The sequence below is a fragment of the Pseudomonas sp. DF11 genome, from assembly GCF_058148565.1.
Genome location: NZ_JBYVYN010000014.1, coordinates 1 through 113,308 on the forward strand (window position 1 = coordinate 1; position 113,308 = coordinate 113,308).

The following is a 113,308-nucleotide window of genomic DNA, read 5'->3' on the forward strand; positions in this document are numbered from 1 at the left end:
CGCAGGAAAGTCATTTTGTGTTTCTATGCAACTGTCTTGCGCATAGCTATCATGCGGGCCTCATTATCAGGACGCAGTCCGCATGCTCACGTTGCTAAAACTTCTGAAGGATGGCCGCTTTCATTCAGGGCAGGCGCTGGGTGTTGCGCTGGGTATCAGTCGTAGCGCTGTATGGAAGCAACTGCAGCACTTGGAAGCAGAATTAGGGCTGTCTGTTCATAAAGTTCGAGGTAAGGGGTATCAGTTGGCCAAGCCCCTGTTGCTTCTGGATGTTGCTGAGATCTGCGCAAAAGGCCTCCATGAGTGGCCTGTCCATATCTTTGACTCTATCGACTCCACCAACGCCGAGGCGCTGCGCTTCATCGAGCGAGGGGCGGCAGCGCCATTCATGATTTTGGCCGAGCGTCAGATAGCTGGTCGTGGTCGTCGTGGTCGTAAGTGGGTCAGTCCATTTGCCGAGAATCTCTACCACAGCCTGGTGCTGCGCATTGACGGCGGCATGCGACAAATAGAAGGGTTGAGTCTGGTCGTCGGGCTTGCTGTCATGCATACCCTGCGTGATATGGGGATCGCCGAGGCGGGGCTGAAGTGGCCCAATGATGTCCTGGTGGGAGAGAAAAAGATTGCCGGCATTTTGCTTGAGTTGGTAGGGGATCCTGCGGATGTTTGCCATGTTGTCCTGGGCGTGGGGATAAATGTGAATATGCAAGCGACTGATGAGGTCGACCAGCAATGGACATCCATGGGTCTTGAGGCGAGAAGGGATTTTGATCGAAATGAGTTGGTGGCACGATTGGGTGCAAAGCTCCAGCACTATCTAAGGCTTCATCATACGTCGGGATTTTCCGCAATACAGTCGGAATGGGAGCAATACCACCTTTGGCAGGGGAGGGCTGTGTCCCTGATTGCCGGTGTCAACAAAATTGACGGTGTTGTGCTGGGTATCGATCACCAGGGCGCGTTGCGTTTGAAGGTAGAGGGTGTGGAAAAAAACTTTAGCGGTGGTGAGCTCAGTCTGAGGTTGCGTAATGATTCTTGAGCTTGACTGCGGCAATAGCTTTATCAAATGGCGTGTTCTTCAGGTCGACGGAGTGACGCCGGTCGAAGGTGGTGTGGTCAGCTCTGACGGCGATCTGTTGGCAAGTTTGAGTAATGCCGACAAGTTCCAACTCAAGAAGTGCCGTCTCGTTAGTGTGAGGACCCAGGAGGAGACAGACTCCTTGGTCGCCTCTCTGGTGGATGTATTTGGGGTGTCGGTGACGCGTGCTGTGCCTGCCCGAGAAATGGCCGGGGTAAGAAATGGCTATGAGGATTACGAGCGGTTGGGGCTCGATCGGTGGCTGGCCCTGCTTGGTGGGTTCCGTCTCGCTTCGGGCGCGTGCCTGGTGCTTGATTTTGGTACTGCCATTACCGCTGATTTTGTGGCGGCGGACGGTGAGCATCTCGGTGGATTTATTTGCCCGGGCATGCCCCTGATGCGTAACCAGTTGCGTACCCATACGCGAAGAATTCGCTATGACGATATAGCAGCGGAGCGAGCCCATGAGAGTCTCGCTCCAGGTCGCACGACTGTCGAGGCGGTTGAGCGTGGTTGCATGCTGATGCTCCGAGGATTTGTCCTGACTCAACTTGAGTTGGCGCGGCAGTATTGGGGAAAGGATTTCGTGGTGTTTCTCACCGGAGGGGACGCCAATCTGGTCTCGGGGGTTGTTCCTGATGCCAGGGTAGTGCCCGACCTGGTTTTTGTCGGTTTGGCGATGGCCTGTCCTTTGTCTTGAGGTTTCTATGCGGTGGCTGTTCCTGTTGTTGCTGGTTTTGAATGTCTTCTATTACATCTGGCATCAGCAGGAGGCCCCGCTTCGTGCCAAGGATGTGACTCCGCTGAGTTTGTACCGTGGCTCGCAGCAGGATATTCATCTTTTGAGCGAAACAGCGGACGCGCTAGTCAGGCGTGATTTGGGAAAATCCGGTGAAGCGCAAAAGACCTGTATTTACTTGGGTGGTTTTGGTCGTCCGGAGCTGGCCAGGCAGCTGGAACAGCGATTGGCTGCCTCGGGCGTTACGGGGCGTCCTGCTGCATCGAGCTCACCGAATCTCCCTGGGGATGGAGGTTTCTGGGTTCAGGTTTCCCAAGAAAGCGCGGGAAAGGTGAATGAGGCGTTGCTTCAAAACCTTTCCAAAGAATTCAATGAGTTAAAACATAAAATAATGCCATGCGAAGGGGTTGCACCGGCAGGGTAGTTTGCATAGAATGGCGCCCGCTTCGCAGCGAAGACCTTTAACGGTTAGCGATACGAAGCGACGTCAACGCAGCTAACCTCAGGTTTTTTAATGAGAAAATGCTTGACAGAAGGCTGGCATGATATAGAATGCCGGCTCGCTTAGGAGGGGTTCCCGAGCGGCCAAAGGGATCAGACTGTAAATCTGACGTCTACGACTTCGAAGGTTCGAATCCTTCCCCCTCCACCATTTTTAGCGTGAGCTGCAAGCTCCGCGGGTATAGTTTAGTGGTAGAACCTCAGCCTTCCAAGCTGATGATGCGGGTTCGATTCCCGCTACCCGCTCCAAGTTTGCAGGTTGTGCAAAGTGTTTCGCTCTTGTAGCTCAGTTGGTAGAGCACACCCTTGGTAAGGGTGAGGTCAGCGGTTCAAATCCGCTCAAGAGCTCCATATAACAAGGCAGATATGAAAATATCTGCCTTTGTTTTAATGGCTTGTGTGACTCGCTAAATTCTTCTCCTAGGGGTGATTTCGATGGCTAAGGAAAAGTTCGAACGTAATAAGCCGCACGTCAACGTCGGTACCATCGGTCACGTTGACCACGGTAAAACCACGCTGACCGCTGCTCTGACCCGTGTCTGCTCCGAAGTTTTCGGTTCGGCCAAGGTTGACTTCGACAAGATCGATAGCGCCCCGGAAGAGAAAGCTCGTGGTATCACCATCAACACCGCTCACGTTGAATACGATTCGGCCGTGCGTCACTACGCACACGTTGACTGCCCAGGTCACGCCGACTACGTAAAAAACATGATCACCGGTGCTGCCCAGATGGACGGCGCGATCCTGGTTTGCTCGGCCGCTGATGGTCCGATGCCACAAACCCGTGAGCACATCCTGCTGTCCCGTCAGGTAGGCGTTCCGTACATCGTTGTCTTCCTGAACAAGGCTGACATGGTTGACGACGCTGAGCTGCTGGAACTGGTTGAGATGGAAGTGCGCGACCTGCTGAGCACTTACGACTTCCCAGGTGATGACACTCCAATCATCATCGGTTCGGCTCTGATGGCTCTGAACGGCCAAGACGACAACGAAATGGGCACCACTGCTGTCAAGAAGCTGGTGGAAACTCTGGACAGCTACATCCCAGAGCCAGAGCGTGCTATCGACAAGCCGTTCCTGATGCCAATCGAAGACGTATTCTCGATCTCCGGTCGCGGTACTGTTGTGACTGGTCGTGTTGAGCGTGGCATCGTCCGCATCCAGGAAGAAGTTGAGATCGTCGGTCTGCGCGACACTCAGAAAACTACCTGCACCGGCGTTGAAATGTTCCGCAAGCTGCTCGACGAAGGTCGTGCTGGCGAGAACTGCGGCGTGCTGCTGCGCGGCACCAAGCGTGACGACGTTGAGCGTGGCCAGGTTCTGGTCAAGCCAGGCACCGTCAAGCCGCACACCAAGTTCACCGCAGAAGTTTACGTTCTGAGCAAGGAAGAAGGCGGTCGTCACACTCCGTTCTTCAAAGGCTACCGTCCACAGTTCTACTTCCGTACTACTGACGTGACTGGTAACTGCGAGCTGCCAGAAGGCGTTGAAATGGTAATGCCAGGTGACAACATTCAGATGACTGTTACCCTGATCAAGACCATCGCGATGGAAGACGGTCTGCGTTTCGCTATCCGTGAAGGCGGTCGTACCGTCGGCGCCGGCGTCGTAGCCAAAGTCATCGAGTAAACAGTTGTAATGTCTTTTTCGGGCCGGCATAATGGTCGGCCTGATTTTGTTTTAGGTCAGTAGCTCAATTGGCAGAGCGACGGTCTCCAAAACCGTAGGTTGGGGGTTCGATTCCCTCCTGACCTGCCAGATTCACTCAGTGTGTCTGGCTTTCTTTTCACAGGATCTTCATAGATGACTCCTAAAGCTGAAGCTCAAGGCTCTCGCTTCGATCTGCTCAAGTGGCTAGTGGTAGTCGCTTTGGTGGTTATTGGCGTTGTTGGCAATCAGTATTATTCTGCTTCGCCGATCCTGTACCGTGTACTTGCATTGCTCGCCATTGCTGCTGTTGCTGCCTTTGTAGGTCTGCAGACAGCCAAGGGCAAGTCTTTCTTTGTACTCGCTAAGGAAGCTCGCACCGAGATTCGTAAAGTCGTATGGCCGACTCGCCAAGAAACCACGCAGACCACGTTGATCGTTGTGGCTGTTGTTCTGGTAATGGCGTTGCTGTTGTGGGGGCTTGATTCCCTGCTCGGCTGGCTTGTTTCCTTGATTGTTGGCTAAGGGTGTCCCGTGGCTAAGCGTTGGTACGTTGTGCATGCTTACTCGGGTTACGAGAAGCATGTCATGCGCTCGCTGATAGAGCGCGTAAAGCTGGCTGGCATGGAAGATGGCTTTGGCGAGATTCTGGTCCCCACTGAAGAAGTGGTTGAAATGCGTAATGGCCAGAAGCGCAAAAGTGAACGAAAGTTCTTTCCAGGCTACGTGCTGGTACAGATGGATATGAACGAAGGGACTTGGCACTTGGTCAAGGATACCCCTCGGGTGATGGGCTTCATTGGCGGTACCGCCGACAAGCCTGCGCCGATCACGGATAAAGAGGCGGAAGCGATTCTGCGTCGCGTCGCTGATGGTAGCGACAAGCCGAAGCCGAAGACACTGTTTGAGCCGGGTGAGGTTGTACGTGTCACCGACGGTCCATTCGCTGATTTCAATGGTACGGTTGAAGAAGTTAACTACGAAAAGAGCCGGATCCAAGTGGCAGTGCTCATTTTCGGTCGCTCTACTCCGGTAGAGCTAGAGTTCAGTCAGGTCGAAAAGGTCTGATTGAGCAGGCATCCCAACCCCGCAGCCCAAGGCTGTGGGGTTTTGTCGTCACTGGGATAAACGCGCAAGTAACCGGGGAGCCTTTCGAGGCGTTCGAACCCGTAATTGGAGTGCCTCATGGCCAAGAAAATTACCGCTTACATCAAGCTGCAAGTGAAGGCCGCTCAGGCTAACCCAAGCCCACCCGTTGGTCCTGCTCTGGGTCAGCACGGCGTGAACATCATGGAATTCTGCAAGGCCTTCAACGCCCGTACTCAGGGTCTTGAGCCAGGTCTGCCGACTCCAGTGATCATCACTGTCTACAGCGACCGTAGTTTCACCTTCGAAACAAAAAGCACCCCAGCTTCGGTTCTGCTGAAGAAAGCTGCAGGTTTGACCAGCGGTTCCGCTCGTCCAAACACCGTTAAGGTTGGCACCGTTACCCGTGCTCAGCTGGAAGAAATCGCGAAAACCAAAAACGCGGATCTGACTGCAGCTGATATGGATGCAGCCGTGCGTACTATCGCCGGTTCTGCTCGTAGCATGGGCCTTAACGTGGAGGGTGTGTAATGGCTAAGCTGACCAAGCGTCAAAAGGCTATCGCCGGCAAAATCGAAGCAGGCAAGGCCTACAACTTTGTAGACGCCGCCGCTCTGCTGGCTGAGCTGTCGACTGTCAAGTTCAGCGAGTCGTTCGACGTTGCTGTAAACCTGGGCGTTGACCCACGTAAATCCGACCAGGTCGTTCGTAGCGCTACCGTGCTGCCACACGGCACTGGCAAGACCGTTCGTGTAGCTGTGTTCACCCAGGGCCCAGCAGCTGAAGCTGCTCTGGCTGCTGGTGCTGATCGCGTTGGCATGGACGATCTGGCTGCTGAAATGAAGGGCGGCGACCTGAACTATGACGTAGTGATCGCATCCCCGGATGCCATGCGCGTTGTAGGCCAGTTGGGTCAGATCCTCGGTCCACGTGGTCTGATGCCTAACCCTAAAGTCGGCACCGTAACGCCAGACGTAGCCACCGCGGTTAAAAACGCCAAGGCTGGTCAGGTTCGTTATCGCACCGACAAAAACGGCATCATCCACACTTCCGTTGGCAAGATCGGCTTCGACGCCGTCAAGCTGAAGGAAAACGTTGAAGCCCTGATCGCTGATCTGAAGCGTATCAAGCCAGCTTCTTCGAAAGGTATCTACGTCAAGCGCGTTACCCTGAGCACCACTATGGGCCCAGGTCTGGTCATCGATCAGAGCTCGCTCGACGCGTAAGACTCGGGTTGGCGCAAGTAATTGCGTCAACCAAAAAAATTGGGGTCCCTGCCTGGCGGGGGCTGTCCAAGACCGTAGGCGACGCAAGTCTTAAACCACAAGCCTACGCAGATGGTGCTCCCGGTTCCTTACCGAATCAGACACCAAAACGACATTCGGTTTCGACCGAATGAAACGGTAACAAGCAGGAGTTAAACCCGTGGCAATTAAACTCGAAGACAAGAAGGCCATCGTCGCTGAAGTCAACGAGGCTGCCAAAGCTGCTCTGTCCGCTGTCGTGGCTGATGCCCGTGGCGTAACAGTAGGCGCTATGACCGGACTCCGTAAAGAGGCCCGTGAAGCTGGTGTTTTCGTACGTGTCGTACGTAACACCCTGCTCAAGCGCGCTGTTGCTGACACTGAATACAGTGTCCTCAACGACGTGTTCACCGGCCCGACCTTGATCGCGTTCTCCACCCAACATCCTGGCGCTGCTGCCCGTTTGTTCAAGGAATTCGCCAAAGGTCAGGACAAGTTCGAGATTAAGGCAGCTGCGTTCGAGGGCAAGTTCCTCGCAGCTAACCAGATCGACGTACTGGCAACTCTGCCGACCCGTGACGAAGCAATTTCTCAGCTGATGAGCGTGATGCAAGGCGCAACCAGCAAATTGGCTCGTACTCTGGCGGCACTGCGCGACCAGAAAGAAGCTGCCGCAGCCTAAGGCTGAGCACCTCTTTTCGCGCTTTTTGTTTATTTCGATGGTCGCGTAGGCCGTCCCCCAATTCAGGAATTTAGTTTCATGACTATCTCTCAAAACGACATCCTCGAAGCCGTAGCCAAAATGTCCGTAATGGAAGTTGTTGAGCTCATCAAAGCTTTCGAAGAAAAATTCGGCGTTACCGCTGCTGCAGCTTCCGCTGGTCCAGCTGTTGCTGTTGCTGCTGCTGAAGAGCAAACCGAATTCAACGTCATGCTGACCGAAGCTGGCGAGAAGAAAGTAAACGTGATCAAGGCAGTACGTGAACTGACCGGTCTGGGCCTGAAAGAAGCCAAGGCTGTAGTTGACGGCGCTCCTGCCATGGTTCTGGAAGCTGTTGCCAAAGACGCAGCTGACAAAGCCAAGGCCGCTCTGGAAGAAGCAGGCGCTAAAGTCGAGCTGAAGTAAGCATCGACTTTGCGTCTCCAGCCCGAGCGTTAAGCGACAGGCTGATGGCTGGTGGCTCTTGCCACCGGCCTTTTTCTGTTATTGGCAGCCGACTGGGTCGGTGCCGATAGCGAGCTGTAACCACCCGATGTGGTGGCGCAAACCATGGGGTTTGCACGATTTTCTGGCTGCTCCCGTCGGGAGGGGCCAAACAAGCAGGTGACCAAGCTGGGGAACGCTGATGGCTTACTCATATACTGAGAAAAAACGTATCCGCAAGGACTTTAGCAAGTTGCCGGACGTCATGGATGTGCCGTACCTCCTGGCCATCCAGCTGGATTCGTATCGTGAATTCTTGCAAGCGGGAGCGACTAAAGATCAGTTCCGCGACGTGGGCCTGCATGCGGCCTTCAAATCCGTTTTCCCGATCATCAGCTACTCCGGCAATGCTGCGCTGGAGTACGTCGGTTATCGCCTGGGCGAACCGGCATTTGATGTCAAAGAATGCGTATTGCGCGGTGTTACTTACGCCGTACCTTTGCGGGTAAAAGTGCGTCTGATCATTTTCGACAAAGAATCGTCGAACAAAGCGATCAAGGACATCAAAGAGCAAGAAGTCTACATGGGTGAAATCCCCCTGATGACTGAGAACGGTACCTTCGTAATCAACGGTACCGAGCGTGTAATCGTTTCCCAGCTGCACCGTTCGCCGGGCGTGTTCTTCGACCACGACCGTGGCAAGACGCACAGCTCCGGCAAACTGCTGTACTCCGCGCGCATCATTCCTTACCGCGGTTCGTGGTTGGACTTCGAGTTCGACCCGAAAGACTGCGTATTCGTGCGTATCGACCGTCGTCGCAAGCTGCCTGCATCGGTACTGCTGCGCGCGCTCGGCTATACCACCGAAGAAGTGCTTGACGCGTTCTACACCACCAACGTCTTCCACGTGCAAGGTGAAAACCTCAGCCTGGAACTGGTGCCTCAGCGCCTGCGCGGTGAAATCGCTGTCCTCGATATCCAGGATGACAAAGGCAAGGTTATTGTCGAGCAGGGTCGTCGTATCACCGCTCGCCACATCAACCAGCTGGAAAAAGCCGGGATCAAAGAGCTGCAGGTGCCGATCGACTACGTCCTGGGTCGCACCACGGCCAAGGTCATCGTGCATCCGGCCACCGGCGAGATCTTGGCAGAGTGCAATACCGAGCTGACCACCGAGATCCTGGCGAAAATCGCCAAGGCCCAGGTCGTTCGTATTGAAACGCTGTATACCAACGACATCGACTGCGGTCCGTTCATCTCCGACACGCTGAAGATCGACTCCACTGGCAACCAACTGGAAGCCCTGGTCGAAATCTATCGCATGATGCGTCCTGGCGAGCCGCCAACCAAGGATGCAGCCGAGACCCTGTTCAACAACCTGTTCTTCAGCCCTGAGCGCTATGACCTGTCTGCGGTCGGCCGGATGAAGTTCAACCGTCGTATCGGCCGTACCGAGATCGAAGGTTCGGGTGTTCTGAACAAGGACGACATCGTTGCGGTCCTCAAGACCCTGGTCGACATCCGTAACGGCAAAGGCATCGTCGATGACATCGACCACCTGGGTAACCGTCGTGTTCGCTGTGTAGGCGAAATGGCCGAGAACCAGTTCCGTGTTGGCCTGGTGCGCGTAGAGCGTGCGGTCAAGGAACGCCTGTCGATGGCTGAAAGCGAAGGCCTGATGCCGCAAGACCTGATCAACGCCAAGCCTGTGGCTGCGGCGGTGAAGGAGTTCTTCGGTTCGAGCCAGCTGTCCCAGTTCATGGACCAGAACAACCCGCTGTCCGAGATCACCCACAAGCGTCGTGTTTCCGCACTGGGCCCAGGTGGTCTGACCCGTGAGCGTGCAGGCTTCGAGGTTCGTGACGTACACCCGACTCACTACGGTCGTGTATGCCCGATCGAAACGCCGGAAGGTCCGAACATCGGTCTGATCAACTCCCTGGCTGCCTATGCGCGCACCAACCAGTACGGTTTCCTCGAGAGCCCGTACCGCGTAGTGAAAGACGCCCTGGTCACCGACGAGATCGTGTTCCTGTCCGCCATCGAAGAAGCCGATCACGTGATCGCCCAGGCTTCGGCCACGATGAACGACAAGAAAGTCCTGACCGATGAATTGGTAGCTGTTCGTCACCTGAACGAGTTCACCGTCAAGGCGCCGGAAGACGTCACCTTGATGGACGTATCGCCGAAGCAGGTAGTTTCGGTTGCAGCGTCGCTGATCCCGTTCCTCGAGCACGACGACGCCAACCGTGCGTTGATGGGTTCGAACATGCAGCGTCAAGCTGTACCGACCCTGCGTGCCGACAAGCCGCTGGTAGGTACCGGCATGGAGCGTAACGTTGCCCGTGACTCCGGCGTTTGCGTCGTGGCTCGTCGTGGTGGCGTGATCGACTCCGTCGACGCCAGCCGTATCGTGGTTCGTGTTGCCGATGACGAAGTTGAAACTGGCGAAGCCGGTGTCGACATCTACAACCTGACCAAATACACCCGCTCCAACCAGAACACCTGCATCAACCAGCGTCCGCTGGTGAGCAAGGGTGATCGGGTTCAGCGTAGCGACATCATGGCCGATGGTCCGTCCACCGATATGGGTGAACTGGCGTTGGGCCAGAACATGCGCATCGCGTTCATGGCATGGAACGGCTTCAACTTCGAAGACTCCATCTGCCTGTCCGAGCGTGTGGTCCAGGAAGACCGTTTCACCACGATCCACATCCAGGAACTGACCTGTGTGGCCCGTGACACCAAGCTTGGCCCAGAGGAAATCACTGCGGACATCCCGAACGTGGGTGAAGCTGCACTGAACAAACTGGACGAAGCCGGTATCGTTTACGTAGGTGCTGAAGTTGGCGCAGGCGACATCCTGGTGGGCAAGGTCACTCCGAAAGGCGAGACCCAGCTGACTCCGGAAGAAAAACTGCTGCGTGCCATCTTCGGTGAAAAAGCCAGCGACGTTAAAGACACCTCCCTGCGCGTGCCTACCGGCACCAAGGGTACCGTCATCGACGTACAGGTCTTCACCCGTGACGGCGTCGAGCGTGATGCTCGTGCACTGTCTATCGAGAAGACTCAACTCGACGAGATCCGCAAGGACCTGAACGAAGAGTTCCGTATCGTCGAAGGCGCAACTTTCGAACGTCTGCGCTCCGCTCTGGTCGGCCACAAGGCCGAAGGCGGCGCCGGCCTGAAGAAAGGTCAGGAAATCACCGACGAAGTACTCGACGGTCTTGAGCATGGCCAGTGGTTCAAACTGCGCATGGCTGAAGATGCTCTGAACGAGCAGCTCGAGAAGGCCCAGGCCTATATCGTTGATCGCCGCCGTCTGCTGGACGACAAGTTCGAAGACAAGAAGCGCAAGCTGCAGCAGGGCGATGACCTGGCTCCAGGCGTGCTGAAAATCGTCAAGGTTTACCTGGCAATCCGTCGCCGCATCCAGCCGGGCGACAAGATGGCCGGTCGTCACGGTAACAAGGGTGTGGTCTCCGTGATCATGCCGGTTGAAGACATGCCGCACGATGCCAATGGCACCCCGGTCGATGTGGTCCTCAACCCGTTGGGCGTACCTTCGCGTATGAACGTCGGCCAGATCCTTGAAACCCACCTGGGCCTCGCAGCCAAGGGCTTGGGCGAGAAGATCAACCGCATGATCGAAGAGCAACGCAAGGTCGCTGACCTGCGTAAGTTCCTGCACGAGATCTATAACGAGATCGGCGGCCGCAACGAAGAGCTGGACACCTTCTCCGACCAGGAAATCCTGGATCTGGCGAAGAACCTGCGCGGCGGCGTTCCAATGGCTACTCCGGTGTTCGACGGTGCCAAGGAAAGCGAAATCAAGGCCATGCTGAAACTGGCAGACCTGCCGGAAAGCGGCCAGATGCAGCTGTTCGACGGCCGTACCGGCAACAAGTTCGAGCGCCCGGTTACCGTTGGCTACATGTACATGCTGAAGCTGAACCACTTGGTGGACGACAAGATGCACGCTCGTTCTACCGGTTCTTACAGCCTGGTTACCCAGCAGCCGCTGGGTGGTAAGGCACAGTTCGGTGGTCAGCGTTTCGGGGAGATGGAGGTCTGGGCACTGGAAGCGTACGGTGCTGCATACACTCTGCAAGAAATGCTCACAGTGAAGTCGGACGATGTGAACGGCCGGACCAAGATGTACAAAAACATCGTGGACGGCGATCACCGTATGGAGCCGGGCATGCCCGAGTCTTTCAACGTGTTGATCAAGGAAATTCGTTCCCTCGGCATCGATATCGATCTGGAAACCGAATAACACGTGACGCGAATCGAGAGCGGGGCTGTTTGCCCGCTCTCTGCTCCGCCAGGAGGAAAGGCCTTGAAAGACCTACTGAATTTGCTGAAAAACCAGGGTCAAGTCGAAGAGTTCGACGCTATCCGTATTGGATTGGCCTCGCCTGAGATGATCCGTTCGTGGTCGTTCGGTGAAGTTAAAAAGCCGGAAACCATCAACTACCGTACGTTCAAACCTGAGCGTGACGGCCTGTTCTGCGCCAAGATCTTTGGCCCGGTAAAGGATTACGAGTGCCTGTGCGGTAAGTACAAGCGCTTGAAGCATCGTGGTGTGATCTGCGAGAAGTGCGGCGTCGAAGTTGCGCTGGCAAAAGTTCGTCGTGAGCGCATGGCGCACATCGAACTGGCCTCGCCAGTTGCCCACATCTGGTTCCTGAAATCGCTGCCGTCCCGTATCGGCCTGCTGATGGACATGACCCTGCGTGATATCGAGCGCGTTCTCTACTTCGAGAGCTATGTCGTTATCGATCCAGGCATGACCACCCTTGAAAAAGGTCAACTGCTCAACGACGAGCAGTACTTCGAAGCGCTGGAAGAGTTCGGCGACGATTTCGATGCCCGCATGGGTGCCGAAGCTGTCCGCGAACTGCTGCACGCTATCGACCTGGAACACGAGATTGGCCGCCTGCGCGAAGAGATTCCGCAAACCAACTCCGAAACCAAGATCAAGAAGCTGTCCAAGCGTCTGAAGTTGATGGAAGCCTTCCAGGGCTCCGGCAACCTGCCAGAGTGGATGGTGCTGACCGTTCTGCCGGTTCTGCCGCCAGACCTGCGTCCACTGGTTCCGCTCGATGGCGGTCGTTTCGCGACTTCCGACCTCAACGATCTGTATCGTCGAGTGATCAACCGTAACAACCGCTTGAAGCGCCTGCTCGATCTGTCCGCTCCGGACATCATCGTGCGCAACGAAAAGCGTATGTTGCAAGAAGCGGTCGACGCACTGCTCGACAACGGTCGTCGTGGCCGCGCTATCACCGGTTCCAACAAGCGTCCTCTGAAATCCCTGGCTGACATGATCAAGGGTAAGCAGGGTCGTTTCCGTCAGAACTTGCTCGGTAAGCGTGTTGACTACTCCGGTCGTTCGGTAATTACCGTCGGCCCGACCCTGCGTCTGCACCAGTGCGGTCTGCCTAAGAAAATGGCTCTGGAACTGTTCAAGCCGTTCATTTTCGGCAAGCTGGAAATGCGTGGTCTGGCGACCACCATCAAAGCGGCCAAGAAAATGGTCGAGCGCGAGCTGCCAGAGGTCTGGGACGTTCTCGCTGAAGTGATTCGCGAACACCCAGTACTGCTCAACCGTGCACCGACCCTTCACCGTCTGGGTATCCAGGCGTTTGAGCCGGTACTGATCGAAGGTAAGGCTATCCAGCTGCACCCGCTGGTCTGTGCTGCGTACAACGCCGACTTCGACGGCGACCAAATGGCCGTGCACGTACCGCTGACGCTGGAAGCCCAGCTCGAAGCGCGTGCGCTGATGATGTCGACCAACAACATCCTGTCGCCAGCCAACGGTGAGCCAATCATCGTTCCGTCGCAGGACGTTGTATTGGGTCTGTACTACATGACTCGTGAAGCGATCAACGCCAAGGGCGAAGGTCGTGTGTTCGCGGATCTGCAGGAAGTTGACCGTGTGTTCCGTGCCGGCGAAGCCGCACTGCATGCCAAGGTCAAAGTGCGGATCACCGAAACCGTGAACGATCGTGATGGCGGCAGTGTGACCAACACTCGTATCGTCGACACCACTGTCGGCCGTGCGCTGTTGTTCCAGGTTGTGCCAAAAGGTCTGTCGTACGACGTCGTCAACCTGCCGATGAAGAAGAAGGCGATCTCCAAGCTGATCAACCAGTGCTACCGTGTGGTTGGTCTGAAAGAGACCGTGATCTTCGCTGACCAGTTGATGTACACCGGTTTTGCCTATTCGACCATTTCCGGCGTTTCCATCGGTGTTAACGACTTCGTTATCCCGGATGAAAAAGCCCGCATCATCGGTGCTGCCACCGAAGAAGTGAAAGAGATCGAAAGTCAGTATGCCTCCGGCCTGGTGACCCAGGGCGAGAAGTACAACAAGGTGATCGACCTCTGGTCCAAGGCGAACGACGAAGTATCCAAGGCGATGATGGCCAACCTCTCGAAAGAGAAAGTCATCGACCGCCATGGCAATGAAGTCGATCAGGAATCCTTCAACTCGATGTACATGATGGCCGACTCGGGCGCACGGGGTTCTGCCGCGCAGATCCGTCAGCTCGCCGGTATGCGTGGCCTGATGGCCAAGCCGGACGGCTCCATCATCGAGACCCCGATTACCGCGAACTTCCGTGAAGGCTTGAGCGTACTCCAGTACTTCATCTCCACTCACGGTGCTCGTAAGGGTCTTGCGGATACCGCGTTGAAAACGGCGAACTCCGGTTACCTGACTCGTCGTCTGGTAGACGTTGCCCAGGATCTGGTCGTGACCGAGATCGATTGCGGCACCGAACATGGCCTGGTAATGACTCCGCACATTGAAGGCGGTGACGTTGTAGAGCCATTGGGTGAGCGCGTATTGGGTCGTGTCATCGCCCGTGACGTATTCAAGCCTGGCACCGAGGACGTGATCGTTCCTGCCGGCACCCTGGTTGACGAGAAGTGGGTCGAGTTCATCGAGCTCAACAGCATCGACGAAGTGATCGTACGTTCGCCGATCAGCTGCGAAACCCGCTACGGCATCTGCGCCAAGTGCTACGGTCGCGACCTGGCTCGTGGTCATCAGGTGAACATCGGTGAAGCGGTCGGCGTTATCGCTGCCCAGTCCATCGGTGAGCCGGGTACCCAGCTGACGATGCGTACGTTCCACATCGGTGGTGCTGCAAGCCGTACCTCTGCGGCCGACAGCGTCCAGGTGAAGAACGGCGGTACTGTCCGTCTGCACAACCTCAAGCACGTAGAGCGCGTGGACGGTCACCTGGTGGCGGTATCGCGTTCCGGTGAGCTGGCGATCGCTGACGATTTCGGTCGTGAGCGCGAGCGTTACAAGCTGCCGTACGGTGCTGTGATTTCGGTCAAGGAAGGTGACAAGGTCGACGCTGGCGCAATCGTGGCCAAGTGGGACCCGCACACCCACCCGATCGTGACCGAGATGAAAGGTACCGTGACCTACGTGGGCATGGAAGAAGGCATCACGATCAAGCGTCAGACCGACGAATTGACCGGTATGACCAACATTGAAGTACTCGATGCAAAAGATCGTCCAGCTGCCGGCAAGGACATCCGTCCTGCTGTGAAGATGGTCGACGACAACGGCAAGGATCTGTTGCTGCCAGGCACTGACGTAATCGCTCAGTACTTCCTGCCAGCCAACGCCTTGGTCGGTGTTGCGGACGGTGCGCGGATCGCGATCGGTGATGTTATCGCCCGTATCCCGCAGGAAACTTCGAAAACCCGCGACATCACCGGTGGTCTGCCGCGTGTTGCCGACTTGTTCGAAGCCCGTCGTCCGAAAGAAGCCTCGATTCTGGCTGAAGTCAGCGGCACCATCGCGTTCGGTAAAGAGACCAAGGGCAAGCGCCGCCTGGTCATTACCCCGAACGACGGTAGCGATCCGTACGAAGAGTTGATTCCGAAGTGGCGTCACCTGAACGTCTTCGAAGGCGAACAGGTAAACCGCGGCGAAGTTATCTCCGACGGCCCGAGCGATCCACACGACATCCTGCGTCTGCTGGGTGTGAGTGCGCTGGCCAAGTACATCGTGAACGAGATCCAGGACGTTTACCGTCTGCAAGGCGTGAAGATCAACGACAAGCACATCGAGACCATCCTGCGTCAGATGCTGCGTAAGGTCGAGATCGCTGAATCCGGCGACTCGAGTTTCATCAAGGGCGACCAGATGGAACTGACTCACGTGCTGGTGGAAAACGAGCGCCTGGCGACCGAAGACAAGTTTGTCTCCAAGTTCACTCGCGTGCTGCTGGGTATCACCAAGGCGTCGTTGTCCACCGAATCGTTCATCTCGGCGGCTTCCTTCCAGGAAACCACCCGCGTACTGACCGAAGCGGCGGTAACCGGCAAGCGCGATTACCTGCGCGGCCTGAAGGAAAACGTGGTCGTGGGTCGTCTGATCCCGGCCGGTACCGGTTTGGCCTATCACAGCGAGCGCAAGCGTCGCCGTGATGCTGACAAGCCGTTGCGCGTAAGCGCCAGTGAAGTGGAAGCTGCACTGACCGAAGCACTGAACTCGAGTGGTAACTGAGTTCTGCGGTAATTGAGTGCCTGGCCCTGGTCACTCCGTTCGGCGGATCGAGACAAATTGTCGAGATCCGGCGGGCGGGGAGGTCGGGGCCTTGCCTTGACTGGGGACAAGATCCTCTTTAGACTCTTGATCCCCTAAATTTGGCGGGAATTCGTTCCTGCCATTTTGCTTTTCTTGTAAGACAATAGCGTCGCAAGACAACAGTGGAGCTAGTAGATGGCAACTATCAACCAGCTGGTACGTCAGCCGCGTAAGCGTATCGTCGAGAAATCCGACGTACCTGCGCTGCAGAACTGCCCGCAACGTCGTGGCGTATGCACCCGCGTGTATACCACTACGCCGAAAAAACCTAACTCGGCACTGCGTAAAGTATGCCGTGTGCGTCTGACCAACGGTTTCGAGGTTTCCTCGTACATCGGTGGTGAAGGCCACAACCTGCAAGAGCACAGCGTGGTACTGATCCGCGGCGGTCGTGTAAAAGACTTGCCAGGTGTTCGTTACCACACCGTTCGCGGCTCTTTGGATACTTCCGGCGTTAAAGGTCGTAACCAAGGTCGTTCGAAGTACGGTACCAAGCGTCCGAAATAATCGGCCGTTTTGCAGTTTTTAATTTTATTGAGTCGATAAGAGTAAGGTCGGGCACGCATCTGCTGTCCCGGGCTAACCTGAAGACCGTTTGAGGGCTTATCAATGCCAAGACGTCGCGTAGCAGCCAAACGTGAGATTCTGGACGATCCGAAATACGGAAGCCAGATTCTCGCCAAGTTCATGAACCACGTAATGGAAAGCGGCAAGAAAGCCGTTGCCGAGCGTATTGTTTATGGCGCACTGGACAAAGTTAAGGAACGCAAGAACAGCGATCCCCTGGAAATCTTCGAGAAAGCTCTCGACGCCATCGCTCCGCTGGTCGAAGTGAAGTCGCGCCGTGTAGGCGGTGCTACTTACCAGGTTCCGGTCGAAGTTCGTCCGTCCCGTCGTAACGCCCTGGCAATGCGCTGGTTGGTAGACTTCGCCCGCAAGCGCGGCGAGAAGTCCATGGCTCTGCGTTTGGCTGGCGAACTGTTGGACGCTGCTGAAGGTAAAGGTGCTGCAGTTAAGAAGCGTGAAGACGTGCACCGTATGGCTGAAGCCAACAAGGCTTTCTCGCACTACCGCTTCTAATTTTAGCGTCACTCAATTTGCGAGGGCTTTATGGCTCGTACTACACCGATTAACCGCTACCGTAACATCGGTATCGTTGCTCACGTGGATGCTGGTAAAACCACCACCACCGAGCGCGTCCTTTTTTACACTGGCAAAAGTCACAAGATGGGCGAGGTGCATGATGGCGCCGCGACCACCGACTGGATGGTCCAGGAGCAGGAGCGTGGTATTACCATTACTTCTGCTGCTATCACCGCCTTCTGGAAGGGTTCCGAGAAGCAGTACGCGCACGAGCATCGCTTCAACGTTATCGATACCCCGGGCCACGTAGACTTCACCATTGAAGTTGAGCGTTCCCTGCGTGTACTCGACGGCGCTGTCGTCGTGTTCTGCGGTACTTCGGGCGTTGAGCCTCAGTCGGAAACCGTATGGCGTCAGGCCAACAAATACGGTGTCCCACGTCTTGTTTACGTAAACAAGATGGACCGTGCTGGTGCCAACTTCCTGCGCGTGATCGGTCAGATCAAGCAGCGTCTGGGTCACACTCCGGTGCCTATCCAGCTGGCTATCGGTTCCGAAGACAACTTCCAGGGTCAGATCGATCTGATCAACATGCAAGCGGTCTACTGGAACGACTCTGACAAGGGTATGGTCCCTGTTCGCAAGGACATTCCTGCTGAGTTGCTGGAAGAAGCCGAGAAGTGGCGCAGCAACATGGTTGAGGCTGCGGCCGAAGCCAACGAAGAGCTGATGAACAAGTACCTCGAGGGTGAAGAGCTCACCAACGAGGAAATCAAGGCTGCTCTGCGTCAGCGTACCATCGCTGGTGAGATCGTCCTGGCTGTTTGCGGTTCCTCCTTCAAGAACAAGGGTGTTCCCCTGGTTCTCGACGCCGTTATCGACTTCCTGCCTGCTCCAACCGACATTCCTGCTATCAAGGGTTCCAACCCGGATAACGAGGAAGAGGAAATGGAGCGTCACGCAAGTGACGACGAACCGTTCGCGGCTTTGGCGTTCAAGATCGCTACCGACCCATTCGTGGGTACCTTGACCTTTGTTCGGGTTTACTCGGGCGTGTTGGCATCCGGCGACGGCGTGATCAACTCGGTAAAAGGCAAGAAGGAGCGTGTGGGTCGTATGGTGCAGATGCACGCAAACGCCCGTGAAGAAATCAAGGAAGTACGCGCTGGCGACATCGCGGCCTTGATTGGCATGAAGGATGTCACCACTGGTGAAACCTTGTGCAACGCTGACAAGCCAATCATCCTGGTTCGCATGGACTTCCCGGAGCCGGTTATTTCGGTTGCCGTTGAGCCAAAAACCAAGGATGACCAGGAAAAAATGGGTATCGCTCTGGGCAAGCTTGCTCAGGAAGACCCGTCTTTCCGCGTCAAGACTGATGAAGAGACTGGTCAAACGATCATCTCCGGCATGGGCGAGTTGCACCTGGACATCCTGGTTGACCGGATGCGCCGTGAGTTCAACGTCGAAGCCAACATCGGTAAGCCTCAGGTTTCCTATCGTGAGCGCATCACGAAGAGCTGCGAAATCGAAGGCAAGTTCGTTCGCCAGTCCGGTGGTCGTGGCCAGTTCGGTCATTGCTGGATCCGTTTTGCACCGGCTGACGAAGGTCAGGAAGGTCTGCAGTTCTTGAACGAAGTCGTGGGCGGTGTGGTTCCTAAGGAATACATCCCGGCGATCCAGAAGGGTATCGAAGAGCAGATGAAGAACGGCGTTGTTGCCGGCTATCCGCTGATCGGCCTGAAGGCGACCGTGTTCGATGGTTCTTACCATGACGTCGACTCCAACGAGATGGCGTTTAAGGTGGCTGCTTCCATGGCGACCAAGCAACTGGCCCAGAAGGGCGGTGGTGAGTTGCTTGAACCGATCATGGCGGTAGAGGTCGTTACGCCTGAAGACTACATGGGTGATGTCATGGGCGACCTCAACCGTCGTCGTGGCATGATTCTGGGTATGGAAGATACGGTTTCCGGCAAGGTAATTCGTGCTGAGGTCCCGTTGGGTGAAATGTTCGGTTACGCAACCGACGTTCGTTCCATGTCTCAGGGTCGCGCGAGCTACTCTATGGAATTCAAAAAATACAATACAGCTCCGTCGCATATCGTCGAGACTGTTACCAAAAAGCAAGGCTGATTCAGCCCCTTTAAGCTAGGAGTTAATTGTCGTGGCTAAAGAAAAATTTGAACGGAACAAACCGCACGTCAACGTTGGCACCATCGGTCACGTTGACCACGGTAAAACCACGCTGACCGCTGCTCTGACCCGTGTCTGCTCCGAAGTTTTCGGTTCGGCCAAGGTTGACTTCGACAAGATCGACAGCGCCCCGGAAGAGAAAGCTCGTGGTATCACCATCAACACCGCTCACGTTGAATACGATTCGGCCGTGCGTCACTACGCACACGTTGACTGCCCAGGTCACGCCGACTACGTAAAAAACATGATCACCGGTGCTGCCCAGATGGACGGCGCGATCCTGGTTTGCTCGGCCGCTGATGGTCCGATGCCACAAACCCGTGAGCACATCCTGCTGTCCCGTCAGGTAGGCGTTCCGTACATCGTTGTCTTCCTGAACAAGGCTGACATGGTTGACGACGCTGAGCTGCTGGAACTGGTTGAGATGGAAGTGCGCGACCTGCTGAGCACTTACGACTTCCCAGGTGATGACACTCCAATCATCATCGGTTCGGCTCTGATGGCTCTGAACGGCCAAGACGACAACGAAATGGGCACCACTGCTGTCAAGAAGCTGGTGGAAACTCTGGACAGCTACATCCCAGAGCCAGAGCGTGCTATCGACAAGCCGTTCCTGATGCCAATCGAAGACGTATTCTCGATCTCCGGTCGCGGTACTGTTGTGACTGGTCGTGTTGAGCGTGGCATCGTCCGCATCCAGGAAGAAGTTGAGATCGTCGGTCTGCGCGACACTCAGAAAACTACCTGCACCGGCGTTGAAATGTTCCGCAAGCTGCTCGACGAAGGTCGTGCTGGCGAGAACTGCGGCGTGCTGCTGCGCGGCACCAAGCGTGACGACGTTGAGCGTGGCCAGGTTCTGGTCAAGCCAGGCACCGTCAAGCCGCACACCAAGTTCACCGCAGAAGTTTACGTTCTGAGCAAGGAAGAAGGCGGTCGTCACACTCCGTTCTTCAAAGGCTACCGTCCACAGTTCTACTTCCGTACTACTGACGTGACTGGTAACTGCGAGCTGCCAGAAGGCGTTGAAATGGTAATGCCAGGTGACAACATTCAGATGACTGTTACCCTGATCAAGACCATCGCGATGGAAGACGGTCTGCGTTTCGCTATCCGTGAAGGCGGTCGTACCGTCGGCGCCGGCGTCGTAGCCAAAGTCATCGAGTAAGTCTCTTGTATAGAGTCAGCTTGATGAGTTGAAAAAGCCCCCGCTTAGCGGGGGCTTTTTTATTGGGTTGACACCTATCAGGGGCGTCTATAGAATTGCGCCTCCTTTTAACGGGCGTATTGCGCCCGGTGGGAATAGCAGCCGGAGTCTGAAATCCAATGCAAAATCAGCAAATCCGTATCAGGTTGAAGGCTTTTGACCATCGCCTGATCGACCAATCCACCCAGGAAATCGTGGAAACCGCGAAACGTACTGGTGCTCAAGTGCGTGGTCCAATTCCACTGCCTACCCGTAAAGAGCGGTTCACCGTTCTGGTCTCCCCGCACGTCAACAAAGACGCGCGTGACCAGTACGAGATCCGTACTCATAAGCGCGTTCTGGACATCGTCCAGCCAACGGATAAAACCGTTGATGCACTTATGAAGCTCGATCTTGCGGCCGGTGTGGAAGTGCAGATCAGCCTCGGCTAAGACTCGGTCTTAGTCGTGTAACGCTCTGAAATGGGCGGCCATAGCGGGTGAAAGCCCCGTACACTCATGAGGTTTACAACATGACTATTGGTGTAGTCGGTCGTAAATGCGGTATGACCCGTATTTTCACCGAAGAAGGTGTCTCCATTCCGGTCACGGTCATTGAGATCGAGCCGAATCGCGTCACCCAGTTCAAAACTGAAGAGACCGATGGCTATCGTGCAGTGCAAGTCACTGTCGGCGAGCGTCGTGCTTCGCGTGTAACAGCAGCTCAGGCTGGCCACTTCGCCAAGGCGAACGTTGCCGCTGGTCGTACCGTAATGGAATTCCGCCTTGAAGAAGGCGAGTACCAGGCCGGCGATCTGATCAACGCTGAAATCTTCGCCGCTGGCCAACTGGTTGATGTAACCGGTCAGTCCAAGGGTAAAGGCTTCCAGGGTACGATCAAGCGTTGGAACTTCCGCGGGCAAGATAACACCCACGGTAACTCCGTATCCCACCGCGTTCCAGGCTCTATCGGCCAGTGCCAGACTCCTGGTCGTGTATTCAAGGGCAAAAAAATGTCCGGTCATATGGGCGCTGAGCGCGTGACCGTGCAGTCCCTCGAAGTAGTGCGCGTGGACGCTGAACGCAATCTGTTGTTGGTCAAGGGCGCTGTTCCTGGCGCTACTGGCGGCAACTTGGTTGTACGTCCAGCAGCCAAGGCTCGCGGTTAAGGGGAAGCTGACATGCAATTAAATGTAAATGACGCTCAAGCGATCGAAGTTTCCGAACTGACATTTGGCGGCGAATTCAACGAGACGCTGGTTCACCAAGCAGTCGTGGCCTACATGGCTGGCGGCCGTCAAGGTAGCAAGCAGCAAAAGACCCGTTCCGACGTTTCCGGTGGCGGCAAGCGCCCATGGCGTCAGAAAGGTACTGGCCGTGCTCGTGCCGGTACTATCCGTAGCCCAATCTGGCGTGGCGGCGGTACCACTTTCGCAGCTCGTCCTCAGGATCACTCCCAGAAGCTGAACAAGAAGATGTATCGCGCAGCAATGCGTTCCATCCTTGCTGAGCTGGTGCGTACTGATCGTCTGGTCGTGGTTCAGGACTTCGCTGTTGAAGCACCGAAAACCAAAGATCTGCTGAACAAGCTGAACGGCATGGGCCTGACTGACGTCCTGATCGTGTCTGACGCTGTTGATCAGAACCTGTACCTGGCTGCTCGCAACCTGCCACACGTCGACGTACGTGACGTGCAAGGTTCCGATCCGGTCAGTCTGATCGCATACGACAAGGTGTTGATCACCGTGTCGGCCGTGAAGAAATTCGAGGAGCTGCTGGGATGAACCAGGAACGCGTATTTAAAGTTCTGCTTGGCCCGCACGTTTCCGAGAAGGCTACGGTTCTGGCAGACAAGAAAGGCCAGTTCGTTTTCAAGGTTGCTACCGACGCAACCAAGCTGGAAATCAAGAAGGCCGTCGAAAGCCTGTTCAGCGTGAAAGTAGAGCGCGTGACTACCCTGAACGTTCTGGGTAAAAGCAAGCGCACTGCTCGCGGTCTGGGCAAGCGTAATGACTGGAAGAAGGCAGTTATCTCCCTTCAGCCAGGCCAAGATCTCGATTTCAGCAGCAGTGCTGAGTAAGGAAGGGGTGCATCATGGCAATCGTTAAATGCAAACCGACTTCCCCTGGCCGCCGTTTTGTGGTCAAGGTGGTCAACCAGGAGCTGCATAAAGGCGCTCCTCACGCACCGCTGCTCGAGAAAAAATCGAAGTCTGGTGGTCGTAACAACAATGGCCGTATTACCACTCGTCACATCGGTGGTGGTCATAAGCAGCATTATCGTCTGGTCGACTTCCGTCGCAACGACAAGGATGGCATCGCTGCCACCGTCGAGCGTATCGAATACGATCCGAACCGTACTGCTCACATCGCTCTGCTGCTGTATGCAGATGGCGAGCGCCGCTACATCATCGCCCCTAAAGGCGTGAGTGCTGGCGACCAGCTGATCGCAGGTGCCCTGGCACCGATCAAGCCGGGCAACGCTCTGCAACTGCGTAACATTCCAGTTGGTAGCACCGTACACGGCATCGAATTGAAGCCAGGTAAAGGCGCACAGATCGCTCGTTCCGCTGGTGCTTCGGCTCAGCTGATCGCTCGTGAAGGTGTCTACGTGACCCTGCGTCTGCGTTCTGGTGAGATGCGTAAAGTACTGGCTGAATGCCGTGCGACCCTGGGCGAAGTCTCGAACTCCGAGCACAGCCTGCGTTCGTTGGGTAAAGCTGGTGCCAAGCGCTGGCGTGGCGTTCGCCCAACCGTTCGTGGTGTTGCCATGAACCCGGTTGACCACCCACATGGTGGTGGTGAAGGTCGTACCTCTGGTGGTCGTCATCCGGTATCGCCATGGGGCTTCCCGACTAAGGGCGCGAAGACTCGTGGTAATAAGCGTACCGACAAAATGATCGTCCGTCGTCGCAAGTAAATAGAGGGATACGACAGTGCCACGTTCTCTGAAAAAAGGTCCTTTTATTGATCTTCACCTACTGAAGAAGATCGAAGTGGCGGCGGAAAAGAACGATCGCAAACCAGTTAAGACCTGGTCGCGTCGTTCGATGATCCTGCCACAAATGGTCGGTCTGACCATCGCAGTACACAACGGTCGCCAACACGTCCCAGTTCTCGTGAACGAAGACATGGTCGGCCACAAACTGGGCGAGTTCGCCGGTACCCGCACATACCGTGGGCACGTGGCTGACAAGAAAGCCAAGCGTTAAGGGGTAAGGAAATGGAAGTAGCCGCTAAGTTGTCGGGCGCTCGAATCTCCGCCCAGAAAGCCCGCTTGGTCGCCGACCAGATCCGCGGGAAGAAGGTGGGCGAAGCGCTCAACCTGTTGGCTTTCAGCAGTAAGAAAGCCGCCGAGATCATGAAGAAAGTGCTGGAGTCGGCCGTAGCCAACGCCGAGCATAACGAAGGCGCAGACGTTGATGACCTGAAGGTCAGCACCGTTTTCGTCAACGAAGGGCGTTCGCTGAAGCGCATCATGCCACGTGCCAAAGGCCGTGCTGATCGCATCGTCAAGCGGTCTTGCCATATCACTGTCAAGGTTGCTGACAAGTAACGGAGTCGAAGAGATGGGTCAGAAAGTACATCCCATTGGCATTCGCCTGGGAATCGTCAAGGAGCACACCTCCGTCTGGTACGCAGACGGTCGGACTTATGCGGACTACTTGTTCGCTGATCTGAAGGTGCGTGAGTATCTCCAAGACAAACTAAAAAGCGCGTCCGTAAGCCGTATCGATATCCATCGTCCGGCGCAGACTGCACGTATCACCATCCACACCGCTCGTCCAGGTATCGTTATCGGGAAGAAAGGTGAAGATGTTGAGAAGCTGCGTCAGGACCTGACCAAGCAAATGGGTGTGCCTGTGCACATCAATATCGAAGAGATCCGCAAGCCGGAGCTCGACGGTATGCTGGTTGCGCAGAGCGTAGCTCAGCAGCTGGAGCGTCGCGTAATGTTCCGTCGCGCTATGAAGCGCGCTGTACAGAACGCAATGCGCATTGGTGCCAAAGGCATCAAAATCCAAGTGAGCGGTCGTCTCGGCGGTGCTGAAATCGCACGTACTGAATGGTATCGCGAAGGTCGTGTGCCACTGCACACCCTGCGTGCCGACATCGACTATGCCAACTACGAAGCTCACACCACCTACGGTGTGATCGGTGTAAAGGTTTGGATCTTCAAAGGCGAAGTAATTGGTGGTCGCCAAGAAGAACTGAAGCCACAAGCACCAGCGCCTCGTAAAAAAGCTGCTAAGTAAGGGGTACGCCAAATGTTGCAACCAAAGCGTACGAAGTTCCGCAAGCAAATGACCGGTCACAACCGTGGCCTGGCATTGCGCGGTAGCAAAGTCAGCTTCGGCGAGTTCGCGCTGAAGTCTGTTGCTCGTGGTCGTCTCACCGCTCGTCAGATCGAGTCAGCGCGTCGTGCCCTGACCCGTCACGTAAAACGTGGCGGCAAGATCTGGATCCGTGTATTCCCGGACAAGCCTGTCACCAAGAAGCCACTCGAAGTTCGGATGGGTAAAGGTAAGGGTAACGTGGAGTACTGGGTTGCCCAGATTCAGCCAGGCAAAGTCCTGTATGAAATCGAGGGTGTTTCTGAAGAGCTGGCGCGTGAGGCTTTCGCCCTGGCTGCTGCAAAGCTGCCGCTCGCCACCTCCTTTGTTAAACGGACGGTGATGTGATGAAAGCGAATGAACTTCGTGAAAAATCAGCACAGCAGCTGAACGAGCAACTGCTCGGCCTGCTGCGCGACCAGTTCAATCTGCGTATGCAGAAAGCAACTGGCCAGTTGGGGCAGTCTCATCTGCTCTCGCAAGTTAAGCGTGACATCGCTCGCGTGAAAACTGTGCTCAACCAGCAGGCAGGTAAGTAATCATGGCTGAAGCCGAAAAAACTGTCCGTACGCTGACTGGCCGTGTTGTCAGCGACAAGATGGACAAAACCATCACCGTTCTGATCGAGCGTCGCGTTAAGCACCCGATCTACGGTAAATACGTTAAGCGTTCGACTAAGCTGCACGCGCACGACGAAACCAACCAGTGCCACATCGGCGACAAAGTCACTATTCGTGAAACTCGTCCGATGGCCAAGACCAAGTCTTGGGCGCTGGTTGATGTTCTCGAACGCGCTGTGGAAGTCTAAGGGCTAGGGGTCGGAGAAATTATATGATTCAGACTCAATCCATGCTCGATGTGGCCGATAACAGCGGCGCTCGCCGTGTTATGTGCATCAAGGTGCTGGGTGGCTCCCATCGTCGTTACGCTGGTATCGGTGACATCATCAAAGTTACCGTCAAGGAAGCAATTCCTCGCGGTAAGGTGAAAAAAGGCCAAGTGATGACTGCTGTCGTAGTCCGCACTCGCCATGGCGTCCGTCGTGCTGACGGCTCCATTATCCGCTTTGATGGCAACGCTGCTGTTCTGTTGAACAACAAGCAAGAGCCGATCGGCACCCGTATCTTTGGGCCAGTGACCCGTGAACTTCGTACTGAGAAGTTCATGAAGATCGTCTCGCTCGCCCCAGAAGTGCTGTAAGGAGATCCGACATGCAAAAGATTCGTCGTGACGACGAGATCATCGTGATCGCCGGCAAAGACAAAGGTAAGCGCGGTAAGGTGCTGAAGGTTCTTGCTGACAACCGTCTGGTTGTTGGTGGTCTGAACCTGGTCAAGCGTCATACCAAGCCTAACCCGATGTCGGGCGTACAGGGCGGTATCGTCGAGAAAGAAGCGCCACTGCACGCTTCCAACGTCGCCATCTTCAACGGCGAAACCAACAAGGCTGACCGCGTTGGTTTCAAAGTAGAAGACGGTAAGAAAATTCGTGTCTTCAAGTCGACCCAAAAAGCGGTTGATGCTTGAACACTGCTAGGTAGAAGACCATGGCACGACTAAAAGAGATTTACCGGAAGGAAATCGCACCGAAACTTAAGGAAGAACTTAAGCTTTCGAACGTGATGGAAGTTCCGCGCGTTACCAAAATCACCCTGAACATGGGTCTGGGCGAAGCGATCGGTGACAAAAAAGTCATCGAGCACGCTGTTGCTGACCTGGAAAAGATCACCGGTCAGAAAGTCGTCGTGACTTACGCTCGGAAATCCATCGCTGGCTTTAAAGTCCGTGAAGGTTGGCCGATCGGCGTCAAAGTGACCCTGCGCCGTGAGCGTATGTACGAGTTCCTGGATCGTCTGCTGTCGATCTCCCTGCCTCGGGTTCGCGACTTCCGCGGCCTGAATGCCAAGTCCTTCGATGGTCGTGGCAACTACAGCATGGGTGTTAAAGAGCAGATCATTTTCCCGGAAATCGATTACGACAAGATCGACGCTCTCCGCGGTCTGGACATTACCCTGACCACCACTGCTCGGACGGATGACGAAGGTCGCGCACTGCTGCGCGCTTTCAAATTCCCGTTCCGCAACTGATTGGAGTAGGAAAATGGCCAAGAAGAGCATGAAGAACCGTGAGCTGAAGCGTCAGCTCACCGTTGCCAAGTACGCCACCAAGCGTGCAGCGCTGAAAGCTATCATCGTTGATCTGAACGCAAGTCCAGAAGCGCGTTGGGAAGCTACCGTAGCCCTGCAGAAGCAGCCACGTGACGCAAGCGCCTCGCGCATGCGTAACCGCTGCCGCCTGACTGGTCGTCCGCACGGCGTGTACCGCAAGTTCGGCCTTGGCCGTAACATGCTGCGTCAAGCTGCAATGCGTGGTGACGTTCCAGGTCTGGTTAAAGCCAGCTGGTAAGCGCTGTCAAAGTCGCGGCGCTCGGGATCGCAAGATCCTGACCGTCGGTGACCTTGAACTTGAATCAAGCCCCTTTTGGGGCTTGATTCATTTGTGGGGTGTGTCTAGAATACCCGGCTCGCCTGAGCCCGTGTTTTTATTGCGCGGATGCGCTCGGCGACACGTACTAGCCGAAAGGCTAATTTTTTGTGTATTAGGAGCGTCTAGCCCATGAGTATGCAGGACCCGTTAGCGGACATGCTAACTCGTATCCGTAATGCCCAGATGGCTGAAAAGTCCGTCGTAAGCATGCCATCTTCTACTTTGAAGGTAGCTGTTGCCAAAGTCCTGAAGGACGAAGGTTACATTGCGGGTTATCAGATCAGCAGCGAAATCAAGCCACTGCTGTCCATCGAGCTGAAGTACTTCGAAGGCCGTCCGGTCATCGAGGAAGTGAAGCGCGTTAGCCGTCCTGGCCTGCGTCAGTACAAGTCCGTTGAGGATCTGCCGAAAGTTCGTGGCGGCCTGGGCGTGTCTATCGTCTCCACCAACAAAGGTGTGATGACGGATCGTGCTGCGCGCGCTGCCGGTGTCGGCGGCGAAGTTCTTTGCACTGTGTTCTAAGGGGGGATAAGCATGTCACGCGTCGCTAAGAACCCCGTTAAGCTGCCAGCCGGTGTCGAAGTCAAATTCGCAGGCCAACAGCTTTCGGTGAAGGGTGCCAAGGGCACTCTGCAACTGAACATCCATTCGTCCGTTGAGATCGTTGAAGAAGCTGGTGAGCTGCGTTTCGCTGCTCGCAATGGCGATCAACAGACTCGCGCAATGGCTGGTACCACTCGTGCGTTGGTAAACAACATGGTCCAAGGCGTAAGCCAAGGCTTCGAGCGCAAGCTCCAGCTGGTCGGTGTTGGTTACAAAGCGCAAGCAAAAGGCACAGTGCTGAACCTGGCTCTTGGCTTCTCGCACCCAGTGGATTATGAACTGCCGGAAGGCATCACCGCTGAGACTCCTAGCCAGACCGATATCCTGATCCGGGGCATCGACAAGCAGCTGGTAGGTCAAGTGGCCGCCGAGATCCGCGACTTCCGTCCACCAGAGCCGTACAAAGGCAAAGGTGTGCGCTACGCGGACGAAGTCGTCCGTCGTAAAGAAGCCAAGAAGAAGTAGGGCATAGCAAATGACCGACAAAAAAGTTACTCGACTGCGTCGCGCTCGCAAAGCACGCCTGAAAATGCACGAACTCGAAGTCGTGCGTCTCTGCGTGTTCCGCTCGTCGCAGCACATCTACGCCCAGGTCATTTCGGCCGACGGCAACAAAGTCCTGGCAAGTGCCTCGACTTTGGATAAAGAACTGCGTGATGGCGCCACTGGCAACATCGACGCGGCCACTAAGGTTGGCCAGCTGGTCGCTACGCGTGCTAAAGCCGCTGGCGTCTCGCAGGTGGCTTTCGACCGCTCTGGCTTCAAGTACCACGGCCGCGTCAAGGCGCTGGCTGATGCTGCTCGTGAAGCTGGGCTGGAGTTCTAAGTTATGTCAAATAACGACCAAAAGCGCGACGAAGGCTACATCGAGAAGCTGGTTCAAGTTAACCGCGTAGCCAAAACCGTTAAAGGCGGCCGTATCTTCACTTTCACCGCGTTGACCGTAGTGGGTGATGGTAAGGGCCGTGTTGGCTTCGGCCGTGGCAAGTCGCGTGAAGTGCCTGCTGCGATCCAGAAGGCAATGGAAGCTGCTCGCCGCAACATGATCCAGGTTGATCTGAACGGCACCACTTTGCAGTACGCAATGAAGTCCGCCCATGGCGCTTCGAAGGTGTACATGCAGCCTGCTTCTGAAGGTACCGGTATCATCGCTGGCGGCGCTATGCGTGCTGTCCTCGAAGTTGCTGGCGTTCAGAACGTTCTGGCCAAGTGCTACGGCTCGACTAACCCAGTAAACGTGGTTCACGCCACTTTCAAGGGTTTGAAAGCAATGCAGTCTCCTGAATCCATTGCCGCCAAGCGTGGCAAAAGCGTCAAGGAGATCTTCTGATCATGGCTACCGTAAAAGTTACGCTGATCAAAAGCATGACCGGCCGCATCCCTAACCACAAACTGTGCGTTAAGGGTCTGGGTCTGCGTCGCATCGGTCACACTGTAGAAGTCCTGGATACTCCCGAGAATCGCGGGATGATCAACAAGGCCTACTACATGCTGCGTGTCGAGGGTTAATCGATGAAACTCAATGATCTGAGTCCAGCGCCGGGTTCCCGTCGCGAAAAGCATCGTCCGGGCCGTGGTATCGGTAGTGGTTTGGGCAAGACCGGTGGCCGTGGCCACAAAGGTCAGACCTCCCGCTCCGGTGGCACTATTGCTCCAGGCTTTGAAGGCGGTCAACAGCCGCTGCATCGTCGCCTGCCGAAGTTCGGTTTCGTTTCCCTGAAAGCCATGGACCGCGCAGAAGTGCGTCTGTCCGAGCTGGCCAAAGTGGACGGCGACATCGTCACCGTGCAGTCCCTGAAGGATGCCAACGTGATCAACCAGAACGTTCAGCGTGTGAAAATCATGCTGTCGGGCGAAGTTGCTCGTGCTGTCACCATCGGAAAGGGAATCGGCGCCACCAAAGGTGCGCGTGCGGCTATCGAAGCAGCTGGCGGCAAGTTCGAGGAATAAATGGCTAAGCAAGGTGCTCTCTCTGCGCTCGGCAAAGGCGGTATGTCTGAACTCTGGGCTCGTCTGCGTTTTCTGTTCCTGGCGATTATCGTCTACCGAATAGGCGCACACATCCCGGTTCCAGGTATCAACCCGGACCGACTCGCGGACCTGTTTCGACAGAATGAGGGGACCATTCTTAGCTTGTTCAACATGTTTTCCGGCGGCGCGCTGGAGCGGATGAGCATCTTTGCGCTGGGGATCATGCCGTACATTTCGGCATCGATCATCATGCAACTGATGAGCGCCGTCAGCCCGCAGCTGGAGCAGTTGAAGAAGGAAGGTGAAGCTGGCCGTCGCAAGATCAGCCAGTACACCCGCTACGGCACTGTCGTCCTCGCTCTCGTTCAAGCCATTGGCATGTCCATCGGCTTGGCGGGGCAGGGCGTTTCGTTCACTGCTGACTTCAGCTTTCATTTCGTTGCGGTAACCACTTTTGTGGCGGGCGCGATGTTCATGATGTGGCTGGGTGAGCAGATCACTGAGCGTGGTGTAGGCAACGGTATCTCGATGTTGATCTTCGCAGGTATCGTCGCCGGTCTTCCGAGAGCGATCGGGCAGTCTTTCGAGTCTGCGCGTCAGGGTGATATCAATATCTTCGCCCTGGTTGCCATCGGTCTGCTGGCAGTAGCGATTATCGGTTTCGTGGTGTTCATCGAGCGTGGTCAGCGTCGTATTGCTGTTCACTACGCCAAGCGTCAGCAGGGCCGCAAGGTATTTGCTGCGCAGACCAGCCACTTGCCGTTGAAGGTGAACATGGCCGGCGTAATTCCGGCTATTTTCGCGAGCAGCATCTTGCTGTTCCCGGCTTCGTTGGGTGCCTGGTTCGGCCAGTCTGAAGGTATGGGCTGGTTGCAGGACATCTCGCAGTCGATCGCTCCTGGTCAGCCGTTGAATATTCTGCTGTTTAGTGCAGGGATTATTTTCTTCTGCTTCTTCTATACGGCGTTGATGTTCAATCCGAAAGACGTAGCGGAAAACCTGAAGAAGTCCGGTGCCTTTATTCCGGGCATCCGTCCAGGTGAGCAGTCTGCGCGCTACATTGATGGCGTTCTGACTCGCTTGACCATGTTCGGTGCTCTTTACATGACGGCCGTCTGTCTGTTGCCCCAGTTCCTGGTGGTTGCGGCAAACGTACCGTTCTACCTTGGCGGGACCTCGTTGCTGATCGTGGTCGTGGTTGTGATGGACTTCATGTCCCAAGTACAATCGCACCTCGTTTCGCACCAGTACGAATCCCTGATGAAGAAAGCCAACCTGAAGGGCTACGGCAGCGGCATGTTGCGCTGAGTAGCGTCCATAAGGTTCGAGGAGTTGGTGATGAAAGTTCGTGCATCGGTGAAAAAGCTGTGCCGTAACTGCAAGATTATTCGCCGCGAAGGTGTTGTTCGGGTAATTTGCAGCGCGGAACCGCGTCACAAACAGCGCCAAGGCTGAGTGTGATTGTGCTTTAAGCCCGGCAGCTAGTGCGCTGCCGGGTTGATTATTTGTTATTACAGCGATATTATCTCGCGCCCTATTTCTTGGCTTCCGGGGCGTAGGTAGCTGTCAATTGGAGTCCCACTGAATGGCCCGTATTGCAGGCGTCAACATTCCAGATAACAAGCATACTGTTATCTCGCTGACCTACATCTATGGTGTTGGTCGCACTACTGCACAGAAAATTTGTGCAGTGACTGGGGTCAACCCAGCGGCAAAGATCAAGGATCTGAGCGACGAGCAAATTGAACAGCTGCGTGGCGAAGTGGCGAAGTTCACCACTGAAGGTGACCTGCGTCGCGAAATCAACATGAAAATCAAGCGCTTGATGGACCTCGGTTGCTATCGCGGTCTGCGTCATCGTCGTGGTCTGCCAGTACGCGGTCAGCGTACCAAGACCAACGCGCGTACCCGTAAAGGTCCGCGTAAGCCGATCCGCAAGTAATCGCCCCAGCGAATCGACAGGAATTTAATCATGGCAAAACCTGCTGCTCGTCCTCGTAAAAAAGTTAAAAAGACAGTGGTTGATGGCATCGCCCACATCCATGCTTCTTTTAACAACACCATCGTGACCATTACCGACCGTCAAGGTAACGCTCTTTCCTGGGCTACCTCCGGTGGTTCGGGTTTCCGCGGTTCCCGCAAGTCCACCCCGTTCGCTGCTCAAGTAGCTGCCGAGCGTGCTGGTCAAGCTGCGCTGGAATACGGCCTGAAAAACCTCGACGTTAACGTCAAGGGTCCAGGTCCAGGTCGTGAATCCGCAGTCCGCGCTTTGAACGGCTGTGGCTACAAGATCGCCAGCATCACCGACGTGACGCCAATCCCGCACAACGGGTGCCGTCCGCCGAAGAAGCGCCGCGTGTAATCCAGGAGATTGTAAAGAATGGCTCGTTACATTGGTCCAAAATGCAAACTCGCTCGTCGCGAAGGCACCGATCTTTTTCTGAAGAGCGGCGTGCGCGCGATCGAATCGAAGTGCAACATCGAAGCAGCACCTGGTATCCACGGCCAACGCCGCGGTCGCCAGTCCGACTACGGCACCCAACTGCGTGAAAAGCAGAAGGTCCGTCGTATCTACGGCGTTCTCGAGCGTCAATTCAGCGGCTACTACAAAGAAGCAGCTGGCAAGAAAGGCGCAACCGGCGAAAACCTGTTGCAACTGCTCGAATGCCGTCTGGACAACGTTGTATACCGTATGGGTTTCGGTTCTACTCGTGCCGAATCCCGTCAGCTGGTATCGCACAAGTCGATCAGCGTTAACGGTCAGACCGTAAACGTTCCGTCCTACCAGGTTCGTGCTGGTGACGTGGTTGCTGTTCGCGAGAAAGCAAAGAACCAACTTCGCATTGTCCAAGCTCTCGATCTGTGTGCCCAACGTGGCCGCGTAGAATGGGTAGAAGTAGACACTGAGAAGAAGTCGGGCGTTTTCAAGAACGTTCCTGCTCGCAGTGATCTGTCCGCCGACATCAACGAAAGCCTGATTGTCGAGCTCTACTCCAAGTAAGGGCTAGAAAATAGGTGCATCCATGCAGATTTCGGTAAATGAGTTCCTGACACCCCGCCATATTGATGTGCAGGTTGTCAGTCCAACCCGCGCCAAGATCACACTCGAGCCTCTCGAGCGTGGTTTCGGCCACACCCTGGGCAACGCGCTGCGCCGCATCCTGTTGTCCTCAATGCCCGGCTGTGCAGTAGTCGAGGCCGAGATTGACGGTGTGCTCCACGAGTACAGCGCCATCGAAGGTGTACAGGAAGACGTAATTGAAATCCTGTTGAACCTTAAAGGTCTGGCTATCAAGCTGCACGGTCGTGACGAAGTTACGCTGACCTTGTCGAAGAAGGGTTCGGGGGTGGTTACCGCTGCCGATATTCAGCTGGATCATGATGTCGAGATCGTTAACCCCGATCACGTAATCGCTAACCTGGCGTCTAACGGCGCCCTGAACATGAAGCTCACCGTAGCTCGTGGTCGTGGTTATGAACCGGCCGACTCGCGTCAGAGCGATGAAGACGAAAGCCGCAGCATCGGTCGCTTGCAGCTTGACTCTTCGTTCAGCCCGGTTCGCCGTATCGCATACGTGGTGGAAAACGCCCGTGTCGAACAGCGTACCAACCTGGACAAGCTGGTTATTGATCTGGAAACCAACGGTACCCTGGATCCTGAAGAGGCTATCCGCCGTGCTGCAACCATCCTGCAACAGCAGTTGGCTGCGTTCGTCGACCTCAAGGGTGACAGTGAGCCAGTGGTTGTCGAGCAGGAAGACGAGATCGATCCGATCCTGCTTCGCCCGGTTGACGATCTGGAACTGACTGTACGTTCGGCTAACTGCCTTAAGGCGGAAAACATCTACTACATCGGCGACCTGATTCAGCGTACCGAAGTAGAGCTGTTGAAGACTCCGAACCTTGGCAAGAAATCCTTGACTGAAATCAAGGACGTTCTGGCCTCCCGCGGTCTGTCCCTCGGCATGCGCCTCGACAACTGGCCGCCTGCAAGTCTTAAGAAGGACGACAAGGCGACTGCCTGATCGTCGTAATCACCGAACGTTGTGTTTGGTAAGGAATGAACCATGCGTCATCGTAAAAGTGGTCGTCACCTGAGCCGCACCAGCTCGCACCGCAAGGCCATGTTCCAAAACATGGCGGTGTCGCTGTTCGAGCACGAGCTGATCAAAACTACTCTGCCAAAAGCCAAAGAACTGCGTCGCGTTGCTGAGCCGCTGATCACTCTGGCCAAGACAGATAGCCTGGCTAACCGCCGTCTGGCTTTCGACCGTACTCGTTCGAAAGCTATCGTAGGTAAGCTCTTCAACGACCTGGGCAAGCGTTATGCTACCCGTGAGGGTGGCTACCTGCGCATCCTCAAGTGCGGTTTCCGCGCTGGCGACAACGCGCCTATGGCGTACGTCGAGTTGGTTGATCGTGCTACTGCTGGCGAAGCTGTAAGCGCCGAGTAAGACGACAGTCTGTAACGAAGAACCGGGCCTAGTGCCCGGTTTTTTGTGGGCGTAAGAAAAGGTCTATCCATACAAGCTTTCACAGGGAAGGGACGGCACTATCGGTGGTGGATGTATTGGTAGTTATTTTCTATGGATGTTCGCAATTTAATGAATTTGTAGACGTCATGATTGTTGATCAATACTCCTTCCCAGCCGATTAGCCGGCAGTTCGAAGACCGACCTAGGAAGATTGAGCATGAGCCAGACCAAAACGCTTACGACCGCCAGTGGCGCTCCTGTCGCCGATAACCAGAATTCTCGTTCCGCCGGCCCACGTGGCCCGTTGCTGCTCGACGACTTTCACCTGATCGAGAAGCTTGCTCACTTCAACCGCGAGAACATCCCTGAGCGTCGAGTACACGCTAAAGGATCGGGCGCCTACGGCACGTTTACCGTCACCCGGGATATCACCCAGTACACCAGCGCCAAGTTGTTCGAATCGGTCGGCAAGCAGACGCCCACCTTCCTGCGGTTTTCCACCGTGGGTGGCGAGCGTGGTTCGGCCGACACTGAACGCGATCCGCGCGGTTTTGCCCTGAAGTTCTATACCGAGGAAGGCAACTGGGACATCGTCGGCAACAACACGCCAGTATTCTTCATCCGTGATCCGTTGAAGTTTCCGGACTTCATCCACACCCAGAAACGCCTGCCGCAAAGCAACCTGAAAAGCGCCCAGGCGATGTGGGATTTCTGGTCGCATTCGCCTGAGGCGCTGCACCAGGTCACCATTCTGTTTTCGGATCGCGGCATTCCGGATGGCTACCGGCACATGCACGGCTTCGGCAGTCACACCTACAGCCTGATCAATGCGCAGGGTGAGCGTCACTGGGTGAAGTGGCACTACAAGACCAAGCAAGGGATCAAGAACCTCGCGCCGGCCGAAGCAGCACGCCTGGCGGGTACCGACCCGGATTACGCCCAGCGTGACTTGTTCAATGCCATCGAGCGCGGTGATTTCCCGAAATGGAGCGTCTGCATCCAGGTTATGAGCGAGGCTCAGGCCGCAGCGCATTACGAGAATCCGTTCGATGTCACCAAGACCTGGTCACAGAAAGAGTTTCCGTTGATCGAAGTCGGTGAGCTCGAACTCAACCGTAACCCGCTGAACTACTTTGCTGAGGTCGAGCAGGCGGCGTTTGGCCCTAGCAACATGGTGCCAGGGGTTGGCCTCTCGCCGGATCGTATGTTGCAGGGCCGTGTCTTCGCCTACGCCGATGCGCACCGCTACCGTGTTGGCACCAACCATCAGCAATTGCCGGTGAATGCCCCCCGTAGCCCGGTAAACACCTACCAGCGCGACGGCGCCATGGCGTTTGGCAGCAACGGCGGTGCGGCACCGAACTACGAGCCGAACAGCTATGTCGAAGCGCCGAAGCAAGCTCCACGTTATGCTGAGCCAGCGCTAGCGCTCAGTGGTGCGGCGGATCGTTATGATCATCGTGAGGACACCGATTACTACAGCCACGCCGGTGCGTTGTTCCGCCTGATGAACGATGAGCAGAAAGCCCTGCTGATCAGCAATATTGCCGGTGCGATGGCCGGTGTGTCGGCGGATGTCGTTGACCGTCAGTTGCAGCATTTCTTCAAGGCGGATGTCGCCTATGGGGAAGGCGTCGCAAAAGCCTTGGGCGTAGCGCTGAACTAAGTCTAAACGAGAAGCAGAACCGCCCTCATTAGGGCGGTTTTTGCGTTATTTAGCCCGGTTTTCTCGGATTTTCTTTGCTTTTATTGCGTTGGGGCAGTGACCTTGCGGTCAGCTTGGTTCAAACTACAACCTTTAAAAGCTTGTGGAGATGTAGGGCGATGCAAGGTCACCCAGACGTAATCGATTACCTCAACACGTTGCTGACAGGCGAACTGGCAGCCCGTGATCAATATTTCATCCATTCGCGGATGTACGAGGATTGGGGGTTTACCGAGCTCTACGAACGTATCAACCATGAGATGGAAGAAGAGACCCAGCATGCCGATGCATTGATGCGCCGGATCCTGATGCTCGAAGGCACACCGCGCATGCGCCCGGATGATCTGGATATCGGCACCACGGTACCTGACATGCTCGCAGCCGACCTGCGCCTGGAATACAAAGTCCGCGCTGCGCTGTGCAAAGGCATCGAGCTCTGCGAGCAGCACAACGACTACGTGACCCGTGAGATCCTGCGGGTCCAGCTCAACGACACTGAAGAAGACCATACTTACTGGCTGGAGAAGCAGTTGGGTCTGATCAAGCTGATCGGGTTGGAAAACTACCTGCAATCGCAGTTCTGACGCACTCGTTGTGGGAGCAAGCTCGCTCCCACAGAAAAACAAAAAGCCCCTGCCATCGATGAGATGACAGGGGCTTTTTCATGTTCGGGTGAAATTAATCCCGATCACGTTCCAACAGCGGCTTGAGGTAGTGCCCGGTGTAGGACTGCTTCATCTCGGCCACTTGCTCAGGTGTACCTACCGCGATGATCTGGCCACCCTTGGAGCCGCCTTCCGGCCCCAGGTCCACCAGCCAGTCAGCGGTCTTGATCACGTCCAGGTTGTGCTCGATCACCACCACAGTGTTGCCATGGTCACGCAGGCGGTGCAGCACATCGAGTAATTGCTGGATATCGGCGAAGTGCAGGCCCGTGGTCGGCTCGTCGAGGATGTACAGGGTCTTGCCGGTGTCGCGCTTGGACAGCTCGCGGGACAACTTGACCCGCTGGGCTTCACCGCCAGACAGCGTCGTCGCCGACTGCCCCAGCTTGATGTACGACAAGCCCACATCCATCAGCGTCTGGAGCTTGCGCGCTAGGGCCGGCACCGCGTCGAAGAACACCCGGGCTTCCTCGATGGTCATTTCGAGGGTTTCGTGGATGTTCTTGCCCTTGTACTTGATCTCCAGGGTTTCACGGTTGTAGCGTTTGCTCTTGCACACATCGCACGGCACGTAGATGTCTGGCAGGAAGTGCATTTCCACCTTGATCAGGCCGTCGCCCTGGCAGGCTTCGCAGCGCCCGCCCTTGACGTTGAACGAGAAACGCCCTGGACCGTAACCACGGGAGCGTGACTCCGGCACACCGGCGAACAGTTCTCGGATCGGCGTGAACAACCCGGTGTAGGTCGCCGGGTTGGAGCGTGGCGTGCGGCCAATCGGGCTCTGGTCGATGTCGACTACCTTGTCCAGGTGCTCCAGGCCCTTGATGCTGTCGTGGGCGGCAGCTTCCAGGGTGGTGGCGCCGTTCAGGGCCGTGGCGCTGAGGGGGAACAGGGTGTTGTTGATCAGTGTCGATTTACCGGAACCGGACACGCCGGTAACGCAGGTCAGCAGGCCGATCGGGATTTCCAGGTCGACGTTGCGCAAGTTGTTGCCGCGAGCACCCTTGAGGGTCAGCGACAGCTTCTTGTTGCGCGGCGTGCGCTTGGCCGGCACCTTGATCTTGACCCGGCCGGACAGGTATTTGCCCGTCAGCGAGTCAGGATGCGCCATGACTTCGGCGGCGGTGCCCTGGGCAACGATATGCCCGCCATGCACGCCAGCGCCCGGGCCGATGTCCACCACGTAGTCGGCCAGGCGGATGGCGTCCTCATCGTGCTCGACCACGATCACCGTGTTGCCGATGTCCCGCAGGTGTTTCAGGGTGCCGAGCAAGCGGTCGTTATCCCGTTGGTGCAGACCGATGGACGGTTCGTCGAGGATATACATCACCCCCACCAGGCCGGCGCCGATCTGGCTGGCGAGGCGGATACGCTGGGCTTCGCCGCCGGACAAGGTGTCGGCGCTGCGATCGAGGGTCAGGTAATCCAGGCCGACGTTCACCAGGAACTGCAAGCGCTCGCGGATTTCCTTGAGGATCTTGTCAGCGATTTCGCCACGACGACCGGTCAGTTTCAGGCCGCCGAAATAATCGGTGGCGTCGCCAATCGGCAAGTTGGTCACCGCCGGCAGGGTCTTCTCACCGACCCACACATGTCGCGCCTCGCGGCGCAAACGGGTGCCACGGCAATCGGGGCAGGGCTGGGTGCTGAGGAACTTGGCCAGTTCTTCGCGCACGCTGGCCGATTCGGTCTCGCGGTAGCGCCGCTCCAGGTTCGGCACGATGCCTTCGAACGGGTGGGAGCGCTTGACGATATCGCCGCGGTCGTTGAGGTACTTGAAGTCGACATTCTGCGAGCCGCTGCCCTGCAGGATGAATTTCTGCTGGTCGGCGGGCAGCTCGTTGAACGGCTTGTCCAGGCTGAATTTGTAGTGGGCCGCCAGCGACCCGAGCATCTGGAAGTAATAGACGTTGCGCCTGTCCCAGCCGCGAATCGCCCCTTCGGCCAGGGTCAGCTCGCCGTTGACCAGCCGCTTGGTGTCGAAGAACTGCTTGACCCCCAGGCCATCGCAGGTCGGGCAGGCGCCGGCCGGGTTGTTGAAGGAGAACAGCTTGGGTTCCAGCTCGCTGATGGCATGGCCGCAGATCGGGCAGGCGAAGCGCGCGGAGAAGATGATTTCTTCGCCTGGCTCGTCATCCATAGGCGCGACGAGGGCGATGCCGTCGGCCAGCTTCAGCGCGGTCTCGAAGGACTCGGCCAGCCGCTGTTGCAGATCGGCCCGGACCTTGAAGCGGTCGACCACCACATCAATCGAATGCTTCTTCTGTTTATCCAGCTTCGGCAGTTCGTCCAACTCGCAGAGCTTGCCGTTGACCCGGGCCCGCACGAAGCCCTGGGCACGCAGTTCTTCGAAGACCATCAGGTGTTCGCCCTTGCGCTCGCGAACCACCGGGGCCAGCAGCATCAGCTTGCTGCCTTCCGGCTGGGCCAGCACCAGGTCGACCATCTGGCTGACGGTCTGGGCTTCCAGGGGAATGTCGTGATCGGGGCAACGGGGAATACCGACGCGCGCATACAGCAGGCGCAAGTAGTCGTAGATCTCGGTGATGGTACCGACCGTCGACCGGGGATTGTGGGAGGTCGACTTCTGTTCGATGGAAATCGCCGGCGACAGGCCTTCGATGGTATCGACGTCGGGTTTTTCCATCATCGACAGGAACTGCCGGGCGTAGGCCGACAGCGATTCGACATAGCGTCGCTGGCCTTCGGCGTACAAGGTGTCGAAGGCCAGGGATGATTTGCCGGATCCGGACAGGCCGGTGATGACGATCAGCTTGTCCCGTGGCAGGGTCAGGTCGATGTTCTTCAGGTTGTGGGTACGGGCCCCACGAATCAGGATCTTGTCCAAAGTGGCCTCGCTCGGCGGGCGTCGAAAACGTAGGAGTATACGGGCAAATACTGGATGGATGCACACTATTGAAAGTGAGTTTGCAGCCATACATGAAGACTGCGCGGCAAACGGTCGCCATATACCCTCTCAATCGATGGGACTGGTAGAATCGCCGCCGGTTCACATGAGGTTTTTCCATGCAAGATCCCCACAGCGAACGCATGAGTAGCGGCGAGACGCGCGCAGCAAGCGGTCTGGCCCTGGTGTTCGCCTTCCGTATGCTGGGCATGTTTATGGTGTTGCCGGTGCTGGCGACCTATGGCATGGACCTGGCGGGCGCGACCCCGGCCCTCATCGGGTTGGCGATTGGCGCTTATGGCCTGACCCAGGCGATCTTCCAGATCCCGTTCGGGATCATTTCCGACCGCATCGGCCGACGTCCGGTCATCTACCTGGGGTTGATCGTCTTCGCCCTCGGCAGTGTGCTGGCGGCCAATGCCGATTCGATCTGGGGCGTGATCGCCGGACGAATCCTGCAAGGCGCCGGGGCCATTTCCGCAGCCGTCATGGCGCTGCTGTCGGACTTGACCCGCGAGCAGCACCGGACCAAGGCCATGGCCATGATCGGCATGACCATCGGTCTGTCGTTCGCCGTGGCCATGGTGGTCGGCCCTTTGCTGACCCGTGCCTTTGGTTTGTCGGGCCTGTTCCTGGCCACCGGGGCCATGGCGCTGGTAGGGATCCTGATCGTCGCGTTCATGGTGCCCCGCGCCACCGGGCCGTTGCAGCACCGTGAATCCGGGGTGGCGCGCCAGGCATTGATCCCGACGCTCAAGCATCCGGACCTGTTGCGCCTGGACCTGGGCATTTTCGTGCTCCACGCCATGCTGATGTCCAGCTTCGTAGCCCTGCCGCTGGCCTTGGTCGAGAAGGCCGGCCTGCCCAAGGAACAGCATTGGTGGGTCTACCTGGCCGCGCTGCTGATTTCGTTCTTCGCCATGATTCCATTCATCATCTATGGCGAGAAGCGACGCAAAATGAAACGAGTTTTGCTCGGCGCCGTCATGACGCTGATGCTCACTGAGCTATTCTTCTGGCAGTTCGGCGATAGCTTGCGGGCCCTGGTGATCGGCACGGTGGTGTTCTTCACCGCGTTCAATCTGTTGGAGGCGTCGCTGCCGTCGCTGATCAGCAAGGTTTCCCCGGCGGGCGGCAAGGGTACGGCGATGGGGGTCTATTCCACGAGCCAGTTCCTGGGCTCGGCGTTGGGTGGGATCCTTGGCGGCTGGCTGTTCCAGCATGGCGGTTTGTCGGTTGTGTTCCTGGGATGTGCCGCGCTGGCTGCACTTTGGCTGGCCTTTGCTGTTACCATGCGCGAACCTCCCTATGTGACGAGCCTGCGCTTGCCCTTATCGCCCGAGGCGATTCGTGAGGCTGGCCTGACCGAGCGTCTGAAGGCCGTCGTTGGAGTAACCGATGCAGTGGTGGTCGCCGACGAGGCGGCCGTATATATCAAACTCGACACCGAATTATTGGATCGCGCGACGCTCGAGCGCCTGGTGAACAACCCGGCCCCGACCACGTGCGAAGCCTAGGAGAACGTTATGGCCCGTGGGGTTAACAAAGTCATATTGGTCGGTACTTGCGGCCAGGATCCTGAAGTTCGCTACCTGCCCAACGGCAATGCCGTGACCAACCTGAGTCTGGCGACCAGCGAACAGTGGACCGACAAGCAGACCGGCCAGAAGGTCGAGAAGACCGAATGGCACCGCGTGTCGATGTTCGGCAAGGTGGCCGAGATCGCCGGCGAATACCTGCGCAAGGGTTCGCAGGTGTACATCGAAGGCAAGCTGCAGACCCGCGAGTGGGAAAAAGACGGCATCAAGCGCTACACCACCGAAATCGTGGTCGACATGCAAGGCACCATGCAATTGCTGGGTGGCCGTCCACAGGGCGACCAGCAACAAGGTGGCAACAACTACCAGCAGTCGGCTCCGCGTCAGCAGGCACCTCGTCCGCAGTCCGCCCCACAGCCACAACGCGAACGCCCGGCTCCACAACAGGCCGCGCCGCAACCGGCTCCGGATTTCGACAGCTTTGATGACGATATTCCGTTCTGATTACTACCTGGGAATTGCCCAGGTAGTTTCCTGAAAAGCCCCAAGCGTTCTGCGCTTGGGGCTTTTTATTGGGCATTTGGCACAGGCAGGTATGTTCGTGGTTTGAGAAATGGGCAACTTCGGTCGCTCACAAATCCAAGACCACGACGTCATGCATTCTCTGGCCGACCGACAGCCTCAACCACGCGGCATGGAACGCCATGTCCTGCATCGGTACATGCACCCAAAACCGACGTTCGATCGGCTTGCCATTGTCCCCGGCGAAGCACACCTCAAAGTGACAGCCATTGGCGAAAGCGTTCGCCATGTAGGGCCTGATGGAGTGGATGGCGCTGTATGGCACACATACTTCGCTGGCTTCTCGGGCCGGGCGGCGTTGGGTGAAGGTGAGGTGTTGCTGGCCCTCGTCAAAACAGAAGCCGAGCACTTCAGGCCCGGAGGCGAGCCAGCGAATGACGCCAATGGCCAGCAATGCGCTGACGAACATGAGCGTCAAGACCAGAGGCTCTTCAAGCACTTTTGTATGAATGCTCGACAGGCCTTGTCCGTCGTAGAACAGGTTGATCGATAACACCGCCAACCCGTAGAGCGGCAGGGCAAGCAGCAACGCCACGGTGTACAGCATGGTGCCCAGGTATCCCGTGGTGGGGACTTCGCTTGGGTAATCCCAAGTGGGAGGATGCGGTGGCGTTGATGCGACGGTGTCGCTCGGGGCTGGGGAGCAGACCAGGCGCGGCGGGTGTTTGCGTTTCATGCGGCTGGCTCTTGGGGGGACGCTACTTGGCCATTCTTATCGTTATTGCTCGAATATGCCTAGTAAAAATCACCATGGCCCCAGGGCGCGTAAGCCCGAGGGCTGTTTTGTCCGCGCCCCATGCCCAAGCCTTTTCAAGGACGATAATTGGCTGGCAATTCATGCCGCGTCGGCGTCTTCTCTTCGTGATAATGCGGTTTACCCTGGGGAGAGTTCATCAAGGTCGAATTGGCCAGGATCGTCTCCGTCAGTAAACAGTCCTCACCGTCCCCGAACCAGCAGGCCAATGCCGAGTTTCGATTGCCATGCATGTCCACGACGGCTGGCCAGTTTTCGACGCCGTGGGCATCACTGGGGGCGATGTCAGGGTAATGCTTGGGCGGCAGGACCAGCGCATCGCCGGGCTTGACCCATAGGTCCGCCAGATGAATCTCCCTCGACGCCGGCCGCCAGCGGGCGACGCTGATCACCAGCGGCAAGCGTCCATAGCGGGAAAAAAACGCGTGGGGAAAGTTGTGGTATTCGAGGTCGGTCGGGTTGTATGTCAGCAGCTCGCGCTGACGTGTCGGGCCCAGGTAGGGCGACTGGTGACCCGCCCATTTACCGTAGGTGTATTGGCCCAGAATCAGTTGGTCGTACTCGAAGCGCAGGCATTCGCCGTTGCCAAGCAGGGTCATGCCGAAGGCTTGCGCCGTTTCCCGGGTTGCCCAGATCGGTTCGTAGTGCACTTCACTGGCGTGGAAATCGAACGTCTTGATCCAGTAGGAACCGGTGCTCGTGGGAACCTCACGCTCCCTCCAACTGATGCCGGAGTAGCGAGTGCCCAGGGACAGGGCCGGGTTCTCGGGGTTGAGCGGGATCAGGTTGCCACGCACCTGGGCACTCGGCTGTGCCAGCCCATGGTCGTTGAACAGATAGGGAAAACGACGGGGATCGAGCGCTGTTTCCACGCCGTCGCCGATAAAGGGGACACAGTTGAAGACTTGCATCGGATAGAGACCACGCACGCAAGAGGGCTAGAGGAAGGGCGTTCTGTCGCCCAATACCGGTCAATCAAATCATGAATCTGTGGGAGCGAGCTTGCTCGCGATGGCGGCGGTACATTCAACATTGAAGCACGCTGAACCACCGCTATCGCGAGCAAGCTCGCTCCTACAGGGGGTAACTATCGGCTATCAACTATACGGACGATGTGGCTCGCGCAACCAATCCATGCCGTGAGGCTGGCGCCAAGGCCGGACGGCGGCGCGCTTTTCCACCTGGGTCAGGCACAAGGCGTCCATCCAGTAGTAGACCATCAACAGGTGAAACACCTCATCGCCGCGCCGATCCCAAATGACGTCGTCCTGCTGGCGACCCGGCTCGATGGGCTTGAGCCGGCAGTCGCCCTGGTCGTGCATGCCCTGCAAGCAGGCTCCCGTCTCGTAATTGATCAACAGGACCGGGTGGTTGATTTCCGGATAAGGTTTTTCCAGCTCGGGCATGTACCAGAATTGCCCGGGGTTGTGCCTGTCCGGCGTTTGCATGGCAATACGGGTTTTGTTTTGCGAATCGACCGCCAGTGCCGGTTTATCGCCGGTATTGTTACGCACGATGTACAACGCGGTCCGAGGGTCTTCCTCGGTCTTGTCCGTTCTGACCAGCTTGACCTTGCCGAACGAGTCGTGGGCAAGGCGCGCCTTGATCTTCACCGTTGGGTTGAGATCCCTGCCTGCCTGGCCAAAACCGGCAATGAGTCCATCGACGCCGGGGGCCTCGAAGTCATTGCCCGCCAGCACATAGGTCAGGCCGGACAACGGGTTGGGTTGCATGTGCTTGGTCAGCGTTTCCCAGCGCTTGAGCGAAACGTCACTGGCGCCATTGGACAGCAGGGCTTCACGCATGGCGGACCCGGGGTAGTAGCGTGAGTCACGCGGCCAGCGCTCGGTGGCCAGGAGCAATTTATGCCCGCTTTTTTGTCTCAGCAGCAGGGCCAGTGCATCCCAGAACCGGTCAAATTCCGTGGCAGACGCAGTCGCTGCGGGTGGGTAGTGAAAGCTCTCGCTGGTTTCCTTGCTTTTGTTGTCGACGAACACCATTCGCAAGGCCGGGCCGGTTGTCGTGCCCTTGGGGGTGGTTTGCCGTCCGGAGCGCCCGAGGACAACCACCGACTCTTGCCAGGTCGCTTCAATTTCCGCTCTGTAGCTGGTGTACCACTGGTAGGCTTGCTCCAGGGCCGTACGGGTCTCGCCTTCCTTGACGAAGCGATAGACCGGCGCGATTTTCAACTCCACCACCGTCGGATCGTCGGCCAGCGATTCACGCCATTTGCCGAACTCCGCGTTGCAATTGCTGGGGTCCACTGCGTTGAAACCGATGGCGTGCGTGCCACCCAGGGTGGTCAGGTTGGCGTTGCGATGGGCGATGTTTTTCTTGACCGTTTCCGAGATCGACGTCGTCGCGCTACCGCTGACGAATGCGCCGTATTCGGCCTTGACCATTGCATCGAGGGTGTTGGTCTGGCTGAGGAAGCTCTTGAGGGCGGTCATCGCATAGTTCAGCGAGCCGCCGACGGTCACTTCGCTGACGATGTCGGCGCCAAAATCGACAAGGAAATTGAAGAACGGCGTCGGGTTGCCTGGATCGAAGGTCTTGGGCAGATCATCGACGCGCTTCTTGAACGCTTCAGTGGCATTGGCAGGGTTGACTTCGAAGGTCAGTTTCCATAACCGCACCGTGTGACTGTAGAGCGCGGCTTCATGTTCTTCGAGCGTCTTGATGTCGCTGCCGAAGGTGGCTTTGAAGCCGGCGGAAAAGGCGCCATATTTGCCGGCGGCTTCGACACTGGTCTGGGTATGTCTTTCGTATTCGTCGCGGGAGGAAAACGTCTCGGTCGAGAAATTGTCGTTGGCCACGATCGTGGACATGCTGACGTTTTTCCCCACGTTGTAGGCCGTTTTCCGGTACGGCACGGCGCGTTTGCCTGACTCGGTATCACCGACCTTCTGGCACTCCTTGCTGTCGTCGGCCCAGTCGAGCCGGTTCAGTCCGCGCCCCAGCAGTTGCGAACCGCCGACATCCCGTAAATCGTCGTCTGCGTTGCCCTTCAGTCCATCGTTCATCGCCTTTCTCTCATCGCTCAGGTTTGTGTCCAATTGATGGGAGTGAGTATCTGGAGGCCCGGGATAACCGGACAGTCCAGAGCGGTGTCAGTCCGGTATCAGTTTGGTATCAGGCCAAATGCCATCTTTTCGTGAACCCGGAGGAGACGCTGGAGTACACTCGATCGGCTGCCGTTGTCCCAGGGTAGAGGGCTATCGACATGGACACCCGACACAACACCTTTGCCGCCCTGCCCAAGCGTGATGCCTCGATATCCGACGGTCGTGTCCTGCTGGACGCCGTTTCGTTGAAAGGCCTGCGCAAACAGCATGGCCTGAGCCAGGAAACCCTGGCCGAGGCCTGCCTGAACCGGCATTTGTGCGTCTCGATCGCTTCCATCAAACGCGCCGAAACCGGCAAGCCGGTGCTTTACCGCACCGCTCGGCACCTGGCGACGGCCTTCGGGGTCGACGTCAGCGCACTGCTGGGCAATCCCGCCTCGACGGCTCTGGCGCACATTCGACAGACGATGAGCGAGTTGCACCAGGCCGCCTTTGCGCAACAGGCGCTGAAACAGGTCGATGACAGCGTTATCCGCTATGTGCTTGAACTGTCCTTTCGGATCGATGGGCTGCCCGCAACGGCGTTGATGGAGGAGATCGAGCGCCTGGTGCGTCAGTTCGGAGGCGTTCCACTGGGGATGACGCAGGAGGTGGTGATCGCCCAGTTCGGTTCTCCGCAGGCGTATCGCAGTGATAGCGAGCGGGGCCTGCTCTGCGCGCTGGCACTGAGCCGGGAACAATTCGTCACGCCCGGGCATGCCTTGGTGTTGCGGCTTGTGCGCCTGAGTGCCGACACCCCTGAGCCTGGGGCCGAATCTGCCTTGCTCGCGCAAAAGCCGCTGCTTGATCGTCATGGGCACGCGCCGGTGTATATTGCGCGGAACCTGCTGGAACAACTCGTTGCACGGTTTGAGTTTTCTTCCAGCGACGATGAATTTCAGGCCTATCGCAAATGCCTGCGCTCGCGCAGTCTCGACGAAAACGCACCGCGTCCCTTGGTGGGGCGGGCCATTGAATTATTGCAGTTCAAGGCTGTGATCGAGGCCACCCAGGAATGCCAGGATGGGCACATCGTCTATGTGCGTGGCATGGCGGGCATTGGCAAGACTCGCCTGGTCAGCGAGTTTTTCGAAATGGCCCGGCAGCGTGGTTTCGCCTGCCATCGCGGCGACGTGTTGGATTTCGGCATGGACAACAGCCTGTGGCCCTTGGGCCAACTGGTTGCCAGCCTGCTCAACCTGGGCAGCGCACCGCCCATCAGCGCGTCACTGTTGGACGCTGCCTTGTCCCGCCTGAAAGTGGCCGCCGAGCATCGAATGTTCTTGCAAGTGCTGACGGGCGTGTCGTCTGCCGAGCCTCCCGTCCAGTATGGCGCGATGAGCAACCAGGCCCGAACCCAGGGGCTGTTCCAGGCTTTGCTCGAAGTGTTGCTGCGCGTCGCGGTGCAACAGCCCTTGTTGATCTGCCTCGAAGACCTGCACTGGGGCGACACCACGCTGTTTACGCTGTTGGGCAAGCTGCTCGATGCCACTGACGAAGCGCCGGTCGTCTGGCTGCTGACGTCCCGTCCTGAAGGTGATCCGCTGGACGGGGAGATTCGTGCGCATTCCTCCAGCCCCATGAGCCTGCTCGACATCGCTCCGATCCGGTCGCGGGAGGCCACGCTCCTGGCGGAACAATTCACCGAGGTCGAGCCGCGCTACCGGGCCGAATGTGTCGCACGCGCCCAAGGCAATCCGCTGTACCTGACGCAACTGTTGTCCAGCCAGGAAGGTGTTTTTCCCGACAGTTTGCGGCATCTGGTCCAGACCCGCTTTGACAAACTGGCCCCCGAGCAACGTCGCGCCCTGCATTACGCCGCCGTGCTGGGCAATCGCTTCGAGTTGGCGCTTTGGCGCGAAGCGCTGGGGCAGCCTGGTTATCTGCCGACGCCGGACATGCGCCAGGGGCTGCTGCGGGAAGTCGAGCCAGGCAGCTATCTGTTCGTTCACGACCTGGTCATGCACTGTCTCTACGATGCGATGCCTACGCAGCTTCGCGAGCAATTGCACAGTGAAGTGGCGAGCCTCTACCGTGAGCGCGACCGGGTGCTTTATGCCCAGCATTTGCTGCGAGCCAACGATCTGGCGGCGTTCGACGCACTGCTGGTCGCCATGGCCGAAAAGCGCCTGGCCTGCCAGTACGACAGTGTTCTTGCGTTGGCGCGGCAATGCTCGGCGTTTGCCGAGCGCGCCCAGGGCAATTTTTCCTTTGCGTTGTTATGCGGCCAGGCGTGTTCGGGTCTGGGCCAGACCGTGGAAGCACGGGCGCATTTGCAGCGGGCATTGGCATTGGCCGAGCAACCACAGGATCAGATCGAAGCCGCGCTGGGCTTGGCGGCGGTCCTCAATACCCTCGATTGCCTGGACGAGGAAGAGCGCCTGATCGAGGCCATGCTGCCCATCGCCCAGGCCATGCAGGCCCATACGGCGTTGGCGCGGTTGAATCACTTGCGCGGGAATATCTATTTTCCACGGGGCGATTACGCCGAATGTCGCCGGCTCCATGAAGAGGCCTTGTCCTTTGCCCGCATCGGCCGGGACCTGCAAACCGAGGCCAAGGCCTTGAGTGGCATTGGTGACTCCTATTACGCACAAGGGCGCATGCAGACCGCCTACGAGGTTTTCGACCAATGCGTACGCCTGTGCGAACGCAATGGCTGGGCACACGTGGAGGCGGCAATCGCAGCGCCCGTGGCTCGGCGCAGCTCTACCTGGGCCAGCCGGAGCAAGCCTTGCGCGATGCCATGGAGGCCATCGAATGCAGTGCCCGGCTGGGCAATCACCGGGCACAGGTGTTCTCGCGACTCACGGCGGCCTGGGTGCTGGTGGCGGGCGGCCAGGATGCCTTGGCGGAACAAGAGCTGACCTGTGCCCTGACGTTGGCGCGCAACCTTGGCGCCAGCCGTTTCGAAGCGATCCTGCTGGAAGGGTTGGCGCGGGTGGCGTTGCGCCAGGGCGAACGCGGGCTGGCGCAGACCTTGATCATGGAGGCCGCGAGCCTGGTGGAACGCTTTGAGCTGCAGCGTTACATCGGGCCTTGGGTCTATGGCAGCCTGGCGATGATCAGCGAGGATGTGCAGCTCAGCCAACAGGCCTTGGCAACGGGCGAAGCCCAGCTCACCCTGGCCTGCCTGGCCCATAACGCCTTGCGCTTTCGCGTGGCAGCCGCTGAAACCTGCCTGTTGGCGGGCAATCCCGAACAAGCGATCTGGCATGGGCAACAAATGGCGGCGTTGCCCGAGTCGGCGTCGTGCGCCTGGATCAACCATCACGTACGGTTGATCGATGTGGCGGGGCAGTGGCTGCACAGCGCCGATCGAGCCAGCGGCGAGAAGCTGAAGGGGATGGCACGCGAAGCGCAACTAATGGGATTCGTGGCGACGATGCCGAGATTGTTGCAGGTCCTGGATATTTGATCGCTTCCAGGCACACCGTAGAAGCTTGAGACAAAACCGCACTTCGCTGAAGCGCGGTTTTTTTGCGATTTTTCAGAGGTGCCGGTGTTTAGCCGTTGGCCGCCAGGAATTGCTCGGTGCTCACCACGCTCGCATAGGCAAACCCCAGCGCGGCCATGAACGCCGCATGCACCTGGGCGGCCGGTACAACGACGCCATTGAATTCCAGGTCGAGGGTGGCACAGGCATCGTGAATGACTGTGACGCCGTAACCCAGGTCCGCCGCCGCCCGAACCACGCCATCGACGCACATGTGGCTCATGCTGCCGACCACCACCAGTTGCTCGATGCCATGGTGGTCGAGAAGGGCTTGCAATTCGGTCTCGCGAAATGAATTGACGAAGTGCTTGAGTACCACCGGTTCATCGGCGCGGTTGAGCACCTTGGGGTGCAACTGCGCGCCTTCGGAGCCAGGGGTGAAGAAGGGGGCTTCGTCGGAGGTGAATTCGTGGCGGATGAACACCACTTGATCCCCGGCCTGGCGAAAGGCTTCGATCAATTTTGCGGCATTGTCGGCGGCGGCGTTGGCACCGACCAGTGGCCATTTACCCTGGGGGAAGTAGTCGTTCTGGATATCGACTACGATGAGCGCTTGCTTGGACATGGGGGCTTCCTCGATAAGATTGGGTGTGAAGCCAGTATTGGCTTTTGTCGCCGCTTCGAGGATTGGCCGCAACGACAATAAGCGAGGGAAAACTGACAATGACGCAGCAAAGGGCAGTCGCCGAGCTCGGGGTGCTCATCTATCCCGGCGCACAACTGGCGGCGGTGCATGGCTTGACTGATCTGTTCGGCGTGGCCCAGCGGATCGCGGCCGAGCAGGCCAGCGCGCAGTTGCCGCGGCTGCGGGTCAGTCATTGGCGGGCAGAGGAGGGCGAGGCACCGCGGCGGGTGTTCGACAGCGAAACCGGTCCGGGGGGAAAGTTGGTTGCGTTGTTGATTCCGCCCTCCATCGCCGGTTTCGATGAAGACCTAGCATCGCCAACGCTGATGGATTGGCTGCGGGCGCAGCATGCGGGCGGCACCGTGCTGGGCGGGGTGTGCGTCGGCTCGATCCTGCTGGCCGAAAGCGGCCTGCTCGATGGGCGCAGCGCCACCACCCACTGGACCTCGGCCAAGTCCTTCGCCGCCCGTTACCCGAAAATCAAGCTCAACGCCGACAAACCGATCGTCGACGACGGCGACCTGATCACCACCGCCGGATTGATGGCCTGGTCGGAGCTGGGGTTGCGCCTGGTGGACCGCCTGCTCGGGCCCAGCATCGCCACGCGCACGGCGCAGTTCCTGGTGATCGAGCACAGCGACAGTGCGAGCCAATGCGGCAGCAACTTTGCGCCTATCCTCGGCCATGGCGACGGAGCGATTCTCAAGGTCCAGCATTGGCTGCAAAGCAGCGGCGCGGTGGAGGTTTCCCTGGGCGCGATGGCCGAACGGGCCGGTTTGGAAGAACGTACTTTCCTGCGCCGGTTTCGCGCCGCCACCGGGCTCAAGCCCACCGAATACTGCCAGCACCTGCGAGTCGGCAAGGCCCGGGAAATGCTGGAATTCACCAATGGCACCATCGATCACATTGCCTGGACCGTCGGTTACCAGGACCCGAGCGCCTTTCGCGCGACGTTCAAGAAAATCACCGGGTTGGCGCCGAGCGATTATCGGGCGAGGTTTGGGGTGAACCCGCTGGGTTCTCCCAAACAGCCGTGACTCCTTTGTGGCGAGGGGATTTATCCCCGCTATGTGGGAGCAAGGCTTGCCCGCGAACAGGCGCCTCAATTTCTGAAAGACCGCAGCGCCTGCATCGCGGGCAAGCCTTGCTCCCACATAAATCCCCTTGCCACAGGAGCTGGCGCCTGCTGCTTGGCGTCGTGCAATTTGCGGGATGCCGACCGTATGTCGTGCAGAATGAAACAGGCCAGGTGCTATCAACTGCGCACGATACGCCCGCTTGGCTGCCCGCCAATGCCCATGACACCGTTGGCCTGATCTCTGCACCCTCCCTTATCTACAGCCATCGAGCGCAGGAAAAAGGGCAACGCATGACATCAGTCAATCGCAACAAACGAGTAGTGGCCTATTCGGTCAATCCACAGGCTCCACGCCACGAAGTCGAGACCAATCGTGCCTTGGCCCAGTGGCTCGCACAAATTCTGGGATGGGAGTACGGCGACAGCCATGACACCCATGCCGGTCACGATCTGTATCTGTTGCCTACGCAAACCCTGATCGGCACTGAGGCCTTGATGCGCCTGGCGGTCAAGGGGCCGGAGGATGTGTGGGGTGGGTATGTCGAGCACGATTTTATCTGCACCAAGGCGATTACCCATGGTCTGTTGAATAAGGACGCCGTGGCGCCCAAAGGCTGGTCGCCGCTGTTTGCCAAGCTGACCCGAGGCGCGGTACTCGATGGCGTGACGGTCTTTTCGCTCAAGGATGCGCGTCCGGCCGCTGAGCACTTGCTGTACACCGGGCCCATCCGCATCAAGCCGATCCATGCCTGTGCGGGACGGGGCCAACGGCTGATCAAGAGCCTGGCGCAGTTCGATGAAATTGCCGCCGCGCCGGACGCCCAGGCGCTGTTTCGCGAAGGGGTGGTGCTGGAGCAGCACCTCAACGAGGTCAAGACCCAGAGCGTCGGCCAGAGCTTCATCAACGGCCAGGTCTTGAGCTACTGCGGCGTGCAACACCTGACTCACGACAGCCAAGGGGTGGAAGTGTACGGCGGGTCGGATCTGCTGGTGGTGCAGGGTGGCTATATCGAGTTGCTCAGGCTCGAACTGCCCGACGATGTGCGCGAGGCCGTGCGCCTGGCGCAAGTATTCGATGAGGCTGCCAACCAGGCCTACCCGAGCTTTTTTGCGTCACGGCGCAATTACGACATCGCCCAGGGCCTGGATGCCGCCGGCCAGCCACGTGGCGGTGTGTTGGAACAGTCGTGGCGCATGGGCGGGGCCAGCAGTGCCGAATTGGCGGCATTGCAGGTGTTCGTCGAAACGCCTGAAACCAGCGCGGTGCGAGTGTCTTCGGTGGAGACCTATCTCGACCAGCCGCTGCCAGCCGGTGCCAGGGAGGTGTATCGCGGCGCGGCGGAAAATGGTGATTTCCTACTCAAATACGTAACGGTTCAATCCTATGACGGCTAGAAGCGAAACGATCCAGATTGCGATTGATGATGAGCATATGAACGGGACGTTCCTGAGCCCCAAGTCGAAAGTCCCTGGCGTGTTATTCGTGCACGGTTGGGGCGGCAGCCAGGAGCGGGACCTGGAACGGGCCAAAGGCATCGCCGGTCTAGGTTGCGTGTGCCTGACCTTCGACCTGCGCGGACACACCGGCGGGGCAGGGATCCCATTGTCACGGGTCACCCGCGAAGACAACCTGCGGGATCTGCTGGCGGCATACGACCGCTTGCTCGCCCATCCCGCCTTGGATACTTCGGCGATTGCCGTGGTGGGCACCAGTTATGGCGGTTACCTGGCCTCGATCCTGACCTCGCTGCGCCCGGTACGCTGGCTGGCCCTGCGGGTACCGGCGCTGTACCGCGACGAGCAATGGCACACCCCCAAGCGCGACCTGGACAAGAGCGACCTGCTCGATTACCGCAGCACCCTGGTGCATGCCAGCACCAATCGCGCCTTGCAGGCGTGCTCGCAGTTCACCGGTGATGTGCTGCTGGTGGAGTCGGAGACCGACGACCATGTGCCCCATGCCACGATCATGAGCTACCGGGCGGCGTGCCAGCAGACCCATTCGCTGACCCACCGCATCATCGACGGCGCCGACCATGCCCTGAGCGATCCTGTGTCACAACAGGCCTACACCTCGATCCTGGTGGACTGGATCACGGAAATGGTGGTGGGAGAGCGGTTGAGCATTATCCAGGAACGGTAGATGTGTGGCGTTCAGGCGGGCGTCATCGCGAGCAGGCTCGCTCCCACCTTGGATCAGCGGTGAGCACAAAATTTATGATCACCACCTATCCCTTGTGGGAGCGAGCCTGCTCGCGATGGGGCCCGACTAGGCACCAATCATTTAAGCCCCGGCTTGACCCGCAACGCCTTGGCCTTCGCCTCGATCACCAGGTACATCACGACTGTGATCAACAACGGCAAGATGAAGTAGATCGCCCGATAGGCAATCAACCCCGCCAGCAGACTACCCCGCGACACCTCGTGCTGCAGCAGCGCGATGAACACTGCCTCCAGTACCCCCAAGCCCGCCGGAATGTGGGTGATGACCCCGGCAATGCTGCTGATCAGCAATACCCCGAGCACCATTGGATAATCCAGCTTGCTCGGCAGCAAAGTGAAGATCACCGCCGCCATCAACGACCAGTTCAGCGCGCCCAACGCCAGTTGCAGCACCGCCATGCGCAGTGACGGCAGGTTGATTTCCATGCCGCGAACGGTCCAGGCCCGCCGCTTGGAAAACCGACAGGCCGCCAGGTAACCGGCACTCGCCAGCAATAACAGCACGCCCACGCCTTGCAGCGCATCGCTGCTGAGTTTCCAGCCCGGCGGCATTGTCACCAGGCCGCTGCTGAAGACCGCCCCGGCCAGGGTCATGTAGCCGAACCAGTTGGTGGCCAGGCTCAGGCCAAGGATCTTGGCGATGTTGCCGGTGCTGACCCCCAGCCGCGAATACAGCCGGTAGCGCATGGCGATGCCGCCGACCCAGGCACTGAGGTTGAGATTGAAGGCGTAACTGATCACCCCCACCGGCAAGATTTGCCGCCATCCCAGTTTCTGGCGGATGTAAGTGCGACCGATCAGATCGAAGCAGGCATAGGTGATAAAGCTGGTGACGGTCAGTGCGGCGGCAATGATCAAGGTGCGTACCTTGAAGTCGGCCAGGGTGGCGAACACTTCGGACCAATCGATACGCCGGGCCAGGGTGGTGAACAGCACGATCAGCAGCAGGAAAAACGCCAGGGTCAGCGGTCTTTTCCAGCGGTTCCAGCGGGATTTGGGCTTGGCCTGTTCCGGCGCATGGGCATCTCTCGGCGCAGCGTGCGCTTCAGAGTGGTTCATGGGGTTCGCTCCGGACCGCCGTCGGCGGCGAGAAAGGTTTCAGACGGGGTTTATGGGCTGGCAACCAGCCGGCCCAGGCCGGGAAGTGGCGCAAAAAGTGGAACACCATGAAACCGATGGTCATGCGCCACAACAGGCCCCGGGGCGCGTGGTTTTCCGGCATGACGGTGCAATGGTTGCGGCTCAGGTAATCGAGGCGCTCGAACAGCTCGCGGTTGAACGCCCGGTCGCGGATCAGCACATTGGCTTCCAGGTTCAGGGACAGGCTCAGTGGGTCGAGATTGCTCGAGCCCACCGTGCTCCAGTCCTCATCCACCAGGGCGACCTTGCCGTGCAGCGGCCGCTCGCAATATTCGTAGATCACCACGCCGGCCTTGAGCAGGTAGCTGTAGAGCATGCGGGCGGCGAGCTTGGCGATCATCATGTCCGGCTGGCCCTGCAGGATCAGCCGCACCTGCACGCCACGCCGCGCCGCGTTGCGGATCTCGCGCAGCAACCGATAGCCGGGGAAGAAATAGGCGTTGGCGATCACCACCCGCCGCTGGGCACTGCGCAGCACTTGCAGGTAGACCTCTTCGATGTCGGTCTGATGTTCGTGGTTGTCCCGGTAGACCAGGCGCACCTGGCCGTCATGGTCGCTGAACGCCAGCTCATTGCGGCGGCTGCGTCGGCGTTGCCACCAGTATTTGGCCCGGGCGGGCCGACCGCTCTGCAACAGCGCGAAGTGATGGATATCCACCACTGCCGGGCCTTTGACCTCTACGGAATAGTCCTGCTTGGCCTCGGGGCCGAAATCGCCCAGGTGGTCGGCGGAAAAGTTGATGCCACCGATGAACGCGACCACCCCGTCTATCACCACGATCTTGCGGTGCAGACGGCGGAACCAGTTAGTGCGGATCCCCAGGCGCCGGGGAGCGGGATCGAACATTTGCAGGCGCACTCCGGCGTCGCTCAACGAGGCGAGGAATTCGGTGGTCAGCTCACCGCAGCCAAAACCGTCGAGGCTGACGCTGATACGTACGCCACGCTGGGCGGCCTCCACCAGCAGGTCCCGCAGTTCATTGCCCACCTTGTCCTCGAACAGAATGAAGGTCTCAAGGAGAATTTCGCTCTCGGCCCGGCGAATGGCCTCGAAAACCCGGGGGAAATATTCCTCGCCGTTTTCCAGCAACTTGACGCGATTGTTGCCGTGCCAGCCGTATTCGATATCGGTCAGTGCCGGGTTGCGCTCGGTGGGCGGAACTTCAATTTGCTCCACCGTCGCCTTGTTCACCGTCGCGCTCATAATTCGATCTCCACCGACAGCGGTGCATGGTCGGAAAGGTGCGACCAGGGACGTACGCTCAACACCTTGGGGTGATGAGCCTTGAGGTTGCGCACGTAGATGCGGTCCAGGCGCAGGATGGGCAGGCGCGCCGGAAAGCTGCGGGCCGGTTTGCCCAACCGCTCGGCGAACACTTCCCGCAGGCCACAGGGCTTGAGCAGCTCGCTGGCCTTGCCGCGCCAGTCGTTGAAGTCCCCGGCGACGATCACGGGAGCCTCGGGCGGCAGCTCGCTCAAGCGCTGGCAAAGCAGTTGCAATTGCTCGACCCGATGCCCTTCGCGCAGCCCCAGGTGGACGCAAATGGCGTGGACTTGCGGGCCGTCGGCGCCCGGCAGGCGCAGCACGCTATGGAGCATGCCGCGGCTTTCGTGGCCGCTGATGGACACGTCGATATTGTCGTGGCGGATGATCTGGAATTTCGACAACAGCGCATTGCCATGGTCGCCCGCCGGATAGACCGCGTTGCGCCCATAGGCAAACTGCGGCCAGAGGCTGTCGGCGAGGAATTCGTATTGCGGCATGCTCGGCCAGTTGCTGTAGCGCTGAGGGTGATGCTCGTGGGTGCCATGCACTTCCTGCAGAAACACCACGTCGGCGGATACGCTGCGCACCGCCTCGCGCAGCTCCGGCAGGATGAAGCGGCGGTTCAGGGCGGTGAAGCCCTTGTGGGTGTTGACCGTCAGGACGGTGAAGCGGCTGACCCGGTCAAGATCAAGGTCTTGGGCCGGGGGCTGGGTCGGGTCGCGGGTCGCTTCGGGGGATTCAGGAATGCTCATGGCAATACTCCCTCGGCCGGGCGCACGCCGGGTGCGGTAGCGAGGTCTTTGTCCAGGTCGAAGTGCTCCAGCAAGTGCCGTGCGTCATAGGGCGCGCGGACTTTGATGTCGTTGTCGAAATAGCAGAATACTTCCCGGTGCTTGCGTGCCCGGGGTTTCTTGTTTGGGTCGATCAAGTGGGCGTCGGCGGGTTGCCGGCCATGGCTCCAGGCCTCGATCCGCTCGCCCCAGCGTTTCAACGCCGCGTCGGTGTAGCCGCTGGCGTAGAGTTCCTCGGCACCGTGCAGGCGCAGGTAGACGAAATCGCTGGTGACGTCTTCGCGATAGGGCCATTTGCCGGCGGTGTCGGCGATCACCAGGGCCACGTCGTAGCGCTTGAGCAACGTGACGAAGTGCGGGTCGATGAAGCTTTCGTGGCGGATTTCCACGGCGTGGCGCAGCGGCCGTTTTTTATCGGTCTGGGTGCTGGCGTGGCCGTCCAGGCGCGGCTCGTGCTCCCGGGCCAGGGCGGCGGCGCTTTCGGTGTCGTGGGGCAGTTGCTTGAGGAAGTCTTCGAACAGCTCGGGGTCGAATTTGAAGCTGGGGGGAAACTGCCAGAGAATCGCGCCGAGTTTTTCCTTGAGCTCCAGCACACCGGAGGCGAAGAAGTTGGCCAATGGCTTGTGGATATCGCGCAGGCGCTTGATGTGGGTGATGAAGCGCGGGGCCTTGACGCTGAACACGAAGCCGGGCGGCGTTTCGGCGTACCACTGGGCATACCGTTCGGGACGTTGCAGGGCGTAGAACGAACCATTGATTTCGATGCTGTTGACCGCGCGCGAGGCGAATTGCAATTCCCGTTTCTGGGTCAGCCCCTTGGGGTAGAAGTCCCCCCGCCAAGGCGTGTAGCGCCAGCCGGAAATACCAATGTGGATCGCCGTCATGTATCCCTCCCGTGCCAATGACCTCGTGCAGCCTCTGTTTTGTGATGACTGCCTGGCGGCCTGGAAAGTTTCGATGGGCTTACCAGCGGTGGAAATCTGTGCGGTGACTGTGGCGAGGGGATTTATCCCCCGCTGGCTGCGCAGCAGCCCTAACAAACACATCAGGTGAGTCAGAGCCACCGAGGTGACGGTTTCTGGGACTGCTGCGCAGTCCAGCGGGGATAAATCCCCTCGCCACAGGTGTTGTATTGACCCTTCGAGCGAACTTGCCGGCCCGTAATTGATCAGTTCCTTACCGATCCTGTGTGAAGGAGCCCCGCGTTTTGTCTCGATTGAGCACTGTATTGTTGCTGTTCTTGCTGGCAATGACTGGCACCAGCGCCTACGGGACCGCCGCTGTTCCCGGCACCTCCAAGCCCGACGAACCGCCCGCCGAGCCGGCGCCGCTGGTACAGGGCGGTTTGCTGGGGGCGATCAGTTCGAGCATCGATGACGTCCAGGACAAGCTCGACCTCAACCAGAGCCTGGTGGACGCCTGGCGTTTGCGGGCGGATCGGGCGGCGGATGAGATGGATCGGCTGGTGGACCAGACGTCCCGTTCGTCCTGGCGCGTGGCGGGGGATTTCCTGTTGTTGTCGGGCGTCTGGATCGGCGCTTTTGCGTTGATCTGGTCGGGGGCGCGGCTGTTGTTGCGACACCTGGGGCGGCGCCGCTGGCTGCGTACCCGCCAGCGCCTGCGCGACTTGCTCGGTTATCTGCTGCCATACACCGCTGCGGCGGTGATCTGCCTGCCGCTGACCCTGTACGTCAGCCACTTCCTGCAGGTTTCGGTCGGCCGAGCCCTGGCGCTGTGCTTTGCCTACGCCACCAGCAGCGGTATTTTCTCCACTTCGGTGCTGCTGTGCGTAATCGTGATGTTCAATGCCGGCCACAAACGCCGGGCGGTGGCGATGATCCGGCGTTTCTGCCCCCGGCCGTTGTTCATGATCGGCTTTCTCGCTGCCCTCAGCGATGCCCTGACCAGCCGCAGATCGCCCGGCAACTGGGCGGCAACATCACCAGCAGCATCGCGGTGTTCACCGGCTTGTTCGCTTCGGTGATCTTCGGCTGGCTGGTGATTCGCATGCGCAGGCCCGTGGCGCACCTGATCCGCAACCGTCCATTGGCCCAGCGCTTGAAGCAACCGGCCTTGCAGGAGTCGCTGCGGATTTTCTCCGGGCTCTGGTATTGGCCGATCCTGTTGATGGTGCTGGTGTCGGCAGTGAGCCTGATCGGTGTCGGCGAAGACAATCAGAAAGCCCTGCGGTGTGCCTTGTTCACCACCATCCTGCTGATCGCGACGGTGTTTCTCAGCACGGTGTTCCAACACGTCTTCAAGTCGCCCAAAGCCGAAGCCATCCAGCGCAACAGCGCCTACAAGGGGCGTCTGCTGAGCCTGCTGCATGCCTTGTTGCGGATCGTCATGGCGGTGGCGTTCATCGAGATTCTCGGACGGATCTGGGGTATTTCCCTGTTCGAGTTCGCCTCACGCAATGCCATAGGCCGGGCGATCAGTGATTCCTTGAGCCGCATCGGTTTGATCTTCCTGATGACCTGGCTGACCTGGGTGGTGCTCGACACGGCGATCCAGGAAGCCTTGAAACCGCCGCTGAACAAGCGCGGGGCCCGCCAGCCCAGCACCCGGGTCAAGACCATCCTGCCGCTGTTGCGCAACGCGGCAAAAATCATCCTGGTAGTGATTTGCGCAATCACCACCATGGCCAACCTGGGCATCAACGTCGCGCCGTTACTGGCCGGTGCCGGGGTGGTGGGGCTGGCGATCGGTTTCGGTTCGCAGCAACTGGTGCAGGACGTGATCACCGGGCTGTTCATCATCATCGAAGACACGCTGTCCATCGGCGACTGGGTGGTGCTCAGCTCCGGTCACGCCGGCACGGTCGAAGGCCTGACCATCCGCACTTTACGCCTGCGCGACGGCAAGGGCTTCGTGCATTCGGTGCCGTTCGGCCAGATCAAGGCCGTGACCAACCAATCGCGGCAATTTGCCTTTGCGTTTTTCTCCGTGCAATTCACTTACGACACCGATGTCGACCAGGCCATCGAGCTGATCCGCGAAGCCGGGCGCGCGATCTCCGAAGACCCGTTCCTCAAGTTCAACCTGCAAGGGCCACTGGATGTGTTCGGCGTGGACAAGATGGACCTCAACGGCGTGGTGCTCACGGCGCAGTTCCGCACGGTGTCCGGTGGGCAATATGCGGTGAGCCGGGCGTTCAACCAACACCTGAAGAAGCTTGTGGATAACCACCCTGCGGTGCATTTCGCGCAGACTTATCCACAGCAGGTGGTGATGCCGAAGCGGTTGGTCGAAGAGTTGCAAGAAGAGCGAGATGAGGTGCCCAATCAACCTCAGTAGTTGGGAAGGTTTTGTGGCGGGCTGCTGGCCTCATCGCGAGCAGGCTCGCTCCCACAATGGATCTTTAGTGGATTCGGAATTTGCGTTCACCACAAATCAACTGTGGGAGCGAGCCTGCTCGCGATGAGGCCAGTGCAACCACCTCAACCTTTCTGAATAAGCTTGTTCCGGACCTCAGTTATCCCTTGAGCATCCAACTCCACCCAAAGATGCTGCTTGCCAGCAATCTGCGCCGCAACTGGCAAGCCATCGCGATACACCAGCCGATTACTCGCCAATGCCGGCACTTTCGCCCCCGGCAAGAGGGTACCGGCCAGGTTCAACGGGTCGACGCCACACACCACCACCAGGCTGCCGTCGGTGGGACGGCGGCGTACTTCCCGCAGCAGCGGGATGGCTTCGGGCAGGGCGAATTGTTCGCCTGCCAGGCCACTGACGAAACGCCCTCCGCGGATTTCGCCCCGTGCTTCCAAGCGATGAAAAGTACGCAGCAACTCGCGCCAGCTCGGCAGCCAATCGGCCTCCCGTTCCAGCAAGCGCCAGAACACCACGCCGTAACGGCGTAGCAGGGTCATGGCGATGTGTTCCAACGTCTCGGGTGCCGTGGGCGTGGGGCGATTGCCTTCTTGGGGGGCGGGTGTGCCGCGGCGCAACAGGGCCCAGCGCCCGGCGTCGTCCATGCCGCCGACAAACGCGCCGCGCCCGCGCCGACTGCTACGGGCCTGGCGTTTGCTGGCCGGGGTGATCAGCGCGCGCAAGCCGGCGAAGCTGTCGGCATTCACCAACCCGGCGCCCACCAGTTCCTGCAAGGCGATTTCCAGTTCGCTGCGCAGCAGGTGGGCTTCGTGGGCCAGTTCATCGAAAAACAGCGCGCCGTGTTCGCTGAGGGCCTGATGGACTTTTTGGGTCTTGGGCGAAAGCTCATCGAGGGCTGCCTGCCCGGCCAGGCTGCTCCACAACGCCACCTGATTGCGCGGCAGCAATACCACCGGCGTGCTGCGCAGGGCGCTGGCGGAAGGTTTCTGGCGCGCGCTCAGGCGCGTCCATACCCATTTGCCACTGCGGCACAGCTCATCGAGCCAACCGGGCGAATAGTCCTTGATTCGCGCCGGCAGCAGGTCGCTGTCCCAGGCTGACGCCGCGCCAGGGTAGCCTTCGAATTGATTCAGGACCGAGGGCAGCACGGCATTGCCACGGCCTTGGGTCGACGGCGACAAATGCTGCCAGTCGAACAGGAACCGCATGAAGTCCTGCAACATCACTGGTTCGATTTCCCGGCGCAGGCGCTTGACCGTATAGCGATGGATGCGCGCCAGCAAATGCCGCTCGCACCATTCCTCCTGCCCGGTGCCAGGCGTGAAGCGGCCGCGCAACACGTAGCCTTGCTGTTCCAGTTGTGCCAGGGCCTGGGTGACCTGTGGGGTGGACAACCCCAGTGGGTAGGCGATGGCCTTCAACGGCAGCGGACCAAAGGCACTGAGCCGGGCGCGAAGCATTTCCACCACGGCTGCGTCGCTGTCCCAGGCTTCATCGAAACCGGCCAGGGGCGTCAGTGCCGGTTGCCATTGAGCCTGTGGATAAACCGCTTGCAGACAGGTCAGCCGTTCCAGCGCCACCCACAGCCCGCGTTCGGCGCTGATCTGCACGTGGCTGGCGCGACCGCGCTCGGCCAGGGTCTGCAACCAGTCCAGCCACGACGGCTGGGCGCTGGCTTCGCTGTCGGCGATGCAGGCCAGGCTCATCAGCGCTTCGTGCATTTCATCGAGATTGGCCGGCGTCGGCCAGGCCTCGTCGCGGACCGACTGGATGGCCTCGGCGTCCAGCGCGCCAAGGTCGTCGGTGGACTGTGGATCGCTCCAGCGCCGGTTGATCACCGCCTGGGTCCGCCGTTCCTCCAGCGGCGCGTCGTCGAGGAAGGTGTAGGGTCGGGCACTGAGAATTTCCGCCGCCAGGGGCGAGGGCGCCGGCAGGTCGCGACTGATCAGGCGAACGTCGCCGGCTTCCATGCGCCGCAACAGCGTCAGCCAGCCTTCGCTGTCCATGGCTTCGTGCAGGCAGTCGTCGAGGGTCTGTTCCACCAGCGGGTGGTCGGGGATTTCGCGCTCGCCGGCGAGGTTTTCCAGGCAGGCGATCTGGTCCGGGAACACGCTGGCGATCAGGTCTTCGCTTTTCATCCGCTGGATCTGCGGGGCGACTTTGCGCCCGCCGCTGTAGCGCGGCAAGGCCAGGGCCACGCCGGCATTCCAGCGCCAGCGTACGCCGAACAGCGGCGCATCCAGCACTGCCTGGATCAGGATCTGCTCGGCGCTATTGCTGTTGAGGTAACGCCAGACTTCGTCCAACTCGAAGCTGTGGCTGGTGGACAGCGAGAGCACGATAGCGTCTTCGCTGGCGGCGGCCTGCAATTCGAAGTTGAAGGTACGGCAGAAACGCTTGCGCAAGGCCAGGCCCCAGGCGCGGTTGATACGGCTGCCAAAGGGCGTGTGGATGATCAGTTGCGTGCCGCCGGACTCGTCGAAAAACCGTTCCATCAGCAACGTGTCCTGGGACGGCAGGGCGCCGAAGGCCTGGCGCGCCGGGGCCAGGTAGTCCACCAGTTGCTCGGCGCTGGCAAGGTTCAGTTGCAAGGTGCCGGTGAGCCAGTCGAGGGCCGGTTGCAGATCGCCTGGCGTGGCGCCGAGCAGTTGATCGAGCTGGGCTTGCAGGCGGGCCACGGCCTGGGACAGTTCGGCGCTGCGCCCCGGGGCTTCGCCGAGCCAGAACGGGATGGTCGGCGGTTGGCCCTGGGCGTCCTCGACCCGCACGCGACCGGTCTCGACACGAATGATGCGATACGACGTATTGCCCAACTGGAACACATCGCCGGCGATGCTTTCCACGGCGAAATCTTCGTTGACGCTGCCTATGTTCAGCCCTTGGGGTTCGAGCAGTACGCTGTAGTCGGCGTTGTCCGGGATGGTGCCGCCGCTGGTAACGGCGGTGAGCTTGCTGCCCCGGCGCCCGCGCAAGGTGCGGCTGACGGCATCGCGATGCAGGTAGGCGCTGCGCACGCCCTGGCGCCCGTTGAGGCCTTCGGCAAGCATCTGCAGCAACGCCTGATAGTGATCGTCGTCCAGTTCGGCGTAGGGCGAGGCGCGGCGGAAAGTCTCCAGCAGCGCCTGTTCCGGCCATTCCTGGCAACTGACTTCGGCGACGATCTGCTGGGCCAGCACATCCAGCGGCGCCTTGGGGATGTGCAAAATGTCCAGCTCGCCACGGCGCACGCAATCGAGCAGGGCGGCGCATTCGATCAAGTCGTCGCGGCTGGTGGCGAACAACCGTCCCTTGGGCGTGCCGCCCACCTGGTGACCGGAGCGACCCACTCGTTGCAGGAACGCCGAGATCGAACGGGGCGAGGCGATCTGGCACACCAGGTCGACGTCGCCAATGTCGATGCCCAGTTCCAGGGAGGCGGTGGCGATCAACACCTGCAAGTCGCCACGCTTGAGGCGTTGTTCGGCGTCGAGGCGAAATTCTTTCGCCAGGCTGCCGTGGTGGGCGGCAACGGCGTCCTTGCCCAGGCGCTCGCTCAGGTGCCGGCTCAGGCGTTCGGCCAGGCGCCGGGTGTTGACGAACACCAGGGTGGTGCGATGTTCCCGGGCCAGCTCGGCGAGACGGTTGTAGACCAGCTCCCAGACGTCATTGGCCATCACCGCCGAGAGCGGCACGGGGGGCACCTCGATATCCAGGTCCCGGGGCCGAGCGTGGCCAATGTCGACGATTTCACACGTGCGTCCTTCGCCGACGAGAAAACGCGACACCGCTTCGATGGGCTTTTGCGTGGCGGACAGGCCGATGCGCACCAGCGGTTCGGCGCACAGGGCTTGCAGGCGCTCCAGGCTCAAGGCCAGGTGACTGCCGCGCTTGCTGGCGGCGATGGCGTGGATTTCGTCAACGATCACCGTGCGCGTGCTGGCGAGCATTTGCCGGCCGGAATCGGAACCGAGCAGCACGTAGAGCGACTCAGGCGTGGTCACCAGGATGTGCGGCGCAGTCTTGCGCATCGCCGAGCGGTCTTTTTGCGGTGTGTCGCCGGTGCGCACGGCGGTGCTGATGGGCAAGGGCGGCAAGCCCATTTTCTGCAGCTGCTCGGTGATGCCGGCCAATGGGGTTTGCAGGTTGATCTGGATATCGTTGCTCAGGGCCTTGAGTGGCGAGACGTAGACCACCAGGGTCTGGTCCGGCAGGCCGCCTTGTTCCAGGCCGCGATGCACCAGTTCGTCGAGCACCGCGAGAAACGCCGTCAGGGTCTTGCCCGAACCGGTGGGCGCCGCCACCAGGGTCGAACGCCGCTGGCCGATCAACGGCCACGCCTGGGCCTGGGCGGCCGTGACCGCCGGGAAAGTCTGGCTGAACCAGGCGCGCACGGCGGGGTGAAAGCCTGCCATGGCGTGGTCGGCTGGAAGAGGCAGATTCATGGGGCAGTTATGCGGGTGGGAGGGGGAAGATGCAAGTACCGTCCGGGACCTGTGCATAACTTTGAAGTTGATACTGTCCCTGTGGCGAGGGGATTTATCCCCGCTGGACTGTGCAGCAGTCCCTGTAATTGCCACCTGGGTGGGTCAGATTCACCTCATTTGCTTGGTTGGGGCTGCTGCGCAGCCCAGCGGGGATAAATCCCCTCGCCACAAGTCAGCGACCCGCCTTGAAAGACGGTCAAACCTGATGATCGACACTTTACGGATGACGGTTGCGCACTAAACCCGCAAAATGCAACGATTCCGGCAACGCCTGCGGGCGTTGTCGACCAAATTCTTGTGCCAACAGACTGGGCCTGCTGACTTTATGCGAATGCGCCTTATGTTACTGGGCGGCGGAAATGCCCTTGGGCAGGCGCTGATTCGCCTCGGTGCAGAAGAAGACATCGGTTTTCTTGCCCCCCGCCCGCCCGAAGACGGTTGGGATGCCGCGAGCCTGACGCAACTGCTCGACGACACCCGCCCGGACGCCTTGATCAACCTGGCGTACTACTTCGACTGGTTCCAGGCCGAGGCCGTCAGCGAGCAGCGCCTGGCCGGCCAGGAGCGCGCTGTCGAGCGCCTCGCCGGGCTGTGCCAGCATCACAACATCATCTTGTTGCAACCGTCGAGCTATCGGGTGTTCGACGGCTCCCGCGCCACCGCCTACAGCGAAAAGGACGAGCCCGTGCCTTTGGGCCTGCGCGGCCAGGCGTTGTGGCGGATCGAGCAAAGTGTGCGCGCCACCTGCCCGCAGCATGTGCTGTTGCGTTTCGGCTGGCTGCTGGACGACAGCGCCGACGGCATCCTCGGACGTTTCCTGGCCCGGGCCGAGCAGCCTGAAGAGCTGCTGCTGGCGGATGACCGGCGGGGCAATCCCACGCCCGTGGACGATGCCGCGCGGGTGATCATCTCGGTGCTCAAGCAACTCGATTGCGCCGCGCCGCTGTGGGGCACCTATCATTATGCCGGCCACGAGGCGACCACGCCGTTGGCGCTGGGCCAGGCGATCCTCACCGAAGCCCGCGCCCTGCATTCCCTGGCAATCGAGTCGCCCACCCCCCAGGCCCACGCCGCACGGCCGGACGCGGCGGAAGAACCGCAGCACGCGGTCCTGGCCTGCAAGAAAATTCTGCACACTTTCGGGATCAAGCCCCGCGCCTGGCGCGCGGCACTCCCGGGCTTACTGGATAGGTTTTATCGTCATGGCTGAAGGCCCTGTTTTAATCACTGGCGGCGCGGGTTTCATTGGTTCGCACCTGACCGACGCCTTGCTCGCCAAGGGACATTCGGTACGAATTCTCGATGACCTGTCCACCGGCAAACGCAGCAACCTGCCGCTGGACAACCCGGCGGTCGAACTGATCGAAGGCGACGTCGCCGATGCCGCCCTGGTGGCCCGGGCCATGGCCGGTTGCAGCGCCGTGGCGCACCTGGCGGCAGTGGCCTCGGTGCAGGCCTCGGTGGACGATCCGGTGCGCACCCACCAAAGCAACTTCATCGGCACCCTGAACGTCTGCGAGGCCATGCGCCAGGCCGGTGTGAAACGGGTGCTGTTCGCCTCCAGCGCAGCGGTCTATGGCAACAACGGCGAAGGCGAGTCCATCGACGAGGAAACGCCCAAGGCCCCACTCACGCCGTATGCCTCGGACAAGCTGGCCAGCGAGTTCTACCTGGACTTCTATCGCCGCCAGCACGCCCTGGAGCCGGTGGTGTTCCGCTTCTTCAATATCTACGGTCCGCGCCAGGATCCGTCCTCGCCGTATTCGGGGGTCATCAGCATCTTCTGCGAACGGGCACAGAAAGGCCTGCCGATCACCGTGTTCGGCGACGGCGAGCAGACCCGGGACTTTGTCTATGTCGAAGACTTGGTGGACTTGCTGGTGCAGGCCATCGAGAAGCCCGAGGTGGAAGTGGGCGCGGTGAACGTCGGCTGGAACCAGGCCACGACCCTCAAGCAAATGCTCCAGGCCCTGGCCGCCGTGGTGGGCGATCTGCCGCCGATCAGCTACGGCCCGGCGCGCTCCGGCGACATCCGCCATTCGCGGGCTGACAATCGCCGCCTCTTGGAGCGCTTCAGCTTTCCAGCGCAAACGCCGATGAGCGTGGGGCTGGCGCGGCTGCTGGGACGCTGAGTTCACAGCGATCACAAAAAAAGGCGCCTTCAGGGGCGCCTTTTTCATCACTGCCTACACCGTTGTGGCGAGGGGATTTATCCCCGTTGGACTGCGAAGCAGTCCCTGCAATAGTCGTCTTGGTGTGTCAGATTCACCTCATGTGCTTATTTGGGACTGCTGTGCAGTCCAGCGGGGATAAATCCCCTCGCCACAGGAGGCATCGTCAATTTGCGATGGTGCGCGGGCTTAGAACTTGTAGCCCAACCCCACCATGTAGATCCACGGATCCACATCGACATTCACCTTGGCCCGGGTCCCGCCGGCCACGGCGTTGTTGTCCACATATGCAGTGGTGTCGATGTCGATGTAGCGAACCTGGCCGTTGATCATGATGTTGTCGGTCAACATGTAGTCAGCACCCACTTGCCACGCCATGCCCCAGCTGTTGCTCGCGCGGAAGTTGCTGAAGCCGTTGGCGCTGGCTTCGCTGCCGACGTGTTCGTCGTAGATCCAGGTGTAGTTGATGCCGGCGCCGACATAAGGCTGGAACGCCGACTTGGCGTCGAGCGGATAGTAGACCAGGCTCAGGGTTGGCGGCAGGTGCTTGAGGGTGCCGAGCTTGTTGTTGGCCGCGCCCAGGGCGGTGCCTTTGATCTTCACGTCGTGCTCGAACGGCGAGGCCGCCAGCAGCTCGATCCCCAGGTTGTTGGTGATCATGTAGGCGAAGTTCAGGCCCAGTTGCGTGTCGCTGCTCATGGTCGCCTTGCCGCCCAGGTCGGCGCCGGCCAGCGGGCCGCGGTCGACCTTGACGCTGGAGCTGTCGGCTTCCGGGTTGACGGTAATGGCACCGGCGCGAACGATGATGTCGCCAGCGGTGTGGGCCTGGGCGAGTGGGGCAGCGAGCGCGAGGGCAACGAGGGAAGCGCTGAGCAAGGACTTGTTCATGAGGGCTCCAGAGGACATTTCAAAATTGATGTCCTATGGTACGAAGCCGTCTGGGCAGGTCTTTTGACTCAGCTCAATGAAAGTGTGATGAGCAACCTTGAGGGCCCCTTCGCGAGCAAGCCCGCTCCCACAGTCGACTGCATTCCTCCTGACGAAACTCGGTCAACTGTGGGAGCGGGCTTGCTCGCGAAAGCTATTTCAAAGGCGATACATAACCACCGGATTCACTCCGGCAGCTCATACACATAAATCTTCTCAGCCTCCATCTGATACCCGGCATCCGCCAGTTCGCTGGTGGACGGCTTGACCTGCATCGGCCCTTCGACCCAGTACGGCTGGTACAACTCGTCGAGCTTGACCCCGACTTCGCTTTTCACATGCACGATCTGGTTCGACGGCGGTGGCGGTACGTGGATGCAGGCGCCGAAATACGGCACCAGCAAGAAGTCCGTGGTACGGCCTTCCTCGCTGACTTCCAGCGGCACGATGTAGCCCGGCAGACGAATCTGTTGGCCGTCGAGGGCCTTGACCACCGGGGCGTTGGGCAAATCCTGCTTGGCCGCCGGGGCGGATTCGGCGGCCAGGGCATCGCTCATCTTGGACAAGTCGTGCAGCGGGGTCATGTTCGGCACTTCCGGCGGTGCGTCTGGCGGGATCATTTCCGACCAGGCCAGGTCCCTCGGCTCGGCCGCCCACAGCGGCAGGGCGACCATCATCAACAGCGCAAGCAGGGCGCGGGGCATTTTCACGGTCCTCATAAACGGATCGACAGGCCATCGGCCAACGATTGGCGATAGGCGCGCCAAGCCGGCACGCTGCCCATCAGCAGGGCAGCGAGCAGGATGCCAGCCATGAGCGTCCATTCATATTCGCTCGGCCAACCCAGCGGCAAGTACAAACCGTAGGCCGACTGCACGTAACCCTGGGCGGCGGCGATGCCAATGTACAGCAACGCCAGCCCGGCGGTGACTCCGGCCAGCGCCAGGGCAAAGGCTTCGAGCACCAGCAGCGTCGCGATGTGCCACGGCCGCGCGCCCACCGAACGCAGGATCGCCATTTCCCGGCGGCGTTCGTTGAGGCTGGTGAGGATCGCCGTCAGCATGCCGATCAACCCGGTCAACACCACGAACAGCGAAATCACGAACAAGGCTTTTTCCGCCGTGCCCATCAGGCTCCACAACTCTTGCAGCGCCACGCCGGGCAGGATCGCCAGCAACGGTTCGCCGCGGAACTCATTGATCTCACGCTGCAAGGCAAAGGTGGAAATCTTGCTGTTGAGGCCGAGCATGAACGCGGTGATCGCCTGGGGCGTGAGGTCCATGTTGCGCGCCTGGTCGGCGCTGATGCGGCCATTGCCCTGGGCCGGCACGCCGTTCTTCCAGTCGATGTGGATCGCCTCCATGCCGCCGAGACTGATGTGCAGTGTGCGGTCCACTGGCGTACCGGTGCGCTTAAGGATGCCGACCACGGTGAAGGGCTTGTCGTCATGCTTGACCAGGCTGATCGCCGCCACGCCGTGGGCCAGCACCAGTTTGTCGCCGAGCTTGTAATGCAGTGCCTCGGCCACTTCGGCGCCGAGCACCACTTCGAAAGGGTCCGTGGCGAAAGCCCGGCCATCGGCCAATTCCAGGTGTTGCTGGCGACCGTACTGGTAGTGTTCGAAGTAAGCCTCGGTGGTACCCATCACTCGGTAACCACGATGAGAATCGCCGAGGGACATGGGAATCGCCCACTTCACTTTCGGGTTGCTGGCGAAGTGTTCGAAGCTGTCCCAGCGGATGTTGTTGGTGGCGTTGCCGATGCGAAACACCGAATACAGCAGCAGGTTCACCGAACCGGAGCGTGCACCGACGATCAGGTCGGTGCCGCTGATGGTGCTGGCGAAACTGGCTCGGGCCTCGGTGCGCACCCGTTCCACCGCCAGCAGCAGGCACACCGACAGGGCGATGGCGAAAGCGGTGAGGATCGCGGTGAAGCGGCGGTTCGCCAGGCTGGCCATGGCTAGACGGAACAAATACATCTCAGACCTCGAGTGGCGTGGCGGCGCGATTGAGATCGGCCAGCGACAGGTTGCGGTCGAACAGCGGCGCCAGGCTCTGGTCGTGGCTGACGAACAACAGGCTCGACCCGGCCTCGCGGCATTCGGCGAACAACAACCGCAGGAAGTTTTCCCGGGCGTCGTAGTCCAGGGCCGAGGTCGGTTCGTCGGCGATCACCAGTTCCGGTTGGCCGATCAATGCCCGGGCGGCGGCGACCCGTTGTTGCTGGCCGATGGACAGCGAATCGGCGCGGCGCTCCAGCAGGCTCGGATCGGTCAACCCCAGGTGCGCCAGCAGCGTGGCGGCGGCTTGATCGACGCTGCCGTGGCGCTGGATGGCCCGTTGTGCACGGAGCTTGGAAAAGTGGCAGGGCAGCTCGACGTTTTCCCGTACCGAGAGAAACGGCAGCAGGTTGAATTGCTGGAAGATGTAGCCGGTATGGTCCACGCGAAAGCGGTCGCGGCTGCCGGCGCCCAGTGCGCTGAGCTCCTGGCCGAGCAGGCGGATGCTGCCGCGATCCGGCGTTTGCACTCCGCCCAGAAGGCCCAGCAGCGTGGTCTTGCCACTGCCGCTTGGGCCCTTGAGGAACAGGGTTTCACCCGCTTCCAGGCGAAACGCCGGGATATCCAGCAAGGGCGGATGCCCGGGCCAACTGAAGCCCAGGTCGGAGAGTTCGATGAGTGCTTGGGTCATGGTTGTGATTTCAAGGTAATGGAGCACCTATGGGAGCGAGCCTGCTCGCGAAGCGGTGTGTCAGGCGACATCTGGGCTGAATGTGCCGGCCTCATCGCGAGCAGGCTCGCTCCCACGCTGGATCTATGTTGCCCACATTGTGCTCGCAACCGGTCAACGGTGTGGGCTTCGGTGGAGTCAGAATTTCAGGGCTGGCGCCTTGGCCGTCACTTCACCGCCTTGCTGGCCGCTCGGGCCGATCAGTTGCACCAGGATTTTCTGGGTGGCGGGGAATTCCTTGAACAGTGGCGCCAGGTCCAGATGGGTCAGGGAGCCAGGCGCGACGCAACGGAATTGGTAGTGGGCGTGGATCTCGCTGTGTTCGTGGTGCTCGTCGCCATCATCATCGGCATGCTCTTCGTGGTCCGGTTCGTCGCCGAACAGCGGGCTTTCCAGCTCCTGCTGTTCCAGGGTGCATTTGGCATCGGCCAGATTGATCAGCGCCGCGGGCTTCTCCAACTTCGCCCGCACAGCGGCCACCTTGGCTTTGTCGGCGTCACTGGTGGCGGCGTGCTCGAAACCCACGAGGTTCATCGCCGGACTTTCCAGTTCCAACTCCAGGATCTCGCCGTCCAGCGAGGCGTTGAGGCGGGCGACCCCGTGTTCGTGGGCGCCGAGGCTGCCATGCTCGTGGTCATGATCGTGTTCGACCGCCGCATGAGCGACAGCCAATGGCAGCAGGGCGAACGGCAAAGCGAGAAGCAGACGACGCATGACGAGTCTCCAGGAAGTACAAATTGTGTTATGTAATCTTATAACGAAAGTGCGCAGAGTTTGACCGTCTGCTTGGCGTCGCGCAAGGCCCATGGGAGCATGCGTACATGAAATATTCAGGAGCACGGTGATGTTGCGGATACGCGGAACCGTCGGCGATTGGCCGGTGGACTTGTCGATCGAAATGGATGAGGGCGACTGGGCGCAACTCGGCGCGCAGTTGCAAGTGGTCAAGCCCGATAGCCCAGTGACGCCTGCGGCCAAACCGGCCAATCAGGACGATGCCCAGTGGCAGATCGCCAAGGAACTGCTGCGCAAGGCCGGGCAACTGAGCGGACCGGACCTGCTGGAGCAGCTTGAAGGCCTGACCGGCAGCGCGTCGGCGGGCAAGCGCCTGCTGGTGCGCCTGCGCCACTGTGCCGAGGTCAAGGTGCTGAGCGGCGCCGATACGCCGCTCTACAGTTGGATCGGGGCTTAGTACAACGCCGCGAACAGCTTGCGGCGATAGGTCGTCACCAGCGGATGATCGTTGCCCAGCAGTTCGAACACTTGCAGCAAGGTCTTGTGGGGCAGGCCTTCGCTGTAGCTGCGGTTACGCACGAACAGCTTGAGCAGTCCATCGAGGGCCGCTTCGTACTGCTGGCGCGCCAGTTGCTGGATCGCCAACTGGTACACCGCTTCATCGTCCTGCGGGTCTTTCGCCAGACGGGCCTTGAGGTCGGCGGCGTCCGGTAGATGCTTGGCCAGGCCGAGGAACTGGATCTGCGCCTTGGCACCAGCGAGGGCGGCCTTGTGCTCGTCGCTTTTCACCGAGTCGAGCACGGTCTGTGCTTCGCCCAGCTCGCCGCGCTCGGTCAGGCAGCGGGCATACAGGATCAGGGCCTTGGCGTTGGTGTTGTCTTCACCCAGCAGCACCGTGAGCAGGGCTTCGGCGTCGGCGAAACGACCGTCGTCGAACAGTGCCTGGGCTTGTTCGAACGGGTCGGCAGCGGCTGGCGGCGGCATCTGCACATGAGGCTCGAGCATCGTGCGCACGGCCGATTCCGGCTGGGCCCCGGCAAAGCCGTCAACCGGCTGGCCATCCTTGAACAACACCACGGTGGGCAGGCTGCGAATGCCGAAGCGGGCGACGATGTCCTGCTCGATGTCGCAGTTGACCTTGGCCAGCAGCAGCTCACCCTGATAGCTCTCGGCGATGGTTTGCAGCATCGGCATCAGTGCCTTGCACGGCGCACACCACTCGGCCCAGAAATCCACCAGTACCGGTTTGTGGAAAGAGTTCGCGATCACCGATTGGTCGAAGTCGGCCGTGGTGGCGTCGAAGATGTAGGGCGTTTCCTGAGTCATGGGCAATCTCGTAGAGCGCTTGAATGGCGCAACTATACGGCTTGGTGGGGGTGGCTGAAAGCCGGGCTTGTGGTGCCTGATAGGCCGCTATCGCGAGCAGGCTCGCTCCCACAGGGGATTTGCTCAGGTCACAGAATTTGCCGGCACCACAAAACAAATGTGGGAGCGAGCCTGCTCGCGATGCTTTTAAAGCTCGCGCCGCGCGTGGTACAGGCTCACATGCCGAAACTCTTCCGGCTCAGCCAGATCGGGCAACGTCATGGCTTCCAGCATTTCGATGCGCCGATACAGCGGGTGCTGGAAATCCCGCACCCGGGAATCGGCCACCAGGGCCTCGCGGCCACGACTGAGGAATTGATCGAGCAGCGGCAGGTTGGCCCGATCGTAGAGCACGTCGGCGACCAGGATCAGGTCGAAGCGATCGGCCTCGGCAAAGAAATCCGTCGAATAACCCAACTCCACGCCATTGAGGGCGGCATTGGCCTGGCATGCGGCAATCGCCAGCGGATCAAGGTCGCAGGCCACCACCTCCAACGCCCCGGCCTTGACTGCCGCGATGCCCGCCACGCCAGAGCCGGCGCCAAAATCCAGCACCCGTTTGCCCTCGACCCATTGGGGGTGCGCGGCCAGATAACGGGCCATCGCCAGGCCGCTGGCCCAGCAGAAGCTCCAGTAGGGCGGCTCGTGGAGGATGCGGCGAGTTTCTTCCGGGCTGAAGGCGCGGTCCATGTTGTCGCCGTCGATCAGCCACAGTTTCAAGTCAGTGCCGGGTAGCGGGCAAGCCACCAGGCGCGCGTCGCCCAGTAACTCGCCCAACGCCCGTTGCAGGTCTTGCGGTGCATTCATGGCGCTTTGACGAATTGCAGGGTGCCCAACGCCTGGGTGGTCGGTTGACTGATGCGTTGTTCCGGCAGGTGCAGGATCAATTGGCCGGACTGGCTGGCACGGCCGCGCAGTTCCACCCGGGCGCCGACCGGGAAGGCATCGGGGTTGAAACGCAAGCGGAAGGGCAGGGCCTGGTTGGTGCCGATCAGGCTGGAGCTGGCGAGCAATTGCTGCGGACGGTCCTTGTCATCGATCACCAGCAGCGCCAGTTCGACCTCGGCCCCGGCCGGTACGCCTTGCAGGGTGCCGCTCAATTCCCGCTGATAAGCCGGCAGCGGCCCCAGCTCGGCGGCCTGGCGGGCCTTCTCCTGAGCCTGTTTCGGTGCCGGGGCCGGTGCGGGCGCAGCGGGCTTGGGAGCGTCGCTGCTGCACGCCATCAGCAGGCTGAAAAAACTGAGCAGAACGAGCGATCGTAGCGGCATGTGTGGCTCCAGCAAGGTAAATTCCATGGATCTGACGGTAAGCCCGTCTGTATACCGTAAACCCTATGGCTTGTCTTGCCAGTGGGATGCGCTACCATGGCCCTCCCTTTTTTTGTTGCCTGCCACCATGCACTGTCCATTCTGCGGTGCCAACGACACCAAGGTCATCGACTCGCGACTGGTCGCCGAGGGCGAACAGGTCCGCCGCCGCCGCGAATGCCTGGCCTGCGGCGAACGCTTCACGACGTTCGAGACCGCTGAACTGGTGTTGCCGCGCCTGATCAAAACCGACGGCAGCCGCCAGCCGTTCGACGAAGAAAAACTGCGCGCCGGCATGCAGCGCGCCCTGGAAAAACGCCCGGTGAGCGTCGAGCGCCTGGAAGCGGCGCTGGTGCACATCAAGCACAAGCTGCGGGCCACCGGCGAGCGCGAGGTCAAGTCCCTGGTGGTCGGTGAGCTGGTGATGGCCGAGCTGCAGAAGCTCGATGAAGTCGCCTACATCCGTTTCGCCTCGGTGTACCGGCGCTTCCAGGACTTGAACGAGTTCCGCGAAGAAATCGACCGCTTGGCCCGCGAACCGGTGAAAGAATGAGCGTTCCGGCGCAGCAGGCCGTCCTCGACGCCCACTACATGGCCCGCGCCCTGGAGTTGGCGCGGCGCGGTCACTACACCACCCACCCCAATCCCCGGGTCGGTTGCGTGATCGTGCGTGACGGGCAGATTGTCGGCGAAGGCTGGCACATCCGCGCCGGCGAGCCCCATGCCGAAGTCCATGCCCTGCGCGCCGCCGCTGAACAGGCCCGGGGCGCCACGGCCTACGTGACCCTCGAACCGTGCAGCCATCATGGGCGTACCCCGCCGTGTGCCGACGCGCTGGTCAACGCCGGCGTGGCGCGGGTCGTGGCGGCGATGCAGGACCCGAACCCGGAAGTGGCCGGGCGTGGCCTGCAACGGTTGGCCCAGGCCGGTATCGTCACTGAAAGCGGTGTGCTGGAGAGTGAAGCGCGCAAGCTCAACGAAGGTTTCCTCAAGCGCATGGAGCACGGCCTGCCGTTCGTGCGGGTCAAGCTGGCCATGAGTCTCGATGGCCGCACAGCCATGGAAAGCGGCGAAAGCCAGTGGATCACCGGCCCGGCCGCACGTTCGGCGGTACAACGCCTGCGTGCCCAGGCCAGCGTGGTGCTGACCGGCGCCGATACGGTGCTGGCGGACAACGCCCGGCTGACCGTGCGCGCCGATGAACTCGGGCTGGACCCGGAGCAAACCGCGCTGGTCATGAGCCGTCCACCGCTGCGGGTACTGGTGGACGGGCGCCTGCGGGTGCCGCTCGATGCTGCGTTCTTCAAGGCCGGCCCGGCGCTGGTCGCGACCTGCATGGCGGTGGAAGAACAGTACGCCAACGGTCCCGAATGCATGATCGTGGCAGGTGATGACGGCCAGGTCGATCTGCGTCGGCTGCTGGTGGAGCTGGCGGGCCGTGGCGTCAACGAGGTGCTGGTGGAGGCTGGTCCGCGCCTGGCGGGGGCTTTCGCCCGGCAAGGCTTGGTGGACGAATTCCAGATTTTCATCGCCGGCAAGTTCCTCGGCTCTACGGCGCGTCCGCTGTTGGACTGGCCGCTGGCGCAGATGAAAGACGCCCCAGAGCTGAAAATCACTGAAATCCGCGCCGTGGGCGATGACTGGCGAGTCATCGCCATCCCCTTACCCAAGGCGAGCGTATAATTCCCGGCTTTCGCGCAAGCGGCGGCCCGTTCTCGAGGAGGACTCCATGTTTACCGGCATCATCGAATCCATCGGCAGCATCCGTGCATTGACCCCCAAGGGTGGCGATGTGCGGGTCTACGTCGAAACCGGCAAGCTCGACCTGAGCGACGTCAAGTTGGGCGACAGCATCGCGGTCAACGGCGTGTGCCTGACCGCCGTGGAACTGCCGGGCAATGGCTTCATGGCGGACGTCAGCCGCGAAACCCTCGACTGCACGGCCATGAACGATCTCAAGAGCGGTAGCCCGGTCAACCTGGAAAAAGCCCTGACGCCGACCACCCGCTTGGGCGGCCACCTGGTCAGCGGCCACGTCGATGGTGTCGGCGAAGTGATTTCGCGCAGCGATAATGCCCGGGCCGTGGAGTTTCGCATCCGCGCGCCGAAGGAACTGGCCAAGTACATCGCCCACAAAGGCTCGATCACCGTTGACGGCACCAGCCTGACGGTCAATGCGGTGGATGGCGCCGAGTTCCTGCTGACGATCATTCCCCATACGCTGAGCGAAACCATCATGGCTTCGTACCGGCCGGGGCGTCGGGTCAACCTGGAAGTCGACTTGCTGGCCCGTTACCTGGAGCGCCTGCTGTTGGGCGACAAGGCCGCAGAGCCCGCAACCGGTAACATCACTGAAAGCTTTCTGGCCGCCAACGGCTACCTCAAATCCTGACCCAAGGGGGTGCCGCGTGGCGCTCAATAGCATCGAAGAACTGGTTGAAGACATCCGCCAAGGCAAGATGGTCATCCTCATGGATGACGAAGACCGCGAGAACGAAGGCGACCTGATCATGGCCGCCGAGTGCTGCAAGGCCGAGCACATCAACTTCATGGCCAAGCATGCCCGCGGGCTGATCTGCATGCCGATGACCCGCGAGCGCTGCGAGCTGTTGAAGCTGCCGCTGATGGCGCCGCGCAATGGCTCGGGCTTCGGCACCAAGTTCACCGTGTCCATCGAGGCCGCCGAAGGCGTGACCACCGGTATCTCCGCCGCTGACCGCGCGCGCACCGTGCAGGCTGCCGCCGCGAAAGACGCCAAGGCCGAAGACATCGTCAGCCCCGGCCACATTTTCCCGCTGATGGCCCAGGCCGGCGGCACCCTGGCCCGCGCCGGCCACACCGAAGCGGCCTGCGACCTGGCGCGCATGGCCGGTTTCGAGCCCAGCGGCGTGATCTGCGAAGTGATGAACGACGACGGCACCATGTCCCGTCGCGCGGAGCTGGAGGCGTTCGCCGCCGAACACAACATCAAGATCGGTACCATCGCTGACCTGATCCATTACCGGATGATCCACGAACGTACCGTTCAGCGGATTGCCGAGCAGCCCCTGGACAGCGAACTGGGCCAGTTCAACCTGGTGACCTACCGCGACTCGGTGGAAGGCGACGTGCACATGGCGCTGACCCTGGGCACCGTGTGCGCCGAAGAACCGACCCTGGTGCGCGTGCACAACATGGACCCACTGCGCGACCTGCTGATGGTTAAGCAGCCCGGCCGCTGGAGCCTGCGTGCCGCCATGGCCGCAGTGGCCGAGGCCGGCAGCGGCGTGGTGCTGCTGCTCGGACACCCGCTCGATGGCGACGTGCTGCTGGCGCACATCCGTGAAACCGCCGATCAGACGGCGGTGAAAAAACCGACCACCTACAGCATCGTCGGTGCCGGTTCGCAGATCCTTCGCGACCTGGGCGTGCGTAAAATGCGTCTGATGAGCGCACCGATGAAATTTAATGCGATATCCGGTTTCGATCTGGAAGTTGTAGAATACGTGCCCTCCGAATAATAGCCTGCGGATTCCGGCATTATTGTTCAGGCTTGTCAGATCATCGTGGCGAGGGGATTTATCCCCGCTGGACTGCGCAGCAGTCCCAAAAAAGGGCTGCTTCGCAGCCCCACGGGGATAAATCCCCTCGCCACAAAAGATGTGCAAGTGAACGACATGACGGGATTCACGGTGCAGTATTCGTGGCTAATATCACTGAGGAGCGCGTATAGAGCGCGCTCTGGCTCTTTAAGAGATCTGACGAATGACCCTGAAGACCATCGAAGGTACCTTCATCGCCCCCAAAGGCCGCTACGCTCTGGTAGTGGGCCGTTTCAACAGTTTCGTGGTCGAGAGCCTGGTTAGCGGTGCGGTCGATGCCCTGGTTCGCCATGGCGTGAGCGAAAGCGACATCACCATCATCCGTGCCCCTGGCGCCTTCGAGATTCCACTGGTTGCGCAGAAAGTCGCTCAAAAGGGCGAATATGCGGCAATTATCGCCCTGGGCGCGGTCATTCGTGGCGGTACTCCGCACTTCGAATACGTGGCGGGCGAATGCACCAAGGGCCTGGCCCAGGTGTCCATGGAATTCGGCGTGCCGGTCGCCTTCGGCGTACTGACCGTTGATTCCATCGAGCAAGCCATCGAACGTTCCGGCACCAAGGCCGGCAACAAAGGTGCCGAAGCTGCCCTGTCCGCCCTGGAAATGGTCAGCCTGCTGGCGCAGTTGGAGGCCAAGTGATTAGCGACGAAAGCGATCGTTTCAACCCGCGCGATCCCAAGCCAGCCGATGCCGGCAAGCCGTCGAAAAGCGCCAAGCGTCGCGAAGCCCGTCAGCTCGCGACCCAGGCGCTGTATCAATGGCACATGGCCAAGCAATCGCTGAACGAGATCGAAGCGCAGTTTCGGGTCGATAACGATTTCAGTGATGTCGATGGTGCCTACTTCCGCGAGATCCTGCACGGGGTTCCGCAGTTCAAGACCGAAATCGACACCGCGCTCACGCCATGCCTGGACCTGACCATCGAAGAGCTGGATCCGGTCGAATTGGCGGTCCTGCGCCTGTCCACCTGGGAGCTGCTCAAGCGCGTCGACGTCCCGTACCGTGTGGTGATCAACGAAGGGATCGAGCTGGCGAAAGTCTTCGGTTCCACCGATGGCCACAAGTTCGTCAACGGCGTGCTCGACAAGCTCGCCCCGCGTCTGCGTGAAGCTGAAGTGAAGGCGTTCAAGCGCTGATTGCGCTTGAAATCCCATGGGTGAGTTTGAGCTGATCCGTAACTACTTCGCCGCCGCGCCCTGCGCGCAAGGCGGCGAGGGCGTTGCGCTGGGGATCGGCGACGACTGCGCCTTGCTGGCTGTTCCTCCTGGGGAACAGCTGGCGGTGTCCACCGACACGCTCGTGGCCGGTGTGCATTTCCCAGACCCGTGCGACCCGTTCCTGCTCGGCCAGCGCTCGCTGGCCGTGGCGGTCAGCGACCTGGCGGCCATGGGCGCCACGCCTGTGGCCTTTACCCTTGCCCTGACCCTGCCGACGGTGACCACCGATTGGCTGCAAGCCTACGCCCGCGGTTTGAACCAGATGGCCCAGGCCTGTGGCGTGGCGCTGGTGGGCGGGGATACCACGCGTGGGCCACTGAGCCTGACCATGACCGTGTTCGGTCGCGTGCCGTCCGGCCAGGCCTTGACCCGTAGCGGTGCGCAGCCTGGCGATTGGCTGTGTGTCGGCGGCGAGCTAGGCAACGCCGCCGGTGCATTGCCGCTGGTACTCGGCCAGCGCCGCGCCGAACCTGTGGTCGCCGAGCCACTGCTGGCCCATTACTGGTCACCACGTCCGCAGATCGACCTGGGCCTGGCGCTGCGTGGCAAGGCCAGCGCGGCGATGGATATTTCCGACGGCCTGCTGGCCGATTGCGGGCATATCGCCCTGGCGTCCGGGGTGGCTTTACAGGTTGAACATGACCGACTGCCGCTGTCCAACGCTCTAGTAGCCTTTCTGGGACGGGCGGATGCCGTCCGCGCGGCGCTGAGCGGCGGTGACGACTATGTGCTGCTGTTCACCGTGGCGCCGGCCCGATTGGCGGCATTACAGGCCGAAGGCTGGCCGATCCACGTGATCGGCCGCGTACTGGCCGGGCAAGGCGTCACGCTGGTCGACAACTCCGGGCAGGACATCACCCCGCAAATCCGCGGCTATCAACATTTTCGGGAGACACCGTGACAGATCATCCCAACCAGGTCCCGGCAGAATTCGTTCCGCCTTCTGTCTGGCGCAATCCCTGGCACTTCCTGGCATTTGGCTTCGGTTCGGGCACTCTACCTAAAGCTCCGGGCACTTGGGGCTCGCTGGTTGCGCTACCCTTCATACCGTTGTGGCAAATGTTGCCGGATTGGGGCTATTGGCTGATGCTGGGCATCACCATGCTGTTTGGCTTCTGGCTGTGTGGCAAAGTGGCGGACGATTTGCGGGTGCACGACCATGAAGGCATCGTCTGGGATGAAATGGTCGGCATGTGGATCACCTTGTGGCTGGTACCGGAAGGTTGGTACTGGTTGCTGGCGGGTTTTCTGGTGTTCCGTTTCTTCGATATCCTCAAGCCATGGCCAATCCGCTGGATCGACCGGCATGTGCACGGAGGTGTCGGTATCATGCTCGATGATGTGTTGGCCGGGGTTTTCGCCTGGCTGGCAATGCAGGGATTGGTGTGGTGTTTCACCTGAAGGAGTCGGGCATGGGCCTAAGCCGCGCACTACTGCTGTTGCTGTGTTTAGGAGCCTGTGTGGGGGCAGGGGTGGCCGAGTCGGCGCCGCTGCCTGGTAAAGTCCGTGCCGCCAGCGAGGAGTGGGCTGATTACACCCAGGCCGACGGCCAGGGCATGGGGTGGGACATCTTGCGCGCGGTGTTCGAGCCTGAAGGCGTCAAGCTGGAGATTCGCAGCGTGCCCTACACCCGCTCGACCGGATTGGTGCAGCGCGGCGAAGTCGATGTGCAGGTCGGTGCCTATCGTGATGAATCCGAAGGTGTGCTTTACCCGCAGTGGCACTACGACGTCGACCATATCTATGCCTTGGGGCTAGCCTCCAAGCCGACCCCGACGCTGGCGACGATCGGCAACTATCGGCTGGTATGGATGCGCGGGTACGACTACAACAATTACCTACCCAACATCCGGCGGTTCAATGAAATCCACCGCTCGGTGGGTATTTTGTCGATGCTGGTCCATGAGCGTGCCGATTTTTACATCGATGCGTTGATGGAAATCCAGGATGTGCTCTCCAAGGCCGATAATCCCCAGCAGTTCAAGCTCTCGCCGCTGATCAATTTGCCGCTGTACCTGGGCTTTGCCAACACCGAAAATGGACGGGCATTGCGCGAGCTGTTTGACCAGCGCATGGAGGTGCTGGTGAAAACCGGCCAGCTCAAGCCGATTTTCGAACGTTGGAAGCAACCCTATCCTTTCGACGAGAATGGCAAGCCACCGAAGCCGTAATCAAACTTTTCGATGGTTATGGCCGACAATTCAGCCTAAGCGTCGGTCGGGACGTGCTGTTACAATGCCCGCCTCTGCGAAACTCCAGTACTAGATCAGGAGCACACCGGTGCCTGTCGTTTTTGTTGCCGCTTCCAAGCTGCCAACGCCTTTTGCGCAATTCACCATGCATGGTTTTCTCGATGAAGCCACCGGCCGCGAGCACGTCGTGCTGAGCCTGGGTGATTTCGCCGACGGTAGCCCGGTACTGGGTCGCCTGCACTCCGAATGCCTGACGGGCGATGCCCTGTTCAGCCAGCGCTGCGATTGCGGTTCGCAACTTGAGGCCGCGCTGCAAGCCATCGCCCGCGAAGGCCGTGGCGTGCTGCTGTACCTGCGCCAGGAAGGGCGTGGGATTGGCCTGTTGAACAAGATCCGCGCCTATGAACTGCAAGATGGCGGCGCCGATACCGTCGAAGCCAACGAGCGCCTGGGTTTTGCCGCCGACCTGCGTGACTACAGCATCTGCCTGCCGATGCTCCAACACTTGGGCGTGAAGTCCTTGCGGCTGATGACCAATAACCCACGCAAGGTCAAGGCGCTGACCGACATGGGCATCGTGGTCGCCGAGCGTGTGCCGCTGCACACCGGCCATAATCCGCACAACAAACTCTATCTGGCGACCAAGGCCAGCAAGCTCGACCACATGATGGGCAACGAGCATCAGAACGAGGTCGACCGGGCGTGACGCGTGGCCAGGTTCGGCGGCGGCTGGCCGTCAGTTGGTGGAAATACCTGGCGCTGGCCCTGGTGCCGCTGTTCGTGATCAACCTGGTGTTTGGCCAGGGCGAAGCGATCCTGCCGGTGCTGGCGATGCCGCTGTTCATTGCTGGCGTGGCGTCGATGTTTGTCAGCCTGCGATTCTTCGGGCCTTATAAACACGCCTTGGTTGCGACTCAGAAAGCCCTCGATACACCGGAAGAACCCCAGGCCTGGATTGCCCTGGCGGCTCGCCGTCGTGCGGCTTTCCTCGTCGCGGGGCTACCGGCCTGGATCGGCGCTCTTGCCGTGTTCGTGGGCCTGGAAGCGGTGCCGCTGATGTTGCTGGCCTTGTCCTCCACGGTGCTGTTCTACCTGTATCGCATTCCGCGTCAGCTCGGCTGATGAGCCGCTGGCTGGCGATCCTGTTGCTGGCTGTCAGCGCCTCGACGGTGGCGGCCTCGCGCGTCGTCAGCCTGGCACCGTCACTTTCGGAAATCGTCGTTGAACTGGATTCCGCCGACCTGTTGGTGGGCGTGCTGGACGGTGGTGATCGTCCGCCGGTGCTGCAAGACCTGCCCTCGGTCGGTCGTTACGGGCAACTGGACATGGAGCGCCTGCTCAGCCTCAAGCCCGATCTGCTCCTGCTCTGGCCCGGCAGCGTTGGCCCGGCCCAGCGCGAGCAGCTCAAGGGCCTGGGCATCCCCCTGTATATCGCTGAACCCCACAGCCTCGACCAACTCATCACGCAAATAGAAGCCATCGCCATGCAACTCGGCCGCCCGGAGCGGGGCGTGCAACGAGCAGCGCAGTTGCGCGTGCGTCTTGAAGAGCTGCGCCAGCGTTACCGGCGCGCCACGCCATTGCCGGTGTTCTATCAGGTCTGGGACCGACCGCTGTACACCATCGGAGGTGGGCAGATCATCAGCGATGCGCTGGCGGTGTGCGGGGCGCGGAACGTCTTCGCCGACCTGAGCGTGCCGGCGCCGCAGGTGAGCGTGGAGTCGGTGCTGCAGCGCAATCCGCAGGTCATCCTCGCCACCGAGCAGGCGCAGCTTGATGCCTGGAAAACCTGGCCGGTGGCGCAGGGGCGGTTGTTGCTGGTCAATGACAAGGGGCTGGAGCGGCCCAGTGGGCAGATGATCGAAGCGACGGCCCGGTTGTGTGAGTTGATTGCGCCAGACAGATAGACCGCAGCGTCTGCAATCGCGAGCAGGCTCGCTCCCACCGTTGATCGACGGCGGATACAAAACCCGAATTCACCAAACATCCCCTGTGGGAGCGAGCCTGCTCGCGATGAGGCCAGCGCAAACTTCACAAGTCTCGGATCAGATATCCGGTGTCCAAGTCACTCCAAACAACCAGGCCCGCCCATCTTCCCGATACCCATACTGCTGACCATCATGGCTATACAGCGCCCGGCTGTAACCCTTGTCCAGCAGGTTATCCACCTTCATTTCCAGCTTCACCTCCCGAGTCAGCGCCCAACTGCCGCGCAATCCGAGCAGGGCATAACCGCCCAGGGCATTGCGGTTGTTCTCGTCGTCGTAGCTGCCGCTCACCGCTTGCCAGGTGGCGCCCAGGCCCAGGCGGTCGAATTGCCGGTCCAGGTCCAGGCTCAAGGTCCGGCGGGCGCGGCGGGCGAGGGTGTGGCCGCTGTCGCGGTCGCGTGGGTCGATGATGGCCAGGCCCAGGTTGCTCTGCCAGCCAAACAAGTCCTGCAGATAGGCCATCTCAAACCCGTTGATCCGCGCCGAGGCGACGTTCTGCGGGCGTGAGTTGCTGCCAAAGATGATCGCGTCTTCCAGGTCCGTGCGGTACAGCGAGGTCTCCAGGCGGGCGCTGTCGCTCAGTTGGCTGCGCCATTGCAACTCGTAGCTTTTGGCCGTTTCGGGTTTCAGGTCCGGATTGCTGTAGTCCGGGTAGTACAGATCGTTGAAGGTCGGTGCGCGGAAGCTTTCGCTATAAGTCAGCAACACGTCGTTGTCCGGGTTGATCGGCAGGGTGAGCGTGCCGCTCCAACTGTTCTGGCCGCCAAATTGCTGGTTCTGGTCGCGGCGCAGGCCCAGTTCGGTGGAGAAGGTTTCGGCCTGGAAGCGGTGCTGGATGAACGCGGCACGGTTCCAGCGGCTGTCTTCGTCGAACGATGTGCTGCTGTTGACCCGGTCTTCATACCAATCAGCGCCGACGATCAGGCTGTTGCGCTCGTCCAGCTTCACGTCGTTCTGCCAGGTCACGGAATCGCGGTAGGTGTTGAATACCTCGCGGACGTCGCTGAGCTTGTCGAAGGTTTTCTCGCGGTTTTCGCTGTGGCCCAGTTCCAGGCGCGATTTCCAGGCGTCGTTGATTCGCCCGTCCACATAGGTGCTGAAGCTGCTCACCGCAAACTCGCTGTAGGGTTGCTGGGGGACGGATTCGAAGGTGTTCGGGTCGAAGCGGCCGAACGGGTTGTCGTATTCGCTCTTGCCACGGTTATCCAGCAGGTTCAGGCCGACTTCCAGGTCATCGCTGGCGGCATGGCTCAGGCTCAGGCTGAAGGACTGGTTGCGGTTGGCGTCGTCGTCGCGATCGCTGGCGTAGGACTCATGGGTCCGATTGGTCCCGGCACTGTCGTCCAGGCTGGCTCCTAAATTGAAGCGCGTCTGCTCATCACCACCGGACAGACCCAGGCTGCGCTCCCAGGTCTGCTGGCTGCCAAAGCCCAGGTGCAGGCGCGGTTGCAGGCCTGGTTGGTTGCCGCGACGGGTGAAAATCTGGATCACCCCGCCCACCGCATCGGCACCGTAGATCACCGAGCGCGAACCGCGCAGCACTTCCACCCGTTCGATCTGGTTGATGTTTAGGCGTTGCAGGTTGCTGTCGCCGGAGGTGGCGTTGCCGATGCGCTGGCCGTCCACCAGCACCAGGCTCTGGGCCGATTTGGTGCCGCGAATGTAGATCCCCGGCAGGCTACCGCGCCCACCCAACGGCGCCACCTGCACTCCCGGCACGCGGCTGAGCAGGTCAGTGACGCTGGCTGGTTGCAAGCGCTCGATATCATCGCGAGTGAACACCGTGTTGGCGGCGCTGCTGTCGTTGCGGGCCTCGACCTGGCGGTTGGCGCTGATCACGATGTCGGGCAGCTTCAGGGCTTGGTCGCGTTCGAAGGTGTCGGCCAGCAGATCAGGGGTGGGGAGCAGGGAAAGAGTGAGGGCTAGGCGCAGTTTCATGGGTGTTCCGTGACTACTTGGTCCGCACAAAACCAATGTGGGAGCGAGCCTGCTCGCGATAGCAGTGTGTCAGGCAATACAGATGCCGACTGGTCTACTGCTATCGCGAGCAGGCTCGCTCCCACAGGGGGATATGTGTGGTCTGAAAATTACAGGCCCAGCAGTTGCAACCGCTGGCGCACCGACGTTTCGATCCCGGCCTCATCCAACCCGCACTCAGCCAGCATCTGTGCCGGCTTGGCATGTTCGACATAGCTGTCCGGCAAGCCCAGGTGCAGTACCGACTTGAGGATGTTCTCCCGGGCTAGGAACTCGCTGACCGCCGCACCGGCGCCGCCCATGATGGCGTTTTCCTCGATGGTCACCAGCAGCTCATGACTGGCCGCGATCTCGCGTACCAAGGCTTCGTCCAGAGGTTTGACGAAACGCATGTCCACCACGGTGGCGTCCAGGGTTTGTGCGACTTTCAGGGCTTCGGCCAGTTGTACGCCGAACACCAGCAGCGCGGTTTGCTTGCCTTGACGGCGGATTACACCCTTGCCGATCTCGATCGGCTCCAGGTCGGCTTCGATCGTTGCGTTCGGGCCGGTGCCACGAGGGTAGCGCACTGCCGCCGGGCCATTGAACAGGTGCCCGGTGGTGAGCATCTTGCGCAGCTCGTTTTCATCGCTCGGGGTCATCACCAGCATGCCGGGGATGCAGCGCAGGAACGACAGGTCGAAGCTGCCAGCATGGGTCGGGCCGTCTTCGCCCACCAGGCCGGCGCGGTCGATGGCGAACAGCACATCGAGGTTCTGCACCGCGACGTCATGGATCAACTGGTCATAGGCGCGTTGCAGGAACGTCGAATAGATCGCCACCACCGGTTTGGCGCCTTCGCAGGCCATGCCGGCGGCGAGGGTCACGGCGTGCTGCTCGGCAATCGCCACGTCGAAATAGCGCTGCGGATAGCGTTCGCTGAAGGCCACCAGGTCCGAGCCTTCCTTCATCGCCGGGGTGATGCCCACCAGGCGCGGGTCGGCGGCGGCCATGTCGCACAGCCATTGGCCGAACACGCCGGAATACTTCGGTCCGCCAGCCTTTTTCGGCGCGGCCGCCGGGGCGTCTAGGGGTTCGAGCTTGGTGATGGCGTGGTAGCCGATCGGGTCGACTTCCGCCGGGGCGAAGCCTTTGCCTTTCTTGGTGACCACGTGCAGGAACTGCGGGCCCTTGAGATCGCGCATGTTGCGCAGGGTGGCGATCAACGTGGGCAGGTCATGGCCGTCGATGGGGCCGATGTAGTTCCAGCCCAACTCTTCGAACAGCGTGCCGGGTACCAGCATGCCCTTGGCGTATTCTTCTGTGCGGCGGGCGATTTCCCAGGCGCCGGGCAGGCGCGACAGCACTTTCTTGCTGCCTTCGCGCATGCTGGCGTAAGTGCGGCTGGAGAGGATCTTCGCCAGGTAGTTGGAGAGGCCGCCGACGTTGCGCGAGATCGACATGTCGTTGTCGTTGAGGATCACCAGCATGTTGGCGTTGACTTCCGGCGCGTGGTTCAGCGCTTCGAAGGCCATGCCTGCCGTCAACGCGCCGTCGCCGATCACGGCAATGGCCTTGCGCTCGCTGTTTTGCAGACGGGCGGCAATCGCCATGCCCAGGGCGGCGCTGATGGACGTGCTGGAGTGGCCGACGCCAAAGGTGTCGTACTCGCTCTCGGAGCGGCGCGGGAAGGCGGCGATGCCGTCCTTCTGGCGCAGGGTGCCCATGCGCTGGCGACGCCCGGTGAGGATCTTGTGCGGGTAGGCCTGGTGCCCGACGTCCCACACCAGCCGGTCGTCCGGGGTGTCGAACACGTAATGCAATGCGATTGTCAGCTCGATGACGCCCAGGCCTGCGCCGAAGTGCCCACCGGTCTGGCCGACCGTGTAGAGCAGTTCCAGGCGCAACTCATCGGCCAGGGTTTCCAGCTCGGCTTCACCCAGGCGACGCAGGCCGTCCGGCGTGTTGGCGCGGTCCAGCAGGGGCGTGGTCGGGCGTTTGCGGGGAATCTCTTGAAACGTCGTGGGCATCAGGCGAATCGTTATAGGTATAGAAAGAGGCGGCAGTTTACCTTATGCATCGCAAGCTGCCCACGCGTTGGCCGGAACTTGGCCGATACGCACTTATGAATGGGTTGACCCCGTATCAACTGCGTCGTTCGACGATATATCGCGCCAGGTCGCGCAACGGTTCGGCCGCCGCGTCAAAGGGTCGCAGCGCGGCCAGGGCCTGGTCGCGCAACTCCAGGGCATAGGCCTTGGCAGCAGCGAGGCCGAGCAGGGCCGGGTAGGTCGGTTTATCCCGGGCGATGTCGGCACCTTGGCGTTTGCCCAGGGTCTGGGTATCGCTTTCGACGTCGAGGATGTCGTCCTGCACCTGGAACGCCAGGCCAATGGCCCGGGCGTAGGTCTGCAAGGCTTGTAGCTGTGCGGGTGCGGCCCGACCGCTGGCGAGGGCGCCGAGTTTGACGCTGGCCTCGATCAAGGCGCCGGTCTTGTGCCGGTGCATGTATTCCAGCGCGCTCTGGTCCAGCTTCAAGCCCACCGAGCCGAGGTCGATGGCCTGGCCGCCGACCATTCCGGCAGGGCCGGCCGCCAGCGCCAGGGCGCTGACCATGTCCAGGCGAATCTGCGCCGGGCAATCGCTCAGGGCCGGGTCCAGCAGGGCGCTGAAGGCCAGGCTCTGCAAGCCGTCGCCGGCCAGGATCGCGCAGGCTTCGTCGAATTGCTTATGGGTGGTTGGCTGGCCGCGACGCAGGTCATCGTCGTCCATGGCCGGCAAATCGTCGTGAACCAGCGAATACGCGTGGATCAGCTCCACCGCGCAGGCCGCGCCATTGGCCTGCTCGGCTTGGCCGCCCAGGGCTTCGCACGCGGCGTAGGCCAACAGCGGCCGCACACGCTTGCCGCCGTTCATCACGCTGTAGCGCATGGCTTCGTACAGGCGCGCCAGTTCCGGGCTCGGCGCGGTGAACAAGGTGTCCAATGCCGCATTGACCCGGGCCTGGCTGCTGGCCTGATAAGCGCCGATCATTCAGGCTGGTCCGCGTCGAAAGGCTCTTCGGTCAGCTCGCCATCGCGTTCGAGCAGCAATTGCACCTTCTGCTCGGCCTGGGCCAGCGCCGCCTGGCAGTCGCGAGTCAAGCCGATGCCTTGCTCGAAGGCGGTCAACGAGTCTTCCAGCGACAATTCGCCGTTCTCCAGGCGCTCGACCAGCGTTTGCAGGTCGGCCAGGGATTGTTCGAAATCCAGTGCAGCTTTTTTGCGGGCCATGGCGGCTATTCCGGTTGACTGTTAAACCGGCGCGACACTAGCAGACATGGGGTTTTGGGGCAAATCAGGGTGGGGCAAACCGAAGCGCGACGGTGGGCTTGGACCTGCCCGCTTTTGTAGCGAGGGAGCGGGGGCAATTGGGATCGTTTTTCATATTCGGCTCATTTTGTGAGCCGAATAAATCTTCTATTCGGCTCACGCAACCCTCAGTACGTGATTTCCCACACAGAATCGCGCGTTCCCCGATTGTGAATAATCTGCCGAATCGCTAATCTTCGCGGCATCTACAGCCCCCTAGCGACGGGGCTTTCAGGCAAAACCCGAATAATGACAAGCAGCGCTGAGGATTGGCGCCGGGTTGCGTCATGCATGGCAGGAGGCATACGTGCGTTTTCTTTCGTTGTTGATCGTGCTGATGGGCGCGCCGCTGGCGTGGGCACAGCCTTCGGCTGAAATGTCGGAGCCGGTGGGCGGCTGGCGCTACAGCGGCTTGCTCGATCGCACTGAAAACCCCCAGGTCGCCTATCCTACGCCGCCCATCGACCGGGGCGTGCAGCGCAATCGCACGATGATCGAGGGTCGGCTCAAGGCCATGGGCACGGCCCGTCAGCCCCACAGCCTGGCGGTCAATGGCAATCCACTGAATCTCTATACCGACGACGAGGGGCGTTTCGCCCGGCCGTATGCGTTCGGTGCCGGCTCCAACAGCGTCGAGGTGCGCAGCTCCGAAGGCCAGTCCCTCAAGCGCGTGCAATTCTATGAAGCCAACAACCTGCGCACCCCGGCGCAGATCCGCGTGGTGCTGGGCTGGGACGATCCGAAGGCCGAGCTCGATCTGCATATCGTCACACCCGACGGCCAACATGCGTTCTTCGGCCAGCCGGCGCTGAGCAACGGCGGCGGCCTCGACCCCGATGGCGTCGATGGCCCCGGCCCGGAAATGTTCACCATGACCGCGCCGATGCACGGCACCTACCTGGTCTACGTGAACTATTGGGGCAACTACGGCAGTGGTGGCTACAACTTTGATGAGGCCAGTAACGAGAACGAGGTGATCACCTCGCAGATCAACCTGGTGCTCAACGAAAACACCGTCAATGAAAAACGCGAAACCTTTGTCGTGCCACTGCGCGCCATTGGCGATCTGTTGCTGGTCAAGACTTTCAACTACTAAGTATCCGCTCCACGGATGAACAGGCCCTTGTGAATATGAGCGACAACACTGCTTCCCCGACCACGCCGACACCTGTCGCCAAACCTGGACGCCGCTGGCCGGCGCTGCTGATCGGGCTGTGCCTGGTGGCGGGTGTCGTCGCCGGGATGGGCTGGTTCATGACCAAGCCCAAGGCGCCGCCCATGGAGCTGGCGTTGGAAAAACTCGGCCTGAGCCGCCCCGACGGCTTGCTCGAGGCCCATTCCCTGAGCCAGTTGCCCAAGGACCTGTTGGCGGTGCCGTTCCTCAAGGCCACGCTCACCGAGGATTTCGTTTTCTATTACGAGGCCCACGCTGACCGCCTCGGGCTGATCGGCAGCCTGCGCCGGATCATCTATGAGCATGACCTCAAGCTGCAGGACAGCCTGATCGAAGAGCTGTTCGACCAACCGGCCGATGTGGCGCTGTGGCGCGGTGCCGATGGTCGCCTCAAGGATTTCCTGCTGGTGATGGATCGCGGTGGCCTGGCCAAGGTGCTGGAGCCGTTGGCGAAAGTCGCCCTGGATGACTCGCAACTGAGCAAGCTCAGCGACCTGAAAGTCGGTGGCGATGACGTCGCGCTCTACCAGCTCAGCTACAACGCCAGCAAATCCCTGCTTTTCGCCTCCCATGGCGACAAACTGGTGGTGCTGTCCAACCCGACCAAGTTGTATGACCCGGCCAGTGGTGCCGCGGTTGAACGGGGTAGCGTTTCGACCACCGCCCTGGCTGCCTTGCTCAATGGCGACAAACTGTTCCCCGAGGCCTTCGGCCTGCCGCCCAAGGCGCCAGAGGTCAAGCAGCGCATCTCGATCAACGCCAGCGTGCTCGCCATGGGCTACCAGCGGTTCATCCCGAACTTCGCCGGCTTGCGCTTCGACATGGATGACAAAGGCTGGCACAGCTTCCTGGCCATGGACGAACTGGAAAACCAACCGGACTTCGACTTCAAGCCGATCTGGCAAGCCATGCCCATGGGTGCCAGTGCCTGCGTGGCCTTGCCCCTGGCCGCCGAGCAACAGAAGCCGTTGCTGGTCAAACTCGGCGCCGAGGAAAAAGCCGCCCAGGCCATGGTCGACCATGTGGCCGGCGCGGCGGGCCTGTGCTGGTACGCCGATTCGCGCCTGTACACGCCGCTGTTGGTGGCGAGCCTGAATGAAGACGACGGCAAGCTCGACGCCGACCTGGGCAACCTGTTCGGTTCGATGGTGGGCGCCTATGAAAACAACGTCGCCGAACATGCCTTCCCGGTGGTCGAGAAGCAGCAAGGCTCGACGCACCAGTGGCTGCGTCAGGTCAGCTCCAATTTCGGCCCTTACCTGGCCAAGGAAGCCGAACAACCCGACGCGATCACTGGCAAGGCTTTCCTGCGGGTGAGCCTGGCGCGCCACGGTTCGACCTTGCTGTTCTCCCTCGACGACAAGTTGGTGGACAAGGCCCTCGGCACCCTCGACAAACGCTTCCCGCCCATGGCCGACGTGGTGCCCAAGGACCTGCTGATGCCGGTCTACTTCGGCCCTGATTCCATCGCGCAACTGATGCAGCGCGAAACCCTCGACAGCTTGCCCCAGGACATGGAGCCGGTGTTCTACAACGCCGCGCAAACCTACCTGATCCCGAAACTGCGCACCCTCGGCGGCTATGGCAAATACGCCCTGACCTTGCCGGAAGGCAGCGAGCCGGACGGTCACTGGCAGTGGCTGCCGCTGGAATGGAAAGCGCTGTGACAGCACTGATCCGCAACCCCGCGTTGACGCTGCTGCTGGCCTTGCTGCTCGGCGGGCCTGCGCGTGCCGGCGAGGCGCCGGCGCTGGATGTGCAGCAGTCCCAGGTCTTTCGCGCCTGGTTCGTGCGCATCGCCCAGGAACAGCTAAGCAGAGGCCCGAGTCCGCGCTGGTATCAGCAGGACTGCGCCGGGCTGGTGCGCTTTGCCGCCAACGAAGCGCTCAAGGTCCACGATGAAAAATGGCTGCGCAGCAATGGCCTGTCCAATCGCTACCTGCCACCGGAATTGCCCCTCAGCGATGCGCAACGGCGCCTCGCCCAGCAATGGCAGCAGGGCGGCGGCAAGGTCGGGCCCTACGTCAACGCCATCAAGCTGATCCAGTTCAACAGTCACCTGGTGGGCCGCGATGTGGCCCAGGCCCGTCCCGGCGACCTGATGTTCTTCGATCAGGGCGACGACCAGCACCTGATGATCTGGATGGGCCGCTACATCGCCTATCACACCGGCACCACAACCCCTACCGACAACGGCATGCGCTCCGCAAGCCTGCAACAACTCATGAACTGGAAGGACACCCGATGGATACCCGACGCAGCCAACCCCAACTTCATCGGCGTCTATCGACTCAACTTTCTCTCCCAATGACCGGTGCCCGCATGCTGCGCTTGTGTTCAAAACTGCCCCTGCTGTTTGCCCTGTTGCTGGCACCCGTGGTTAATGCCGAAGACACCGTGGAGCCCAGCGGCTACACGCCGGTGTCCGGTGAAAGCTTCTTCCTGCTAGCCGACAGCAGCTTTGCCAGCGACGAGCAGGCCATGGTCCGCCTCGAAGCGCCGGGCCGCGACTATCGCCGGTTCCGCATGGAGCCCTACGGCGGCGCCGATATCCGTGTCTATCGCATCGACAAGCCGTTGGATTTCCTCAAGCGCCAGAAAAACCTGCATCGGGTAGTCAGCGATGGGCAGTTCAAGGGCGAAGGCCTGTCGAACACCCTCGCGTACCTGTGGGACAACTGGTATCGCAAGTCCCGTCGGGTGATGCAGCGGGCGTTCTCCTACGAGTCCCGCCAGCAAGTGACCGAGGAAGTGCCGGAACTGAAGATCGGCGACGCCCTGGTCGCGCCGACGCCTTACGACGCGCCGGCACAATTCGCCTTGATCCCGGGGTTGCCGGTGGTCAGCCAGTTCCGTTACCCGCTGTGGCAGGCCAAGCCGATCCAGCCGCCAGCGGGCGTCAACCTGGCCGGCTCGTCCAGTGAGTTCGTCAGCGTCGCGCCGGGCAACGTCTACGTGCCGCTGGGCAAGTTGAAACCGGGCCTGTACCTGGTGGAAGCGCTGATCGGCAAATACCGCGCGACCACCATGGTCTTCGTCTCCAACACTGTGGCGGTCAGCAAGATTGCCGGTGACGAGCTGCTGGTCTGGGCCGCACGCAAGCACGAAGGGCGTTCGGTGCCCAAGGTCAACGTGCTGTGGACCGATGGCCTGGGCGTGATGAGCAGCGGTGCCACCGATGAAGATGGTCTGCTGCGCCTCAAGCACGTCAGCCCGGAGCGTTCGTTCGTCATCGGCGAGGACGAGGAGGGCGGGGTATTCGTCTCGGAAAACTTCTACTACGACAGCGAAATCTACGACACCAAGCTGTATGCCTTCACCGATCGACCGCTGTACCGGCCGGGGGATTGGGTCTCGCTGAAAATCGTTGGTCGCGAGTTCAAGAATGCCCGTGATTCGGTACAACCGAGCGCCGCCGACGTCAATGTCAGCGTGCTGGATGCCACCGGCACCGCCCTGCAAACCCTGGCCCTGAAACTCGACTCCAAGGCCGGTACCCAAGGCCGTTTCCAGCTGCCGGAAAACGCCGTGGCCGGCGGCTATGAGCTGCGCTTCAGCTACAAGGACCAGCTCTACAGCAGCGCCTTCCGCGTGGCCGAATACATCAAGCCGCACTTCGAGATAGCCCTGAACCTAGCCAAACAGGATTACCGCACCGGCGAGCCGGTCAAGGGCAACCTGGTGCTGCTGTACCCGGATGGCAAGCCGGTGGTCAACGCCACGGTGAGCCTGAGCCTGCGTGCTCAGCAACTGTCGATGGTGGATAACGAGCTGCAATACCTGGGGCAATTCCCGGTGGAGCTGACCAGCAGCGAAGTGACCACCGACGACAAGGGCAACGCGACCCTCGACCTGCCGGCCGCCGACAAGCCGAGCCGCTACACGCTGACGGTGTTTGCCAGCGATGGCGCGGCGTATCGGGTCAAGACCACCAAGGAAATCCTCATCGACCGTGGCGCGGCGAATTTCCGCCTGAGCGCGCCCCAGCGGTTCAGCGCCGTCGGCCAGAAGGTCTCGTTCAGCTATGCCAACGAAGGCGGCAACGAACAAGCCAAAGCCGTGACGCCGGGCAGTTATGGCTGGGTACGGCTGGAAGACCAGAGCACCGGCGAGGGCAAGCTGACGGCCAAGGACAAGGGCTTCAACCTGACCTTCGACCGTCCTGGCACCTACAACCTGACGCTCAAGGACGACCATGGCCGGGTCATTGGCGCCACCGCCCATGCGGTGACCGGTGAAGGTATCAAGGCCGTGCCGGGCACCGTCGAGATCGTCTTCGACAAGCCTGAATACAAGACCGGTGACGAAGCCCTGGCGCTGATCACCTTCCCGGAACCGGTCAGCGATGCGCTGCTGTCGCTGGAACGGGACAAGGTCGAGGCCACGGCGCTGCTGTCCAAGGGCGGTGACTGGCTGAAGATGGAAAAACTCAGCGACACCCAGTACCGCGCGCGCATTGCCGTGAAGGACAACTTCGCGCCCAACCTGACCTTCTCGGTGCTGTACACCAAGGGCGGTCAGTACAGCTTCCAGAACGCCGGCATCAAGGTGGTGACGCCGCAGATCGACGTTGCCGTCGTTACGGATAAAGCCACCTACCGCCCTGGCGACACGGTGACTGTGGACCTGAGCACCCAGTTCGCCGGCAAGGCGATCCCGGCGCACCTGACGGTCAGCGTGGTGGACGAAATGGTCTACGCCCTGCAACCGGAAGTGGCGCCGACCATTGACCAGTTCTTCTATCACCCACGTCGCAACAACGTGCGCACCAGTGCCAGCCTGTCGTTCATCAGCTACGACGTAGCACTGCCGGGCAGCCCCGGCGCGCCGGGCAAGGCCAACCGCAGCGAACGCGGGGTCAAGGTGCTGGAGCGGCCACGGCGTGAAGACGTCGACACCGCTGCATGGCAACCGGAGCTGGTCACCGACGCCAACGGCAAGGCGCGTTTCACCTTCAAGATGCCGGACTCCCTGACCCGCTGGCGCATCACTGCCAAAGCCATCGCCGACGATGGCCAGGTGGGCCAGAAGAAGCAGTTCATCGCTTCGGAAAAACCGCTGTACCTGAAGTGGAGCGGCCCGACGCGCTTCCGCACGGGCGACAAGCCGCAACTGGGCCTGTTCGTGTTCAGCCAGTCTGAAAAACCACTGAAGGCCGAGCTGCTGATCCGTTACGCCGGCGCTGAACAGCGCGTGGTCGCGGAGCTGAAAAACGGCATCAACTACGTGGCGTTGCCGGCCCTGGAGCTGAGCAGTGGCGACTTGAACGTGCAATTGCAATTGAATGGCGAAACCCAGGACGCCCTGGCGATGCGCTTGAACGCCAGTGGCAATGGCTGGCAAGTCACCCAGAACCAGCGCTTCGACGTGGCCAGCGGCGATACCCCGCTGACCCTGCCGGCCGACGCCAGCGATATTCGCCTGCGCCTGGATGACAGCCCGCAAGCGCTGTTCCGTTCGGCCCTGGATGACCTGTTGAGCTACCCCTACGGCGGCGTCGAACAGACCGCCAGCCGTCTGCTGCCGTTGAGCATCGCCTACCCAACCCTGGCGTCGAACCCGCAGATCCGCGACCGCCTACGGTTGATCATGCAAAACAGCCGCTTGCGCCTGGTGCAGATGGCCGGACCGTCGGCGAGCTTCACCTGGTGGGGCCAGGACGGTGAGCCGGATGCATTCCTCACCGCCTACGCCTATTACGCCGACTGGCACGCCAGCAAGGCCCTGGACCTGAGCCTGCCACCGGAACACTGGCAGCGGGTGCTGGAAGTCTACGCCAAGCAGGCCGGTGATACGCCGCTGCTGCAACGTGCGTTGATCCTGTCGTTCGCCAGGCAGATGCAACTGCCGGTGAACACCTTGCTCAGCGGTCTGATGGATGACCTGGCCAAGGCCAGCGAAGATACGACCGAGAGCGTGCTGGACAGCGGCGAAGACAGCCTGGTGATGAACGCGCCGGACTCAGCTCTTGGCTTGGCCAGCGCTCGTGTGCTGACCGCGTCCCTGGCGAAACAGGCGAAGGTGCCGCTGCCGGCGGCCTTCAGCCGTCAAGCGGACGCCGCGCAACAGCAACTCGAACTGAGCTCGCAGCCGTTCGTCGAGGCCCTGGTGTTGTCGTTGCAGGGCTTCGATCAAGCCCGCGCCACTGCATTGCTGGAACGCGTGCTGCCGCAGCAGTCCACCCTGGAACGGGCCCTGGCCTTGACCTGGTTGCAACGCAGCATCGAACAGGCCGCGCCGGCTGTGACGCTGGCGCCGGGCGAAGGTTGGAAAGCCAAGCAAGGCGCCACCGGTGAAACCTACTGGCAGTGGCAGGGCGCGCAGCTTCCGACCATGCTGACCCTGACCGGTGCCCAGGAGCGTCCGTTGCAAGCGGCCCTGAGCTTCCAGAGCCAGCAAGCGCCGGTGGCGCCGATGGCGGTGTCCATCACCCGTCGCCTGTCGCGTCTGGTGCCGGGCGACGAGGCCTTCACCTTCAAGCTCGAAGCCGTGGGCAACAAGCCGTTGTCCAGCGACAGCCTCTACCTGGATGAAGTGATCATCAACAGCAAGGCGCCGACGCCACTGCGCTACGGCATGCTCGAAGTGCCGCTGCCGCCGGGCGCCGACGTGGAGCGCACCACTTGGGGCATCCAGTTGATGGGCAAAGCCGACAGCGAACCGACTTCCCTGGAAAAAGCCCGCTTCGAGCCAGGCCAGATGGCCTATGCGGTGCCGGTGGATGCTCTCAGCGGCGAGCTGCGCCTGCGGCACTTGGTGCGCTTCTCCCAGAAGGGCCAGTTCACCTTGCCGCCCGTACGTTTCACCCAGGTCTACGCGCCGCAGAATCAGGCGCGGGAACAGAAACCGGCGCTCGGTCAGGTGACGGTCAACTGACATGCGCAGGCGGTGGTTTGGCTGGCTGTTGTGCTTGATCCCTGCGCTGGCAACAGCGCAGGACGAGCCGTTGCGCCTGGCCTTCGATGGTCAGTTGCTGCGAGTGAGCCAGACCCAGGTGCTGGATCGCCAGCCTCTGCCCGATACCTTGCAGGCGCCGCTGGGCAGCTTGTGGAAACTGTTCGTCTACGCCTGGCTGGTGGACACCAATGCCCGCGAGCCGGTTTACGAGTGTCGCGGTGAATCGAAGGAAGAGGTCTATTGCTGCAACGCCGGGCAGAGCATCGCTCGCGACCAGGCGCTGGTGAAATCCTGTGGCTTGTATTTCGAGCCGCAGCGGCTCGGGCTTTCGGCCTCGAACTGGCGCGATTACTGGCAGGCCCGTCAGGCGCCAGCGTGGCTGTTGGATTTGCCTGCGTTGCAACCGCAGACGCAGGTGCCGGTCGCGGAACTGCTCAAGGCCCTGGCTACGCTGCCGGCCCAGGATCAGGCGCGCCGGGTGCTGCTGGACGTGGTGCTCAACGCGGCGGACGGGCGACTGGCCGGCGAGTTGGGCAGTCGTCTACGGGTCAAGACCTGGAGTTGGCTGGGGGATCAAGGCCCCTCGTCGCGCCAGGGCGGTTTTGCCGGTTGGCTGGCCGACGGTACGCCGGTGTGGGCCGGTGGGCGCGGTACCAGCCAGCAGGTCTTGAAGGTGTATGGCGACGGCTTGGCTGCAGCATTACCATCGCGCTGGCCAGCGGAAACCGGGCGTTGCGTGGAAGTAGGGCTGTTTGCCCGTTATCCCTGGCAACGGGTGATGGCCGGTGACCACCCGGCCACGCCGGGCCAGCTGCGTGGCGATTATCGCGTCGAGTTCAGCAACGGTAACCAGCTGGATATCCACAGCGACGGCGAGCTGTTCCTGATGCCCGGCAAGCTGGTGGCGCGGTTGGACCGGGAAGAGTACGTCGCCCGGGTCCTGCAGCGCGAAGCCAAGGCCGAACCCGCCGAAGCGGCCAAGGCCTTGGCCGTGGCGATCCGCACCTACCTGCTGCAAAACGCCCAACGCAACGGCGACTGCCTGAGCATCGACGACAGCAGCCATCGTCAGCGCGTTGCCCCGCGCCCGGCGGCGCCTGAAACCCGTGCCATTGCCGCCTGGACCAGCGACCTGGTGCTGGCCGGCACCGATGTCACCTACCACTCCGATCAGCCCGGCCCGGACAAACTATCCTGGGCCCAAGCCGTGGAACAAGCCAACGCCGGTCAACGCTACGACGCCATTCTGCTGCACGCCTACCCGCGTGCCAGCCTCAGCCGCTGGGACAATCCGGTGGCGTCCTGCGAAGCACTGCCGGCCGCCCAGGACTGGTTGCTAAAACAGCGGCGCGGCTGGCGTGAGCGGCTGGAAAGTGAAGTGGGCTACAACGAAATCAGTTCTTTCGCCGTCTGCCGCGTCGCCTTTGGCCGACCTTATGTCGACCGCGAACGCCAGCGCATCTATGTGCGCGGCGTGCTATCGCTGCAAGACCGCCTCGACCTGACCCATGAATATCTGCACCTGGCCTTCGAAGCTCATCCCAATGGCCAGGACGAAAACTATATCGAAGGGCTCGCCCGTCACCTCTTGCTGGAATAGACCATGACACTCCGTTATCCACAGGTCTTGCTGTTGCTCTGCGCCCTGACCGCGTTGCCACCGGCCATGGCCGCCGACAACATCAAGCTCGACACCCCGGTCGGCGGCTGGCGCAGCGGTGCGCCGGGCGGTGAAGGAGAAAACTACAGCCAGACCGTCAACTACCCGGCCTCGTCGGTCAATACGCCCCCAGGCCAGGCCGACACCGCCCGCATCCGTGGCCAGATCAAAGGCACGCCCAAGGACGGCAACGCGCCGGGCCAACTCATCGTCAACGGTGTGAGCCTGCCGCTGAAACTCGATGAAGAAGGACGCTTCGACCGGCCATTCTCGTTCCCCAACGGCAGCAACAGCGTCGAAGTGCGCAGCGCCGACGGCCAGCAGCGCCACCGCACGCAATTTCTCAACACCAGCGGTGGCGCGACCCCGGCCAAACTGCGAGTCCTGCTGACCTGGGACAGCGACGGCACCGACCTGGACCTGCACCTCGTCACCCCGGACGGCGCCCACATCTGGTACGGCGACCGCGTCGCCCCCAACGGCGCCGCCCTCGACGTCGACGTCACCACCGGCTACGGCCCGGAAATTTTCTCCATGCCCGCGCCGATCAAAGGCCAGTACCTGGTGTACGTGAACTACTACGGCGGCGGTTATCGCAGTGAAGAAGACAGCGAGGAAGGCGAGGGCGGTGGTGAACAAGCGCAACAAGCCCTGACCACTGCGCAAGTCACCGTGATCACCGAAGAAGGCACGCCGAGCGAGAAAATGGAAACCTTCGTGGTGCCGATGCGGGCGGTGGGGGAGCTGACGTTGGTCAAAAGCTTCAGCTATCCGTAAGGCATCGTCGCAGCCACAACTGAATTTACAGCCTGTGGAGATCCCCTGTGGGAGCCGAGCTTGCTCGCGATGACGGTCTAGCATCCAACATCAATGCAAGCTGACCCACCGCCATCGCGAGCAAGCTCAGCTCCCACAGAGGATCTATGGTGGATGCCTGATCTGTGAACGCTCGAAAACCCTGTGGGAGCGGGCTTGCTCGCGAAGACGGCGGTAGATTCAACATCAATGCAAGCTGACCCACCGATTTCGCGAGCAAGCCCGCTCCCACATTGGATCTGTGGTGGACTGAGGATTTGTGGCCACCCCAAAAAACCTGTGGGAGCGAGCCTGCTCGCGATGGCGTCGGTAATTCCAACCTCTCTGCAAATTGATGTACCGCTATCGCGAGCAAGCCCGCTCCCACAGGGGTCGTCAACTGCCCCGAAAAAATCTCACGCGTGAGCTATTGTGAGGTTTAGAAAGTACCTGTAGTGTTTATCACGCGTGAGTTTTTCACAGTGGGGTCAGTACCATGCAAACCAGCTCTCCATCGGATCCGCCAGGCGGGCCTGATGACGATTCAATGAGCAGCAAGGGAGAGCGCTCCAAACCCGCCGCGAAAAAACCATCGAGCTTCTACATGAAGCAGATGCGCGCCGGCCTGAGTGCCGCCGGGTATGTGAAACACGAGACTTGGGTGCTTCCCGAAAACCGAAGCCTGCTCAAGCAAATGGAGAAACAGCTACGCCAACCGATTCTGGCTGGCTCATTCATGTCGGAGAATTACATGAGCGCAGGTAATAACTGGAACATCGATCGCCTCTACAGCGCCCTCCAGGCCCTGGATGAAGTGGTCGCGAACGACATCACTCTTTCCCTCGTCCAAGGCTCCGAGTCCAGCATCAAGCTGGAAATGAATGACTTCGGTGGCTTGCCGATCTACATCGCCGTGGTGGGTGATCAGATCATCGTCGATACCGTCCTGGTGGACGTCGAGTCGATCAGCGACGTCGCGGCATTCAACGACGCCGTGCTGCGCAGCCGGGAAATGTTCCCGCTGTCGTCCATCGGCATCGAGACCATGCCCAACGGGCAGGTGGTCTACAACATGTTCGGCGCGTTGAGTTCCGACTCCAGCCTGACCAACGTCGTGACCGAGGTCAAAACCCTCGTCGACAACGTCCAGCGCGCCAGCGAAGCCTTCGAACGCTTCTTCATTTAATTCGCCGAATAGGAACCATCCAATGACTCAGTCCATCTGGAGCAAGTTGTTCACCGCACTGCGTGGCGGTGCCAACGAAGTCGGCGAATCGATCGTCGACCAACAGGCCCTGCGCATCCTCGACCAGGAAATTCGCGACGCCGACAGCGCGCTGGCCAATGCCAAGCGTGAGCTGGTCACCATCATGGCCAAGCACAAGCTGGCGACTGATCGCGTGGGCGAATACAACGCCAAGATCAAGGACCTGGAAGCCAAGGCCCTGGCCGCGATCCAGGCCAACCGTGAAGACCTTGCCCTGGAAGTGGCCGAAGCCATTTCGACCCTGACCAACGAACTGGACGCCGAGCAAAAGCACGCGACCGAATTCGGCGGCTACGCGGACAACATGCGCAAAGACATCACCAAGGCCGAAAGCCGCATCAAGAGCCTGCGTCAGCAAGTGGACATGGCCAAGGCCCGTGAGAGCGTGCAGAAGGCCCAGGTCAGCGCTTCGATCGCCAGTGGCGGTGCCAATGGCAAGCTGGAAACCGCCGTCGGTACACTCAACCGCCTGCAAGCCAAACAACAGCAACGCGCCGCCGAGCTGCAAGCCCAGGACGAACTGGCCGAGGCTTCGACCGGCTCCGACCTGGAGCGCAAGCTGCGTGACGCCGGCATCACGCCGAACGAAGGCAGCGCCAATGCGATCCTGGAACGCTTGAAGAAAAAATCGGCTGAGTGATCGGCTGGGCATTGCCTTGGTGAAGAACTGCCAAGGCAAGCCAGACACAGGCCAGGCACAGACCTTGTGGCGAGGGGATTTATCCCCGCTGGGCTGCGAAGCAGCCCCAATGGCAGCAAACTCAACCCAGCTGACACACCGAGGTGTCAGGTTTCAGGGCTGCTTTGCAGCCCAGCGGGGATAAATCCCCTCGCCACAGGTTTTGTCTGCACAGGTTTTGTGTTCGGCTTCAAGTTTTGTGTCTTAGTCCTGTTTTCCCGAAAAATCCCGGATTTATTGTCACCCAAGCACTTCTATCCAAGCCCCGCAGCAGGTTTAATGCTGCCCGGTAACCGCACTCGATCACTCAGGCATCAGCGCGATTACCTCGCCAGGAACCAAGCCCCACGGAGTCAGGGACGAAATGTCGATTTTCCTTTTGTTGCGCTCGTACGCTTCGTCCTTCTTCCATCGGTTCGGCTGGGCGGGCCTGGCCATTGCGTTGGGCGTGCACCTGGCCACGGCCTGGATCGGCCTGGTGCTGATAGGCGAGCAACACCTCATCGCCGCCGCCACGTTTACCTACTTCTATCTCACCACCACGCTCACCGTCGGCTATGGCGATCTCGCGCCACAGACCGCGGCGGGACGGGTGTTCGTGGCTACCTGGGTCATGCTCGGGGGCATCGCGCTGCTGACGGCAGCCATCGGCAAAACCACCAGCAGCGTCATCGATGTATGGAGAAAAGGCATGAAGGGCAAAGGCGATTTCACCGGCAAGGTTGGCCACACGGTTCTCATCGGTTGGGAGGGCGCCTCCAGCGAGCGGGTCATCGAATTGCTGCTGCAGGACGAAACCTCCAATGACAACCTGATCGTCATCTGCGATTGCGATCTCGAAGAAAACCCCATGCCTGGCAAGACCTCATTCATCAAGGGCGACAGCCTGTCCTCCGTCGCACTGTTGCAGCGTGCCGGCGTGCCTGGCGCCGAACGCGTGCTGGTGCGAACCCATTCCGACGACCTGACCTTGGCCACCGTACTGGCGGTCAATCAATTGGGCCCGGTCGGGCATGTGGTCGCTCACTTCAATGACAGCGAAATCGCCGCCCTCGCCAGCGCCTACGCGCCGAGCCTGGAATGCACCTCCAGCATGGCCATCGAAATGTTGGTGCGTGCCTCCCAGGATCCGGGCTCGTCAGTGGTCATCAATGAATTGCTCTGCGTAGGTCAAGGCGCTACCCAGTACCTGATGAAGCTGCCCGAGGCGTTCGAGGCGACGTTCGGCGAGCTCTATAACCGGATGAAAGAGCAGCACAACGCTACGCTTATCGGCTACCGCGCCAAGGGCGCCCGACACCCGTCGATCAACCCGCCCGGCACCACGCGTGTCGTGGGCGGAGAACTCTTCTACATCGCCTCCACGCGTCTCAAGGAAATTTCCCATGGGGTGGTTTAAACAGTTGATGGGGCTCGAGGCCCCGAACGCGAACACGACAGCTAACCATGGCGCGCCGATCAGCGGGCCGCTGGGCCTGGCCTCCGGCAAGCAGGTGATGTTCGATTCCACGCTCAAGTTGTTGCTCGACGGCAACAGCGCCGTGGTCATCCCGGGCTCGCAGCAGATCTGGAGCCTGGGCATCGTCGACCTCGGGCAGTCGAACTGGTTGACGCGCTGTTACATGAACGACGAAGACTACTGGCTGCAAGTGCACACCAGCGGCGACATCGCCGGGCAGGTCGAGTCGGTGATCCTGTTCAACTACCTCAGCTACGTCACGATCAACAGTGAAGCGGAATTGCGCCGTTTGGCCGGCCCCGAAAGCCTGATCGGCCTGCCGACCTACACCCACAACGGCGTCGAGTACACCCGCGAATGGGGCACCGAGGCGGGCCAGACCGAACTGGTGGTGTTGAGCGAGCGCGTGAGCAATCCGGATGAGTCCTACAGCGTCGAGCACCGCTCGATGCTGTACGCCCGCGACACTGGCCTGACGGATCGCCGGGAGTTCCTGCTGTTCTCCGTCGAAGAAGACGCCGAAGGCACCGTCAGCCTGAGCACTTCGCTGGGTATTTCGTTGTACACCACTGACTTGAACACTCTTTGAATAAGGAAGAAGTCCATGCTTGAAGCGCTCTCCATTTCCCTGAACAAGGCCGCAGTGTTCGGCTTCGCCCTGTACATCCTCGGCGCCGCCGTGCTGTTCGCGCTGTTTCAGTTCATCTACATCCATGTCACGCCGCACAAAGAGTTCGAACTGATCCGTTCGGGCAATGTGGCGGCGGCCATCGCCCTGAGCGGTGCCCTCATTGGTTTCGCCATCCCGGCCAGCAACGTGATCGCCTACTCGATCAGCCTGCTGGATTTCATCGTCTGGACGGTGATCGCCGCTGTCGTCCAGTTGTTGGCGTTCCTGGTCACCAGCCTGGTGCTCAAGGGCGCTTCGGCGCGTATCAAGAACGGTGAAATCGCCGCCGGTATCTACATCGCCGCCGTGGCCATCAGCGTCGGCATGTTGAACGCCGCGTGCATGACGCCTTCCACGAACTGATCGCGCCACGGAGAACCCGATGAAACGAAGCAAGTACGTTCAGCTTTCGCTGGCCGCGTCGGTCGCCCTGGCGATATCCGGCTGTGGGCCAACGGAAAAAACCTACAAGTTGCAGAAGAAGTACAACTTCCAGTCCGTGCAGCAATGCGTCGATGAAAAGCTGCCGGTAGACATTTGCGCCGACGCCTACATGACCGCCATGAGCGAGCATCGTCGCATCGCGCCGACGTACGCCAGCCAGGCCGATTGCGATGCAGACTTTGTCCCCGATTGGTGCCAGCAGGACTCGGCCGGCCAGTTCATCCCCAAGCTGGGTGGCTTCGAGCTGAGCGCCGATGGCGAGGTTACGCAATCCCAGGTGGACGCCGCCCGGGCCCAATTGCCGGCTTCGGAAGCGAACAGCGGCGGTTCGGGCTTCAGCAACCTGCTGACCGGGCTGCTGATCGGCAACATGCTCAGCGGCAACCGCAACAGCTATTACTCCGAGCCGGTCTACCGTTACCGCGATGATCGCGGCAACTTCGGGTCCTCGACGCTGAGCCAGCGGGTTTCCAGTGGCTCGACCTTTACCCGGTCCAACCAGGCGCGGTACGGCAGCTACACCGACACCATCAAGAGCAGCAAGGCGATGTCCGTCGCTTCGTCCACGTCTCGCGGTGGCTTCGGCAGCAAGTCCAGCGCCCGCAGCGGTTGGGGCGGTTCGAGCAGCTCCGGCGGTTGAGGAACCAGCGCCATGAAGAAGATCCATTGCGCCGAACGTCATGACTGGAAACAGACCGCCGAGCAGCTCGGCTTTCTGTTCCACACCATCGACGACGAACCCTATTGGGACGAAAGCGCGTACTACCAGTTCACCCTCAGGCAGATCGAGGACGACCTGGAAGACCCGACCACCGAGATCCATGACATGTGCATGGACCTCGTGGCTCGCGTGGTACAGAGCGAAGAGCTGCTGGAGCGCCTGAGCATTCCCGCGCCGTTCTTCGACCTGGTGCGCACTTCATGGCTGGAAGGCCACCCGCACCTGTATGGGCGCATGGATTTCTCCTACAACGGCAGCGGCCCGGCCAAGTTGCTGGAGCTCAACTACGACACGCCGACCAGCCTCTATGAAGCCGCGGCGTTTCAGTGGGGCTGGCTGGAGCAATGCATCGAGCGCGGCTTGCTGCCCAAGCATGCCGACCAGTTCAACAGCATCGACACCAAGCTGCACCAGGCCTTTGCCCAGTTACAGCTCAAGGAGCCGTTTTACTTCGCCTCGATGAAAGGCTCGGTGGAGGACAAGGGCACCACGGACTACCTGCGCCTGATCGCGGAAAAAGTCGGTATCGAATCGCGGCACATCGATATCGAGGACATCGGCCTCAACAGTGACGGGCGTTTTGTCGACCTGGAAGAGCGCTGGATTCCGCACCTGTTCAAGCTGCATGCCTGGGAGTTCATCTTCCATGAGCCGTTTGGTGAAGCGATTGCCCAGTGCGATACGCAGTTTTTCGAGCCGGCCTGGAAGTCGATCATCTCCAACAAAGGCATCCTGCCGCTGCTGTGGGAATTCAACAAAGGCCACCCGAACCTGCTCGCGGCTCACCTGGATACCGACACGAGCAAAGCCGTGCCCAAGGGCTGGGTGCGCAAGCCGTTCTTTTCCCGGGAAGGCGCGAACATCGAGCTGCAAACCGCGGATGGCCTGATCGTCAAAGAAGACGGCCCCTACACCGACGCCCCATTCATTCTCCAGGAATTCGCGCCGCTGCCGAAGTTCGACGACAGCTACACGCTGATCGGTTCCTGGGTCATCGGTGACCAGGCGGCGGGCATTGGCGTGCGGGAAGACAACAGCTTGATCACCAAGGATTCAAGCCGGTTCTTGCCGCATCTGATCCTCGACTGATTGCCTGACACTAAGCACTGAACCCCTGTGGGAGCGAGCCTGCTCGCGATAGGGGCATGTCAGTCAACATCGATGTTGGCTGATCCACCGCTATCGCGAGCAGGCTCGCTCCCACAGGTTGGGTGTTCGCCGCAGAGGTTTTCAGGTCCACCAGTACCGAACCAGATGGAAGAAGATCGGCGCGGCGAAGCACACCGAGTCCAACCGGTCGAGCATGCCACCGTGGCCTTCGATCATGTGTCCCCAGTCCTTCACACCGCGGTCGCGCTTGATCGCCGACATGACGATGCCGCCGGCAAAACCCAGCAGGTTGATCAGCAAGGCGATGAGGAACGACTGCCACGGATTGAACGGCGTGATCCACCACAGCGCGCCACCGATCAGCGAGGCCAGGAAAATCCCGCCGACAAAACCCTCCACGGTTTTTGAGGGTGACAGGTTCGGCGCGATCTTGTTTTTGCCGAACAGCTTGCCGCAGACGTACTGCAACACATCCGACAGCTGCACCACGATCACCAGGTAAGCGATCAGCAACAGGTTGCGTCCTTCAAAACCGGCGATATCCAGCGTCAGCAAGGCCGGGACGAAGGAGATGCAGAACACCGCGATCATCAACCCCCACTGGACCTTGGAAGCGCGCTCCAGGAAGTGCGTGCTGTCGCCGCCCAGGGACGCCAGGATCGGCAGCAGCAGGAACACATACACCGGGATGAAGATCGAGAACAGCCCGTACCAGTCGTAATAGATCAGCAGGTATTGCAGCGGCAGCGCCAGGTAGAACGCCGCCACCAACGCCGGATAGTCGCTGCGCCGGGTCGGTGTCAGGGTCAGGAACTCCCGCAGGGCGTAGAACGACACCGCGTAGAACAACAGAATCACCGCCGCATTGCCGAGCCAGAACGCGATGCCGATCACCAGCACCATGATCCACCAGGCGTTGATCCGCGCGTTGAGGTTGTCGATGACCGAGTTCGGCGCGCCTTTGGTGCGCAGTTTGAGAATGAAACCAATCAGCGAAGCCAGCACCAGAATCGCGCCGATCCCGCCAAACAACATCAGGGTATATCGATCCATGTCAGACGTGCTCCGGGGCCAGTGCCAGCAGCGCGGCGCGGCTGCGTTCAAGAAATTGCTCTTTGCTTTCACCTTCTTCGATGCACAGCGGCGCGCCGAAACTGGTGGTGCACAACAGCGGCAGCGGCAAGACCCGACCTTTGGGCATGACACGGTTGAGGTTGGCGATCCACACCGGGATCACCTCGACCTCGGGATGAGCCTTCATCAAGTGATAGATCCCACTCTTGAACGGCAGCAAGCCTTCGTCGGGGTTGCGCGTGCCCTCGGGGAAAATGATCAGCGAGTCGCCGCTCTCCAAAGCTTCGAGCATCGGCTGCAATGGGTTGTACGAAGGATCCTTGCGCTCGCGGTCCACCAGCACACCGTTGAACACCCGGTTGATGATGTAGCGCCGCACCGGGCTGGTCTGCCAGTAGTCGGCACCGGCGACCGGCCGGGTCAGCTTACGCAGCGCCGGCGGCAGCGAGGCCCAGAGCAATACGAAGTCACCGTGGCTGCTGTGGTTGGCGAAGTAGATCCGCTGCACCTGCGTCGGCGCACAGCCGAGCCACAGGCTGCGCGCACCAGTGACCATGCGCGCGGCGGAGGTGATGAGGTTGGCGACCACGGGTTCGAACATGAGGATTCCTTGTCCTGAGAAACATAAGCATGACTGTGGCGAGGGGATTTATCCCCGCTGGGCTGCGAAGCAGCCCCCAACCAGGCAACTCGGTGTGCCAGGAAGATTGAGTTAACTGCTTTAGGGCTGCTGCGCAGCCCAGCGGGGATAAATCCCCTCGCCACAAAAAACTATCTAGATACTTGAAGCTAGCCAGGGACTGGCCAGGATGAAGCCCAGCACCAAGACCACTTGTACAGCCAATAATCGCGATTGCCGGCGCAGCAGCAACAACGCGCCATGCCGGCGTTCGGTCCAGAGACGGCCGGCGCGTTCGGCCGGTTGCAGGCCCAGGGAGGTGAGGGCTTGATCCAAGGTGTAGGTGCGCTCGGCCAGGGATTGGCTGCTGTCAGCCATGCGCTGAAACAGATCGGCATCGAACGCCACGCGCAACGCCCAGTATTTTTCCGCCAAGCCGAGCACGATCAGTACGGCGCTCAACAGCAGCAACCAGGGATCGATAACCCCCACCAACCACTGCCCCAACCCAAGCAGCACCGCCAGCAGCGTCAGCCCGGTGGACAGCTGATCCAGCGATTGACCGCGGCGCAACAGACTCGCCACGGTGTGCAGTTCCATATCAGTGATCATGGCTATTCTCCCGGCTTGTGGATAACGGCCCCAACGCTCGACGATGTGCCTCATGCAGGACAATGCGCGGGCGAACGCGCTGGATTTGCACGATAGCCGCATCAACGTTCGCTGCCCGACCACTGTGCAACAACCAGGCAACCACCGCCGTGGCACTACGGGAATAGCCCAGGGCGCAGCAGACCAGCACCGGCCCGCGCTGACGAAGGCTTTCGATAGCCTCCGCTGCTTTCAGGCATTGCTCGGTGGTCGGCGCCGTCAGGTCGAGCACTGGCAACGAGCGATAGGCGACGTTCGTACTGTCCATGGACAATTCGGCGCAAAGGTCGAGCACCCCGCTAAACGAACTGTCCTTCAGCTCCATCGGCGTGGGAATGCGCCCGAGCCAGACGTTATCCGCTACTTGATCCGGTTGCGGATGCTGGCGCGTCCACCAGCGGGAATTGATCCACGCCGCCGCCAGATAAGGCGCCAGCAACCAACGCGCCGCCGGGCTCAAGCGGCCATCGACACGCTTCTGGAAACCGTCGGCACCGAACGCCAGGTAATTCAGCGCCACCAATAGCACCGCCACCGCCGGCCAGATCAACCAGAGCCACGCGCCGCCCAAGGCAAACGCCGGGATGAACAGCGCCGCCGCGCCCAAGCCATAACGCAGCGCCAATCGCCATCGGGCAGGGTCCGTTGCCAGACGCGCACTCAGCAGCGGACTCGGCCGATCCAGCGGCCACAACCACACACACAACCAACCGGCCAACGCACCCGTGGGCAGGTCAATGAAGTGATGTTGATAAGTGGTCAGCACCGACACACCAATCAGCGCAAACCAACCGTGCATCAGCCAACGCCAGAACCCCTGCAGATGCCGCTGATAACAGACCCACAGCACCACCAGCAACGCGATGTGCAGCGACGGCGCCTGGTTGAACGGCTTGTCGAAACCCGCCAGCACCTCGAACAACCAACCGAACAGCCCATCCATTTCCGGGCGGGGGAAGGTGAAGCGCAGCGGCCAGAGCAGGAAGCAACTGACCGCAATCACCTGGGCCGTGAGCAGGCGCAAGGCATGGCGCTTGAGTTCGTCACGGCTGGTGGGCAACAGCAGGGACAGGCCGTACAACAGATCGATCGACCAGTAAGGCACGATGGTCCAGGCCATGAACGGCATGTGAGTTTCCCAGGCGAACACCAGCGTGCCGACGTCGTCACGCTGGGAGGTGACCCAGGTGGCGAAACCGTAGGTGCTGAAGAACAGCGGCGCCAACAACAGCAGCCACAGCACCGCCGGTTTCAACAGTGCGGGTTCGCGGGCCGGGGCGATGACGGCGCTCATTACTGCACTCGCTGCGCCAGCGAAACGCTGAAAATGCCCCATTCATCGACCCGCAGGGTGATCTTGCGAAAGCCTGCCGCCTCAACCAATTGGTCCATTTCCGCCTGAGTACGCCGACGCATCACCCAGGCCTGACCGGCACGGTGGCTGGTGAGGGCACGGGCGATCAGTTCCAGCTGCGGGTGCCACGGCTGGCCGGTGTAGACCAGGAAACCGCCAGGCTCCACCGCTTCGGCCAGACCGGCGAGGGAGTCGCCGACCATCTGGTTATCGGCAAACAGCTCATACAAACCGGACACCACCGCGAGGGTCGGTTTTGGCTGCAGCGCCGCCAGATCCTGGCGATCAAAGGCGTCGCCTTTGACGAACTGAGCGATATCGCCCAAGCCCTTTTCGAGGATCAAGGCACTGCCATCGCGCACGTTGATGTCGCTGTAGTCGCGCAGCAGGATCGACTCCGGCAACGGGCTGACGCCTTGCAGTGCTTCAAGGATGTAGCGGCCATGCCCGGCGGCGATGTCGACGATGCGCACCTCACGGTCCTGCTCGCGCAACTTGCCCATGGCCAGGCGCAGCAGTTCTTCGACGTGCACTTTGCGCTGGCGAATACCGCGCCAGCCGATGGAGTTCAGGTAATTCTGGTCAATCATCTTGCCCAGCGCCGAGGTGCCGGTGGGACGATTGCGGTAGACGTAATCCAGGGTACTGCCGGAGTCGAACCCGGTGTCGAAGCCCAACTTCACACCCGCGGACAACTTGCTGCCAAAGCGCATGCTGGCGCGGGTCATGCGCCAGTAAAGGTCGCGCAGCGAATTGTGCGGCAGTGGCGTGGCCAGGGTTTCGGCTTCGGCGCAGGTCACGCCCAGGCGATCGGCGTCCAGCAGGGAAGGGCGCTCCAGCGGGCGGGCGAAGTTTTGCAGGATGAAGCGGCGGGCGCTGGCGATGGCCGGCGCGCGGTTCTTCTCGCCGAGGGTGTCGTGGAAGAACCCCGGCAGGATGTGCTTCTCCTTGTGCAAACTGCCCAGGCGATCGAAGAACTGTTCCTGGGGTTTGCGGTGCACGACAAAGTCCGAGCCGGAGATCAACAACTGCGTCGGCACCTGGATCGCCTGGGCATCAGCGACCACGCGGTCGGCGGCTTCGTACAGGCCCAGCAGCACGTTCACCGAAATCGCCTTGGTGATCAGCGGATCGCTGTCGTAGGACGCCACCCGCTCCGGGTCATGGCTGAGGAACTTCGCCTTGACGTAACTGTTGACGAAAAAATTGCCGCGAAACTTGCGCATCAGCGCCAGGCCCGGCCGAGCGAACGGCACGTAGAGCTTGACCTTGAACGCCGGCGACGCCAGCACCAGCGAACGGATGCGCGGCGCGTAATCGTGGACCCAGGTCGATGCGATCACCGCCCCGACGCTTTGCGCGACCACGGCGATGTTCGCTTCGTCGATCTGATGCGTCGCGCCGATGTGGTCGCAGAAGGTCTGCACATCCCGCGCACTGGTGGCAAAGCTCGGGCTGTCGCCGCGCGCGCCCGGCGACTGGCCATGGCCCCGTGCGTCCCAGGCAAAGAAGTCGAAGCCGGGCAAATCCAGCTCATCCACCAGGTGCGCAATGCGCCCGGAGTGTTCATGCCCGCGGTGAAACAACAACACGGCCTGGCGGGGTTCACCCGCAGAGGCATTGACAGCCGGCCAGTGCCGGTAGAACAACTCCACGCCATCGTGGGTGGTGAACGTCAGTTCCTGGGCTTCGCGCATTGCAAGTTCCTTTATGCTGAGGGAGCGTTTTCCTTCACTTGGCTCAGGCCGTGACGGACCCGATTGACCAAGGTATAAACCAGCAGGGCGGCAACCACCGCCATCACACCATCAACCCACAGCGCCCCGAGCCAACCCAGGGCAATACCGGTCGCCAACACGCCCAACACAAAGGCGCGATCACTCTTGCCCATCGGCCCGTCATAGCGCCGCGAAGCCCCGACCATCGCCCCCAGCACGCCTGCGTATTCGCTGAACAACGCCAACAGCGTGACCAACAACACGAGCAACAGACTGGCATCGGGAATCAGGGCAAAAGGCAGGATCAAGGCAGCGTCGGCGATGATATCGCATAGCTCATTGAGGTAGGCGCCCAGATGCGATTGCTGGCCAAACTCCCGCGCCAACATGCCATCCACCGCATTCAACGCCATGCGCAGGAACATCCAGATCGGCACCAGGACGAAGATCCACGGATGACTGGCGAACCACGCGATCACCGCACCGACCAGGACTGAAACGATGCCCGCGAGCACCGTGACTTGGTTGGCGGTGACGCCGTTGTTGTAAAGGCGTTGAACCAGGGGGCGCAGCAGGTTCTGGAAGGCGGGCTTGAGTTGGTAGATGGAGGGCATCGGGGTGAGATCTCGGCCGGTTGCGGGGCTGGGGCTTATACAGGTGCGAGATTACGATAGGTTGAGGGTCGGCTGGCGGGTATTTCTTGAGAATGAGCGCGGGTAGGCATCTAAAGCGAAATTGCCTGGGCAAAAAACAACCAATGTGGGAGCGGGCTTGCTCGCGAATGCGGGGTTTCAGTCAACATCCATGGTGGCTGGTCTACCGCATTCGCGAGCAAGCCCGCTCCCACAGGTTCTGTGTTTCAACTGATTCACATTGGCCGATACCACAGGAGTGGTTGGTGGTGTGTCCATTCCGGATCAAACTACAAAAATTCTGTGGGAGCGAGCCTGCTCGCGATAGCGGCACACCAGAACAGGCCAGCAGCCTGCTGACCCCCCAACCCTCCCCAGGACAAATAAGGAGTGCTTCAAATGCCACAAATGGATTGGCTCGCCAACCACATGGATAAATGCGACCAGATGGCCGAGTGGCTCCATCGTGAATTCAGTTATGAATTTGCCCAGCAATCCCTCGCCAGTTGGCAGCAGGAGTTCGCCGCAGGGCAGCGTGATGGGCGCTGGAAGTGCCTGATCGCCATGGAACACGGCCAGTTGCTCGGTGGTGCTTCACTGGCCAGTCATGACCTGTCGGACCGGCCAGAGCTGGGGCCGTGGCTGGCTTGCGTGCTCGTCGCCCCAAGTGCCCGACGCAGAGGGCTTGCGGCGCAGTTGATCGAAGGCATCTGCAGCCATGCGCGGGAGGCTGGAATCATCACCCTGTTCTTGCACACCCACAGCCAGCGTGATTATTACGCAAGGCTGGGTTGGGACGTGTTGGAGCGTTTTGAGGCTTGGGGGAAAGAGCAATGGCTGATGGCGCGGTGTTTATAGTCATCGACGGGGTTCCCACACCAAGCGTTTAAATTTAGCGAATCGCCCTACATCCTTTATCCCCTTCCCCTGACTTAATTCCCCTGTCATCCCCGGCAGAGTCTCGCGTTCGTCCCCGCACCGCGAGATTCCTGCATGTTCGCCCCCGACAAGCTCCTGGCCCTGAACAACACCATTGGCTTGCTGGTGGTGGCGGCCATGGACCCCGAACAACCGGATGTCGATGCGGTTTTCCAGGATTTTCGAGCCTGCCTGAACGACTACGACGCCTGGGCTGAGAGCTTCTGGGCCGGTTGGGCGCTGGATCTTGAGCAAGCGTTCAAGGTCGGTAACGAGGTGGCTCTTACGGAGCCGAAAAACCAGGACACACCCGTCAGCGCCACGGTGGTGGCCTGCCCGGCGGGCGGGCCGTTGACGCTGGTGCACATGTTCCAGGCGGCGCGCTTTGTGCCGATCGGCGATACACCGGTGATGCTGGAGCCGGTTATCGAAGGCACGGCGGGGCAGGAAACCTTCGGCGAGCCGATCCACCACGTGATCGGCCCCAGCGGCATCCTGGAAGTTCCTGAGTGTTGGCGGGGCCAGCGTTATCGCATCACCTTTTTTCCCCATGTAACGGCCGATCACGTCAAGGCGCTGTACGCGTCTTACCAAGGCGTGATCGATGAACTCGAGGGTTGGCTGAAAGCGGAGTGGGAGCAATTTCAACCGCTGTGGGCAGAGTTTTCCGACGCCGGCTTTCTTGAACGCTACGGCGTATTGCAGCGAGCCGATTGGCGCGGCTTCGAAAACGCCCTGCATCAGCTGTGGGACGACGTTAAACAGGTTTTCGAGCTGCTGGCCGATCTGCAGGCCAACAGCGAAAAGCTGTTGGAGTACCTGACCCGCGCCGAGCTTGATCAATTACTGAAAGCTTCCTCCGAGGCAATCGCCAAAGGGTTGATGGTGTTGAGCGATGAGCCGTTGCTCTTCGTCCACATGGCGGCGTTCGCCAGTTGGCTACGAATGTTGCCACCCCAGTACCTGTCTGAAGTCGTTGGGGAGCTGCGCGCTTCGGTGCTGATCAATTTCCTGCTGATGCGCTTGACCGGCGGGCTGGGCCTGGGTCTTCGCATGAGCGGTAAGGTCCTGGGCCAGGTCCGCTCGGAGCGGGCCCGGGAGTGGTTGCTGGCGTCGAGCCTGAGATTGGGCCAACTCACCCCCGACCGGCTCAATCAGCATGCCGATGTGCTCAAACCGTTGGTGGTCAGCCAACGCGCGCCTTTAAAACCGACGCCTGTCGGACCTTTGCACATCACCCCTGAACACTCTGCACCACTGTCCGTCAGTAATCCGGCCGCTGTAGCGCGGGAAAAGTCTCAAGGGGCCACCCGGCTAAGCAAACACGAACCCCACGACGACGCCCCGGCCCAATCGAAAAATCCCAACGGCGACAGCGCCGACACCGCGGCCCAGACCCAGACCAGCGGCTGCCCGGTGTCGATGGTCACCGGCGAAGAACTGCTGACCCTCGACGATGGCACCCTCGATGGCCGCTTGCCGTTCGTCTTCACCCGTCTGTACCGCACCAGCGCCGCCGACCAGGACATCGGGCTCGGGCGTGGCTGGAGCCATGCCCTGGCCCATCGCCTGGAGCTCGCAGGCGAGCAGGTCGTCTGGGTCGATCAGGAAAACCGGCGCACCACCTTTCCACTGCCCAACGCCCAGCGTCCGGCGATCCACAACAGCCTGGCCCGGGCGGCGATCTACCTCGGTACCGAGCCGGACGAACTGATCGTCGCCCAACCCGGTGCGGACGCCGCGTTCCTGCACTTTCGCGACGGCCACCTGGTGGCCCTCAGCGACCGCCACGACAACCGCCTGACGGTCCAGCGCAACATCCATGGCGACATCAGCCGCCTGGACAACGGCGCCGGCCGCGCCCTGCGCCTGCGCTACGCGCAGCGC

110 protein-coding genes, 4 tRNA genes and 2 pseudogenes are annotated in these 113,308 nt (G+C 60.4%); 87 read left to right on the forward strand and 29 right to left on the reverse strand.

Going from position 1 to position 113,308, the window contains the following annotated elements; translation table 11 throughout:
• The first annotated feature begins 82 nt into the window (after nt 1-82).
• The 50 genes from birA (at nt 83) to bfr (ending at nt 36,674) form a co-directional block, all read left to right on the forward strand.
• Nucleotides 83-1,039, forward strand: coding sequence for a bifunctional biotin--[acetyl-CoA-carboxylase] ligase/biotin operon repressor BirA (gene birA, locus AC30D9_RS27500; protein WP_490145259.1), 957 nt, complete (start codon nt 83-85; stop codon nt 1,037-1,039).
• Nucleotides 1,029-1,778: a pantothenate kinase gene (locus AC30D9_RS27505; RefSeq protein WP_134926053.1), complete on the forward strand. Its 750-nt coding sequence runs from the start codon at nt 1,029-1,031 to the stop codon at nt 1,776-1,778. The genes birA and AC30D9_RS27505 overlap by 11 nt, the downstream gene beginning before the upstream one ends.
• A 7-nt stretch (nt 1,779-1,785) precedes the next feature.
• The gene (locus tag AC30D9_RS27510) at nt 1,786-2,241 is read left to right on the forward strand and encodes a hypothetical protein (protein ID WP_307575348.1); all 456 of its coding nucleotides are present in this window, start codon (nt 1,786-1,788) and stop codon (nt 2,239-2,241) included.
• A gap of 143 nt (nt 2,242-2,384) precedes the next feature.
• Nucleotides 2,385-2,469, forward strand: a tRNA-Tyr gene (locus AC30D9_RS27515).
• 24 nt (nt 2,470-2,493) lie between these two features.
• Nucleotides 2,494-2,567, forward strand: a tRNA-Gly gene (locus AC30D9_RS27520).
• 26 nt (nt 2,568-2,593) lie between these two features.
• Nucleotides 2,594-2,669, forward strand: a tRNA-Thr gene (locus AC30D9_RS27525).
• Nucleotides 2,670-2,753: 84 nt separating this feature from the next.
• Nucleotides 2,754-3,947, forward strand: coding sequence for an elongation factor Tu (gene tuf / locus AC30D9_RS27530; protein ID WP_003186103.1), 1,194 nt, complete (start codon nt 2,754-2,756; stop codon nt 3,945-3,947).
• 53 nt (nt 3,948-4,000) lie between these two features.
• Nucleotides 4,001-4,076 (forward strand) — tRNA-Trp (locus tag AC30D9_RS27535).
• Nucleotides 4,077-4,121: 45 nt separating this feature from the next.
• Entirely contained in the window at nt 4,122-4,490 is a 369-nt protein-coding gene (gene secE, locus AC30D9_RS27540; RefSeq protein ID WP_003206102.1) for a preprotein translocase subunit SecE, read from the forward strand.
• Nucleotides 4,491-4,499: 9 nt separating this feature from the next.
• Nucleotides 4,500-5,033, forward strand: a complete 534-nt coding sequence (gene nusG, locus AC30D9_RS27545; RefSeq protein WP_010443972.1) for a transcription termination/antitermination protein NusG — start codon at nt 4,500-4,502, stop codon at nt 5,031-5,033.
• A gap of 117 nt (nt 5,034-5,150) precedes the next feature.
• Nucleotides 5,151-5,582, forward strand: coding sequence for a 50S ribosomal protein L11 (gene rplK, locus AC30D9_RS27550; protein ID WP_003176435.1), 432 nt, complete (start codon nt 5,151-5,153; stop codon nt 5,580-5,582).
• Nucleotides 5,582-6,277 (forward strand): 50S ribosomal protein L1, encoded by a 696-nt coding sequence (gene rplA / locus AC30D9_RS27555; protein WP_003186095.1) that lies wholly within the window; start codon nt 5,582-5,584, stop codon nt 6,275-6,277. Before rplK ends, rplA begins: the two co-directional genes overlap by 1 nt.
• Before the next feature lie 199 nt (nt 6,278-6,476).
• Nucleotides 6,477-6,977, forward strand: coding sequence for a 50S ribosomal protein L10 (gene rplJ / locus AC30D9_RS27560; protein WP_307575346.1), 501 nt, complete (start codon nt 6,477-6,479; stop codon nt 6,975-6,977).
• Nucleotides 6,978-7,055: 78 nt separating this feature from the next.
• On the forward strand, nt 7,056-7,421 hold the full coding sequence (rplL, locus tag AC30D9_RS27565) for a 50S ribosomal protein L7/L12 (RefSeq protein ID WP_307575344.1): 366 nt from the start codon (nt 7,056-7,058) through the stop codon (nt 7,419-7,421).
• 220 nt (nt 7,422-7,641) lie between these two features.
• Entirely contained in the window at nt 7,642-11,715 is a 4,074-nt protein-coding gene (gene rpoB / locus AC30D9_RS27570; RefSeq protein ID WP_109756660.1) for a DNA-directed RNA polymerase subunit beta, read from the forward strand.
• Between the two features lie 63 nt (nt 11,716-11,778).
• On the forward strand, nt 11,779-15,978 hold the full coding sequence (gene rpoC / locus AC30D9_RS27575) for a DNA-directed RNA polymerase subunit beta' (RefSeq protein ID WP_109756659.1): 4,200 nt from the start codon (nt 11,779-11,781) through the stop codon (nt 15,976-15,978).
• Between the two features lie 216 nt (nt 15,979-16,194).
• On the forward strand, nt 16,195-16,566 hold the full coding sequence (gene rpsL, locus AC30D9_RS27580) for a 30S ribosomal protein S12 (RefSeq protein ID WP_003186084.1): 372 nt from the start codon (nt 16,195-16,197) through the stop codon (nt 16,564-16,566).
• 102 nt (nt 16,567-16,668) lie between these two features.
• Nucleotides 16,669-17,139 (forward strand): 30S ribosomal protein S7, encoded by a 471-nt coding sequence (gene rpsG, locus AC30D9_RS27585; protein ID WP_003186074.1) that lies wholly within the window; start codon nt 16,669-16,671, stop codon nt 17,137-17,139.
• Nucleotides 17,140-17,169: 30 nt separating this feature from the next.
• Nucleotides 17,170-19,275: an elongation factor G gene (fusA, locus tag AC30D9_RS27590; protein ID WP_307575339.1), complete on the forward strand. Its 2,106-nt coding sequence runs from the start codon at nt 17,170-17,172 to the stop codon at nt 19,273-19,275.
• A gap of 31 nt (nt 19,276-19,306) precedes the next feature.
• Nucleotides 19,307-20,500, forward strand: a complete 1,194-nt coding sequence (gene tuf, locus AC30D9_RS27595) for an elongation factor Tu (RefSeq protein WP_003186103.1) — start codon at nt 19,307-19,309, stop codon at nt 20,498-20,500.
• 158 nt (nt 20,501-20,658) lie between these two features.
• Nucleotides 20,659-20,970 (forward strand): 30S ribosomal protein S10, encoded by a 312-nt coding sequence (gene rpsJ, locus AC30D9_RS27600; RefSeq protein ID WP_003186070.1) that lies wholly within the window; start codon nt 20,659-20,661, stop codon nt 20,968-20,970.
• Between the two features lie 80 nt (nt 20,971-21,050).
• Nucleotides 21,051-21,686 carry a 50S ribosomal protein L3 gene (gene rplC / locus AC30D9_RS27605; RefSeq protein ID WP_003186059.1) on the forward strand — a complete coding sequence of 212 codons (636 nt, stop codon included), beginning with the start codon at nt 21,051-21,053 and terminating at the stop codon, nt 21,684-21,686.
• Between the two features lie 12 nt (nt 21,687-21,698).
• A complete protein-coding gene (gene rplD / locus AC30D9_RS27610; protein ID WP_003186057.1) occupies nt 21,699-22,301 on the forward strand; it encodes a 50S ribosomal protein L4 in 603 nt (200 codons plus the stop codon).
• Complete coding sequence (rplW, locus tag AC30D9_RS27615; RefSeq protein WP_002555488.1) at nt 22,298-22,597, forward strand: 50S ribosomal protein L23; 300 nt, start codon at nt 22,298-22,300, stop codon at nt 22,595-22,597. Before rplD ends, rplW begins: the two co-directional genes overlap by 4 nt.
• A gap of 14 nt (nt 22,598-22,611) precedes the next feature.
• Complete coding sequence (gene rplB, locus AC30D9_RS27620; RefSeq protein ID WP_003186055.1) at nt 22,612-23,436, forward strand: 50S ribosomal protein L2; 825 nt, start codon at nt 22,612-22,614, stop codon at nt 23,434-23,436.
• 16 nt (nt 23,437-23,452) lie between these two features.
• Entirely contained in the window at nt 23,453-23,728 is a 276-nt protein-coding gene (gene rpsS, locus AC30D9_RS27625) for a 30S ribosomal protein S19 (protein ID WP_002555486.1), read from the forward strand.
• A gap of 11 nt (nt 23,729-23,739) precedes the next feature.
• Entirely contained in the window at nt 23,740-24,072 is a 333-nt protein-coding gene (gene rplV / locus AC30D9_RS27630) for a 50S ribosomal protein L22 (protein WP_003103908.1), read from the forward strand.
• 13 nt (nt 24,073-24,085) lie between these two features.
• Nucleotides 24,086-24,772: a 30S ribosomal protein S3 gene (gene rpsC, locus AC30D9_RS27635; RefSeq protein ID WP_003176422.1), complete on the forward strand. Its 687-nt coding sequence runs from the start codon at nt 24,086-24,088 to the stop codon at nt 24,770-24,772.
• Nucleotides 24,773-24,784: 12 nt separating this feature from the next.
• Entirely contained in the window at nt 24,785-25,198 is a 414-nt protein-coding gene (rplP, locus tag AC30D9_RS27640) for a 50S ribosomal protein L16 (RefSeq protein ID WP_003186052.1), read from the forward strand.
• Complete coding sequence (gene rpmC, locus AC30D9_RS27645) at nt 25,198-25,389, forward strand: 50S ribosomal protein L29 (RefSeq protein ID WP_002555481.1); 192 nt, start codon at nt 25,198-25,200, stop codon at nt 25,387-25,389. The genes rplP and rpmC overlap by 1 nt, the downstream gene beginning before the upstream one ends.
• A 2-nt stretch (nt 25,390-25,391) precedes the next feature.
• Complete coding sequence (gene rpsQ, locus AC30D9_RS27650) at nt 25,392-25,658, forward strand: 30S ribosomal protein S17 (RefSeq protein ID WP_003194644.1); 267 nt, start codon at nt 25,392-25,394, stop codon at nt 25,656-25,658.
• 23 nt (nt 25,659-25,681) lie between these two features.
• Nucleotides 25,682-26,050 carry a 50S ribosomal protein L14 gene (gene rplN / locus AC30D9_RS27655; RefSeq protein WP_002555479.1) on the forward strand — a complete coding sequence of 123 codons (369 nt, stop codon included), beginning with the start codon at nt 25,682-25,684 and terminating at the stop codon, nt 26,048-26,050.
• Between the two features lie 11 nt (nt 26,051-26,061).
• Complete coding sequence (gene rplX / locus AC30D9_RS27660) at nt 26,062-26,376, forward strand: 50S ribosomal protein L24 (protein ID WP_003186046.1); 315 nt, start codon at nt 26,062-26,064, stop codon at nt 26,374-26,376.
• 20 nt (nt 26,377-26,396) lie between these two features.
• Entirely contained in the window at nt 26,397-26,936 is a 540-nt protein-coding gene (gene rplE, locus AC30D9_RS27665) for a 50S ribosomal protein L5 (protein ID WP_003186044.1), read from the forward strand.
• A gap of 13 nt (nt 26,937-26,949) precedes the next feature.
• A complete protein-coding gene (gene rpsN / locus AC30D9_RS27670) occupies nt 26,950-27,255 on the forward strand; it encodes a 30S ribosomal protein S14 (protein WP_003186042.1) in 306 nt (101 codons plus the stop codon).
• A gap of 210 nt (nt 27,256-27,465) precedes the next feature.
• Complete coding sequence (gene rpsH / locus AC30D9_RS27675; protein WP_017848802.1) at nt 27,466-27,858, forward strand: 30S ribosomal protein S8; 393 nt, start codon at nt 27,466-27,468, stop codon at nt 27,856-27,858.
• Between the two features lie 12 nt (nt 27,859-27,870).
• A complete protein-coding gene (rplF, locus tag AC30D9_RS27680; protein ID WP_053125864.1) occupies nt 27,871-28,404 on the forward strand; it encodes a 50S ribosomal protein L6 in 534 nt (177 codons plus the stop codon).
• Between the two features lie 10 nt (nt 28,405-28,414).
• Nucleotides 28,415-28,765 (forward strand): 50S ribosomal protein L18, encoded by a 351-nt coding sequence (rplR, locus tag AC30D9_RS27685; RefSeq protein ID WP_003186037.1) that lies wholly within the window; start codon nt 28,415-28,417, stop codon nt 28,763-28,765.
• A 3-nt stretch (nt 28,766-28,768) separates the two neighbouring features.
• A complete protein-coding gene (rpsE, locus tag AC30D9_RS27690) occupies nt 28,769-29,269 on the forward strand; it encodes a 30S ribosomal protein S5 (protein ID WP_003186035.1) in 501 nt (166 codons plus the stop codon).
• A 2-nt stretch (nt 29,270-29,271) separates the two neighbouring features.
• Complete coding sequence (gene rpmD, locus AC30D9_RS27695; protein WP_003186033.1) at nt 29,272-29,448, forward strand: 50S ribosomal protein L30; 177 nt, start codon at nt 29,272-29,274, stop codon at nt 29,446-29,448.
• Between the two features lie 3 nt (nt 29,449-29,451).
• On the forward strand, nt 29,452-29,889 hold the full coding sequence (gene rplO, locus AC30D9_RS27700) for a 50S ribosomal protein L15 (RefSeq protein WP_003186032.1): 438 nt from the start codon (nt 29,452-29,454) through the stop codon (nt 29,887-29,889).
• Nucleotides 29,890-31,218: a preprotein translocase subunit SecY gene (gene secY / locus AC30D9_RS27705; RefSeq protein WP_003186029.1), complete on the forward strand. Its 1,329-nt coding sequence runs from the start codon at nt 29,890-29,892 to the stop codon at nt 31,216-31,218.
• 30 nt (nt 31,219-31,248) lie between these two features.
• Nucleotides 31,249-31,365 carry a 50S ribosomal protein L36 gene (gene rpmJ / locus AC30D9_RS27710; protein WP_002555468.1) on the forward strand — a complete coding sequence of 39 codons (117 nt, stop codon included), beginning with the start codon at nt 31,249-31,251 and terminating at the stop codon, nt 31,363-31,365.
• Between the two features lie 130 nt (nt 31,366-31,495).
• Nucleotides 31,496-31,852 (forward strand): 30S ribosomal protein S13, encoded by a 357-nt coding sequence (gene rpsM / locus AC30D9_RS27715; RefSeq protein WP_003186020.1) that lies wholly within the window; start codon nt 31,496-31,498, stop codon nt 31,850-31,852.
• 30 nt (nt 31,853-31,882) lie between these two features.
• The gene (gene rpsK / locus AC30D9_RS27720) at nt 31,883-32,272 is read left to right on the forward strand and encodes a 30S ribosomal protein S11 (RefSeq protein WP_002555466.1); all 390 of its coding nucleotides are present in this window, start codon (nt 31,883-31,885) and stop codon (nt 32,270-32,272) included.
• 18 nt (nt 32,273-32,290) lie between these two features.
• On the forward strand, nt 32,291-32,911 hold the full coding sequence (rpsD, locus tag AC30D9_RS27725; RefSeq protein ID WP_003176404.1) for a 30S ribosomal protein S4: 621 nt from the start codon (nt 32,291-32,293) through the stop codon (nt 32,909-32,911).
• A gap of 22 nt (nt 32,912-32,933) precedes the next feature.
• Complete coding sequence (locus tag AC30D9_RS27730; RefSeq protein WP_003186012.1) at nt 32,934-33,935, forward strand: DNA-directed RNA polymerase subunit alpha; 1,002 nt, start codon at nt 32,934-32,936, stop codon at nt 33,933-33,935.
• 42 nt (nt 33,936-33,977) lie between these two features.
• Nucleotides 33,978-34,364: a 50S ribosomal protein L17 gene (rplQ, locus tag AC30D9_RS27735; RefSeq protein ID WP_003176402.1), complete on the forward strand. Its 387-nt coding sequence runs from the start codon at nt 33,978-33,980 to the stop codon at nt 34,362-34,364.
• 238 nt (nt 34,365-34,602) lie between these two features.
• Nucleotides 34,603-36,051, forward strand: a complete 1,449-nt coding sequence (locus tag AC30D9_RS27740) for a catalase (protein WP_307575330.1) — start codon at nt 34,603-34,605, stop codon at nt 36,049-36,051.
• A gap of 158 nt (nt 36,052-36,209) precedes the next feature.
• The gene (gene bfr / locus AC30D9_RS27745; RefSeq protein WP_134926046.1) at nt 36,210-36,674 is read left to right on the forward strand and encodes a bacterioferritin; all 465 of its coding nucleotides are present in this window, start codon (nt 36,210-36,212) and stop codon (nt 36,672-36,674) included.
• Between the two features lie 94 nt (nt 36,675-36,768).
• Here the strand turns inward: bfr and uvrA are convergent, their stop codons facing one another.
• Nucleotides 36,769-39,603, reverse strand: a complete 2,835-nt coding sequence (gene uvrA / locus AC30D9_RS27750) for an excinuclease ABC subunit UvrA (RefSeq protein WP_134926045.1) — start codon at nt 39,601-39,603, stop codon at nt 36,769-36,771.
• Between the two features lie 179 nt (nt 39,604-39,782).
• Here uvrA and AC30D9_RS27755 point away from each other — a divergent pair, with 179 nt between their 5' ends.
• Together AC30D9_RS27755 and AC30D9_RS27760 are read left to right on the forward strand one after the other, a co-directional pair.
• Nucleotides 39,783-41,180 (forward strand): MFS transporter, encoded by a 1,398-nt coding sequence (locus tag AC30D9_RS27755; RefSeq protein ID WP_134926044.1) that lies wholly within the window; start codon nt 39,783-39,785, stop codon nt 41,178-41,180.
• 9 nt (nt 41,181-41,189) lie between these two features.
• On the forward strand, nt 41,190-41,705 hold the full coding sequence (locus AC30D9_RS27760; RefSeq protein ID WP_024778338.1) for a single-stranded DNA-binding protein: 516 nt from the start codon (nt 41,190-41,192) through the stop codon (nt 41,703-41,705).
• Nucleotides 41,706-41,832: 127 nt separating this feature from the next.
• Here the strand turns inward: AC30D9_RS27760 and AC30D9_RS27765 are convergent, their stop codons facing one another.
• From AC30D9_RS27765 to AC30D9_RS27775, 3 genes are all read right to left on the reverse strand, one after another.
• Entirely contained in the window at nt 41,833-42,459 is a 627-nt protein-coding gene (locus AC30D9_RS27765; RefSeq protein WP_490145260.1) for a hypothetical protein, read from the reverse strand.
• Between the two features lie 134 nt (nt 42,460-42,593).
• On the reverse strand, nt 42,594-43,448 hold the full coding sequence (locus tag AC30D9_RS27770; RefSeq protein WP_490145261.1) for a hypothetical protein: 855 nt from the start codon (nt 43,446-43,448) through the stop codon (nt 42,594-42,596).
• Nucleotides 43,449-43,634: 186 nt separating this feature from the next.
• Nucleotides 43,635-45,560, reverse strand: coding sequence for an MAC/perforin domain-containing protein (locus tag AC30D9_RS27775; RefSeq protein ID WP_490145262.1), 1,926 nt, complete (start codon nt 45,558-45,560; stop codon nt 43,635-43,637).
• 200 nt (nt 45,561-45,760) lie between these two features.
• Between AC30D9_RS27775 and AC30D9_RS27780 the strand changes: the two genes are divergently transcribed.
• Nucleotides 45,761-48,508: an ATP-binding protein gene (locus tag AC30D9_RS27780; protein WP_490145263.1), complete on the forward strand. Its 2,748-nt coding sequence runs from the start codon at nt 45,761-45,763 to the stop codon at nt 48,506-48,508.
• 639 nt (nt 48,509-49,147) lie between these two features.
• On the opposite strand, the gene AC30D9_RS27785 is transcribed toward AC30D9_RS27780, so the two are convergent.
• Nucleotides 49,148-49,702, reverse strand: a complete 555-nt coding sequence (locus AC30D9_RS27785; RefSeq protein WP_490145264.1) for a cysteine hydrolase family protein — start codon at nt 49,700-49,702, stop codon at nt 49,148-49,150.
• A 98-nt stretch (nt 49,703-49,800) separates the two neighbouring features.
• Between AC30D9_RS27785 and AC30D9_RS27790 the strand changes: the two genes are divergently transcribed.
• The 3 genes from AC30D9_RS27790 to AC30D9_RS27800 all read left to right on the forward strand — a co-directional run bounded on the left by AC30D9_RS27790 (nt 49,801) and on the right by AC30D9_RS27800 (nt 52,983).
• On the forward strand, nt 49,801-50,799 hold the full coding sequence (locus AC30D9_RS27790; RefSeq protein ID WP_490145265.1) for a GlxA family transcriptional regulator: 999 nt from the start codon (nt 49,801-49,803) through the stop codon (nt 50,797-50,799).
• 332 nt (nt 50,800-51,131) lie between these two features.
• The gene (locus tag AC30D9_RS27795) at nt 51,132-52,235 is read left to right on the forward strand and encodes a DUF3182 family protein (RefSeq protein ID WP_134926032.1); all 1,104 of its coding nucleotides are present in this window, start codon (nt 51,132-51,134) and stop codon (nt 52,233-52,235) included.
• Nucleotides 52,225-52,983, forward strand: coding sequence for an alpha/beta hydrolase family protein (locus AC30D9_RS27800; protein WP_134926031.1), 759 nt, complete (start codon nt 52,225-52,227; stop codon nt 52,981-52,983). Before AC30D9_RS27795 ends, AC30D9_RS27800 begins: the two co-directional genes overlap by 11 nt.
• A 137-nt stretch (nt 52,984-53,120) precedes the next feature.
• Here AC30D9_RS27800 and AC30D9_RS27805 read toward each other — a convergent pair whose 3' ends face one another.
• From AC30D9_RS27805 to AC30D9_RS27820, 4 genes are read right to left on the reverse strand one after another with little or no spacing between them, the layout of a single operon-like run.
• The gene (locus AC30D9_RS27805) at nt 53,121-54,122 is read right to left on the reverse strand and encodes a lysylphosphatidylglycerol synthase domain-containing protein (RefSeq protein WP_134926030.1); all 1,002 of its coding nucleotides are present in this window, start codon (nt 54,120-54,122) and stop codon (nt 53,121-53,123) included.
• Entirely contained in the window at nt 54,109-55,407 is a 1,299-nt protein-coding gene (gene clsB / locus AC30D9_RS27810) for a cardiolipin synthase ClsB (protein ID WP_134926029.1), read from the reverse strand. The genes AC30D9_RS27805 and clsB overlap by 14 nt, the downstream gene beginning before the upstream one ends.
• Nucleotides 55,404-56,222, reverse strand: coding sequence for an endonuclease/exonuclease/phosphatase family protein (locus AC30D9_RS27815; RefSeq protein WP_490145266.1), 819 nt, complete (start codon nt 56,220-56,222; stop codon nt 55,404-55,406). Before AC30D9_RS27815 ends, clsB begins: the two co-directional genes overlap by 4 nt.
• Nucleotides 56,219-57,145, reverse strand: coding sequence for a DUF72 domain-containing protein (locus AC30D9_RS27820; protein WP_490145267.1), 927 nt, complete (start codon nt 57,143-57,145; stop codon nt 56,219-56,221). The genes AC30D9_RS27815 and AC30D9_RS27820 overlap by 4 nt, the downstream gene beginning before the upstream one ends.
• 323 nt (nt 57,146-57,468) lie before the next feature.
• Here AC30D9_RS27820 and AC30D9_RS27825 point away from each other — a divergent pair.
• Nucleotides 57,469-59,558 (forward strand): annotated as a pseudogene (locus AC30D9_RS27825) (mechanosensitive ion channel family protein).
• Between the two features lie 143 nt (nt 59,559-59,701).
• Here AC30D9_RS27825 and AC30D9_RS27830 read toward each other — a convergent pair.
• The gene (locus AC30D9_RS27830) at nt 59,702-64,015 is read right to left on the reverse strand and encodes an Lhr family helicase (protein ID WP_490145268.1); all 4,314 of its coding nucleotides are present in this window, start codon (nt 64,013-64,015) and stop codon (nt 59,702-59,704) included.
• 367 nt (nt 64,016-64,382) lie between these two features.
• On the opposite strand from AC30D9_RS27830, the gene AC30D9_RS27835 reads away from it, so the two are divergent.
• Nucleotides 64,383-65,267 carry a sugar nucleotide-binding protein gene (locus AC30D9_RS27835; protein WP_490145269.1) on the forward strand — a complete coding sequence of 295 codons (885 nt, stop codon included), beginning with the start codon at nt 64,383-64,385 and terminating at the stop codon, nt 65,265-65,267.
• Nucleotides 65,260-66,189 (forward strand): NAD-dependent epimerase/dehydratase family protein, encoded by a 930-nt coding sequence (locus AC30D9_RS27840; RefSeq protein WP_307575304.1) that lies wholly within the window; start codon nt 65,260-65,262, stop codon nt 66,187-66,189. The genes AC30D9_RS27835 and AC30D9_RS27840 overlap by 8 nt, the downstream gene beginning before the upstream one ends.
• Nucleotides 66,190-66,417: 228 nt before the next feature.
• Here the strand turns inward: AC30D9_RS27840 and AC30D9_RS27845 are convergent, their stop codons facing one another.
• The 5 genes from AC30D9_RS27845 to AC30D9_RS27865 form a co-directional block, all read right to left on the reverse strand.
• Nucleotides 66,418-67,116, reverse strand: coding sequence for an OmpW/AlkL family protein (locus tag AC30D9_RS27845; protein ID WP_134926024.1), 699 nt, complete (start codon nt 67,114-67,116; stop codon nt 66,418-66,420).
• A gap of 224 nt (nt 67,117-67,340) precedes the next feature.
• Nucleotides 67,341-67,859, reverse strand: a complete 519-nt coding sequence (locus AC30D9_RS27850) for a DUF3299 domain-containing protein (protein ID WP_013694320.1) — start codon at nt 67,857-67,859, stop codon at nt 67,341-67,343.
• 11 nt (nt 67,860-67,870) lie between these two features.
• Nucleotides 67,871-69,136, reverse strand: a complete 1,266-nt coding sequence (locus AC30D9_RS27855; RefSeq protein ID WP_134926023.1) for an ABC transporter permease — start codon at nt 69,134-69,136, stop codon at nt 67,871-67,873.
• A 1-nt stretch (nt 69,137) separates the two neighbouring features.
• Entirely contained in the window at nt 69,138-69,848 is a 711-nt protein-coding gene (locus AC30D9_RS27860) for an ABC transporter ATP-binding protein (protein ID WP_307575301.1), read from the reverse strand.
• A gap of 177 nt (nt 69,849-70,025) precedes the next feature.
• Entirely contained in the window at nt 70,026-70,601 is a 576-nt protein-coding gene (locus AC30D9_RS27865; protein WP_134926021.1) for a DUF2796 domain-containing protein, read from the reverse strand.
• 130 nt (nt 70,602-70,731) lie between these two features.
• Between AC30D9_RS27865 and AC30D9_RS27870 the strand changes: the two genes are divergently transcribed.
• Nucleotides 70,732-71,079, forward strand: a complete 348-nt coding sequence (locus AC30D9_RS27870; protein ID WP_490145270.1) for a hypothetical protein — start codon at nt 70,732-70,734, stop codon at nt 71,077-71,079.
• Here AC30D9_RS27870 and trxA read toward each other — a convergent pair.
• From trxA to AC30D9_RS27885, 3 genes are all read right to left on the reverse strand, one after another.
• Nucleotides 71,076-71,948: a thioredoxin gene (trxA, locus tag AC30D9_RS27875; RefSeq protein ID WP_490145271.1), complete on the reverse strand. Its 873-nt coding sequence runs from the start codon at nt 71,946-71,948 to the stop codon at nt 71,076-71,078. The two genes, AC30D9_RS27870 and trxA, sit on opposite strands and share 4 nt — an antisense overlap.
• A gap of 186 nt (nt 71,949-72,134) precedes the next feature.
• Entirely contained in the window at nt 72,135-72,794 is a 660-nt protein-coding gene (locus tag AC30D9_RS27880; protein WP_490145272.1) for a class I SAM-dependent methyltransferase, read from the reverse strand.
• Nucleotides 72,791-73,255: a YbaY family lipoprotein gene (locus tag AC30D9_RS27885; RefSeq protein WP_109756435.1), complete on the reverse strand. Its 465-nt coding sequence runs from the start codon at nt 73,253-73,255 to the stop codon at nt 72,791-72,793. Before AC30D9_RS27885 ends, AC30D9_RS27880 begins: the two co-directional genes overlap by 4 nt.
• Before the next feature lie 127 nt (nt 73,256-73,382).
• Here AC30D9_RS27885 and nrdR point away from each other — a divergent pair, with 127 nt between their 5' ends.
• The 12 genes from nrdR (at nt 73,383) to AC30D9_RS27945 (ending at nt 82,192) form a co-directional block, all read left to right on the forward strand.
• Nucleotides 73,383-73,847, forward strand: a complete 465-nt coding sequence (gene nrdR, locus AC30D9_RS27890; RefSeq protein ID WP_013694316.1) for a transcriptional regulator NrdR — start codon at nt 73,383-73,385, stop codon at nt 73,845-73,847.
• Nucleotides 73,844-74,977, forward strand: coding sequence for a bifunctional diaminohydroxyphosphoribosylaminopyrimidine deaminase/5-amino-6-(5-phosphoribosylamino)uracil reductase RibD (gene ribD, locus AC30D9_RS27895; protein WP_134926017.1), 1,134 nt, complete (start codon nt 73,844-73,846; stop codon nt 74,975-74,977). The genes nrdR and ribD overlap by 4 nt, the downstream gene beginning before the upstream one ends.
• 46 nt (nt 74,978-75,023) lie before the next feature.
• Nucleotides 75,024-75,686: a riboflavin synthase gene (locus AC30D9_RS27900; RefSeq protein ID WP_490145273.1), complete on the forward strand. Its 663-nt coding sequence runs from the start codon at nt 75,024-75,026 to the stop codon at nt 75,684-75,686.
• 16 nt (nt 75,687-75,702) lie between these two features.
• On the forward strand, nt 75,703-76,794 hold the full coding sequence (gene ribBA, locus AC30D9_RS27905) for a bifunctional 3,4-dihydroxy-2-butanone-4-phosphate synthase/GTP cyclohydrolase II (RefSeq protein WP_134926015.1): 1,092 nt from the start codon (nt 75,703-75,705) through the stop codon (nt 76,792-76,794).
• 244 nt (nt 76,795-77,038) lie between these two features.
• The gene (gene ribH / locus AC30D9_RS27910; RefSeq protein ID WP_003185938.1) at nt 77,039-77,515 is read left to right on the forward strand and encodes a 6,7-dimethyl-8-ribityllumazine synthase; all 477 of its coding nucleotides are present in this window, start codon (nt 77,039-77,041) and stop codon (nt 77,513-77,515) included.
• Nucleotides 77,512-78,012 (forward strand): transcription antitermination factor NusB, encoded by a 501-nt coding sequence (gene nusB / locus AC30D9_RS27915; RefSeq protein WP_057713127.1) that lies wholly within the window; start codon nt 77,512-77,514, stop codon nt 78,010-78,012. The genes ribH and nusB overlap by 4 nt, the downstream gene beginning before the upstream one ends.
• A gap of 16 nt (nt 78,013-78,028) precedes the next feature.
• Nucleotides 78,029-78,994, forward strand: coding sequence for a thiamine-phosphate kinase (gene thiL / locus AC30D9_RS27920; RefSeq protein ID WP_490145274.1), 966 nt, complete (start codon nt 78,029-78,031; stop codon nt 78,992-78,994).
• The gene (locus tag AC30D9_RS27925; protein WP_003206020.1) at nt 78,991-79,494 is read left to right on the forward strand and encodes a phosphatidylglycerophosphatase A family protein; all 504 of its coding nucleotides are present in this window, start codon (nt 78,991-78,993) and stop codon (nt 79,492-79,494) included. The genes thiL and AC30D9_RS27925 overlap by 4 nt, the downstream gene beginning before the upstream one ends.
• 11 nt (nt 79,495-79,505) lie before the next feature.
• A complete protein-coding gene (locus AC30D9_RS27930; RefSeq protein ID WP_307575287.1) occupies nt 79,506-80,264 on the forward strand; it encodes a substrate-binding periplasmic protein in 759 nt (252 codons plus the stop codon).
• A 109-nt stretch (nt 80,265-80,373) separates the two neighbouring features.
• Nucleotides 80,374-80,991, forward strand: coding sequence for a GTP cyclohydrolase II (gene ribA, locus AC30D9_RS27935; protein ID WP_134926011.1), 618 nt, complete (start codon nt 80,374-80,376; stop codon nt 80,989-80,991).
• The gene (locus AC30D9_RS27940; protein WP_109756442.1) at nt 80,988-81,407 is read left to right on the forward strand and encodes an MFS transporter; all 420 of its coding nucleotides are present in this window, start codon (nt 80,988-80,990) and stop codon (nt 81,405-81,407) included. The genes ribA and AC30D9_RS27940 overlap by 4 nt, the downstream gene beginning before the upstream one ends.
• Nucleotides 81,407-82,192: a cobalamin-binding protein gene (locus AC30D9_RS27945; protein WP_490145275.1), complete on the forward strand. Its 786-nt coding sequence runs from the start codon at nt 81,407-81,409 to the stop codon at nt 82,190-82,192. The genes AC30D9_RS27940 and AC30D9_RS27945 overlap by 1 nt, the downstream gene beginning before the upstream one ends.
• 138 nt (nt 82,193-82,330) lie before the next feature.
• On the opposite strand, the gene AC30D9_RS27950 is transcribed toward AC30D9_RS27945, so the two are convergent.
• The 4 genes from AC30D9_RS27950 to AC30D9_RS27965 form a co-directional block, all read right to left on the reverse strand.
• Nucleotides 82,331-84,211, reverse strand: coding sequence for a TonB-dependent receptor domain-containing protein (locus AC30D9_RS27950; protein WP_490145276.1), 1,881 nt, complete (start codon nt 84,209-84,211; stop codon nt 82,331-82,333).
• Nucleotides 84,212-84,360: 149 nt separating this feature from the next.
• The gene (dxs, locus tag AC30D9_RS27955) at nt 84,361-86,259 is read right to left on the reverse strand and encodes a 1-deoxy-D-xylulose-5-phosphate synthase (protein ID WP_134926008.1); all 1,899 of its coding nucleotides are present in this window, start codon (nt 86,257-86,259) and stop codon (nt 84,361-84,363) included.
• Nucleotides 86,260-86,374: 115 nt separating this feature from the next.
• A complete protein-coding gene (locus AC30D9_RS27960; protein WP_490145277.1) occupies nt 86,375-87,262 on the reverse strand; it encodes a polyprenyl synthetase family protein in 888 nt (295 codons plus the stop codon).
• A complete protein-coding gene (locus AC30D9_RS27965; protein WP_047229733.1) occupies nt 87,259-87,501 on the reverse strand; it encodes an exodeoxyribonuclease VII small subunit in 243 nt (80 codons plus the stop codon). The genes AC30D9_RS27960 and AC30D9_RS27965 overlap by 4 nt, the downstream gene beginning before the upstream one ends.
• A gap of 415 nt (nt 87,502-87,916) precedes the next feature.
• Here AC30D9_RS27965 and AC30D9_RS27970 point away from each other — a divergent pair, with 415 nt between their 5' ends.
• Nucleotides 87,917-88,675 carry a YfaP family protein gene (locus AC30D9_RS27970; RefSeq protein ID WP_307575361.1) on the forward strand — a complete coding sequence of 253 codons (759 nt, stop codon included), beginning with the start codon at nt 87,917-87,919 and terminating at the stop codon, nt 88,673-88,675.
• Between the two features lie 516 nt (nt 88,676-89,191).
• Here the strand turns inward: AC30D9_RS27970 and AC30D9_RS27975 are convergent.
• Nucleotides 89,192-89,298: pseudogene (locus AC30D9_RS27975) on the reverse strand.
• A 39-nt stretch (nt 89,299-89,337) separates the two neighbouring features.
• Here AC30D9_RS27975 and AC30D9_RS27980 point away from each other — a divergent pair.
• From AC30D9_RS27980 to AC30D9_RS28035, 12 genes are all read left to right on the forward strand, one after another.
• Nucleotides 89,338-90,420: a DUF2138 family protein gene (locus AC30D9_RS27980; protein WP_490145278.1), complete on the forward strand. Its 1,083-nt coding sequence runs from the start codon at nt 89,338-89,340 to the stop codon at nt 90,418-90,420.
• Nucleotides 90,405-91,064 carry a DUF1175 domain-containing protein gene (locus AC30D9_RS27985; RefSeq protein ID WP_490145279.1) on the forward strand — a complete coding sequence of 220 codons (660 nt, stop codon included), beginning with the start codon at nt 90,405-90,407 and terminating at the stop codon, nt 91,062-91,064. Before AC30D9_RS27980 ends, AC30D9_RS27985 begins: the two co-directional genes overlap by 16 nt.
• Nucleotides 91,061-95,629 (forward strand): alpha-2-macroglobulin family protein, encoded by a 4,569-nt coding sequence (locus AC30D9_RS27990; protein WP_490145288.1) that lies wholly within the window; start codon nt 91,061-91,063, stop codon nt 95,627-95,629. Before AC30D9_RS27985 ends, AC30D9_RS27990 begins: the two co-directional genes overlap by 4 nt.
• 1 nt (nt 95,630) lies before the next feature.
• Nucleotides 95,631-97,250, forward strand: coding sequence for a DUF2300 domain-containing protein (locus tag AC30D9_RS27995; RefSeq protein ID WP_490145280.1), 1,620 nt, complete (start codon nt 95,631-95,633; stop codon nt 97,248-97,250).
• A 3-nt stretch (nt 97,251-97,253) separates the two neighbouring features.
• A complete protein-coding gene (locus AC30D9_RS28000; protein ID WP_134926002.1) occupies nt 97,254-98,087 on the forward strand; it encodes a YfaP family protein in 834 nt (277 codons plus the stop codon).
• 622 nt (nt 98,088-98,709) lie between these two features.
• On the forward strand, nt 98,710-99,291 hold the full coding sequence (locus AC30D9_RS28005; protein WP_092258175.1) for a YjfI family protein: 582 nt from the start codon (nt 98,710-98,712) through the stop codon (nt 99,289-99,291).
• Between the two features lie 22 nt (nt 99,292-99,313).
• Complete coding sequence (locus AC30D9_RS28010; protein WP_003185899.1) at nt 99,314-100,012, forward strand: PspA/IM30 family protein; 699 nt, start codon at nt 99,314-99,316, stop codon at nt 100,010-100,012.
• Nucleotides 100,013-100,415: 403 nt separating this feature from the next.
• Nucleotides 100,416-101,450: an ion channel gene (locus AC30D9_RS28015; protein WP_307575265.1), complete on the forward strand. Its 1,035-nt coding sequence runs from the start codon at nt 100,416-100,418 to the stop codon at nt 101,448-101,450.
• Nucleotides 101,437-102,099, forward strand: a complete 663-nt coding sequence (locus AC30D9_RS28020; protein WP_490145281.1) for a DUF2491 family protein — start codon at nt 101,437-101,439, stop codon at nt 102,097-102,099. The genes AC30D9_RS28015 and AC30D9_RS28020 overlap by 14 nt, the downstream gene beginning before the upstream one ends.
• A 15-nt stretch (nt 102,100-102,114) precedes the next feature.
• Entirely contained in the window at nt 102,115-102,543 is a 429-nt protein-coding gene (locus tag AC30D9_RS28025) for a DUF350 domain-containing protein (RefSeq protein WP_134925997.1), read from the forward strand.
• A 19-nt stretch (nt 102,544-102,562) separates the two neighbouring features.
• A complete protein-coding gene (locus tag AC30D9_RS28030) occupies nt 102,563-103,264 on the forward strand; it encodes a DUF1190 domain-containing protein (protein ID WP_307575260.1) in 702 nt (233 codons plus the stop codon).
• A 12-nt stretch (nt 103,265-103,276) separates the two neighbouring features.
• On the forward strand, nt 103,277-104,434 hold the full coding sequence (locus AC30D9_RS28035) for a glutathionylspermidine synthase family protein (RefSeq protein WP_134925995.1): 1,158 nt from the start codon (nt 103,277-103,279) through the stop codon (nt 104,432-104,434).
• A gap of 141 nt (nt 104,435-104,575) precedes the next feature.
• Here the strand turns inward: AC30D9_RS28035 and AC30D9_RS28040 are convergent, their stop codons facing one another.
• The 6 genes from AC30D9_RS28040 to AC30D9_RS28065 form a co-directional block, all read right to left on the reverse strand.
• Nucleotides 104,576-105,508 (reverse strand): phosphatidate cytidylyltransferase, encoded by a 933-nt coding sequence (locus AC30D9_RS28040; RefSeq protein WP_307575258.1) that lies wholly within the window; start codon nt 105,506-105,508, stop codon nt 104,576-104,578.
• Nucleotide 105,509: 1 nt separating this feature from the next.
• Nucleotides 105,510-106,130 (reverse strand): lysophospholipid acyltransferase family protein, encoded by a 621-nt coding sequence (locus AC30D9_RS28045; RefSeq protein ID WP_490145282.1) that lies wholly within the window; start codon nt 106,128-106,130, stop codon nt 105,510-105,512.
• Between the two features lie 174 nt (nt 106,131-106,304).
• On the reverse strand, nt 106,305-106,760 hold the full coding sequence (locus AC30D9_RS28050) for a hypothetical protein (RefSeq protein WP_490145283.1): 456 nt from the start codon (nt 106,758-106,760) through the stop codon (nt 106,305-106,307).
• Nucleotides 106,750-108,093 carry a phosphatase PAP2/dual specificity phosphatase family protein gene (locus AC30D9_RS28055; RefSeq protein WP_490145284.1) on the reverse strand — a complete coding sequence of 448 codons (1,344 nt, stop codon included), beginning with the start codon at nt 108,091-108,093 and terminating at the stop codon, nt 106,750-106,752. Before AC30D9_RS28055 ends, AC30D9_RS28050 begins: the two co-directional genes overlap by 11 nt.
• Nucleotides 108,093-109,850 carry a bifunctional alpha/beta hydrolase/class I SAM-dependent methyltransferase gene (locus AC30D9_RS28060; protein ID WP_490145285.1) on the reverse strand — a complete coding sequence of 586 codons (1,758 nt, stop codon included), beginning with the start codon at nt 109,848-109,850 and terminating at the stop codon, nt 108,093-108,095. The genes AC30D9_RS28055 and AC30D9_RS28060 overlap by 1 nt, the downstream gene beginning before the upstream one ends.
• 11 nt (nt 109,851-109,861) lie before the next feature.
• Complete coding sequence (locus tag AC30D9_RS28065) at nt 109,862-110,485, reverse strand: CDP-alcohol phosphatidyltransferase family protein (protein ID WP_210641272.1); 624 nt, start codon at nt 110,483-110,485, stop codon at nt 109,862-109,864.
• Nucleotides 110,486-110,902: 417 nt separating this feature from the next.
• Between AC30D9_RS28065 and AC30D9_RS28070 the strand changes: the two genes are divergently transcribed.
• Nucleotides 110,903-111,361, forward strand: coding sequence for a GNAT family N-acetyltransferase (locus AC30D9_RS28070; protein WP_490145286.1), 459 nt, complete (start codon nt 110,903-110,905; stop codon nt 111,359-111,361).
• A 135-nt stretch (nt 111,362-111,496) separates the two neighbouring features.
• Nucleotides 111,497-113,308, forward strand: a 1,812-nt coding sequence (locus AC30D9_RS28075) for a DUF6531 domain-containing protein (protein WP_490145287.1), incomplete at its 3' end; no start/stop codon positions are given.

Coding starts and splice junctions, on each gene's coding strand:
- AC30D9_RS27990 (WP_490145288.1), top strand. CDS start 91,061: ATGACCGGTGCCCGCATGCTGCGCTTGTGTTCAAAACTGCCCCTGCTG.
- AC30D9_RS27865 (WP_134926021.1), bottom strand. CDS start 70,601: ATGCGTCGTCTGCTTCTCGCTTTGCCGTTCGCCCTGCTGCCATTGGCT.
- AC30D9_RS27830 (WP_490145268.1), bottom strand. CDS start 64,015: ATGAATCTGCCTCTTCCAGCCGACCACGCCATGGCAGGCTTTCACCCC.
- AC30D9_RS27855 (WP_134926023.1), bottom strand. CDS start 69,136: ATGTATTTGTTCCGTCTAGCCATGGCCAGCCTGGCGAACCGCCGCTTC.
- rplV (WP_003103908.1), top strand. CDS start 23,740: ATGGAAGTAGCCGCTAAGTTGTCGGGCGCTCGAATCTCCGCCCAGAAA.
- AC30D9_RS27950 (WP_490145276.1), bottom strand. CDS start 84,211: ATGAAACTGCGCCTAGCCCTCACTCTTTCCCTGCTCCCCACCCCTGAT.
- AC30D9_RS27510 (WP_307575348.1), top strand. CDS start 1,786: ATGCGGTGGCTGTTCCTGTTGTTGCTGGTTTTGAATGTCTTCTATTAC.
- AC30D9_RS27815 (WP_490145266.1), bottom strand. CDS start 56,222: ATGAGCATTCCTGAATCCCCCGAAGCGACCCGCGACCCGACCCAGCCC.
- rpsM (WP_003186020.1), top strand. CDS start 31,496: ATGGCCCGTATTGCAGGCGTCAACATTCCAGATAACAAGCATACTGTT.
- AC30D9_RS27985 (WP_490145279.1), top strand. CDS start 90,405: ATGGAAAGCGCTGTGACAGCACTGATCCGCAACCCCGCGTTGACGCTG.
- AC30D9_RS27835 (WP_490145269.1), top strand. CDS start 64,383: ATGCGAATGCGCCTTATGTTACTGGGCGGCGGAAATGCCCTTGGGCAG.
- AC30D9_RS28030 (WP_307575260.1), top strand. CDS start 102,563: ATGAAACGAAGCAAGTACGTTCAGCTTTCGCTGGCCGCGTCGGTCGCC.
- AC30D9_RS27740 (WP_307575330.1), top strand. CDS start 34,603: ATGAGCCAGACCAAAACGCTTACGACCGCCAGTGGCGCTCCTGTCGCC.
- rpsD (WP_003176404.1), top strand. CDS start 32,291: ATGGCTCGTTACATTGGTCCAAAATGCAAACTCGCTCGTCGCGAAGGC.
- rplR (WP_003186037.1), top strand. CDS start 28,415: ATGACCGACAAAAAAGTTACTCGACTGCGTCGCGCTCGCAAAGCACGC.
- rplK (WP_003176435.1), top strand. CDS start 5,151: ATGGCCAAGAAAATTACCGCTTACATCAAGCTGCAAGTGAAGGCCGCT.
- rpsN (WP_003186042.1), top strand. CDS start 26,950: ATGGCCAAGAAGAGCATGAAGAACCGTGAGCTGAAGCGTCAGCTCACC.
- AC30D9_RS27970 (WP_307575361.1), top strand. CDS start 87,917: ATGGGCGCGCCGCTGGCGTGGGCACAGCCTTCGGCTGAAATGTCGGAG.
- thiL (WP_490145274.1), top strand. CDS start 78,029: ATGGGTGAGTTTGAGCTGATCCGTAACTACTTCGCCGCCGCGCCCTGC.
- AC30D9_RS27870 (WP_490145270.1), top strand. CDS start 70,732: ATGTTGCGGATACGCGGAACCGTCGGCGATTGGCCGGTGGACTTGTCG.
- AC30D9_RS27900 (WP_490145273.1), top strand. CDS start 75,024: ATGTTTACCGGCATCATCGAATCCATCGGCAGCATCCGTGCATTGACC.
- AC30D9_RS28050 (WP_490145283.1), bottom strand. CDS start 106,760: ATGATCACTGATATGGAACTGCACACCGTGGCGAGTCTGTTGCGCCGC.
- AC30D9_RS27770 (WP_490145261.1), bottom strand. CDS start 43,448: ATGCAAGTCTTCAACTGTGTCCCCTTTATCGGCGACGGCGTGGAAACA.
- AC30D9_RS27965 (WP_047229733.1), bottom strand. CDS start 87,501: ATGGCCCGCAAAAAAGCTGCACTGGATTTCGAACAATCCCTGGCCGAC.
- AC30D9_RS27780 (WP_490145263.1), top strand. CDS start 45,761: ATGGACACCCGACACAACACCTTTGCCGCCCTGCCCAAGCGTGATGCC.
- bfr (WP_134926046.1), top strand. CDS start 36,210: ATGCAAGGTCACCCAGACGTAATCGATTACCTCAACACGTTGCTGACA.
- AC30D9_RS27880 (WP_490145272.1), bottom strand. CDS start 72,794: ATGAATGCACCGCAAGACCTGCAACGGGCGTTGGGCGAGTTACTGGGC.
- AC30D9_RS27790 (WP_490145265.1), top strand. CDS start 49,801: ATGACGCAGCAAAGGGCAGTCGCCGAGCTCGGGGTGCTCATCTATCCC.
- rplL (WP_307575344.1), top strand. CDS start 7,056: ATGACTATCTCTCAAAACGACATCCTCGAAGCCGTAGCCAAAATGTCC.
- rpsE (WP_003186035.1), top strand. CDS start 28,769: ATGTCAAATAACGACCAAAAGCGCGACGAAGGCTACATCGAGAAGCTG.
- AC30D9_RS28040 (WP_307575258.1), bottom strand. CDS start 105,508: ATGGATCGATATACCCTGATGTTGTTTGGCGGGATCGGCGCGATTCTG.
- rplO (WP_003186032.1), top strand. CDS start 29,452: ATGAAACTCAATGATCTGAGTCCAGCGCCGGGTTCCCGTCGCGAAAAG.
- rpsL (WP_003186084.1), top strand. CDS start 16,195: ATGGCAACTATCAACCAGCTGGTACGTCAGCCGCGTAAGCGTATCGTC.
- rpsQ (WP_003194644.1), top strand. CDS start 25,392: ATGGCTGAAGCCGAAAAAACTGTCCGTACGCTGACTGGCCGTGTTGTC.
- clsB (WP_134926029.1), bottom strand. CDS start 55,407: ATGAGCGCGACGGTGAACAAGGCGACGGTGGAGCAAATTGAAGTTCCG.
- AC30D9_RS27860 (WP_307575301.1), bottom strand. CDS start 69,848: ATGACCCAAGCACTCATCGAACTCTCCGACCTGGGCTTCAGTTGGCCC.
- rpmJ (WP_002555468.1), top strand. CDS start 31,249: ATGAAAGTTCGTGCATCGGTGAAAAAGCTGTGCCGTAACTGCAAGATT.
- rplW (WP_002555488.1), top strand. CDS start 22,298: ATGAACCAGGAACGCGTATTTAAAGTTCTGCTTGGCCCGCACGTTTCC.
- AC30D9_RS28055 (WP_490145284.1), bottom strand. CDS start 108,093: ATGAGCGCCGTCATCGCCCCGGCCCGCGAACCCGCACTGTTGAAACCG.
- rplC (WP_003186059.1), top strand. CDS start 21,051: ATGACTATTGGTGTAGTCGGTCGTAAATGCGGTATGACCCGTATTTTC.
- AC30D9_RS27805 (WP_134926030.1), bottom strand. CDS start 54,122: ATGAACCACTCTGAAGCGCACGCTGCGCCGAGAGATGCCCATGCGCCG.
- rplB (WP_003186055.1), top strand. CDS start 22,612: ATGGCAATCGTTAAATGCAAACCGACTTCCCCTGGCCGCCGTTTTGTG.
- AC30D9_RS28005 (WP_092258175.1), top strand. CDS start 98,710: ATGAAGCAGATGCGCGCCGGCCTGAGTGCCGCCGGGTATGTGAAACAC.
- rplA (WP_003186095.1), top strand. CDS start 5,582: ATGGCTAAGCTGACCAAGCGTCAAAAGGCTATCGCCGGCAAAATCGAA.
- rplE (WP_003186044.1), top strand. CDS start 26,397: ATGGCACGACTAAAAGAGATTTACCGGAAGGAAATCGCACCGAAACTT.
- AC30D9_RS27850 (WP_013694320.1), bottom strand. CDS start 67,859: ATGCCCCGCGCCCTGCTTGCGCTGTTGATGATGGTCGCCCTGCCGCTG.
- rpsJ (WP_003186070.1), top strand. CDS start 20,659: ATGCAAAATCAGCAAATCCGTATCAGGTTGAAGGCTTTTGACCATCGC.
- ribD (WP_134926017.1), top strand. CDS start 73,844: ATGAGCGTTCCGGCGCAGCAGGCCGTCCTCGACGCCCACTACATGGCC.
- rplD (WP_003186057.1), top strand. CDS start 21,699: ATGCAATTAAATGTAAATGACGCTCAAGCGATCGAAGTTTCCGAACTG.
- rplN (WP_002555479.1), top strand. CDS start 25,682: ATGATTCAGACTCAATCCATGCTCGATGTGGCCGATAACAGCGGCGCT.
- AC30D9_RS28045 (WP_490145282.1), bottom strand. CDS start 106,130: ATGTTCGAACCCGTGGTCGCCAACCTCATCACCTCCGCCGCGCGCATG.
- rpmD (WP_003186033.1), top strand. CDS start 29,272: ATGGCTACCGTAAAAGTTACGCTGATCAAAAGCATGACCGGCCGCATC.
- rplX (WP_003186046.1), top strand. CDS start 26,062: ATGCAAAAGATTCGTCGTGACGACGAGATCATCGTGATCGCCGGCAAA.
- rplP (WP_003186052.1), top strand. CDS start 24,785: ATGTTGCAACCAAAGCGTACGAAGTTCCGCAAGCAAATGACCGGTCAC.
- AC30D9_RS27945 (WP_490145275.1), top strand. CDS start 81,407: ATGAGCCGCTGGCTGGCGATCCTGTTGCTGGCTGTCAGCGCCTCGACG.
- AC30D9_RS27755 (WP_134926044.1), top strand. CDS start 39,783: ATGCAAGATCCCCACAGCGAACGCATGAGTAGCGGCGAGACGCGCGCA.
- AC30D9_RS27505 (WP_134926053.1), top strand. CDS start 1,029: ATGATTCTTGAGCTTGACTGCGGCAATAGCTTTATCAAATGGCGTGTT.
- AC30D9_RS28065 (WP_210641272.1), bottom strand. CDS start 110,485: ATGCCCTCCATCTACCAACTCAAGCCCGCCTTCCAGAACCTGCTGCGC.
- AC30D9_RS27995 (WP_490145280.1), top strand. CDS start 95,631: ATGCGCAGGCGGTGGTTTGGCTGGCTGTTGTGCTTGATCCCTGCGCTG.
- AC30D9_RS28025 (WP_134925997.1), top strand. CDS start 102,115: ATGCTTGAAGCGCTCTCCATTTCCCTGAACAAGGCCGCAGTGTTCGGC.
- fusA (WP_307575339.1), top strand. CDS start 17,170: ATGGCTCGTACTACACCGATTAACCGCTACCGTAACATCGGTATCGTT.
- rpsG (WP_003186074.1), top strand. CDS start 16,669: ATGCCAAGACGTCGCGTAGCAGCCAAACGTGAGATTCTGGACGATCCG.
- birA (WP_490145259.1), top strand. CDS start 83: ATGCTCACGTTGCTAAAACTTCTGAAGGATGGCCGCTTTCATTCAGGG.
- AC30D9_RS27760 (WP_024778338.1), top strand. CDS start 41,190: ATGGCCCGTGGGGTTAACAAAGTCATATTGGTCGGTACTTGCGGCCAG.
- AC30D9_RS28035 (WP_134925995.1), top strand. CDS start 103,277: ATGAAGAAGATCCATTGCGCCGAACGTCATGACTGGAAACAGACCGCC.
- AC30D9_RS28020 (WP_490145281.1), top strand. CDS start 101,437: ATGGGGTGGTTTAAACAGTTGATGGGGCTCGAGGCCCCGAACGCGAAC.
- rpsC (WP_003176422.1), top strand. CDS start 24,086: ATGGGTCAGAAAGTACATCCCATTGGCATTCGCCTGGGAATCGTCAAG.
- AC30D9_RS27765 (WP_490145260.1), bottom strand. CDS start 42,459: ATGAAACGCAAACACCCGCCGCGCCTGGTCTGCTCCCCAGCCCCGAGC.
- AC30D9_RS28070 (WP_490145286.1), top strand. CDS start 110,903: ATGCCACAAATGGATTGGCTCGCCAACCACATGGATAAATGCGACCAG.
- AC30D9_RS27795 (WP_134926032.1), top strand. CDS start 51,132: ATGACATCAGTCAATCGCAACAAACGAGTAGTGGCCTATTCGGTCAAT.
- AC30D9_RS27885 (WP_109756435.1), bottom strand. CDS start 73,255: ATGCCGCTACGATCGCTCGTTCTGCTCAGTTTTTTCAGCCTGCTGATG.
- nrdR (WP_013694316.1), top strand. CDS start 73,383: ATGCACTGTCCATTCTGCGGTGCCAACGACACCAAGGTCATCGACTCG.
- AC30D9_RS27930 (WP_307575287.1), top strand. CDS start 79,506: ATGGGCCTAAGCCGCGCACTACTGCTGTTGCTGTGTTTAGGAGCCTGT.
- tuf (WP_003186103.1), top strand. CDS start 2,754: ATGGCTAAGGAAAAGTTCGAACGTAATAAGCCGCACGTCAACGTCGGT.
- rpmC (WP_002555481.1), top strand. CDS start 25,198: ATGAAAGCGAATGAACTTCGTGAAAAATCAGCACAGCAGCTGAACGAG.
- rpsK (WP_002555466.1), top strand. CDS start 31,883: ATGGCAAAACCTGCTGCTCGTCCTCGTAAAAAAGTTAAAAAGACAGTG.
- AC30D9_RS27785 (WP_490145264.1), bottom strand. CDS start 49,702: ATGTCCAAGCAAGCGCTCATCGTAGTCGATATCCAGAACGACTACTTC.
- dxs (WP_134926008.1), bottom strand. CDS start 86,259: ATGCCCACGACGTTTCAAGAGATTCCCCGCAAACGCCCGACCACGCCC.
- secE (WP_003206102.1), top strand. CDS start 4,122: ATGACTCCTAAAGCTGAAGCTCAAGGCTCTCGCTTCGATCTGCTCAAG.
- rpoB (WP_109756660.1), top strand. CDS start 7,642: ATGGCTTACTCATATACTGAGAAAAAACGTATCCGCAAGGACTTTAGC.
- AC30D9_RS28010 (WP_003185899.1), top strand. CDS start 99,314: ATGACTCAGTCCATCTGGAGCAAGTTGTTCACCGCACTGCGTGGCGGT.
- rplF (WP_053125864.1), top strand. CDS start 27,871: ATGTCACGCGTCGCTAAGAACCCCGTTAAGCTGCCAGCCGGTGTCGAA.
- AC30D9_RS27845 (WP_134926024.1), bottom strand. CDS start 67,116: ATGAACAAGTCCTTGCTCAGCGCTTCCCTCGTTGCCCTCGCGCTCGCT.
- AC30D9_RS27820 (WP_490145267.1), bottom strand. CDS start 57,145: ATGACGGCGATCCACATTGGTATTTCCGGCTGGCGCTACACGCCTTGG.
- ribH (WP_003185938.1), top strand. CDS start 77,039: ATGACCCTGAAGACCATCGAAGGTACCTTCATCGCCCCCAAAGGCCGC.
- AC30D9_RS28015 (WP_307575265.1), top strand. CDS start 100,416: ATGTCGATTTTCCTTTTGTTGCGCTCGTACGCTTCGTCCTTCTTCCAT.
- AC30D9_RS27840 (WP_307575304.1), top strand. CDS start 65,260: ATGGCTGAAGGCCCTGTTTTAATCACTGGCGGCGCGGGTTTCATTGGT.
- trxA (WP_490145271.1), bottom strand. CDS start 71,948: ATGACTCAGGAAACGCCCTACATCTTCGACGCCACCACGGCCGACTTC.
- AC30D9_RS28000 (WP_134926002.1), top strand. CDS start 97,254: ATGACACTCCGTTATCCACAGGTCTTGCTGTTGCTCTGCGCCCTGACC.
- AC30D9_RS27730 (WP_003186012.1), top strand. CDS start 32,934: ATGCAGATTTCGGTAAATGAGTTCCTGACACCCCGCCATATTGATGTG.
- secY (WP_003186029.1), top strand. CDS start 29,890: ATGGCTAAGCAAGGTGCTCTCTCTGCGCTCGGCAAAGGCGGTATGTCT.
- rpsH (WP_017848802.1), top strand. CDS start 27,466: ATGAGTATGCAGGACCCGTTAGCGGACATGCTAACTCGTATCCGTAAT.
- AC30D9_RS27775 (WP_490145262.1), bottom strand. CDS start 45,560: ATGAACGATGGACTGAAGGGCAACGCAGACGACGATTTACGGGATGTC.
- AC30D9_RS27800 (WP_134926031.1), top strand. CDS start 52,225: ATGACGGCTAGAAGCGAAACGATCCAGATTGCGATTGATGATGAGCAT.
- rplQ (WP_003176402.1), top strand. CDS start 33,978: ATGCGTCATCGTAAAAGTGGTCGTCACCTGAGCCGCACCAGCTCGCAC.
- AC30D9_RS28060 (WP_490145285.1), bottom strand. CDS start 109,850: ATGCGCGAAGCCCAGGAACTGACGTTCACCACCCACGATGGCGTGGAG.
- AC30D9_RS27960 (WP_490145277.1), bottom strand. CDS start 87,262: ATGATCGGCGCTTATCAGGCCAGCAGCCAGGCCCGGGTCAATGCGGCA.